Origin of the sequence: Coleofasciculus sp. G1-WW12-02 (genome assembly GCF_040219735.1) — a bacterium.
GTDB lineage: Bacteria > Cyanobacteriota > Cyanobacteriia > Cyanobacteriales > Coleofasciculaceae > Coleofasciculus.
In genome coordinates this window covers 115,344-199,667 of sequence record NZ_JAVJRX010000036.1, presented here as the reverse complement: position 1 = coordinate 199,667, position 84,324 = coordinate 115,344, and the positions used below count along the sequence as shown (strand labels likewise).

Here is an 84,324-nt window from a genome sequence, read left to right as displayed (position 1 = left end):
ATTTGGAGATAGCCGCCAGTTAGGTGGTGGTAGCCTGTGGACTGGTTAAGTGCCGTCACTGCCAGAGTGAAGCAGGAAGTAAGCATCAAAGTTAGGTCTGACTAAGGTTGACCAGCTTTGAGTAGGTCTTTCATAACGGCTGAAGACATCGCCTGTTAGAGGGCAACCAGAGGTTATTAGAGCCAAGAGAGGGTTAGGCTTTGGCTAACCCTATGTATGTGCTGTTAAAGGCTCAACCGATAAAGTCACGGAGATACTGCAATGAAAACTAATATCAAGAAACTGCTCGTCGGGGCATCAGTTGCCTCATGTGTCAGTGCGATCGCCACCAATCCAGCGTCGGCGGCATCTCTGACTAACCCTAAAGTGACTGGCGTGAAGGGAGTGGACTATTTGATCTACGAATACGTCCCTAATCCAGATATGACAGCGACCACGGATTTTACAAAACTCAACAACGATGCCGATTTGGAAACAGTCCTGCAAGGAAGTTGCTCGGTTGGAGGAGCGTTTATTCCCAGCAATAGTTGTAAAAAAGGTGAACCGGGGGGCAATGTTGAGCTATTTGCCAACAGTGAACAACTATCCCTTGATAAGTTCTTGAATTACACTACGGTTACTAGCTTAACGGGTGATATTGGGGACAAAAGTATTACCCTGAGCAGTTTGACAGCAACGGATTGGTTTGGGGAAGACCTAAATACTAGCTATACAGCCACAAATTTGGCGAATAAGTGGTTCGAGGCAGCTTTAACGTCCTATGGTATCAATAATAAACTGTTAGGGACAGCGAACCTGCTTATACCCAAAATTCCCAATAGTAAAGAGAATCTTTTCAACGCCTTCCGGGATAACGGCGGATTTCAACGATTCAGCGATCCGAATATTGCCTACATTGACATGAATGATACGACGGGATCTCTAGAAGTTGGGCTAGCGGGGCACTTTAATGCCGTTGACCTAATCTTTGATGATTTAACCGATCCGCAGAAAAATTTGTTGTCAACGTTCTTGCAAGGTAAACCTATACAGGCGGCTGAACTGGTCAAGATTGACTATGATGGAGAGACTTCGTATCATTATAGCTTCAGCGCTGCTAAATCCGGGTTGATTGAGCAAGGGGATATGATCTCTCATACAGGGCTCTATGATCCTGATCTACCGACTAATGTAGCAGTAAAAGAGGCACCTGAACCCTCCTTTGTCCTAGGAAGCTTATTGGCGGCTGGTGGAATGTTTGCCGCCAAGCGCAAGCAGAAAAAATAGTTAACCTCAAATTAGAAGATTTGTATCGTAATCTGGGGGGAGTTAAGTCCCTCCTTTTTTTGTGCGATCGCCTCCCCACGACGTAACGATCCAGAAACTTCATCAAAACTTCACGGTTCCTTTACCTGATCCGGTATAAACATCTCATAGATTAAGAGGGAGTTCGTAAATCTACAATAGAAAACAATCAATATGAAAAGCTTATCGGTGGCGATCATCGGAGCCGGATTTATGGCTCTCGGAGCAGTTAGTGCGGCTCCATCCGAGGCAGCTCAAGTGACACTTGATACCTGTAGACAACTTCAACTTAACTGTACACGGCTTGATTATAGTGGCACGGTCACTTTGGAATCAAATGTGATTTCACTGTTGAGCAGTGAACTACCCGCTCTTCCGGGTATTGTGTTTAATGGGAACAAAGCTATAGCAACTGTAGAACAGAGTATCATTTTTGATAATCTCAGTGGTCGATTACATGACTCAGGTGATACGGAATTAACCCTTCCCCTGAGCGACGCCCACAACTCTTTGCCTAACATTTTTTCCGGTTTATTTTCCGAATTTTCTCAAGCAATTTCTCTCGGTTCTATTAACCTGAACGGAGAAGTTTTAGATAGTCAGAACCAATCCCTTTCTAGTTTTGACTTCTCCTACAATAAGGTTACCGATGAAGTTATTATCGGTGGTTATGACTATAATCGTATTAAACCTTGTCTGAATGGTATATGTATGATCAATGGTACAGGTTCCATTACGACTAATGTTGCGCTAGCTTTTTTGTATCCTAGTTTACATTTACCAAGCTCAGTATTGGTTAGCACTGGTGTGAATTTTAATGTTACCCAAACAGCAACCCCTCTAGACCCTCCATCTGTACCCTCTGCTCCAGAACCCTCCTTTTTACTAGGAAGTTTATTAGCTGGGGGAGGTTTGTTGAATGCCAAACGTAAGCAGAAAAAATAGTAAATCTTTCATCAGAGAAATTATATTGCATTTAAGGGAGCTATCTAGCTCTTTTTTTCTCTTCACATTAACAGGAACTTGACTCGCCATAATATTTATCAAAACTTTACAGACAGTCACATTAACTTTACCTAAATAAGTTGTTACATCCCATAGATTAAGAAGGAACACGTACATCTAAGCAGGAGATTAAAAAATCGACATGAACAAGTTATCCATGGCAATTGCTGGAGCCGGATTTATAGCTCTTGGAGTGGTAGGAATGGCTCCCGCTGAGGCAGCTAGCTTGACACAAATAGACTCTTCTGGAGCTGTAGCTTTTCAGGTAAACGTTAATCCATTTGTATCACAATTCTTACCACCAGAGTTTCAAGAGCTAATTGCTCAGCCACAAAAGGTAAATTTCGAGAGTACAATCATTGTCGATAATGCCCGGGGGCGGTTATCTGATGCAGAAGATGAAGAATTAACTTTTGGTCTTACTCATGTTGAAGACTATTTGGAGGAACTCCTACCTAGCTCCCTTTTACCATTTATCAATCGTATTGATTTGCAGGGTTCTATTCTAGATTCTCAGAACAACGTACTATCTGAGTTTGATGTCTTTTTCCGGGATAATGAAATTGTTGCAGGTAACTATAATTATGGTGATATCCAAGGCTGTCTAGAGAGTACCTGTAGGGTTCTGTTTGGCGGGAATGCTACCGCCTCTGTACTTTTCCCTTCCAGTGTTAATCTGAGCGTAAGTGGCGGTTTTACCCAAACGGCGATGTCTCTTGCTAAGAATAACTCGATCAAGCCGGGTTTAGTATCTTTCAACACTTCAATCACTCCAGTAGACTTTTTACCCACACCTATCTCCTTATTACCTCTCGATTCTGAACCCGAACTACCTGTTGCAGAAGAACCCTCTGTAACTGAACCCGAAGCACCTGTTGCAGAAGAACCTTCTGTAACTGAACCCGAAGCACCTGTTGCAGAAGAACCGCCTACAGATCCATCGGGAGAATTTGGTGACGAATCTGATATCGCATCTGTACCAGAACCTACCACATTATTAGGGCTATTTGGCTTGGGTGGTTTCTTAGCGGCAAAACGTAAGCGAATGAAGGCAGATTAGGGCGGCTTACCACCACTAAAAACGACTGAAAATATTGAGAGGATACCCAAAACTTTACTGAGGAATAGTTTTGGGTATTAAAGCTAACAAATTAGTGACTGAGTACGTAACATCAAAAAAAAATTAACTGGATATTATTGCTGGCATCAAGATTGAATCAATCACATGAATGACACCGTTATCCGCCAGGATATCCGGTTTAACCACGATCGCCTGATTCACTTTATAACCACTGGATGTATCGATCACTAATATTGAACCTTCCAGAGTTGGCACTTCTTGTAACTCTAGCAGGTTATCGCTTCTGACATCTCCGGAGACAACATGATAGGTAAGAATTTTCTTAAGTTTGGGAATATCCTGCAATAGAGTGTCTAAGGTTCCCTCTGGCAGTTTAGCAAATGCCTCATCGACAGGTGCAAAAACGGTGTAGGGACCAGGACTCTTGAGGATATCGACTAAATTGGCAGCCTCAACCGCCTTGACTAGGGTGTTGAACGAACCAGCGTTGATGGCAGTCTCGACGAGATTGGGCATGAGTTTTATCGTGTTTTTAGTGCATCTCCTGTTCAGGGATACAATAGTTTCTCTGAAACTAACATCTTTCAAAGGTTAGAATTATCTCTCAAATCGTTCCATCAAACAATCGGCAATGCGCCGCGCTGCACCAGATTGACCCATACGACGGCGACCATTTTCGGCAATCAGTTGCAAGCGATCAGGATCTCGTAACAACTTCTGTAGGACTTGGACAACTCGCTCCGGTTGTTCGACTAAAATTAAGGATGGTCCTAATAGTCGCGTTTGCGCTTCGGCAAAAGCTGGGGTGTATTGAGGACCCGTTCCAGGAATCGCGATCGCAGGTTTTCCTAATCCGACAAATTGTTCGGTTGCGGTTCCTGCCATGGCAATACAGCAGTCTGCTTTGAGCAGGCAAAGGTTATAATCTTCTTGGGTTAGTACCAATGTGCCATTCTTTTGGGTAAACGCGATCGCGGTTGGGTCATTTAACTTCAGATTCACCTCAATGTCTTCTAGAGGCTGCTGACGCCATCCGTACCCGGTCAACGTTTCTTGTAGGGGTTCAAGACTCAAAGCAGGTGCGATCGCGCCGAGAAACACCACAGATCGTTGCTGGTAAGCATCTAATAACCCATTCGCAGCTAGGGCGATTTTCTGCCAATTCTGGTATGCCTCTGGTATTCTCGAACCGGGCAATAAGGTAACCACCAAAGGACGCTGCATCTCTTTTTGTTCAGCATCAAGTTCATAGAATATCGGTTCTGGCTGTTCGGGTTCAATCCCATCCATCATTGGGTTCCCTAAATCCAACGCCGGAATTGACCATTTTTGCAAAATTTCTGTCGTTAGTTTATCTCTAGGAAACACCGCCTTGCAGCGCTTGCGACTCATCAACCAACGTTCCCACGGCAAATACACAGAACCAGACCATCCTTCCCGGCGCTGACGATTCGGTAACCATCCCGCTTCATCCCGCAGATAATACTCCGATTTAGCCGTCCCGACAAAGGCGTAGGGGGCGTCACTCAACCAGGCAAACAAAAGTGGTACAATATCCCCCACCGCTAAAATAACCCCTCCCCGTTTAGCCCAACGGCGAACAGCTTTCAATTGCGCCCATGTCAATTTCAGCAAACCACTCTGCACATCCCGCAGCAGGTGACGCCCTTCCATATAGATAAAACCACCAGAGGGCATTGTTTGCACCGGTCCGACAATCGGAATATCCAATTGCCTATAGGCTGCACCTTCACCCACTAACGGCAATGCTGCTAATTCCGGCGCATCTGAGTTAGCGTTGAGTTCCTGTAAAATTCGGACAGCAATAACATCTTCTCCGTGACCGTTGCTGATGCACAGCAGTTGCATAGTTGATAATGGGTGCTAATGGGTGCTAAATGCCACTATAAATTTACCTTAAACAACAGGGAACAGTTTTTAAGAGGCAGCTATCACATTGATGTTGATACTTCGTTAATCAATACATGGCGATTACCGATGACCGAGCCACTGGTAAGGTTTACAATATAGCAGAGGCACAATTTCCAACGGAAGCACAACGGATTAGACGCATTGGGCAAGTGGCTGGATAGAACGGTGAAGTCGTGATTGCGTCGCCATCCCTAATGCCAGACAGTTGGAGTTTGCCCTACAATTTAGAACAGTATTGGGTGGTCGATTCTACCCGCATCCGCCAGGAATTGGATTATATAGAACCAGTCCTCTTAGCAAAAGCACTCTCAGCGTACCATTGAGTGGGAAAGAATTCAGCCGCCTGAAACCGTTTCCTCAGAAGCAGCACCAGAATTGCTGGACTATGACACTGAGGATGCAATCCTGGCTCAATTGGCAGCGATTAGGAGTTTGTAGATAAGCACAACGGCGATTGCGTTAAAACAGGAGTAAACCCCTGCCCTAGTGACAATGAACCAGCCTAAAAATCCAGGTCTGGAGAGTTCCAATCATTCTTTGATAGTGAATCATTCGCCTAAATTATCCCCGGAATCGGACAAACCAAGCACAGAGACATTAGATTCAGGTGTCTCGCCTGAACCATCCAAATCATCAATGACATCGGCTTTAGGTATCCCATCCGAAAAGCCAAAATTATCAATGACTGAAAAATTTGGGTTAAATAATCAGTTATCAATTGTTGATCCGTGTCGTCGGAATGGTTTAATTATCTATAAACGTTATCACGCCGAGTTTGCTGGACCTGGTGCCGCCGTCGGTGGAATATTTGATCATGATTGTCGGCAAGTGATACCTGTGGGGGATATGAGGTTGCTCACTCCAGAATCAGCCGATGAGCGAAAACGTGCTTGTTTAATTCGCCGCCAGTGGGCGCAACTAACGATACAAATAACCAATCATCCCACATCAGCCAAACGTGCCCAGAAGATTCTGAGTCAGTTTGAGGGCTTTTTTGATGCCGAAACAATTGCCAAAATACCTGACGAAGCCTTTGCCCTGTTGGTGGGTGTATTTCCTTATACAATTCAGATAATTCGAGATTCGCCAAGGAACTAAGTAGGGTCTGCTGAATAAGTGTTGTGGTGAGGGGGAGCGGGGGAAGCTGGGGAAGCAAGGGTAAATTTGTAAGGGTTTGAGGCTTGTTAACATAACTTCATAAGGTTGAGTTTATTTCCACCAACCTGCTTAATAATGCTCCAGATGAGGATATTACGTTTTGTGAATATTGGACTCATCCGAAGCAAACACCAATGATACAACTTACTGGCTGAGTTAAAACAATATTAAACTCATGATCAAGTAACCATGAATCATTCCTCCAATCCAGTTCTAGAGAGTTCCAATCCTTCCTGGATAGTAAATTCTTCACCTAAATTATCCTCGGAATCGGAAACTCTAAGTACAGAAACATCAGGTGCAGGTTATCCACCAAAACCCCCCAAATCATCAATGATTGAAGAGTTTGGCTTCAATAATCAGTTATTCATCGTTGATTCGCGTCGCCGGAAAGTCCAGCAAATGTTGAATCAGTTTTTGGGCTTCTTTGGCGCTGAAACAATTTCCCGAATGCTAGATTTTGCCCTGTTGGTAGAAGCTCTTGCCATGTTGGTTGGGGTATCTCCTCATACCGTTGAGATGGTAATCCGAGATTGGTTGGAAAAGCAATGAAGCAATCATGATTCAAGTTAAGTTATATAAATGTTCCTCAAACCCTGACAAATGACAAATGACCAATGACCAATGACCATGGAACGGATTGTCAAAAGTGGCTCAGGTTGGCGTCTAGGTTGGAATCCTCAGGCAACTCATTACCAGGGGTTAGTGGGTACTGATGAGTGGGCAATTGAGCTGACTCAGGCGGAGTTAGACGATTTTTGTCGATTGTTAGCACAGCTTGCTCAAGCTATTGAAGACATCGCTGATGAGTTAGTCGATGAGGAGAAAATCACCTGTGAAGCCGAAAGTGATTGGCTCTGGATGGAAGTGGAGGGTTATCCTTCTGCCTATACGCTACGCTTTATTTTGAACCAGGAACGTCGTTGTGAGGGAAGTTGGCAAGCCGCAGCTGTTCCGGGTTTACTGCAAGCGGCTCAGTCTCTAATAGTATTTTGAGAGGGTTCTAGACGTGGCTATAAATGGGAAAAATATCTAAAGTTGTTAAAATGATAGATCTTATGATAATCTAGGGAAGGTTTCGCGGGGCGTAGCGCAGCTTGGTAGCGCACCACTTTGGGGTAGTGGGGGTCGTGGGTTCAAATCCCGCCGCTCCGATCGCAAAAGTTGACCCTAGAGATGTTGTTTATTTCTCTAGGGTTAATTCTTGGGTTTGGGATTCATGATTCAATCCGAAAAACCTTACAAAGCCTTCACAAAAAAAATCCCCAGTTCTGTTGTGGAATGGCGATAATAGAAACGCGGCAGTAATAGTGCTCTCCGCAGTGTACATTAATCCGATTCAAGAGAGGCGTGAGCAATGGCAACGTTAACCATGTCCCAGCGTGATTTGTCGGCTTTCACGGAACAGGATGTTACTGAATTAGCTGGACGTTTAGAACGAGACGATTACGACAATGCGTTTGCGGGACTAGATGACTGGCATTTGCTGCGGGCGCTAGCCTTCCAACGTCCAGAGTTAGCAGAACCCTACCTCTACTTGCTAGACCTAGAAGCCTATGATGAAGCGTGAATGAGTCTAGGCGAGTATTGATAGGTATAGGCGGTGGTATCGCCGCCTATAAAGTTTGTCAGGTCATTTCTACTCTGTTTCAGGCTCAGGTGCAAGTTCGGGTTATTCTCACCCAAGCGGCTCAAGAGTTCATCACACCCCTGACAATCTCCACCCTATCGCGCCATCAGGCTTATACCGATCGCCTATTTTGGCAGCCAATTCACGATCGCCCAGTTCATATCGAGTTGGGCGAATGGGCTGATCTATTCGTGATCGCCCCGCTTACCGCTAACACCTTGGGCAAGTTAGCTCACGGTTTAGCCGATAATTTATTAACCAATACCGTTCTCGCCTCCCATTGTCCCATACTCCTTGCCCCAGCAATGAATACGGATATGTGGGAACAGCAGGCGGTACAGCGGAATTGGCAGCAAGTTTTGAGCGATTCCAGGTATCATACCGTAGGACCCGGTGCAGGACGATTGGCGTGCGATCGCGTCGGTGCAGGACGATTGGCAGAACCCAGAGAAATTCTTACTTCCATTCATTCGTTGTTATACACAGGCGGTAAGCGGGATTTAGTCGGGAAAAAGGTTTTAATTAGTACCGGTGGCACCAGAGAACATTTAGACCCCGTGCGCTTCATTGGTAACCCCTCTACGGGTAAAATGGGACTGGCATTGGCACAAGCCGCCAAGGATCGGGGAGCAATCGTAACATTAGTTCATGCGCCCCTAACTGAACCTATTCCCCCGGATATTCAGGCAGTTTCAGTCGTCAGTGCCGCAGAAATGGCTCAGGTAATGTTAGCGTATTTCCCAGAAGCAGATCTGGTAATCATGGCAGCCGCCGTAGCTGATGTCAAACCTGCCGATTATGCATCCGAGAAATTGCCAAAAGCCCAGCTTCCGACTGCCTTACCTTTAGAACCTGTACCCGATATTTTGGCAGAACTCGGACGGCGTAAACAAACCCATCAACAGTTAATTGGCTTCGCAGCACAAACAGGCGATATTGTCAAGCCTGCTTTAGAAAAATTAAACGCCAAGAATTTAGACGCGATCGCGGCTAATCCCATTGATCTGCCTAATGTAGGATTCGCCAGCGACACGAATCAAGCTATTTTCATTGATAAACAAGGACGTCTTGAGTCGGTTCAACCGTGCCACAAACTTGAGCTAGCCCACGCCTTATTTGATTTTATGGCTCATTGCTAATTGATCATTTGTCATTAATCCTGTCTGCCTTTGCCCGTTATAAACGCTAATTAAGTATGAACCCGGGAAACATCACGCAGGGAATCTTTGAAAACACCAACAAAGTAGAGACGTAGCATGCTACGTCTCTACAGATGTTAGGAAGACGAATGTCAATCATTAATGTCTCGCCCTTCGGCAATGATTAAAACAACCTTTCCTTCCTCATCTTTTAACGGTTTAAGGGAAACATCCATGCGAACCATCACGCTTTCCCGTTTCCGAAACTGGACGTCCTGACGAACCAAATCACCGTCAGCCGCCTTTTTTATCGCCGTTTTCAACCACTGTTGTAGAGATTGACAGTGATTCCAACAATCCAGTTGCCACAGGGGTAAACCTAGCAAATTATCTAATTTATAGCCACTCGAATTTAATGCCGTTTGATTGATATCCACGATCAATCCTTCTGGTGTCAGCAACATCATGGATTGAAAGGTTTGATTAAAAATTCCCCGGAAACGTCGTTCACTGTCCTGGAGTTTTTTGATAATTTGTCCCCGTTCAATCCCATAGCGAATTGTTTTCACTAATAGGGGAATTGTAATATCATCCTTGAGCAAATAATCTTGCGCCCCATAAGCCATTGCCCCCAGTGCCAATTCTTCGTCGTTATTTCCCGTTAACACGACAATGGGAAGATGGGGAATAGCCTCTCGGAATTCAGTAACGGTGTCTAAGCCATCAGCATCAGGAAGATTCAGGTCTAACAAAACCACATCAATGGGGAGATTAGCACAACTCTCAATCGCATCAGCGAGTCGTTCAACATGATACAGTTGCCATTCGTTCGGATCTAAGCGTGAAAATCGGTGACGCTGCAAGCGAGCATCACTGGGGCTATCCTCCACTAATAGGACATGAATTTGTTGTTTGTCCATAGGACTGGTATCACTCCGAGGGCAATTGAACCGCCGCTAACCAAAATTCTTCCAATAACTGAACCATTCGCATAAACTGTTGAATATCGATAGGTTTGGTAATATAGCAGTTGGCATTAAGCTCATAAGACTTGAGTATATCCTCTTCATCCTCTGAGGTGGTGAGAACAATCACTGGAATCCGTTTGAGCGTGGGATCTGATTTGACCGAGGTTAATACTTCTTGACCATCCATTCCTGGTAAATTGAGATCCAACACAATCAAATCGGGACGGGGAGTGTTCCCATAATCCCCTTGCTGAAGTAAGTATTCTAGGGCGGTTTCCCCATCTTCCACCCAATGCAGGGTGTTGGCAATTTTAGCTTGCTTAAAGCTAATCCGGATGAGATTGGCGTCACTGGGGGAATCTTCAACGAGTAGAATTTCAATGGGTCTGAATCTATAACGGCTGCTCATTAGAGGATATCAAACAGGGAAGAGTAAAGAAAAAGGTGCTACCAACTCCAGGCTGAGATTCCACCCAAATCCGTCCACCGTGGCGTTCGACAATTTTCTTACAAACGGCTAAACCAATACCCGTACCCGAAAACTCGCGGCGGGTATGGAGGCGTTTGAAGATGACAAAGATACGGTCGAGGTATTTGGGTTTAATCCCAATTCCATTATCCTTTACCTGAAACAGCCATGCATTCTCTATCAATTGTGCCTCAATGTGGACGTGGGGAGGGCGCTCGCGGCAGAATTTGATCGCATTTCCGATTAAATTTTGAAACAGTTGGATCAGTTGAGTCGGATCAGCCGGAACCGTGGGGAGAGAATTGTAGGTAATCGTCCCTTGACGTTCTGCGATCGCGACCTGTAAATTCTCAGTTACCTGACGTAGTATAGCATTACAGTCTGTGGGTTTCTCCTCTGGTGGACGAGTCCCTAGGCGAGAATACATCAGCAAGGCTTGAATCAACTGGCGCATTCGGGTGGCGCCATCAATAATAAACGCCATATAGTCTTGGGCGGATTCATCGAGTTGATCTAAGTAGTCTTGTTGTAATAGTTGTGTATAACTTGCCACAGCGCGTAACGGTTCTTGCAAATCGTGAGAAGCGATATAGGCAAATTGTTCCAATTCTTGATTAGAACGTTGCAATTCCTGAGTCAGTTCTTTGAGTTTTACTTCCGCATCGCGACGTTCAGCAATTTCCGCCTGTAAGACGGAATTCATGGCAATTAAGGCTTTGGTTCGTTCCTCAACTTGCCGTTCTAATTCTTCTCGCGCATTTTGTAAGACATGTTCCGCTTGTTTTTGTAGGGTGATATCTTGAGACATCACCATCCCAGCAAAAATTTCACCCCGCTCATTTTTAACCGGAAGAGTATACAATTGATGCGTGCGATCGGCAAACTTCATTTCAGATACCTTTGTTTCTCCGGCTAAGGCTGACTGATATAGAGGTTCGATTATTTTACAAACATCGGGTGATAAGACATCTGTAATAGTTTTTCCTTTTAACTGTTCAGGTTCAAAGCCGCCAGCCCTTACCCCCTCCCCTTCTGCTAACAAGAAGCGTAAATTTTGATCAAATAATAAAACACTGCCATTGGGAAAATTTTGCGTCAGGGTTCGATAAAGTCCCTCACTTTTACGTAAAGCTATTTCCGTGGATTTCCGTTCCGCAATTTCCGACTGTAACGAATGATTGAGTTCCGCTTGCTTTTGCCACAAACGAGCATTTTTAATCGAAATGGCAGCTTGTGCCGATATTAAATGTAAGAGTTCAACTCGTTCTGGCGTAAATGCACCAGTCGCTAAATTATTTTCCAGATAAAAGAGTCCGATCAATTGTCCTTGATTCAGCAGGGGCGCACAAACTATAGATTTCGGTTGATTGTGCTGAATGTAGGCATCGGTAATAAATTTATCCTCAGAGGTGGCATCATTTAACACTAACAGTTCTTGAGTCCGGTTGACATAATGAATAATCGCGGTGGGAATATCTTGGCTACTTTCCAGGGGAATCGATTGTAAGACAGCAATATTATCTAAATTCCCTCTATAGGTTGCTTCAATCAGTAACTGTCCCTCCCGATCCAATATTAAAACACCTTGGGTAGCGCCAGCATTTTCTATTAAAATTTTCATTAAGCTAGTGAGCAATTTATCCAGCGCCATTTCACTGGAAAGCGCTTGGAATGTTTTCACAATAGTGCTAAAATCTAGCACCGCTGCCAGATAATTCCCCGAAACTGAGTCCATAGGTGAATTAGTGAGCGTGTCTTTGATTTTAACCGAGGCTAATGCTTCAGTAAGCAAGTGAGGATAGGTTTTCTCCAACTCTTCAACCTTTCGCTGGGCACCCCAATGTTGATACCCATGGCGGGCTTTTTGCAAATAAAGTTTAGCGAAGTCTACTTTGCCTTTGCTCAACCAAAACTTAGCGGCTAGTTCATTTCCTAATGCTTCATGGTGAGTAAATTCATTGGTTTTAGCTAAAGCAATAGCCCGATCATAAAGATCCATCGCCTTGTCCGTTTGACCAGAAATCTGTGCCATTTCTGCATCAATCAATACATATTTATGCAAAAAATTTTCTGGGCAATTCTCTGCCCAGTTTTTCATCTGATTTTGATTAATAATCAATGTTTGCCAATAGTCAGTTTGCTGACTATCCGTAGCCTTGGTATAGAGTGCTGCTAGGATCAGTGATGTATAAAAATTATATTCAGCTTGAGTTAATAAGCCTAGAATAAAGGGCAGATACTTTTCTGCTTTTTTAATAGAAGTAAGCGCAGCTTCGGGTTTATTGTATAAATAAAGAACCCAAGCCTTAATACTGTAAAATGTACAAATACCACTAAAGGTATGATGGGTATGACAGGTGTCTAAATAATGTGCCTCACTAATCTCATCCGTATCAAATGCCCATTTATTTTCAGTTTTTCCAGATAAGTTAAATACAGGTAGTTGACAGGCTAAAATCATATCCGTTACCCATTTGTTTTGAGTTTTGCGGCTAAAGCGCAAAATTTTATGGGTTTGGATGAGTACATTTGTTAAGTTTGAGCCCTGATTGAATGCATTATACAACTGATTGTTTAAGGTATAGCCAACATATTGAAAATCCCCAGCTTCCATTCCCGCTTCATAAGCGTCACGATTAATGAATTCTGCACATTGAATCGGCTTGATCCAGGGGTTTAAAAATGTCGCAAAAAAATGATGGGTTCGACCTATATAAACGGGATTATTATAGGTTTTACTTAATTGGCAAGCCAGTAACCCAAAGGCATACCCCCCTTGATAATCTCCCCAAAGCGAACCTAGTAATAATCCATAATTAGAATAACCTTTAGAGGATTCTGGAGCATTGCCATATTGGAGGGATAAATTAACAAGTTTTACTGTAACCCAAGCATAAATATCTTGATCCAAGAAATAAGTGGGAGGATCTAGACTCAACAGTAGCTTTACCGCCGCTTTTTTTACGACGTCGGTCATATCGGGTAAATCAATTAAACTAGCAATTTCGCGATCGCCTAAATAGAATTTTAAGTCAGCGACTTCTCTATCTAAGGCTCTTTTCCAGTTGGCGCTTGGAAAATCAATTCCCAGTTGTTTTAGGGCTTGGCTTCCCACTCTAATCGCTTCCTCATAGTTAGCCAGCATGGTATACTGAACGATGAGTAGGTTATAAAGTTCAGCCTGTTCAACAGTTGAGGAAGCTTTAATTAAGGTTTGATTGATTAAATAATGTGACTGTTCAAAGTTGCCATTAAGATATTCAATTTCAGCCAACTCTTTGTGAATTTTAAATGTTAATATGTATTGGTCATTCCAGCTCGTTTTGCTTAAAGTCAGTAGACTTAAGTTGAGATAATCTCTAGCAGCTATATACGCTGTTGCTAATTTAGCTTTTTTGGCAGCCGCTAAATTCAACCGGGTTAATTCAAGTCGTTCTTGATTATCGGTGATAGCGTGACATTTCCAATTGAGATGATCGACAATATCAAAAATTCGCTCATACTTTTGAGACGGGGAAAGATTAGCAAGCAACAGCCGACCAATTTTCCAATGCACGGCTTCTTTCATCGCTTTATCCATTAAAGCATCGACCGCCTGTTGGACGCGATCGTGGGAAAATTTATAATACTGAATTAAATTAAAATTTGTTTCTGAATTCTTTGACTTGGGTTCAATTAATCCTAACTGAATTGCTGGGATTAAATCGCCAAAAGTTTCATCGGGTATTTTTTCATAAATTCTGGCAACTAAATCAAGTTGAAAATAATTTCCCATACAAGCGGCTAAACCCAAAACCTGCTGAGTAGTTTCAGGAAGTTTTTTTAACTTTTCAATCATCAATTTGACTACGTTATCTGTAATCGCTGTTTCTTCAATCTGGTTAATATCCCAAGTCCACTGACCGGATTTTCCGCAGGGAGAAGGACTAAAGAAAATTAGATTTTCCTGGGCAAGGGTTTTGATGAATTCTTTAATAAAAAAAGGATTTCCGGCTGTTTTCCGTAGTACCAATTCAGCTAAAGGGGTAACAGCTTGCTCATCCTGGTGTAATGTTTCCGAAATTAAACTGATAACTTGTTCTCGGTTAAGGGGGTTTAAGATAATCTGGTTAATACTAATGCCAACACTACAAATTGTATCCAAGCTGATCATTAAAGGATGACTTGGATCAACTTCATTGTCTCGATAAGCACCAATAAGTAATAGATGGTGGATTTGGTCATCGGTTAGAATGGATTCTAGCAACTTGAGGGTAGCCACGTCAGCCCATTGTAAATCATCTAAAAAAATGACTAGAGGATGTTCAGGTTGGCAGAAAACCCTCATAAAGGCTTGAAATACTAAATGAAACCGATTTTTTGATTCAGCCAATCCTAATTCAGACACTTCAGGCTGAGTCCCAATAATCAGTTCGACTTGCGGAATTACCTCGATAATAATTTGTCCATTGCGACCCAATGATTCCAATAGTTTCTCTCGCCATTGTCTGAGTTTTGCTTCACTTTCAGTTAAAATTTGTCGGATTAATTTGGAAAAAGCATTAACCAGGGCTGAGTAAGGAATATTACATTGAAATTGGTCAAATTTTCCGGAAATAAAATAGCTTCCCTGCTGGATAATAGCTGGACGTACTTGATGAACTAGGGATGATTTGCCAACGCCAGCATAGCCAGTGAGGAGTATTATTTCAAGTTGTCCATTTGGGTGATTCCTTACTACCTGATTCTTGGGGAAACAGGCTAGGCGAAAAAAAGCAGCGAGGAGTGTTTTAATCTCACGTTCTCGACCATAAAGTTTTTGGGGAATTGGCAACGATTTTCCCTGATCATGATATCCAAGGGGGAATTCTTGAATTATTCCAGTTGTTTTTAACTGTTCTCGACAATGCTCTAAATCAGCTTTGAGTCCTGTAGCACTCTGGTATCGCCTTTGCGGCATTTTTTCCAGAAGTTTCATGATAATATTGGAAATAGCTTTAGGACAAAGGGATTGGCGATTGAGAAAGTTTTGAGTTTTGAGTTTTAAATTAGTTTTTTCGGCTTCCCCGGCTCCCCAGATCGTCTGATCCTCTGCTCCCTTGTCCTCCCCATCTACTACCTTTGATTGCAACGTTACATGAGGAGGGAGGGGTTGTTGAGCTAGATGGCAATAAATCAACTCCATGGGTTCATCTTTATCGAAAGGGAGATGATGGGTTAATAGTTCATAAAGAGTGACACCTAATGAATAAAAATCCGTGCGGTAATCGAGAGGACAATCCATCCTTCCAGTTTGCTCTGGTGATAAATAGGCTAAAGTACCCTCTAAACTCGGCGATTGTTTTGGCGGATAATTTTCTCTGGATAAGCGAATAGCAATACCAAAATCAATAATTTTAATTTGTCCCGTCGCCGGATTGAAAATAATATTCGATGGATTAATATCTTTATGAATCGTATTAGCGGCGTGGATTGCACCTAAGCCCTCTGTAATCTTAATCGCGATGTCCAGAATATCGGACAGAGACAATTCTATTTTATTGACTAATAATTTTAAGGATTCTCCGCCAATATCTTCAAACACAATAACCCAGGTATTCTGATAAGCGAGTAAGTCGTATGAGTGAATAACGCCCTCTAATCGCCAGTGATGAGTAATTTCGTATTCACTTTTGTAGCGGTTCAGTTCTTCAGACGTGGGGTAGTCGGATTTGAGGACTTTCAGAATAACAGGTTGAGTATCGAGCTGTCGGATTCCCCGATAAACTAGAGAATTAGAGCTTTCATAGATTTTGGCGAGAATCTGGTAACCTGGAAGGACGATCACAGTGGGATTTGCCTAGTAGTAATGCGATGTTACAGACGTAGTCTGGTACGTCTATTTAAAAACGGTAACATCTTGAGGCGAAACTGTCTCTTTTTTGAGGGATTACCAGGAAAATTTAATTTAAACTTAAACCCGCTTAATCGGGTCAAGTTATAACTCTTGACACTTGGGCAGGTTTTGTGGGTAAGTTATCGGTGAGGAGTTGCCTGACTAAGCAGAACGTAAGGATTGGGTTTGCCAGTGACGCTGTTGAAGCTGGTGCATGTGGTTAAAGAGTTGCCAGCAATAAGCTTCGCTGAGTCCACAAGTAATAGCTCCGCGAAGCACAACATTAAAATACCAATCGTTCGGTGCTAATTCTTCCGCTAATTTTTCCACAACTACATAAGTCCGGACATCGGGATAGACTCGCCCTTGACAGGAAACTTCTACGGTTTCTCGCCGATAGCCACCATGGGGTACTTCTTCCCGGTGATCTAGAGGAGCACTAAATCGCTCAGGTAGGCGGTATAAGACTCCTTCAACCGTTGCGTTAACATCGGGTACGATATCCAGTACACCACAGTTACGCCGTACTGATTTGCGGTTAAATCCCAGTCGATATCCCTGGAGAACGGCTGAACCAAGGACGAAAGCATGAGTACTTTCACCTAGCGATCGCTTTAAATCAACAGGACACATACAGGAGCCATAGGCAAAGTAGTAAAAGGTTGGCTCTGGCTGAGGAAACTGCAGCACATTAGCTACGGGCAAAGACGGCTCAAGAGACTGTGACGGTGAATCTTGACGATCGCGAGGCTGAGTTGTCATCGCTAGCTAAAGACTAAGATAATAAACGGCAAAGGCTTAAGCTGTATATTATCAACTAAGTCAGGAGAACGAATTGTAGCCGATTTTTCATATTAGTGTAGCTCGATCCGGAATCAACCCAGTTGGTATAATCACAAAGGCGATCGCATGAACTGAGGCGATATGATGAACGTGGGTAGTACAAAACACTGGTAGCTGCATCAAGCTACAACGCTTTGAGCCAGAGAGTTGAAACTTTGGCGAGTGCTGACTCGTCATCAGAGTTGACCAATCCCCTCCGTAACCAGGATGGTGTCTTCGAGTCAGGAGAACCTCTAGGCTTTCCAGGAATATTTGGCGTAAACTATCCACAGCAAGATGGCGAACTTTGGTATTATTAACTCCTAAACCCATGAAGTCCTGCTTATTTAACATGGCTAACCTGAAGCGGCGTCTAGGCATAGCGCTGATACTGCCAATTAGCCTTATGGGAGCGATGGCGCTTCCTACTCCCCTCAAAGATGCCCAAGCCCAAACTGGCGATGGACGTGCTATCACGGTTCGGGCAGATGTTCAAGAAGCCAATTCTCAAACTGGTGTTGTCACCGCACGGGGTAATGTACAGATTGATTATCCCGCTCGCCAAATTCAGGCAACGGCGGCTCAAGCTCAATATTTTAGTCGAGAACGCCGCATTGTGCTCACGGGGAATGTTTATGTCTTGCAGCAAGGTAATAGTCTGCGCGGTGAAACCATTACCTATTTAATTGATGAAGGACGCTTTGTTGCCCTACCGAAAACCCAACAACAGGTTGAATCAATCTATCTTGTGTCTGATCCAGAAGCCCCAACCCAATCGGTTGCACCGCCTGTAACTCCTCCCTTTAATCCAAAACCTGTGTTCAAAACTCCAGTAAGTGAGCCATAATTGTTATTTGTCATTTGTTATTCGTTAGCGCCAAAACCCTTGAGATACCGTAGGGTGGGCATTGCCCACCAGCATACCAGTCAGTACCCTTCAACTGAACACTAATCGGGGCGGGTTTAGTTACATCTGGGTGACAGGCAATGATAGTAGTCAAACCCGCCCCTACAGAGGTACCATGCTACGTCTGTACATATCAAAACTCCCCAAATGAGGTGGCTATTCTTGAAAATTGTTTTAGAGAATATTCATAAATCCTATAACAAGAAGTCTATCGTTAACCGTGTCAATCTGTCTGTGGCACAAGGGGAAGTTGTGGGGCTGCTTGGACCCAATGGTGCAGGAAAAACGACCACATTTTACATTGCCATCGGTATAGAAAAACCGAATCAAGGGACAGTATGGTTAGATGATAATGACATCACCAAGCAGCCGATGCACCAGAGGGCGCGTTTTGGTATTGGCTATTTGGCACAAGAACCCAGTATCTTTCGTAATCTGACGGTTCGAGATAATATTCGACTGGTGCTAGAGCAAACGGGTGTACCGCGTCAAGAATGGCGCTGGCGGTTGCGAACGTTGATTGAAGAGTTTGGTCTGGAAAAAGCAGCGAATACGATTGGGAGGCGAGTTTCTGGGGGTGAACGCCGTCGCACAGAATTGGCAAGAGCGTTAGCTTCAGGCGTAGAAGGTCCCAAGTTTTTATTCTTAGATGAACCCTTTGCGGGGGTTGATCCGATTGCTGTGTCTGAGATTCAGAAAATTATTGCCCGATTGCGCGATCGCCAAATTGGAGTTTTAATTACAGATCATAATGTTCGCGAAACCCTAGCCATCACCGATCGCGCCTATATCATGCGAGATGGACAAATTCTGGCATCGGGTAGTGCTGAAGAACTTTACAACAATCCCTTAGTGCGGCAATATTACTTGGGCGATGAGTTTCAACAATAATCCTCAGACGCGCCATGGTGCGTCTGGCACACTTCTCCAGTCATGACTGTCCGTAAATCTCTCCCTTTTTTCTCATTCATTCCTGGCTTATCGGTGATGGATCGTTATATTATCGCCGAACTTATTCCCCCATTTTTATTTGGTATGGGAATGTTTTCATCGGTGGGGGTAACCATTGGTAGCTTATTTGACTTGATGCGGAAAGCGGTGGATGAAGGACTACCGGCTACGTTGGTGCTGAAAGTGCTGCTGTTGAGTTTACCTCAGTTCATGGCGTATGCTTTTCCCACATCTGTTCTTTTAGCCACTTTATTGACCTACAGCCGTCTCTCTAGCGACAGTGAACTGATTGCTTTGCGAAGCTGTGGGGTGAGTATTTATCGCCTAGTGCTACCCGCAATATTACTGAGTTTGATTGTTACTGGTGTTACCTTTGGATTTAATGAATACGTAGTCCCCGCGTCTAACTATCAAGCTACCCTCACCTTAGAACGGGCATTAGGGGAGGAAAAACCCGCCTTCAAGGAGCGCAACATCTTCTATCGAGAATATGGAGAGGTTGAACAGGCTGATGGTAGCAAGGACAATCTACTTAAGCGCTTATTCTACGCTCAAAAGTTTGATGGTGAGCGGATGAAGGGTTTAACGATTCTTGATTGGTCTCAGCAAGGTCTTAACCAAATTGTTACTGCTGATTCAGCTATTTGGAATATAGCTCAAAGTACTTGGGATTTCTATAACGGTACTATTTATTTAGTAGCACCGGATGCCTCTTACCGTAACATCGTGCGGTTTGAACACCAACAACTACAATTGCCTCGCATTCCCTTGGATTTGGCAAGAAAAGACCGCGATTACGATGAAATGAACATCACTCAAGCCAGAGAACGTCTAGAGTTAGAGCGCCAGAGTGGGGATGAGGATGACATTCGCAAGCTCAAAATCCGCATCAATCAAAAATTTGCCTTACCATTTGCTTGCGTTGTTTTTGGCTTAGTTGGAGGCTCATTAGGCAATCGACCTCAGCGTACCAGTAAAGCCACAGGCTTTGGTATCAGCGTGTTAGTTATTTTCGCCTATTATATGCTGATGGCGATCGGAGATGCTCTGGGATTGAGTAACTACCTCCCTCCTTTAATCTCTGCGTGGTTGCCTAATCTGATGGGGTTTGCTGTTGGGGGATTTTTGTTAATTCGATCCGCCCGATAGTAGGGGTTTGGTCACCAAACCCCTCAACCAAACAGCATTGTGGTATAACGTATCCTAACAGGTGAATTGAAAAGTCTATCACATTGGATATAATTAGTGGGTTGCACTACAGAGTCAACCGTTGACGCTCATAAAAAATCAATCCTTTAAATTATTTCTGTAACAAAAGTTACATTATCTCCTTTATTCTGACTCGGTTAGTTCAATTTTTGTCAAATCCTACTTCAGGCTTTCGCTATGTCATCTCCCAATCAAGTGCCTGCGTATCTGCGCTATTTAAAAGCCCGACTCCAACCCTTAAGGCAACCCACATTTTGGCTATCAGTCATGGGTTTTGGTTTAATCGTGCTGTTTGTCTGGGAATATTGGAAAAATCCCAATTGGTTGAGTTTCTTAGAAGAAGACCCAATCCGCGAGCAATTTGAGAATTCAACGGATGAGACCACGCTTTCGGCTGAAGAACTTGCCGCCAACATGGCAGATATCGACAGTTCGGCAGTCCTCATCGAGGAATTTGACCAACAGAACGCTCTGGCTGTGGCTAGTTTACCAGACCCGAAGTCGGGGGACAAAAAAAATTCTTTGATTGCATCGACACCAGAACAGCCATCAACCTCGGCTCCCTCACTCCTAAACAGCGTTGCTGAGCCAAAACCCAGCTCCAGCAATCCCTTTGCCAAAGCCTCACAAGAGTTCCTTATGGGGGATATTTTGTCGGGTAAGGGACTCTTTCCAAACCCGAATATGTTGAGTTCTGAGTCTTCCTCCTCAAACTCAGACACGACTTCTGCGAATGCTTTCCAAGAATTGACTGAGGTGTCAGGAACTGAGGCGTCTCAAACGAGCAATAAAAATTCTGATCAACTGACTCAACGTTCTGATACGAGTCCCAGTCAAACCGTGCCAACCTCTGGAACAAGTGGACAAAACAGGACTCCATTACCCACTGTGCCAAGGACGACAATCAACAGAGGGATAATACAGCCTAGCTATCCTCCTGCTTCTGTACCGACTGTCTCTAATTACAATGGTGCAGGACAGCCCACCTATCCCACAGGGATGACACCGAATGGAACAGTTTACAATGGTGCTGGACAGCCCATGTATCCCTCAGTTCCTGCCCCCCGAGTCCCAGCAACGGGTGTCACCAACTATCCTGTGATGCCAACAGCACCTGCCAACTCCGCTAATGTTGGACAATATCCGACTCAACCCAATACTGTTCCGAGTGTCGGAAATAATCCGACACCCATTACACCAGGGTTGCAGCCGAGTCAGCTCAACCGCTCACAATTAAATGCTCGTTAAACGACTTGACATTGTAGAGACGTTGCCGGCAACGTCTCTACAACCAGAAAAGAACAGGAATAGCGGATTTGCGCTCAGACAGCAGATTTTACTAGAAGTGTTTAATAATTGCGTCCGCAAATTCAGAACACTTCAACGGTGACTCAACCCGTGGCGTCATCATTCGGGCTAAGTCGTAGGTCACTTCCCGGTTAGAAATAGCACCGCCAATTCCCCGTGTAATTAAATCAGCCGCTTCTTGCCACCCCATATATTCCAACATCATCACAGCAGATAAAATGAGTGAACCGGGGTTAATTCGGTCTAAACCTGCATGCTTGGGTGCTGTGCCGTGGGTGGCTTCAAAAACTGCACAGGTGTCACCAATATTGGCACCGGGTCCCATGCCTAAACCCCCCACCAGGGCAGCCGCTGCGTCGGATAGATAATCCCCATTCAGGTTCATCGTCGCCAGAATCGAGTATTCATCTGGGCGAGTCTGGATTTGTTGGAAAATACTGTCCGCAATCCGGTCATTGACCATGACTTTTTCTTTCCACTGACCATTCCCGTGGGTGTCCCAGATGGCATTGAGAACACCTTCGACTTCTGCCATCGCTTCAGCTCGTTTTTCTGGTGTCAAGGCATCATAACCGGGTTCAATCTTACGGGCATTTTCTTCGAGGCTGATATCCGGCTTATGTTCTTTATTGCTCAGAATCCAAGATTCTCGTTCGGTAACGCATTGCGCCCGAAATTCTGTGGTAGCCAGTTCATACCCCCAGTCGCGAAACGCACCTTCGGTGTATTTCATAATATTACCCTTATGCACCAAGGTAACCATTTGCTTGGCTTTGGGTAAGGTTAAGGCGCGTTCAATGGCGCGACGAATCAGACGTTGAGAACCGGTTTTACTGATGGGTTTAATGCCAATGCCTGAGTCAAGGCGAATCTGCTTTGTACCATGTTCTGGCGTGGCTGGAATCAGATCATTATTGAGAATAGATATCAGTTTGTCGGCAATTTCGCTGCCCTGGCGCCACTCAATTCCCAGGTAGATATCTTCTGTGTTCTCCCGGTAGATAATCAAATCCAGTTTATCGGGTTGTTTGTGGGGCGATGGTGTCCCTGGGTAATATTTGCAGGGACGCACACAGGCATAGAGGTCGTTAATTTGGCGTAAGGCGACGTTGAGAGAACGAATACCCCCCCCAATTGGTGTGGTTAACGGTCCTTTGATGGCAACACCGTATTCTTTAATCGCGGTTAGGGTGTCTTCCGGTAAATATTGATACGTGCCGTACTTGTCGCAGGCTTCATCACCGGCATAAATTTTAAACCAGGTAATTTTCCGCTTTCCACCATAAGCCGTTTCTACGGCTGCGTCAATGACTTTTTGGGTAGCGGGCCAGATATCGACACCTGTGCCGTCTCCCCGAATGAAGGGAATAATCGGATCATCAGGAACGATGGGTTTGCCATTGTCGAAGGTAATGCGAGAACCCGTATCTGGAGGTGCGATTTTTTCGTACATAAAACTCCTTGGCTAAGGTTGAGATCAGCATCACGATTAATTGATGCTCCGAAAAAGTTACCAGATCTCCCTGCGGCTGGGAACTTTATTAAGTTTTTTTGCAGATCACTGCCAAATGAGGAATAAAAAGGCAACAAATTGGTAACAAATATAACGGACGTTTAGTGAGTTACCCATTACCTATAAACTCCAAGTGACCTTGAGGTGGGCAAGAGCAACGGACGATAATATAAGCATTTCCTTTGGTGATAACTCTTGCCCACCCTAGACAAAAGTGGCTAATTGAGATTGGTGCAAGATGTGAGATGCTACCTGTCCATGGCGTCGCTGCTGTTTATCGATACAAGTACAAGGTTGGACGCAATAGTCTAGGGTTTAGACACTCGCTGAACTCAACCATTATGCTGGAATAAAGCATCTGTGTTGGCTATTGTTGTGCACTCTGTTACTCGATAGAGCGTAGCTCGGCATCAACCCGACTGTGTGATGGAGTAGCCGATTACACAGAGTTGGCTAATCTGTCCTCCGGCTGGCTTCTCTACAGGGAAGGTTTGTGGCAATACGCTACTGAAGTCGCTAGGCTAATACCAACACAGAGTTTTTTGCTCCTGATTCCTGCTATTGCCCAGACGCTTCTTATCCAAGGAAGGATGTTCTGAGGGAAAGCGTCTCACCAACCTAACCTTCAACCTTTTGACCCATGACTGACGACCAACGATGAAAAAAATTTTAGTGGTTGATGATGATAGAACATTACGCATTACTTTGACACGCGCCCTGGAAAATATGGGATATCAGGTTGAACAGGTGAGTTCTGGGGCAGAAGCTTTGGAGGCTTGTGTCAAAAGTCCACCGGACTTGGTGGTTTCTGATGTGATGATGCCGGAGATGGATGGAATAGAATTTTGCCGCCGTCTGAGGGCGACTCCATCCGGTCAACTGATGCCTTTTATTTTTCTATCGGGCAAAGGAGAACTAGAAGACCGCATTCATGGTCACTCCATCGGAGCGGATGATTATCTGATTAAGCCTGTTAATCCCAGAGAATTAGCGGCTAAAATCGAGGCTCAGCTTGAGAGAACCCGTCGCATTCATGCTCTGATTGTTCAGTTAATGCAGCTGAATGCCAGTTCCGCCGTCACGGAGTTAGCCAACCAAGCCAAAACCGCTCAAGCGACCGAGGTTTCACCACCCCAGGAAGAAGAAACTGTCACTCCTACACCTTTACCGTTGACACCTGCAGAAGAACGAGTTTTTTGGGAAGTGATTCAAGGATTGACGAATAAACAAATCAGCAATCGCTTGTTTATTAGTCCGCGTACTGTTCAAACACACCTGAGTAGTATTCTCAATAAGTTAAAGCTGGGAAACCGCGCTCAGCTTATTCGTTTTGCCTATGAAAATGGTTATCAACCTCCGAGCAATGGTTAGGAAGGCGGGGAAGTAGGGGAAGTAGGGGGAGCAGGGGGAGCAGGGGGAGCAGGGGGAGTAGGGGGAGCAGGGGGAGTAGGGGGAGCAGGGGAAGTAGAGGCGCAATGTTCCAGACGTGCCATGGCACATCTGCAAGCGGGTGACTTCTTTTTACTGCTAACTGAGGTTATTAGACCGATGCTCTAAAGTAATCTTGTCAATTTTCGAGTCTAAGGCGTTCAAGGGAGCCACTTTGCCTCGACAATAGGATCAGTTGCCGCAACTTCAAACACGTCGCTTCATGATAGACCAAACGACTGCCTCTGTACCCGAAACCTCTAACCAGCTTGCCGAGTTGACTAGCCAACTCGAGTCGAGTTCTGAGAAAAAACAACTCCAGCTCATTCCAGAACTGGTGAATCAGGGGGATGCTGGTTTAGATGTTTTGATGGACTTTCTGCAAGCGCAATCCTCAACCCCTCCCAGTCTCAGTGTCGGTTTGGCATACCAAGCCCTTTATCAGGCAAAGACTGCCAAAACTGAGGAGTTCCTACAAAGCCATTTTCCGACAGGGATTGTTCCCCTGTTGTCTGAACGGGATATTGACTACGCTCCTCTACAACAGTTACTTGCCCAGCAAGAGTTTCAGGCAGCGGATAGGTTGACGTTAGAGAAACTTTGTGAATTGGCTGGCTCTACTGCCGTACAGCGAAAATGGTTGTACTTTTCTGAACTGGAGAAGTTCCCGATTCCCGATTTACAAACGATTAATACCCTGTGGGTGATTCACTCTCAAGGTAAATTTGGATTCTCTGTGCAGCGGGAACTTTGGCTTTCTGTGGGTAAAAACTGGGAAAAACTGTGGCCCAAAATTGGCTGGAAGACTGGAAATAGCTGGACTCGATACCCCAATGAATTTACTTGGGATCTCAGCGCCCCGAAAGGTCATCTCCCGCTTTCCAATCAGCTACGTGGTGTCCGGGTTATTGCGACTTTGCTTTCTCATCCGGCGTGGTTAGGTGATAGCTAAAGTTGGTCATTAGTCATTGGTCATTTGTCAGATAATTTTCGCAATTGGTCGGGGCGGGTTTAGTTACATTCGGGTGAAAACGAAACGTTAAGGGTAAAACCCGCCCCGACAACAGACTTTCTATCTCCCTCTGCTCCCAGACGCGCTTTTGAAGCGTCTCTACATGCTCCCCCTGCTCCTGCTACGGTAGCCAGTGAGGTTGGAATCCTGGTAATAATGGCTCAGGTTGTAGTTGCAGGGGTGTTTCTGAGGGTATAGACTCATCTAAGGGCAATAGCCAAAGACGTCCGGTTGCGATCGCCTGCCCTTCATCATTTCTTAAACTATCAATCGCTGAGGCGGGTCGGGTTGCTACCTGATCGAATAATAGGGCTAAACCATCTGGGGATAAACTCAGTTGAATATCACGCTGTTCCGGCAGAACCACCAAGGGTTTGACCGGACTCTGTTCACTCTCAGGTTCAGCGTTGAGATTAACGGCGGCGATAAACGGTTCCTCGCGATACTCTTCCCCTTGAATTAGTTGTGTCAGCAGGCAATAGAGGGTTTCTTCATTGGGGGCAAACTCGCAGTTGACAATCGAGCCGGTTGTACGTAATAATTCTTGCTCTGCTCCCTGATTATTCACTAAAAACAGCGATCGCGTATAGTCGGTATTAAATTTCACCATTGTCGCCGCTGAACCATCTCTGGCAAAGCTGAGGACTCGACCAAACTTGGGCAGAAAGTCTAGCGGTTCGGCATTGGAGTTTAACGGCAAAATCGCCACCCCTTGCCCTTGCGCCACGGCTAATGAGGCACTATCTGGGGCAATTAAAAATTCGCCACCGGGCTGATTTTCGAGGGGTTGGGGTTCGCCCTCCCCAGGGATAATCCATAATCCAAAGTCAGCGGGATCTTCTCGATTCACTCGCTGTACCACAATGATTTGTCCGTCTCCGGATAAGTCGAATTGCAGATTTTGATAGTCTTGACTATCTAACACTAAATCAAGCTTGCCAGCGGTTGACTGAGATGGGGAACGTTTATTTGGAGATGGAAACGATAGTCCTGTGGTTACGGTGTACAGTTGTGCCGTGAGTAAACCCCTTGCCTGATTTTGGCGGTCATTCGCCGAAAATAAAATGCGATCGCTCCCAGTATAGGGCTTAAAGTCCAGTACGACTAGATCAGCCGGCGTCAGCAGTGTTTTTTGTTGTCGTGTGAGATTATAGAGGATTAACCTCCCCTGCTCCTCTCCTTCGACGCCAATGTAAGCAAAGGCGCGATCGCGACTGTGAAATGTCGCCTGAAACGGTTCCATGACTGTACCTTCTTCTTCAACTCCCGGTATTTTCTCCTTTGCTCCCTGAAGCTGAACTTGATAGTCATTACCATAAGGAATCGGCGAGAGCAACGTATACGCCATTTTACGCCCCGCCCAGCTAATTTTTCCCTCGATTGGCGGCACCTCTGAGGGACTAACCTCCCCTGAAGGCAAAACGGGTGTGATTTTTAGATTCGCTTCTACGCTGGCGTGGTTCATCGGACGGCTAAAGGTTAGAATAAACGCTGCATCCTCAGCACTGACGTATTTGTCCTGCCAGCTAAAAGCTCTAACTCTAGGTCGAGTGGTATCGCCTGTCAATAGGACGATGCCAATTAGCAGACTTAGCACTACCATGATTACCAAAGCCAGACGGTCAATGGGTTGAAGAAATTTTTTAGAGGGTACGGTTGGAGCTGACATTTCAACAATCAAAGTTGGCATTTAGATTCTAGTCTAGATCCGCCTCCAGGCAGTAACTCTATAGGGTGCAGGCTTTCTCGACTGACTCTCGTCCCCAGAAAACAGGATGTTTTTTTGAATCTTTATTTTAGAAACATGTATATTGATTCTTCCATAAAGTTATATAAATTCATCCTTTGGGTGTATTTAAATCTCTTTTGAGGTGTTTTTAAATTGAAAAGAATACGCCTCGACCTCCCCAGGTATTACACATTGCTGACTTACTGCCATGATTTCTCACCTACATCAGTCCTCAACGGGTCGTCTTTTCGATGCCAATACCTCCGATAAAGTCGCTCTGGAGACACTTTATTTGGATGAGCGTATCCTCGGTGCGGCAAGCTGTGGCATTATCCTCAGCGATGCGAGCAAACCAGAGATGCCGATTGTCTATTGCAATCCCGCTTTCGAGACAATCACTGGCTATTCCCGTAAAGAGGTGATTGGACGCAATTGCCGCTTCCTACAAGGAGCCGATACTGATCCGAATGGGGTTGAGCAAATCCGTCAGGCTCTACGAACTCAGCAAGACGTGAAAGTAGTCCTTAAAAATTATCGCAAAGATGGAACACCCTTTTGGAATGAGCTAGCTATTTCACCGATTCGAGATGCCAAAGGACATGTGATCTATTTTATTGGAGTCCAGACTGATATTACATCCCGTAAGCAAGCCCAAGAGGAACTCCAAATCAGTCATGCTTTATTAAAGGCGCAACAAGAGGCTGATCCGGATGGCGTCATCGTCATTGCTCCAAATGGCAGAATTATTAGTCACAATTCTCGATTTTGCCAAATGTGGCAAATTCCTCATGAATCTGTGAAATCCTCAGATAAGGAGAAACTTTTAGAATGTATGTTGTCTTTAATTGCTGAACCGCTAAAGGTGTTCAGTAAAGTCGAATATCTTGAGCAGAATCCTAACCTGAGTTGCCAAGATGAAATTCAACTCACTGACGGACGAGTTTTTGATCGTTACGCCGCACCCGTATTATCTCCTACAGGTGAATACTACGGCAGAATTTGGTCGTTCCGTGACATTACCGAACGCAAACAAACTGAACAGCAATTAAAGCGACAAGCCAAGCAAGAACGGCTTTTGAGCTGTATGAATCAGCGAATTAACCAGTCCTTGAATCTGGATGAAGTTCTGAAGACAGCCGTCGAAGAAGTGCGAAAATTTCTGAGGTGCGATCGCACGCTCATTTACCGCTTTAACCCGGATTGGACGGGAACAGTTGATGTGGAGTCAGTTGGCGATGGGTGGATGAGGATTGTCAAAACCACCATTGAGGACGATTTTTTTAAGGAGGATGAAGTTGTATCGTCTCTCTACCAAGACGGTTATATTCGAGTAATTGACGATATCTACAACGCAAATTTAACCCCCTGCCACATTAAATTACTCGAAACGCTTCAGGTTCGGGCTAATGTGGTAGCGCCTATTTTACAAGGGAAAAAGCTCTGGGGATTGCTTGTGGTTCAGCAATGTTCGGGAGTACGGCAATGGCAGCAGCCGGAAATCGAATGTGTGAGAAAACTGAGTATCCAGTTAAGTGTAGCTATTCAGCAAGCGGCATTGTTTGAGCAAGTTGCAGACGAACTCAAGGAACGTAAAGCGGCTGAATCTGCCTTGCGAGAGTCGGAAACAAACTTAAAAGAGAAAGCCACTCAGCTTGAACAAACCCTACACGAACTCAAACAGACTCAACTCCAACTGGTTCAAAGTGAAAAAATGTCAAGTTTGGGACAGTTAGTGGCAGGGGTTGCTCATGAAATCAATAATCCAATCACGTTTATATCCGGAAATATTGCCTATGCCAATCAATATGCTCAGGATTTATTGAAATTAATCCAACTCTATGGTAAGCACTATCCTAAACCTGTATCGGAAATTGAAACCTTAATTGAAGAAATTGATATTAACTTTCTCCAAAAAGATTTTTCCAAACTTCTCAGTTCCATGAAAGTCGGTGTAACCCGCCTGCAAGCGTTAGTTGGTAGCTTAAAGAATTTTTCGCGCCTGGATGAAGCTGAACGCAAATGTATGGATATTGAACAAGGGATGGAGAATACACTGTTAATTTTGCAGCACCGCTTAAAGTCGGAAGCCTCTAACATCCAAGTTGTCAAAGAGTACGGCAAGCTTCCCCCAGTAGAATGTTATCCAGGACAACTGAATCAAGTCTTTATGAATCTTTTGAATAATGCCATTGATGCTCTCAATTCAGGGGATAAACAACCGGAGAATACAAAGGATTCGGCATCAGGGGAACTCTCTCTTCCTGATGATGTTTCCACGCCGACGATATGGATTTCGACTGAATTATCAGAGCGCAACTCTGTACTGATTCACATTGCCGACAATGGTTCTGGCATTCATGAAGAAGTCAAGGAACGAATTTTTGATCCATTTTTTACCACAAAACCTGTAGGAGAAGGGACAGGTTTAGGATTGTCGATTAGCTATCAAATTGTCGTAGAAAAACATGGGGGACAATTACATTGCTTCTCCGCACCCGGATGCGGTACGGAGTTTGTGGTGGAAATTCCCTTCAATGGTGAATGTTAGTCTGACTCCACCCTAACCCTCCCCTTATCAAGGGGAGGAAGGAGGAAGGAGGGAACTCCAATGGCAATGGTTAGGAGGTTAACGTTAACGATATTCCCAGCCAGTAGGATGGGTTAGGCGGAACTCAATGATAGACAATTACCTTTTAATTTTCCTATCCGCTTTCGTGCTGATGCCCAACTGATTTAAGTTCAATGGCACTGAAAAGCGTGCATTTTTGGATCGTCCAAACCCGTTATATTCTGTAGTACATCGGCAAGGTTAAAATTGTGGGTAAAATTTTTCTGGATAGCTACTCTCATAAGGGTTTGGCGAAAATAATTGACCAACGTTTTAAGCTTGCCAGTGTAGTAGGGTGGGCAATGCCCACCAGCCTCATCTGAGCGTGCCATTCGACCTCCATTTCATGTTCAATCAGATGCTACCCTGACTCGACATCAATCCCCTCAAATGCCTCAATCAGTTCATCGAGAGTGCATTGATAAGCCTGACACAAACGCTTGATTTCAGACGGTGTGCCTCGCGGTAGAGACGTTCGAGCTTCCCATTTGGCAATGGTTGAAGGACTTTTTCCAATCGATATCGCAAAATTCACCTGAGTCAAACCTGTACGCTGACGCAAATCCGCTGGTGTGAGACGCTTTCCACTTTCTTGGGGCATATTGTAAGTTATGACTAGTAATGCATGGCTAGTTATGCTTTACTGGTCATAATCCAAAAAACCATAGAGGGCAGAGAATATTCTAACTGCCCTTCCATCTGTTCGTTCTTTTCACCATAAAATTCCATGAAACATACTGACTGGCTACGCCTTCAAACCGAAGGTGAAAAACTGTGCGCCCTTCTCAGACAACACCACTATCAATGTTATTTTTGTTCATCGCCGCGACAAAGGTGGGCAATTTATCAGTTATCGAAAACTAAAACTCTGGATTGAGGCAATAATTGCCTTAATTCAAAAAACCACAACCTTGGACGAACTATGGCAGCTAGGATTGTGGATTCGACAAGAATGCCAAAAATTTAATTATACTCAAACCGTTGTCGAATACCTACGTTCTGTCTGGGCAAAACAGCGAGACGATTTGGGAAGCTTGGCACACGTCAGATAGCAGTTCGTTAGACATCAGGGGGAATTATCCTGATAGAAAAGTCTCTCAATTGTAAATGATTAACATCAAGAACCGCGATACGTTCAACTCCATCAGGTGCGAGACAATCCAATATCCCCCGTCTAAAATCGAGGAAGCTACGTTTACTCCCATGCAACAAAAGAATGCTAGATACTATATCTCAGATGAGCCATGGCGCGTCTGGAACATGATCCCCATCCCAATACTACTCGGATAAGCTCTAAATGTAATTTCTTCTTCCCCAGCTCCCCCAGCTCCCTCGGCTCCCTCTGCTCCCTCTGCTCCCCTATCCCTTGCAGTATTAATCCCCGTCCCCTGTCTTGAGGAACTTTAACAGTGAAACTGCACTGGCTACTTCCCAGTTTTCTCGGCTTTTTTTTGCTCTCCTTTCCAGCGCAAGCGGCGAGATTGCTTTCCTGGCGCTTTGATGTGAATCAAAATCAACTCGTCTTTACGACAGATGAAGGGGTGCAACCCACTGGACAATTTTTTGCTAATCCCAACCGCCTGGTGATTGATTTACCCGGTATCCTGCTGGAGAACTCCAAATTAGAACAGTTAGTCGGTGGCGCAGTTCGGGCGGTGCGTGTTGGTCAATTGAACTCCCAAACCACGCGCTTGGTGATTGAATTTAATCCGGGTTATACGATTAATCCCCAACAGGTTCTATTCAAAGGATTCTCCCCTCGGATGTGGACAGTGCAGTTACCGCCACCGCAACGAGTTATTGAGTTAACGACACAAACCCCTCTACCGCCGCAAAATCCTGTCATACCGCCTATAACTAGCAATCCTCCATTTAATAGTTCCCAAGTTCCTAACCGCCGCATTGTGGTTATGATTGATCCCGGACATGGGGGAAAAGATCCCGGTGCGATTGGGTTAAATGGGTTGCGGGAAAAGGATGTGATTTTGCCCATTTCTCAACAAGTTGCTGCTATTTTACAGCAACAAGGCATTCAAGTCATTCTCACCCGAACCAGCGATTATTTTGTAGACTTAGCACCGCGCGTCGAGATGGCAAAACAAGCCCAAGCGGACTTATTTGTAAGTATTCATGCTAATGCTATTGGTCGCCGTCCTGATGTGAATGGATTAGAAACCTATTATTACTCTAATGGTCAGCGTCTGGCTCAAACCATTCATAGTAGTATTTTACAGACAATTCCGATTCGCGATCGCGGCGTGAAACAAGCCCGATTTTACGTCTTGCGTAATAATCATATCCCTGCTGTCCTCGTGGAAGTCGGTTTCGTTACTGGACGAGAGGATAACCCACGACTAGCGACACCAGAATACCACAGCCAAATGGCAAGCGCGATCGCACAGGGTATTTTACAATATATTCGGCAGAATTCATTTATGTAAAGACTTGCCATGGCACGTCTGTCAATTGTCAGGGCTCCCTTTAGCCGCTTAACTTTGGTATTTACCGATAACCTTTCAACAAAACCCGCCCTTCGTCAATTGTAAAGGTGGGTTTAACCGTTTAATTTTGCTATCTACCGTCTCCAGCTCAAAAACTAAGGCAACCAAAAATCAGGTAATACTGTCTTCCCCCAATCCCGCACCATTTTATTAATCATCCGCCCTACTTGAATATGAGGTTCATCGGGTTCAACCGGAATAATCGTTGCCTTATTTCCATACCCAAAACAGTCAATTACTAAATTTGCCGCCTCTAAACCCGTCACATACGCCTTCTCTTGTGACCAAGAACCGTGCTTGGTCACAATCCAATCCCCACTCATAAAAACATTATCAATCGAACTTGTCGCTGGCAGCAAATACTGATAACTTCCCGGTGCAAAATGCGTTACCCCTTGCGGTACACGAATCACGCTGCTATCAATAACCTTGGCATCACGAAACTCTGGCACACAAGTGGCTAAATCTCGATGAACCTTTGCCACAATTTGCTCATCACTCATGGGTAATAATTGATTAGCATGATAAAAATCTGCTTCAATTACACTTCCCGATTGATATGCATATTCATCATGCAGCGCATTCAAATCGAAAAATGTCCACCCTGTCGTCGGATCAAAGCCAAAACAAGCATTAGAAGGATTCCGCAGAATAACTTTTCGGTCAAACCACAACCGGGTTGCCAAGACATCAATTGCCCCTAAGTTTCTCAAATTCCGGAATTCAGGATAAGGTTGTAAGTCCGTACTCGCACTAACAATTTTTTTCATGCCATTAACACTAACGGCAAAAATCACCGCATCGGCTTCAAAGACTTCCTCTCCACAGACAACCGCTTTCGCCTTACCCCTATCGTCCAAGAGAATATCATTCACCCGCTTATTCGTCAGCACTCGTCCCCCAGCTTTCTCAATCCGCTCCACCCAGGGGTTAAAAATCATTTCTGCTACCGTTCCTCGACACCAGACGACATCAAAATTGGGTTGGTGAGCCAAAATGAAGTAATAAAGCATTCCCAGGGCGGCGGCTGCTGAACATTGCTCGCCAGGGGCAAATAACCCCACCAATAGCATCGGTTCAAAGGAATCTTGATACAGTCGGGCAGAAACACCAAACTGTTTAAATAGTTCGCGGGCGGTTACCTTATCATAACGTCGCCACGCTTGATCAGAATTATCAAAATCAATCAGAGCATAGAGAAGAGGCAAAGCCGAAAGCCTGTCAATTAGAGGTAAGCGTCTAAACTTGGGATACACAAAAGTACCCAATGGGGTAGGAAGCGGGAATTCATTTTGAAACAGGGGCGATTCGACTTCTAATCCAGCCGGAGAATATTGGGAGGAATAGGTAAAGCGAGTGAATGGTTTAAGCCCTAATTCGTTAACCAGACGAAAGATATTGCGATAGGGATACCAGAACCCATGAATACCCCCTTCGACTGAACGTCCGCCAGAGGTTTTCCATCCAGCCACTAATCCACCGGCATAGGGTGCTGCTTCTAGAAGAGTAACATCGTAGCCTTGTTGGGCAAGATGATGAGTCGCACCTAAACCTGCCCATCCTGCACCAACGACGACTATCCGCTTTTGTGCTGACGCTTCTGACATCCTTGACCTCATAACTTAACTGTCTCTTTGTTTTAGGATGCCATGAGCACTCGAGCAAAGTCAGCCCCACTGTGCCCCAACAATGAAGCGAGCAAGATGCCCACTCTCTCTTCAGCTTGGAAAAAGCTTGTTGAAGCTTTCTTTCTTTCTAGTGACTAAACTCTCGAACAGTTTTCCAGATATGAAATTGGAAAGGTAAGGGGCCACAAAACAGTAGCAATGACAAAAACTATCCTACACCGGAATTTTTGCTCCGACGATAAGTCAGTCTCTTTCTGGAATGCATTTAACCAGTTTAGGCAAAATAATCCAGCGATTAACAAGTAAATAGCGAGAAGTCCTAGCATCATAATGATATTGAGTAGATAAATTTACTTACGATTCCAGGTGATGATGGAACAAATTAGCTTTTTGACTTCAGCAGTTTACCAAACGAGTCCTGATAATAGGCAAGTTAGTACTGAACCTGTATTAGGTTGCCCTATGGATTACAAAGCATACACACAAGTTCTTTTTCACAAAGAAGAGGGGAATGTGCATCTATCTAAAGGGAGAATATTTGGGAAAGTCAAAAGGGAAAGCGGCTTGAGGTAACATTCGCTACCTATATCTCCCTTTTATGACGAAAGGCGGGTATGAAGAGAGGTTATCGGTAGATACCAAAATTAAACGGCTAATGGTAGTCTGTATGTATACCGTCGGGCGGTCGGAAATTCACGCTTGAGGAGTACGGAGTATACCGTAGACATGAGTAAGACCAGTAGTAAGGGAGACCTGAACAGGCAATGCTCAGCCCAAGAATCCCTCACTTTTAGCCAGATTGCCGTTTTTCCCAAATCGAAGTTATAATCTGATTTGTGCCAGTGTGTTTCTTTCTGAACGCCGCTGCACAAAAGGGCGCGTAGCTCAGTGGATAGAGCACCAGATTCCGGTTCTGGGTGTCGGGGGTTCAAATCCCTCCGTGCTCGTTTATCAAAAAGTGGGGGCTTGGGGGAGCTATAAAACCCCCTGTGTAATCTTCGATTCACGGGGGGAGGATGTCACAGTGGGTACGTCAAGACTTATGCATTGACAGAAAGACAATCATGTGCAGTAGGGCAAGTGGTAGAAATATTCCGTTGGCAGAACGAGCTTTGATTACGAGAAACTCAAAGACTCAGCCAAAATTCTCCGAATTTGAGCATCCACAATATCAGGTTGTTCCACCATTGCCAGATGACCACAATTAGAAATTTCAATTACATTGGCACCCCCATTTTGAAAAAGCTTATGGAAGCTAGCCAGATGGCGCACATATTTTGGTGCCATTATCGTATCATTCGCACCCGCCAAAAAATAAACAGGCTGCTGAAGCTGTGATACCACCTGAGGCAAACGGTGAACCTCAGCCTCGGTTGTCGAATCCAACAGACTTCTCAGTGCCGCTTCTGGGTGAGCCACAACGAAATCAATGACCCGTTGCCGTCCCCAACGCCGTGCCAGAGGACGCGCCACTTGTACCCGTGTAAACAGTACATCAATCAAGGGCAGATAACACAACCACTGAGGGCGGCGTTTGACCAACTGCTTACCCACATTCCGAAATCGTTCAAACTCTTCTTTTAAATAAATGCCGCCCCCCGCATTCAGACAAATCACCCCTTTGACCCGTTCTGATGCCACTGAGGCTCCCCACAAGGCGATACTGCCACCCAGAGAGTGACCAATAAGCCAAGCGTTATCGATTGCCAGCTTTTCCAATAGAATACCCAAATCCCTGGCATAAGCAGCAAGGGTATAGTTACTGGTCGATAAACCAGTGGCGCTAACGTCTGCCGATGTTAATGTGGCATTATCGTTCTCACCCGCCCCGCCAGAAGTAGTAGCCCCAAAAGCCGATTCGGTTTGTGGTGTTTTATCAGTTGGGGATTGAGAATCACCAAATCCCCGCAAATCATAGACTAAACATTGATAATCAGCATCTAATCGGTCAATCAGTGGTTGCCAATAGTTACGACTTAACAGCCAGCCGTGGATAAAAACCAAAACTGGGGATGAGGATGCCTTGGGAGGCGTTAATTCGTAGGCGTGGGTAGCCCCAAGAATCTCAATCGTTGCCATACATCCATCCTATCCGAGAATTGGCACAGGTGTTCAAGGGTGTGGAGTGTAGGGGTGTAGGGGAAAGAGTTTATCCCACTCAAAACTCAAAACCGACGCCCTAATAATCGCTGTCGGACACTTTCGGCAATTTTTTGACCCAAATATTCGGGAATCAAGTTTTCATTGGGACCGAGCAAGTAGAGAATGAGGCGGGTACGTCCACGCCAGACAAGTAAGTTAGCGTTGACGACGAGTAAGTCTTCTTGCCAAACAGCATACATTACCTTATAAAACAATCCTGGCTGGTTATCGGCTTCAATTAACAGGGCGGGTAGATGAAATACTGGGTCTACATAGAACTCAGTTTCTACTTGTTCTAAGCCAGCATCCAGATTAAATTCCACTGCTAGCATTTCTTCAACTTCAAAACGTCCTGCCAGCGCCTCCCGAATGGCACGGCAGACGTTATCGGCGGTTTTGGGGGTCAAAGCTTTGCTACCACGGGATACCACTAGCTTGATGAACACCAGCATGGGGGGACTGATTTGACCATGAAGACTCAGGCTGTGAATTGTCAATCCATAGGCAGCTAAAACCCCAAAAATATCACTGAGGAGAAAAGACTGGTTGCGGTAGGCAAAATGTAGGGCGCTTTTCGAGCCTTCGGGTTTGATCTCAATGACGACGCGCCGAGTTTTGTAGAGTTTATAAGCTAGCCGAAGGTTTTGCAATTGGATCTCACTACTGACAAACTGCTCGTAAAATTCCGGAAACGCCCGGTTGAAGCGCTTTAGCAGTTCTAGTGTTGATGATTTCAGACCCGCAGCCATAAGTAGGGGGAAAAGGCGTTCGCTTTGGTAAAAAGCTTTTGGGATAGACCAGCAAGCTCAGCCTCAAGGCAAAAACCTGCCGTATCTGGTTAATCTCTCACAAATTCGGCACAATAGCCTCAGTCTAGCTAAAGAAGGTCTTGCCCTGAGTCACAATTTGCCACTGAGCCGTAGAAATAAAGTGGCATCGTTGAAGGACGGCACTAGCCAAACATGCTGGGAACTGGGGGTTAGGATAAGCTCTAGTTAGAAGCTTTGGGGTACTGTGACCCTAAGCGCCAGGGGTTATAAGGTCATAACGGTGATAGGAGCATCTCAATCCAATTGTGGTACGATAAGCATGTCAGTTGAAAGTTGTCCTACCAAAAGTCAAGAAAAAACTTATGCATGACAACTAACTTCTCCGACACTTTATGTGATAAAGTTGAACAAGTGGAACGTTTCCACTTGTTGTATGGCTTGGCTATTCCATTGGTCAAAACCTCTACAAGTTGTTGTTACGACTCAACCCATGTAGCTTCTTGTAGATGGAATAGACAAAACGACAAAGCATACTGGTTGAGCAGTTTTTGTCGTGTGGCGGGATTCTATGGTACCCGTAAGTCCTTAAAGTTCAAAACGTCAAACTTTTGAATAACCATCAAGTTACCCAGCAAGTTACCCAGCTAGATATGTCTAGTTGTAAGTAGCTGAGAATAAGTTTTATGTAACGAATACCAGTATAAAATGCTATAGCCACACCGGCATGGGTTTTTGGAAGAGCTTTTTTGGCAGTGCTGACACTGCTTCTACATCGACGAAATTGGAAGGGGATGCCGTTTCAAATCTAAGCGAGTCTCCAGGCTCTGGCGATCGCGCTGATAATGAGCGTATCCTTTTTAGTACGGAGCGAGAACTCGATCTGTATGAGTTAGAGGAGCTTTGCGACGCCGTGGGTTGGTCACGACGACCCATGCGGAAAGTTCGCAAAGCAATTCAACACAGTTTCCTGGTGGTGTCTATGTGGCAGCAGCGAGGGAACACTAGGCGTCTGATTGGCTTTGCCCGGGCTACGTCCGACCATGCCTTTAATGCCACAATTTGGGATGTGGTGGTTCACCCCGAATTCCAAGGCAAGGGACTGGGTAAGGCGTTAATGAAGTACACAATCAAGAAACTTCGCAGTGAAGATATCAGTAATATCACTCTCTTTGCTGATCCCCAGGTGGTCAATTTTTATCGGCAAATGGGATTTATGTCCGATCCCGAAGGGATCAAAGGGATGTTCTGGTATCCAGACTAATTTTTGTGCGGTGGAGACTAGGCAAATTGGACGCTAGGGTATACTATCAAGATAGGCATCGGGATGTAGCGCAGCTTGGTAGCGCGCCTGCTTTGGGAGCAGGATGTCGCAGGTTCAAATCCTGTCATCCCGATTTTTTAATAACAAAAGGGTGGCGTGGAAGTCTATGGACTTCAGTTAGGGTGGAAGGAAACGCCCCCTGTTCGCAGCTGATGGTTAATGGTTCATGGTGCATAAACCTCTCGCCGTGAGCGATTTAGCTGGTTTGGGGTTGAAGAAATAAGTTAAAGACCCCGTCTTTTAAGCAGGGGATGAGCTTACCTAAATTTTTTGACGAGTGCTGATTCTTTTATACTATAATCCTTTGGGGAAGAGGAGTTAAGACCCGCCATTTTTTGTTAATTTGAAATAATAACATTAACCCAAATCTTAAACAAGTGGAACTCTGTGGGATTGAACATAGTCAATTTTGTTAACTCAGATACGACTGGGAATGCTCAGGAATACATGACTCAACTCTCGTCACTCAACAACCGCACTTGACCACTAAGTAGTACAAGCGGTTCATGGAACCCTCGCCACTTTTGCGGGAGGTCAATCGTAACTATCGTAATTATCGATAGTGCTAGGAAAACAACCTAGCTCAGGATGGATAGACTCTACATGAAGGTTTCAACGGATTTATGAGAGAGATGTCATCATTAACTGAGAGCGGTATCCTAGTTTTGATGAGGTAGCTATACTGGAACTCAAGAGGCAATTGTTTTATGAAATCATTAGTTCGCTGGAGTGCAACATTAGGTTTAGTGGGGACGACCCTCCTAGGCTCCTTGTTTGGTGGAAATATGCGGGCGCTGGCTTTGACTGAACAGCAGGTGATTGAAAAGCTGAGAACTGTGCCAGTTTTTATGATTGCTCGCGCAGATGGTATACCTCTTCATCGGTGTGTTGCTCCAGATACAGGTCAGCCGATAGGTTGTGACGCTCAAAACAGCGTTGTAGTTACTCCTTTTTTTCTAAGTCCACAAGATGCTCAGGTTCTTCTAAATGAACTAAAAACTCAGCAACCAGAGGCGGGAAGCAATCTTCAGATTGTCCCGAGATCATTAGGATTTGTTTATCAAAGGTTAGAGGAAGCAAATCAAGACCAACAGCAACGCCTAGTCGTTGATTTAGAGCCAAGACAGCAACAAGTGAATTCAGCAATAAATTTGCTCCAACAGGAGGGTCAGCAAATCCAACAATTTAATGGTGTTCCTCTGTTTTTTGCGGTAGCTACAGTAGGTGAAGATCAAGTATATCTACCTGGTCAAAATGGAAATCAGGAAGTTATTCCTTTTTTCTTTGATAAAGATCAATTACAAAGAAATCTAGATCAGTTAATAGCCGAAAAACCTGAAGCAGCCTCTCAGATTGAGATTAAGGTGATTACTTTAGAGGGTCTAATTAGCGAACTAAAAAACAGCGATGATCCCGTGCTAGAAAAGTTTTTCTTGGAACCATCACCAGAAGCTATACAATTTTTACAATCGCGCCCATCGTCCCGCCCCTCTAACTAATTTAATTTGAGGTGACTTAAAGGAGGTCTGAATGTCCAGGATTAGAAAGGGTTCTGTATCCATGATTAAAAATGAATGAAAAAGTTGCTCCTCAAAAAACAGGAGTGTTCTCGGTGTGAAAATTAGGGTCAAAATTGAGGTAATTAAAATGAAATTATTGATGGGTTGGAGTAAAAAAATAGGCTTGGTTAGTACTGCTTTGCTGGGTTCCCTGTTTATAGGGAATCTGAGTGTAGAGGCTTTGACCGAACAGCAGATTCTTCAAAAATTAGGAACTGTGCCAGTGTTTACAATTACCAATGAACAAGGAGCATTAATAACTCTATCGATTGCCCAAGACGAAAATCAAAGAATACCAGTAGCCGGTGCATTTATTAGTGGGCAAGATGCTCAGGCTTTCATTGAGCAGCGGATCAAGAAGAATAACCCTGAATTAGGTAATACAGCTCAAGTAGCCGTAGTAACAATAGCAGATATTTACAAGCTGGAGCAGGGTCAAAATAATCCAGAAGGTGTAGATTTTGTCGTCGTACCGGTTCAGCAGCAGGTAGAATCAGCAATAAATCTGCTGCGTCAAAGAGGACAGCAAGTAGAGCAATTTCCTGACGTTCCCCTGTTTTATGCTACGGCTGGAGAAAATCCGGCATATCTAACCACTCAACAAAATGGTCAGCCGATAATTCCTCTCTTTTTTGATAAGGATCAATTACAGCAGCAAGTTGAGCGTTACAAACAAGGCAATCCTGAGATCGCATCTACAGTGAAGATTCAGGTTTTGAGTTTAGGACGCTTAATTGAAGCTTGGAAAACCCAAGACGCTCCAGAACTCAACCGATTTGAACTCTTACCATCTCCAGAAACGATAGAATTTTTACAACGTCGATAAGGTACGAACAACCCATAAGCATAAGGATTTGAAGTTTATCAATTCTGAGAAAGATAATTTACTGATTCAACAATTTTCAGTTCTTGTGGTATCGGGTCAAGATCTGTGGCTGTGGCGACAAGATGCCCGAATGTCTGCGGGAGAGGCGGGTATCCCTGTGGCTGAAGTAGATTGGTTACTTCAAGAGGTAGCAGGACTTGACCCCCTATCGCTTCGCCTGGAGTCTTTTAAGGCGCGATCGCACATCGAATTACGCTATCCGCTCTCAGTCCTGGCTCAACTCTGGCAGCGGCGTCTTGATGACCGCTTGCCTGTACAGTATTTAGTGGGGATCACTCCTTGGCGGCGTTTTTCGCTGAATGTGTCCCCTGCTGTTTTAATTCCTCGACCGGAAACGGAATATTTAATCGATTTGGCGGTAAGCGCGACGGGGAAGAGTCCCACACCCCAACTTGACTCGGGACAGTGGGCAGATTTAGGCACAGGCAGCGGCGCGATCGCGTTAGGATTAGCTGAGGCGTTTCGGAGTGCGACGATTCACGCCGTTGATTACAGTACCGATGCCCTCGCTATTGCCCAACTGAATGCTCAACAGTTAGGATTTGAGTCAAGAATTCAATTTTATCAAGGGTCGTGGTTTTCCCCCTTGGCAGCACTCAAAGGTCAATTGAGTGGTATAGTATCCAATCCTCCCTATATTCCCACAGATGAACTACAACAGTTACAGCCAGAAGTACGGGATCACGAACCCCTTATGGCACTTGACGGGGGAATTGATGGTCTAGACTGCATTCGACACCTGATTAATACTTCTCCCGATTACCTGCGTCCTGGGGGCGTTTGGATGATAGAAATGATGGCAGGACAAAGTAATACGGTTGCCCAGTTATTGCATCAACAGGGCAGTTATGGTCAGATTCAGATAATTCCAGATTTAGCTGGAATTGACCGTTTTGCTTTGGCGTATCGGCAATAATAAGTGATAAGTTATAAGTCAGACGAATGATATCATATTCTGTCAAACACCCTTAAGAAAGATAGCTTTGACAGGATCACAATTAGAGGCAATCGTTAAAACATAATATGACAAATGACGTAGCTTGCTTCTCGCTCCCTTGAGTATGACAAATGACAAATTTTGACTTTTGCCTTAATTTCTAGCAAAATATTAAATATTCCCCTGAAGCTATCAGAGTATTATCTAACCTCAACATGACTCATGTGTTCATGTCTGCCCTAGTGGCTGGCGCTAATTCTGGTCAGATCGTAAGCTTTCCCACCGACACGATACCCGCTCTGGCTGTACGACCGGATTATGCAGAATTGATATTTACGCTCAAGCAGCGAAGCAATAACAAGCCCTTAATTTTAATGGGAGCATTTCCTGCATCACTTTGGTCTTATGTCAAGGGGACAGACGCCGAATTAGAGATTTGGCAGCAAGTGGCGCAGAAATATTGGCCCGGAGCGCTAACATTAGTCCTGCCCGCTTCGGATAAAGTTACAGGGGCGATGAACCCCACAGCTCCGACTACGATTGGCTTGCGGGTTCCCAACTCTAGAGTGGCGATCGCGATTTTGTCGCAGACGGCTCCTTTAGCCACGACAAGCGCCAACATTTCCGGGAAACCTCCCTTACATACAATGTCAGAAATTGAGGCAGAGTTTCCGGAGGTGTTGACCCTTCATCCCACGGAATCCACAGAACTAGAAGAGCCTCACTCCAATACCCAAGGCGTACCTTCCACGGTGGTGAAATGGACAGGAGACAGTTGGCAAATTTTGCGCCAAGGTGCTGTCTCATTCAACTGTTCAGTGTCTAAGGGATGATGATTAGATCCTGATTCACAGGTAATTTCTAGATATTTTCGGAAAAATACCTCAGATTTATTTTTCCGAAAGACAAAAACTTATGGTTGTATGATAAAAGTGTCACATGAAATGGGTGTCAATGTTATTAGGATTCAAAACACAGCTAAGGCTGAATAACAAGCAGAGGACACTGTTAGCCAAACACGCGGGTACAGCCCGTCACGCCTGGAATTGGGGACTGGGATTAACTAAGCAGATATTAGACCATAACCGGGATAACCCAGAGGACAAGATTAAGTTTCCCACTGGTATTAACCTCCATAAATGGTTGGTAGCGCTGGTTAAACCCGTTTGCCCCTGGTACTATATCGAACAACTTCAAGAAAGCTCAAATCAAGATAGCCCGTTTGCACCGGAAAATAGCTAATATCCGCTCCTACACATTGCATAAACTCACCACCTATTTAGCCAAAAACCACAGCCGAATAGGGATAGAGAACCTAAATGTGTCTGGCATGATGGCTAATCACAAGCTGGCTAAAGCAATAGGCGACATGGGCTTTTTTGAGTTTAAACGCCAGCTAGAGTACAAGTGCCAATTGTACTGGTCAACCTTAATCGTGGTTGAGAGATGGTATCCCTCAACAAAAACCTGTTCGCAATGCCACACCGTCAAAGACTCAATGCCCCTATCTGAGCGAGTTTTCCGGTGTGACAATTGCGGGTTAGAAATTGCTCGCGATTTCAACGCCTCCATTAATTTGGAGATAGCCGCCAGTTAGGTGGGGGAGAGCCTGTGGACTGGCTGAGTGCCGACACCGCCAGGGTGAAACAGGAAGTAAACAGCAGATTTACCGGATATTGGTAGATTTGTGTAAGTTTTACGTAACGGATGATGACGATGAGGAAAACGGGCTATGCTTGAGCTGTAGGCGGGTATGGCAAGAATCAAAAGTAAAATTCGTTAGTCCACTACCCCACCCAAATTACAGATTGTGGATGGGGACTCCTGCCAAGATTACGTTGAAGAGTTGGAAAAAATATGGGCAACATGGAGCTGATCTATCTGGTAGTGGGTATTGTCATGGGACTCGTTGTCAGCCGCGCTACTCGTTCCAGCAAACAGCCAGACGGTTCAACGGTATCAGAATCGCCAATGTCAAAACCGGAGGAATCCCAGCCAGCCAAGGCGGAACCCGTGAAGGAGGATGAACTTGAACCCCTGAAGCAGGAACTCCAGCAAACCCAATTGGCTTACCAAATGGCGCATGAAATAAGCCAGTATAAAGCTGGGTTCTTAGCGCGGACATCCCACGAACTGCGATCTCCCCTGAGTAGTTTAATGGGGATGCATCAGCTCATTTTGTCCGATTTATGTGACTCACCGGAAGAAGTTAAGGAATTCGTGGCTCAAGCCCATATCTCGGCGCAGAAGATGGTAAAACTTTTAGATGAGGTGATTGCCGTGGCAAAAACGGAACACGGTACTAATCGTCCAGAGACTCGCCCCCTGCAATTGAGCCAATGCTTTGAAGAACTCGAAGTCCTCACCCACATGCAAGCGGGGAATCGGAATCTGCGGCTGAAAGTGATTTCCCCTGACCCAGAGATAGAAATATTAGCTGATCCCCGGCGTTTTCGTCAGGTATTAATGGGAATGGTGGACAGCATCATTGCCCAAATGGAAGAAGGGAGTATTCAGGTTTGTGTGGCAAATTCTGACCACTCCCAGATGGTTAATATCTGTGTTGATGTGGACTGTCCCCACGCGATTTTGAGTGAAGCCATTGATTTACTCTCTTGTGAATCTGAATCGGAGACTCAAACAAGTGAGAGTGACACAACCTCATCAACAACGTCACCTGGAATGACTTGGTTGATGGTGCAAACCTTGGTGAACGTGATGCAGGGACGCTTGGAACTGCTACCCATTCCTGGTAAGGAACCAACCGACGATTCAGCCACAGACACTTGTATCCGGTTACAATGTTCTATGCCTCTAGCAACTCCGGAGATGATCGAACGGGTGTTGGCAGAGCACTCATGAGCGGTTGATTGTATAGCAGCATTGTGGTTGTCGAGTTACATTCAAATCCAATGCGTTCGTAGAAGCGTTGTTGATGAGTGGTCATTAAATAAACTCGCTCAACCCGACACATTTTAGGGTGAGTGAGGACAGTTTCGACGAGCTTGCGTCCCAAACCAACGCCGCGATAGTCGGGGTGAATGACGACATCCCAAATCGTGGCGCGGTAAATCCCATCGGAGGTGGCGCGAGCAAATCCAATCAGGCGCATGTCATCCCATAAGGTAATTACAGGTTCACTATTCGCGATCGCGATTTTCCAGTCCTCAATGCTGCGATCCTTTGCCCAGAAAGCGCCGAGGCGAAACAGAGCCTGGAGTTGGACATAATCGATTTGAGCGGCGCGATCGCAAAATTGAATAGTACGGCAATCCATTTTTCCCTAAACTCCTTGGGTTTTGGTTGTCAAAGGTTATCTCACGCTTGTTGCAAATGTCTCGATGTTTTCAGTTGAAGATTTACCCCATCTAGCTTTGGTTAACTTGGGGGAAAATCTTCAGATTTTAGTTGGTTTGTAGACTACTCACCTGAGTATTGATCGGTTTCAGGATTAGGGTTAATTGCCTCTGAACTCAGGTGGGGTAATTGATTTTCAGTCGTATTGTGAGTTGACAATTTTATTTCTGTCACCAAAAATTGTAGCGTTTCTAACAATAAATGCAAGAGAGGAAAGGTTTTTTTTGTTAGGAAATTATAACATTTGGATCAAGAACATTTGGAGCAAGCTAGCATAGTTGTTGCCCGGTGTCAAATAGTTGTCAGCTTAACCCATTGTTCTGAGGTTCCTAAATCCTTCCCCCGCAGCAAAAAACTGGGATCACGCCCTTCCTTCCCTATCCCACTCCATCGCCCGCGCCAGTAAGCGTGTATGCACCGGCAAATGCTCCCGATCTGTATCTAGCGCCCTGACTAATTCACTGAAATTTGCATAAAAATCCCCGCCATTCTTTTTAAAATCAATCTACTGAACGCTTGCCAGAATTGGGTGGAGTTGATCCGTTGGCACGTCCCGATACAGCTGCATGTGTATTTTATATAAAGATTAAGATCACCTAGAATCTTTTGTCATACAAATGACGAGCCAAGTGCGTGATTAGTGTAATACACGTTGAGCTGTTTGGCGAGTATAATAGCGCTATATCAGCAATTAAACTAACTTAGCGGTCAATCCGGATCTGTATTACGATCTGCTGAATGATGGAATGATGCTGTCAAAGAACTAGATGCTACTCGCTTCTCTCCAAGCAAGCTACAGGGTTCTTTGCAATCAACAATTAACAAGGAACGGGCGGCGTTCGTTTTTTCTCTCATTCGGGGAAAAAGATAGCAGGAAACGCCGTCCAATCTTGTGAACTTAAACAACCCAAGGTTTGAGCTGAATGAAGAATTATTGGGGTGCAAGGTAAACAGTTGAATATAAGGTTTATCTATGCAACACTCTCAAGGTATTGCTGTTTACGAAACAGTAAATAATGGCTATCTCAGACGCCGACAATTGAAAGGAAATGCCGGGGGTTTACTCTTATGGGGTTTAGGGGTTGGCGCTGTTATCTCAGGTGATTTCTATGGTTGGAACTATGGTTTAGCCTCCGGAGGATTCTGGGGGTTTAGTATTGCCGCTTTCTTAATGGCAATCATGTATCTCTGTTTGGTCTATAGCAGCGCCGAACTCTCAGCCGCCCTCCCCTATGCTGGCGGATTCTACTCGTTCACACGCTATGCCCTCGGTCCTTTTTGGGGGTTTATTTGTGGGATTACCGTCACCATTGAATATGTCCTCGCCAATGCGGCGCTGGTTTTCAGTTTAAGCAACTACCTCAAGCCCTTATTACCCAATCTGCCCAGCTTTTTTATCTGGGTGTTTGCCTACGCTATTTTCTTGGCGATTAACATCCGAGGCTTTGAACTGAGTGTGACAGTCTGTCTTTGGCTAACTATCATCGCGATGACGGTATTAGCCATCTTCTATGTAAGTATGCTGGTATCGGGTGAATTTAGTTTTAGCCTACTGTTTAATATTCCGGCTGAACCGGAACAGTCACAAACCTGGTTACCGAAAGGCTGGTTTGGGGTGTTTGGCGCGATTCCCTTTGCGATATGGTTATATCTGGCGATTGAACAACTACCCATGACGGCTGAGGAAACTGATGATGTGCCTCGGGATATGCCAACGGGAATGATTTCTGGCATGTTTACTCTGATTATTCTGTCAATTTTCACCGTGGTGATTAACTCCGGTGTTGGCGGGGGCGCGGCGGCGATTGCTCAATCCGATGCTCCCCTACGAGATGGGTTAGAGGCTTATTTTGGCGCAGGCGCTACCAGTACCATTGTCACAGCACTCGCACTGATTTGTGGTTTAATTGCCAGTCTCCACGGTAATATGTTTGCCTACGGACGGATTATTTTCTCCCTATCCCGTGCTGGGTACTTACCCCGTTGGCTATCGGTTACGAGTAAAACGAATACCCCCCATCGGGCATTAATTGTGGGGGCGACGATTGGATTTCTCTGTGTGCTACTGGTGAATATCGGTATTGAAGCCGTAGATGCCGTGATTTTGAATATGGCTGTGTTTGGGGCATTAATTTCCTATATTTTGGTCATGGTTAGCTACATGAAGCTCAAAGGGAATCCTAATTTACCCAAACCCTACGAAAGTCCATTGGGAACGGCGGGAGCATTTGTGGGTTTGGCTTTAGCCACATTTGCCCTAGTTGCTTGTGTTTCCATACCTAATTACCGAGGCGGTGTTTGGGGGATTGGCGTAGCGCTGATTTTAGCAAGTGTCTACTTTTTAGTGTTCCGGAGTAATCGACTGGTGGCTCAAGCGCCAGAAGAAACGGCGGCGCTAGGGTTAACTTGGTATCAGGAGTAGGGGAGATAGGGGAGTCGGGGCGGGTTTACAGCAGATTTGGTGGTTGATGAGGTACACCCTCAAGCAAGATCCCCGACTTCGTAGGAGTTGTCGGGGATCTGTCTGTGTACCTCGCTATTTTAAAGACTCCGTAAAGTTCCCATCATCTTGTTGCTCAGATCGGGGAATTGGAATACTATACGAAAAGAGAAAATACAAGTCATACGCTTGTATTACAGGCGACAAAAGCCGACAAACTCAATCGTGACAGATACTTTACCCCTCTTGTATCGCTATGACCGAATAAATTGATGATTTTCTGAGACTGTAATCGAGGAACATTAAATCGTTTATGTCATGCCCTAGTGATGGATGAGTGTTATCCACCCCCTTGAGAAGCAAAGACCAGAAATTAAAATTCAGATAGCGGTTTAGCAATAATTAAAAAAATATTGCTCAAGCGAAATACTGAAGTTAAGTGAGACAATTGGAGTAAATAGGTGACAGTAAAAAAATGCTCTTTGTATCAGAGAAGAATAGCGAATGGCTAGCTTGCTTGTGAATTGAACATCACCGAATTCAACCAAAAACAACGACCACGCTAAACCTGTTCCAAGGGGAAATCATGATGAATCGTTTCTATAAATCATCATTAGAAGTTGCTCAACTTGACGGTATTCCGGATACAAACAGAAAACGTGAATTAAAGCAGCGACTTGAACAGTTAAATCAAACCCAAACCCACTATCCCGCCGCTCAATGTATTCATCAGCTCATTGAAAAAGGAGAGCGTCGCACGCCTGACAAAATCGCGATTCGGTTTGAGGGTCAAACCCTAACCTACCGGGAACTGAACCACCGCGCTAATCAGGTTGCTCACTACTTACAAACGCTACAGGTTAAACCAGAGGTACTGGTAGGGATATGTATGGAGCGATCGCTGGATATGGTGATTGGTCTATTGGGGATTCTCAAAGCTGGGGGCGCTTATGTCCCCCTTGATCCCGCCTATCCCCAAGAACGCTTAGCGTTGATGATTGAAGATTCCCAAGTCACCGTTCTCGTCACCGAACAAGAACAACTGACCCGGTTACCTAAAACCCAAGCAAGAATAGTGTGCCTGGATAGAGATCAACAGGCAATTACTAAACATAGTCAGGAGAACTTAGACAGTGGCGTCACACCTGACAATCTAGCCTACACAATCTACACCTCCGGCTCAACCGGTAAACCCAAAGGCGTACAAGTCCTGCATCGTGGGGTGGTAAATTTCCTCACCTCAATGAGTATCGCACCCGGACTCACCCCAGATGACACCCTGCTGGCTGTAACCACCATCTGCTTCGATATTGCTGCATTGGAACTGTATTTACCCTTAATCGTTGGCGCTGATATTGTGTTAGTGACGCCAGATGTAGCCGCAGATGCTGCTCAGTTAATCCCAGTTTTGCAAGAATCCGGTGCTACCGTCATGCAAGCCACCCCCGCCACTTGGCGGATGTTGTTAGCCGCAGGTTGGCAGGGAAATCCCCAGCTTAAAGTTCTCTGTGGTGGAGAACCCATGTCCCGCGAGTTGGCGCGTCAACTCCTAGAACGGAGTGGTTCCCTGTGGAATATGTACGGACCGACGGAAACCACAATCTGGTCAGCGGTGCATAAGGTGGAATCGGCGGAAAAATCAATACCCATTGGTCGCCCCATTGCCAATACCCAAATTTACCTGGCTCATCCTGAGCAAAACTCATCTGACCCGATTAAATTTGTACCTCTGGAAGAACCAGGAGAATTACTGATTGGTGGGGTGGGTTTAGCACGAGGGTATCTCAACCGACCTGACCTAACCGATGAACGATTTATTCCCGATCCCTTTAGTTTAGAACCGGATGCCCGTCTCTATCGCACGGGAGACTTAGCCCGGTACTTACCCGATGGGACTCTCGAATGTTTAGGTCGCCTGGATCATCAGGTAAAAATTCGTGGCTTCCGGATTGAACTCGGCGATATTGAATCTGCCCTCTATCAACATGCGGGTATCCGAGACGCGGTGGTTGTCGCCCGTGATGACAGTTCTGGCGAAAAACGGTTGGTTGCCTATCTCGTCAGTGACTTGAATGTCGAACATATCCCCCTGCAAACGACGTGCTGGGTAGCGTACCAAGGGAATCCAGAAATTGAATTAACCACCAGCGATTTCTCTTGCGATCGCATCACCTTAATCAATGGAACCACCCCTTGCCAAAACGGTCAATCCTTGACGCTGCGTTGTCAATTTCCCGGCGTCCCCGATGAACTTAAACTCACCGGAACCATCGCCACAAAATCCCAGGAACGGATAGAAGTAAGACTCGACACCACACCGACCCAACAGGCGCTTTTACGTCAGAGTATCAAACACATTGCCCAAACCCAGGGATTGGTGGTTCATGACTTACGCCGCCAAGAACCTCGAATACCCCTAAATATTAATTGTCTGGCGGAATTGGAGTCCGGGGAAAAAGTCCGGGTGATGACGCAAAATATCAGCCATGAGGGGATTTGCTTAAAGGTATCAACTTCTGAACTCTGGCAAACGGATCAACGCCTATTGCTACGATTACAATTGCCCGGAGTCGAAACCCCGCTATGGCTACAAGGAATCATTGTTTGGCATGTTGAAGACTATGTTGGCGTCAAGTTTGACACCACACCCAGCCAGAAGGCGAAACTCCATCGCAGTCTGGGAAATCTGCGGACAGAACCGCGCATTCCACTCCAGATTAATTGCCTTGCTGAATTTGAGTCGGGTCAACAAGTGGGAGTAACGACGCAAAACTTCAGCCGCAATGGGATTAGCTTAAAAGCACTGACCCCAACGTTTTGGCAAAACAACCAACCCATACTATTACGGGTGCAACTGCCAGGGGTGCAAAATCCCTTGTGGCTGCATGGCACTGTCGCTTGGCATGTTGAGGAAAACGCCGGGGTGATTTTTGAGACCACGCCCACCCAGCAGGAGCAAATCCATCAGAGCATTGAGCATATTATTAAAACTCAAGGATTATCTCTGGCGCAGTTGCGATCATTCTTGAGTGATAAGCTACCGGCTTATATGGTTCCCTCTACCTTTGTGCTACTGGATAGTCTGCCCCTAACACCCAACCGAAAAGTTGATCGCAAGGCGTTACCTGACCCTAACCAGGCGCAACAAGTTTCCCAGGATACCTTCGTCGCACCGCGCACACCCGTTGAACAGGAGTTAGCACAAATCTGGGCAAAAGTATTGGATGTTGAGCGTGTGGGTGTTTATGACAACTTCTTTGAACTGGGGGGACATTCGCTGCTGACGGCGCAACTGTTGTCTCAGGTGCGAGAACTGTTTCAGGTAGAGTTACCGTTGTTTGCTCTATTTGAAGCGCCTACAGTGGCGGAACTGGCTCAAACCATTACCGCAAAGACTCACGATGATCCGTCTCAACCTGACCAAGGGGATGGGACAACGGTTACAGGTAAAATTGCGGTCACGGATTTAGCCAACGACGCAGTTTTGGATGGGACGATTTATCCAGAAAAGCCTTATCGTCAGCCGGACACTGCACCGGAAAAGATTTTGATTACAGGTGCGTCAGGTTTTCTGGGCGCATTTTTATTGCAGGAATTACTCCAGCACACTAATGCTACAGTCTATTGCTTAGTGCGTGCCAAAACCTTAGAGGCTGCTCAGCAAAAGATTGCGGCGAACTTCAACCGCTATTTACTCTCATCCGATAAGCTGGAGTCGCGGGTTGTCCCTGTGTTGGGTGATTTAGCTCAACCTCGGTTGGGACTGTCGGAGTCGCAGTACGAAGCGTTAACCAGCGAGATTGACACCATCTATCACAATGGGGCGTTTGTCAATTTAATTTATCCTTACAGCGCCTTGCGAGCCGCCAATGTTCTGGGAACTCAAGAGATTCTCAAATTAGCCAGCAAAACCAAGGTTAAACCCGTTCACTTCGTCTCGACGCTGGATGTGTTTCAATCTCCGCGCTATGCTCAAATGTCGGTAATTTTAGAACAGGATAGCTTAGAGTCAGGGGAGGAATTATCTGACGGTTATGCCCAGAGTAAATGGGTGGGTGAGAAGTTGGTCAAACAAGCCCACGCACGGGGAATTCCGGCTTCGATTTACCGACCGGGTATGATTACGGGACATAGCCAAACTGGGGCGTCTCAACCGGGGGACCTGATTGACCGATTAATTAAAGGGTTGATTCAATTGGGGAGTGCGCCGGAGTTAGAGTTAAATCTCAGCTTGACTCCTGTAGACTATGTGTCCCAATCCATCGTCCATCTGTCCCAGCAGCCAGATTTATGGGGTCAAGCGTTTCACTTGGTCAGTCCGGAGATGGTGTCCTTAGAGCAACTGGTGGACGAAATCCGCGCGATCGGTCATCCTCTACAGTGGATGGACTATTCCACCTGGCAAGACAAGCTGATTCAGGTTGCCAGTTCCCAGCCTGACAATGTCTTGAGTCCGTTGGTGTTCCTGTTTACTCAATGGGTGGGTGAAAACCAGCGTCCCTATCTGGAAACAGCGGCTTTAGTCTCTCAGGCGTTTGACTCCCAGAATACTTTATCCGGCTTAGCCGGAACGAATATTGTCTGCCCGCCAGTCAATAGCCAGGTAATTCAAGCTTACCTTGCCTACAACCAGTTGGTCTGAAGTCCTGATTCCCTAAGGTTGTCTCCCCCCTAGAGTAGGGGCACGATATGTCGTGCCCCTACAGATGGTGGTTCAACGGTAAAGCAAGCGTATGATTAGCTTTGACAATAAAAACCATTGACCCACTTCAATTTGCAGAAAACCAACGACCCTTATAATGGATAAGAGAATGTAAAGAAGTAATAACGACAAGATTTAGGGACACTTACCCATTGTGTTTGTTCTTAGCGGCTACGAATATTTTTTAGGGTTCTTACTGGCAAGCAGTTTAGTCCCCGTCCTAGCGCTGGCAGCCTCTAAGCTGCTGCGACCCAACATCCGTGACCCCGAACGCCGGACGACCTACGAATCTGGCATGGAACCGATTGGGGGTGCTTGGATTCAGTTCAATATCCGGTACTACATGTTTGCCCTGGTCTTCGTGATTTTCGATGTAGAGACCGTATTTCTCTATCCCTGGGCAGTCGCCTTCAATCAGCTAGGACTACTGGCGTTTATCGAAGCACTCATCTTTATTGCAATTCTTGTCGTTGCTCTCGTTTACGCTTGGCGCAAAGGAGCTTTAGAATGGTCATGAATACAGATACAACAAACGCTGCTTCCCAACAGCAGCAACAAAAAGAGAAAATCCTCAATCCCATCAGTCGTCCTCAGGTCACGCAAGACCTCTCAGAAAACGTCATTTTGACGACAGTAGACGACCTGTACAACTGGGCTAGGCTTTCCAGCCTGTGGCCCATGATGTATGGCACAGCCTGCTGTTTTATTGAATTTGCCGCGATGATTGGCTCTCGGTTTGACTTTGACCGCTTTGGATTAGTGCCCCGTTCTAGTCCCCGACAATCGGATTTGATTATTACCGCTGGCACAATCACGATGAAAATGGCACCAGCGATGGTGCGTCTGTATGAGCAAATGCCAGAACCTAAATATGTGATTGCGATGGGGGCTTGTACGATTACCGGGGGGATGTTCAGCGTCGATTCGCCAACAACTGTGCGTGGTGTCGATAAGTTGATTCCCGTGGATGTTTATATTCCCGGCTGTCCACCCCGTCCAGAAGCAATCATGGATGCAATTATTAAACTTCGCAAAAAGGTGGCGAATGAGTCCATGCAGGAACGGGCAAGCCTGAGTCAAACCCACCGCTATTACAGCACCACTCATAGCATGAAAGTTGTACCAGAAGTGCTTACGGGTAAGTATTTGCTGTCTGAAACTCGTCAAACTCCGCCCCAGGAGTTAACCGAAGCGATGGGAATGCCTGTGCCACCTGCGCTGAAGTCTGCTCAACAGCAGGAGGTGAATCGTGGCTGAAGAATCAAAAGAACAGACACAAGAGAATACTGAAGAATCCCCACTGGTAGAGACGGGAAAAGTCCACGGCTGGCTCCAGGAAAACGGTTTTGAAACCGAGTTAATGGAACCAGACCACCTGGGAATTGAGGTGATTAAGGTACATCGGTCGGTATTGATTCCCGTTGCCACCGCTTTGTATGCTTATGGGTTTAACTACCTGCAATGTCAAGGTGGCTATGATGTCGGTCCTGGGGAAGAGTTGGTCAGTTTCTACCATTTGACTAAGGTTAGCGATAATGCTGAGCAACCTGAAGAAGTCAGGGTGAAGGTATTTCTACCGCGAGAAAATCCCACGGTGTCATCAGTCTATTGGATTTGGAAGAGTGCTGACTGGCAAGAGCGGGAAACCTACGATATGTTTGGCATTGTCTATGAAGGACACCCCAACCTGAAGCGGATTTTGATGCCGGAAGATTGGGTGGGTTGGCCCCTGCGGAAGGATTATATCTCGCCCGACTTCTATGAATTGCAGGATGCTTATTAACTTAGGTAAACTCTGGGATGCTCATCAAGAAAGTGGGGCTCTTGCGTTCGCCTCACTATAAACGCGAATCCCGTTCTGGGAGGAGAAGCCCGCGCCGTACCGCCTAAGCAGTCAGCGTCGGGAGTACGTCACTCAACTGCTCACATTAACTCTACGAGTATAGTGTGGGCTTGGGCAAAAGAAAGTAGTGCGAGCATCTTGCTCGCGTCTTTCTACTGGGACAAAAACCTTACCCTTTTACCCTTCTACCCCTTCCCCACTATACACAACCGATGCTACCGAACTTGATAGTATTGCTTAAGGATTACCGATAGATTCAGGAAATGTTCGCTTAAATTCATCAATCAGTTCGTCAAGTTCTTCTAGGGCTTGATTGACATCGATTCTGAGAATCCCTAAATTAGGTTGCTCCAAAAGTTGGACGAGAAACTGTCGCTTACTCTCAATTACGGTTATGCGTTCTCGCATAGCTTGTGAATCCATAATTAGTATCCTTTGTTTCCTTTGATGTCTACCTGAATGATATCGTAACAGACATTTTCTCGCCGTTCACTTGTTTTTTCCTCTTCGCTTCGCTAAAGGGCAAGCTTTTTAATTCCCAGGTAACGGTACTAGACTGGTGTGCTAGCTGAGGAAAGGGGGGCGCTTGGATTTAGGCGGTTTATTTTTTATCACTTCGGCAATAAATCGCTTTAATGCCTTTTCGCGATTTTTCATAAACGCTGACCAAAAGCCGGGATAAAATTCATCCATGGTTTTTGCTAACGCCCAAACATCAACAGCTAGAATGTTATTAAGGGTTTCATCCTCGCGTTTTAACGAATCAAGCTGATCGAGAAAACGGTGTTTTTTTGAGGATGCTTGTTGCTTTTTTTCTTGAATCATTTTAAAAAAAGATAACAACCGATTCAATCAAACTGGTCGTATAAAAACTGTTTACCTACTATGCTACAGAGAATACTAGACTATCCGCTGGTCTCCCCCATGGAACAAAAAGCGAAGCATCCTCTGGCTTCCCCCTTTTGAAGGGGGACGGGAGGGGGATCTCCCAAGGGGGACGGAAGGGAGATAGAGGGGGATCAAAAAGCGGAACTATGGGTGATCAGTCTATCCTTTGCAGTATTGAGAGCGAATTTGCCTAGTATAACGAAGACAAGACGATGTTGACTCTATGATTACAGCGCGGGACTTCCCACCGTTTAAGCTAAAGTGATTGTTGTGTAGATAGTTGAATTAAGATGTTACGCAAAATTTCCTTGGGAACGGTAGGACTGTGGGTTGGGGGAGTACTTACCATCATCGGCTTTGTGGCTTATGCCACCGAAAACGCCACTTTAAATTTAGTGGGATTTTTCTACGGCGTCCCCATCTTACTGGGTGGTTTTGCCCTGAAAGCTGCCGAACTCAAGCCTGTACCCTTAAGTCAACCCACACCACCGGACGTGTTACAACAGCGACAGCAGACGGCTACTCCCATTCAAAACCAAATTCGCCAAGATGTGATGCGTTATCGTTACGGTCAAGACGCTCACCTGGATAGCTCCCTGGAAAGTTTGGGTCTCTCTCCTAGCGATGAGGAACGCCCTGTCCTCAATAGTTTACGAGAAACTATAGTGGATGGCGCTTACACTTTAGTACTGGAATTTTACTCACCACTGATTCCTTTTGAAACATGGGAACAAAAGCGGGAAAAGATTGAGAAGTTTTTCGGTCCGAATATCCGAGTTGAATTGAGCCAATCTGAGGAAGACCAGGTTGATGTGGCGTTGATTGCGGCATCCCAAACCTGATTAAATTGAGACTATTAGGCAGGAAAGTGGGGAGATGATGTGCTGTGTAGTTTGTCGGTGGACTTTAGCGAAGACAGCGCAACTACGAACCAACCCAGCAACCTCCACTTTCTTGCAGATTCTTTCAATGAGTGAATCCATGATCTAGTGAGCTTCAGATGCTTGGCGATGCTGATTTTTAGAGCCATAGAGCTGACTCAAAGGTGTGGCACTAATACTATGGACGAGGATAGAGGCAAAAATCATCAAGCTGCTAACCACCCAAACCTGATGATTACCTGTGAGGCGCAGCGCTAGATGAGAGTAGTAAAGAGCCGCAACGCCAATGGGACCAAACCAACCCACGAACAGAGGATCTGAGACACCATGTAGGCGCTTAATCCAAGGACTGAGAGCCAAGATTGCGGGGAGGCGGCGCAAGAACAAGACAGCTACCACTAGCAGTAAGCCTTTCCAGCCCAGTTGCAGCCAGTCTTGCCAGGGCATTACCAAACCCAATAACACAAAAATGGGTAGAGTAAAGAAGCGATCCACAGCTTCTTGGATTCGCTCTTCCTGAGTTCTTTCCTGAGTATTCACCAATCCATCAAACACTAATCCTGTTATAAAAACAGCTAGAATACCATCGCTACCCAGTAACTTCGCTCCCCCCAATGCCAGAAGTGAAAGGGCAATTGTATAAGCCAGAATCGACTTTTTCTCAATTAAGTCCTTCTTTTCAGACCAGACTAATAATCGACCCGCCGTATAACCCAAAAATACAGCCACTAAAACAGCGACACCGATTTCCCAAAGTAAGGTGTGCAGCACCCAATGGGAAAGAGCTTCTCCTGGCGATCGCGTCAGGAATAGAATGGGTAGATAAACTATCGGATACGCTAGCCCATCATTCAACCCTGATTCACTGGAGATGAGGTGACGTAGGCGTCCGGGAATATTTTCCTCAGCAATGACACCCGTAACAATATCCGTCGAGACAACCGGATCAGTTGGTGTTATCACTGCCCCAATCAGCATGGCTACGCCAAAGGGAAGACCCAATAACCACCACACCAGTAAACCACTGCTTAACCACATCAGGGGCATGACTAGCCCCAGTATCACCACTAAAGACTTCCAATGTCGGGGAACATATCCTTTGGGTATGCGTAGGGCAACACCCATTAAACCAATGGCAAGGGTTAAACGGGCAACTTCCTCAATCAGAAGTTCTTTATTGCCCCACCAGCTACTTATATCAAGCCACCCCAGAACATCTGAACTCATCAGAACGCCCAACAGCAGCGCAATCGTCGAGTCGGAAAAATACATCCGCCGCAGTGGTTTAGAGAGTAGCCCCACAGCCACAACCAGTGCGGCGATGGCGGTTATAGCAATGTTTAGCTGATTCATTATGAGTAGGATAGGGCTGGTTGACAGGGATTTATTAACAATTTAGTTAATAATTTTTTTAACTAAATTATCGTTTTTACCAAAACTTGAATCATTCTCTCTAAGTTAAAACAAAACTGTAATGTTCTAAATATACCCCTAGGTAGATTATCGTGATAGTAAGGCAATTACATTGAGATACATAAACTACCTGAGAGGTTAATTTTAAAAAGTCCATTTTAAAAGAAATCCAAATCTTTGAGATCAGGAGTTCTTTTTTACTACGGCTTTTATAGCCGCACGACATACCATTGCAAATATTCTCCAGGTTCCATGTCTAAGTCACAAGAGGTTTCCATTAAATACTTGGCTTGCTCCTCTACAGAGGAAAACTGCTGTAAATCACGGGGTAAATTATCCTGCCGTGTTGCCAAAATGGATTTAAGTTTTTCCAGTAACTCCTCCGGTGTGAGAAATTGCTCAGGTTGATTCGTTTCCAGAACCACATAAGCATCTTCTTGATACATGATTGAATCTGGCATGGTTCATTCCAGGATTTAGTTCAACAGTTATTGAAAAATTAAAACTAAGCTAACGCTATAGTTTTAGATTCTGGAAGCAGGTTTCACCCTGTTTCCCATTCCGTTTTCAGATTAAACAAATCCAATTGAACATATTTAACCTTAGATGACGGATTCCTAAGACCCACGAGCAACCCCAATGACTCCCTCTTTTTTTGAGAACCTGTTATTTCAGGTTTAGGCGTGACTTTGCGATTGCTCAACGGTAGAGAAACTATTCCAAGCTTTCACGGTAACTAGAATACTGCCAATGGGCTAGATTATCCACATAGCCGAGCAGCAGGAGACTATTATAAATGTACTCTCCTACATTTAGCTTCAATTGACCAACATCAATATGTTTCTCTCCCTAGAATACGAAAGAGCCTTAGAATCCCTCGGCTATGACTATTTTGATGAAGTCGCCGCCGCCGAATTCCCCTGTCATCACCTGCGGTTCCGCAATGACCAACTGCTGCCAATTTTAGGGTTAGACCCGCAAAGGGTAGCAGATAGTGATTTTATCCAGGCTTTTGGTAAATTTGTGGGCATACGACCCTTTTTAGCCTTGCGCTATCACGGTTATCAGTTTGGCGAATATAATTCTAGATTGGGAGATGGTCGCGGGTTTCTCTATGGTCAAGTGCGGGGAACCGATGGTGAACTCTATGATTTTGGCACGAAAGGTTCAGGGACAACTCCCTATTCTAGGGGTGCGGATGGTCGATTGACTCTCAAAGGTGGAGTACGGGAAGTCCTCGCGGCGGAAGCGTTGCATAGTTTGGGTGTGCGTACTTGTCGCTGTTTAAGTCTGATTGAAACCGGGGAACAGTTGTGGCGAGGGGATGAACCATCTCCAACTCGTTCATCGGTGATGGTACGGATGAGTCGTTCTCATATCCGGTTTGGCACGTTTGAACGGTTGCGCTATTTTAAACGTGGGGATTTAATCAAAACGCTGCTTGATCATGCCATTGACTGTTACTACACCCATCTATTGCAACAGAAGGATAGAGTTGAGCAATATCGCCAATTTTATGCAGAGTTAGTGAAACGAGTGGCAGAGTTAGTTGCTCAATGGATGGCAGCTGGCTTTTGTCATGCTGTTTTAAATACGGATAATATGTCGATTACGGGGGAAAGTTTTGATTATGGTCCCTATGCTTTTATCCCCACCTATAATCCTGTGTTCACGGCGGCGTATTTCGACTATTATGGACGCTATTGTTATGGCAATCAACCGAGTATTTGTCGGTTGAATTTAGAAATGTTGCAGCAGCCGTTAGGCATGGTGATTCCGGTTGCTGATATGGAAGCTGGGTTAGCGGCTTATGACGAACACTATCATCAAGCTTATCGACAGTTGATGCTGAATAAGCTGGGATTTGAGCAAGTGAATGAACCACAAGGGAATGAGTTATTGAAGAGGACGATTGAGTTGTTAAAGGAAACTCAGGTAGGATATCATGCCTTCTTCACCGAATTGACCCAGCAGTTTCACCCCACTTGGCGCGATGATGTCTCACAAATTTCTGATCAGGTCTCGTTTTGCCAGTCGGCTGAACAGCAAGTGTTGTTAGCCAATTGGTGCGAATTATACCACCATATATTGCAGGATTTGTCAACAGATGAGTTGGAGAAAATGACTGAGCGGTTACAGGAGAAGAATCCGAAAACCGCATTACTACGACCTGTTATTGAAGAGGTTTGGGCAGCGATTGATCAGGACGATAATTGGCAACCGTTTGATGAGTTGGTGAGACGTTTACAAGTCAAGGAATAGACCCCTTGTTTATTTCTTCTGCTTTTTTGAATTTTTTCGATTAAATAAGACTCCAAAGCCGAGCGCTGTTGCTGAACCTAAAATGGTAAAGGGTTCAGGGACAGGAGTATTACTAGGAAAAACAACACTATCAGAACTACTACTGCCAATTACTATAAGATTTCCCGAGTTGATTGTGATACTACCACCAGGACTACTACCACTACCCGTTACTATTGGAGAGTTAAGACTAAGATTTCCCGAGTTGATTGTAATACTACCACCAGGACTACTACCACTACCCGTTACTATTGGAGAGTTAAGACTAAGATTTCCCGAGCTAATTGTGATACTACCACCAGGACTACTACCACTACCCGTTACTATTGGAGAGTTAAGACTAAGATTTCCCGAGCTAATTGTGATACTACCACCGGAACTGCTATCACTACCCGTTACTATTGGAGGGTTAACTATAATATCACTTGTCTGTGGATCTATACTTAGATTTTCCGTACTTACACTTATTATTGCAGCTTCAGAAGGACGTAAAAAAAATAAGCCGCACAAACTGGCAACTAAGGCAAAACACAATGAATTGTTCTTCGATTCCAAAATGCTACTCATTTTTGATTGGCTTTATTATAACTATCAAAACACATTTAAGTTATCGGACATAGAATAAGCATTACTAGGTCAAGATACAAAAATAAATAGCGTTGATTTTTGACACCAAAAACTTTTATCCGATGACTTACAGCTTCAATTATATACAAACATTGACTTACTCAACTGAAACCCCTTCTGCATGGGCTGATTATTATAGTGGGACGTAGACATTTTATACCCCATCTAGGGACTGAAAACCTTTCCCTGGTAAGGGAAAGAGTAAAAATGCCTGAAACCCTTGTCAGGGATTTTGCGGAGTAAGACTGGTGACGATGCCCCTCCTACGGTACATCAAGGGTTTTGGCAGTTTTTAATCACAGAGTAACTTATCGTCTTGAGGTAGACCTTAAGAGAAATTTAACATCTGAACGACTATTCAGGTGTTACGATAAAAAAAATATCTGAAGACCTGTTCAGATATTGAGTCAAACTCTATTCTGGAGAGAAGTAATGACAACTGCCACTCAAACCCAATGTGCCTGTGACTCCTGTGAGTGCATGGTAAGTCCCGATTCAGCCGTGCAAAAAGACGGCAAATACTACTGTAGCGATGCTTGCGCTAACGGTCATCCCAACGGAGCTGGCTGTGGGCATTCGGGTTGTGCATGTCACGCTTAGTCACGTCGCTGAAGGGGCGGGTAAGCTACTTGAATAGGAGGCAGGGTGTAGGGTGTAGTTCCCTGTTCCCTGTTCCCTCCTCTCACCACAATACTTATTCAGCAACCCCTAACTGTGATTGCCAATCTTGAGTCGTGTCTACTGTCGTGACTAGAGATTGTTCCGCCTCGGTGAAGGGTTCAGCCGTGGCTTGTTGGCGAGTGAGCAAATCAGCCGTTGCATCGGATACATCTTTTGTGCGGGATGAGAGGCGATCGCGTAGGACTTCAATGGGGGCAGTGCAGTGTAGAATCCGTAAGGGTAACTGATGTGACTGTGCTTTTGCGATCGCGTCCCCTCGAAATGCCTGTCGATCATACTTAGCATCGAGAATCACGGGGAAGCCTTGCTGTGCCAACATAATACCCAATTCTAACAGGCGATCGTAAGTTTTCTGGTTCATCTGTGGGGTATAAAGTTCATCGGGTCCTTTGTGATCCAACGGAATACCCGCTAAATGTTTACGTACCGCATCGGAGCGCAGGTGAATTGCCCCCAACTGCTGCGCCAATTGTCGCGCTACTGTGCTTTTCCCCGAACCCGATAACCCTGACATAATCACGACTTGTCCGGAATTCGTTTTCGTGTATTCCCAAGCCAGTCGATAATAGTCCGCTGCTGTTTTCGCGGCGTCTTGCTTCGTCTCCTCAGGAACAGCCGGATCATCGAGTAAGAACGACGTAACCTTCGCCCGCACATAAGCTTGGCGGCTTAAGTACAATGGCAATACCTGTAACCCTTCCCAATCTCCGGTTTGCTCCAAATAGGTATTGAGAAACGCATTCCCCAAATCTTTGGCATCCCGCGCATCCAAATCCATCACCGCGAAGGCAATATCATACATTACATCCACAAAGCGGAACGGTTCATTAAATTCAATCCGATCAAACAGTTGAATCTTATCTTGCCACAGGCAAATATTTCTCAGGTGCAAATCTCCGTGACATTCCCGAATCCGGTTATTTTCCCGGCGCTGCTCTAATAACGCCTGTCGTTGGGCAAAAAAGCGATCGCTAAATTGTTTAGTTTCTTTAAATTGCTCTTTGGTTTGCGGTCCACCGATATACTTTTCCGTTTGCTGATAATTTTCGTCATAGGCTTCACGAATCTTCGCAGGTTTACCAAAGCTGCGGATGTAGTCATTGGTTTGGCTTTGAGCATGGAATTGAGCCACGACTCGTCCCAGGTTCTCCATATCAGTTGCTGTCAATTTGCCTTGATCGAACCTGGTGCTAAATAGTGCCTCCTGGGGGAATTGGCGCATTTTCAGGGCATATTCTACAGGCTGAGTGTCATCTCCGAGAATAAAGCGATCGCCTTTTTGAGTAATCGGCAAAACGTCCAGATAAATCTCCGGTGCTTGGGGTTTATTCATCTGTAACTCTTGCCAACAGAAATGTTGTCGTTTCTCCAAGGTTGAAAAATCTAAGAAGCCAAAGTTAACGGCTTTTTTTACTTTATAGGCATAATCCCCTGTCAGAAACACGTAAGATACATGAGTCTGAATCAATTCAATGGGTGTTTTAACCGGATGAGGATAAAAATCCGGTTGCTTCATTTGGTTAATTAGATCTGAAATAGTGCTTTGTGACATATCGTTTAATTTAGTTAAAAATATCAAAGGACAAGTGATTAATGACAAAAAAGCCAGGGATAATCTTATGTTCCCTGGCTAGAAAAGCAATTGCCCTCAGGTTAAATTTATTCAGATAACAGGGATGTCGGTTGCTGTTCCTGTGAGGGTTCAGCCGCCATAGTGGGCGCACCGAGGACATTAACCACCGGTCGTTGTGGATCATCCATAGCAGTAGCGCCTGCAGGTAGGACAATTTCGTTAACATGCAAGCTGGCGCCTACATCCAAGTTCGAGATATCAACGTCAATGGTTTCTGGAATATTATTCGGAGCGCATTCGACTTGAAGTTCAGTCATGACATGTTCTACAATGCCACCTTGCTTCACTCCAACAGCAGTTCCGACCAAATTTACAGGTAAGGATATCTGGATGGTATCCTGAGTTGCCACAGAGAAAAAGCTGAGGTGATAAAGGATAGGTTTCCAGGGATGAGTTTGTACTTCTCGCAGCAGCACTTTTCCATTCCAAGGTAGGTCAGGAATGTTGACCTCAATTGGGGTATGGTTAATATCAGCCTGCTTGAGCAAGGTTTCTGCGGCTTTAGCTGGAACCGTGAGCGCGACTGATTCGGCTCCTTGGTGACCATAGAGTGTTGCTGGAATTAAACCCTCTCGACGTAAGGCTTTGGGTTTGCTTCCCTCGGCTCGCTTTTGACATTCAACTTTAACTTCCATAGTTAATCTTTTGGTTCAAGTGTTGGTGTTGTTGACATCCTCACCACGCCGTAGGGGTTTGGTAACCAAACCCTTACGGTCGCTTTTGGGGAGTTGACAGCTCTACGCACACCGCCTCATAAAAGGTCTTACACGCACTCCCTGTCCGTTTTAAGTCTCGGAATGTCCTCCCGCGACTACATGTATCGTTCAGTTCAAAAGTCAAATCCAATCTCACTATTGTTTTGACAAAGAACAAATGACAAAGGACAAATGACAAGTTATCCCGATGTTACTGGGATACCATTAGCATCTAGCAAGGCTCGTTTGGGTCCATGGATGGGATCTTCTACGATGATAGTCTGATCACGGCTAGCACCTAAAGACACGAGTGCAATGGGAACTTCCATCAGTTCTGCCAGGAATTTTAGATAAGCCAACGCCTGCTTGGGTAAATCTTCTAATGCGCGACAGTGAACGGTGGATTGTTGCCAACCGGGTAGAGTTTTATAGATGGGTTTACACTGAGCAAACCGACGCGCATTGCTGGGAAAGTCCTCACAGCGTTGACCGTTGATTTCGTAGGCGACACAAACCTTTAGTTCTTCTAGGGTATCGAGAATATCAAGCTTTGTGATCGCTAAACAATCCATCCCATTAATGCGAACCGCATAGCGACCAATGACCGCATCAAACCAACCGCAGCGACGGCGACGTCCGGTTGTTGTACCAAATTCTGCGCCGCGATCGCATAATAGTTGTCCAAGTTCGCCATGGAGTTCTGTGGGGAAAGGTCCCTCACCGACACGAGTTGTATAGGCTTTGGCTACACCGATGACCCGATCAATCATCGTTGGTCCTACCCCTGCACCCACACAAGCGCCACCGGCTACAGGGTTAGATGAGGTGACGTAGGGATAGGTTCCATGATCCAAGTCAAGTAACGTCCCTTGCGCCCCTTCAAATAAGATATTGCGCCGTTGTTGAATGGCATCATAGATTTTGAGGGAACAATCAACAACATGAGGGCGTAATCGTTCAGCATAAGCTAGATACTGCTCGATCACGGTCGCGGGATCTAGGGGAGGTATATTATAGAGTTTTTCTATAACAGCATTTTTATAATTAATTGTCCAATTAAGCTGTTTGCGGAGGATATCAGCGTCCATCAGATCAACGACTCTAATCCCGATGCGCTCCGATTTATCGGCGTAGGTTGGACCAATTCCCCGACCTGTGGTGCCGATTTTATGGTCTCCCCGTCGCTCTTCCGATGCTTGGTCAATTAACCTATGGTAAGGCATAGTGACGTGGGCAGTTTCGGAAATGAGCAGTTTTTGGGTAGAAATGCCTAATTGCTCTAGCTGATCGAGTTCACCAATCAGGACTTGGGGGTCAATCACTGTCCCCGAACCGATAATACATTCTGTTTCTGGATATAAAATCCCAGAGGGAATCAGGTGCAGCTTAAAGGTTTGACCCTGAACCACCACGGTATGTCCCGCATTGACCCCCCCCTGGTAACGGACGACGACATCTGCGGACTTGCTTAGTAAGTCGGTGACTTTACCTTTTCCTTCATCGCCCCATTGGGCACCGATTACAACAACGTTAGCCAAGGGTTTATTATACGCGCTAAAGTTTACACAAATCACCATTATGTGCAGCAGGTGCGATCGCTGTCAATGGATTTTGTCATTCGTCATTTGTCATTTGTCATTCATCATTCGTTATTCGTTGCTCCCTTCCCTCATCTCCCTCATCTCCCCAGCACCCTACACCGAAACCTTAGAAAAGCTCTGGGACAAAGGTTTGTGTAGACATAGGCGGACGAACATAATCCCATTCCTGCTGTCGGGGGGGTAATTCCATTGGGTCTGGTGTTAGATCTTTATAGGGGATCAGACTTAACAGGTGAGAAATACAATTGAGACGGGCGCGTTTTTTATCATCGGCTTCCACCACATACCAAGGCGATTGCTTAATATCCGTCGCGGCAAACATTTCATCCTTAGCTTTAGAATACTCCACCCAGCGAGCGCGAGACTCTAAATCCATCGGACTAAGTTTCCAGCGCTTGGTTGGATCTTCCATGCGTTGACGAAAACGACGTTCTTGCTCATCGTCACTTACGGAAAACCAATACTTGATCAGAATAATTCCTGCTCGCTGAATCATGCATTCAAATTCTGGACACGATCGCAAAAACTCCTGATACTCATCATCCGTGCAAAACCCCATCACTCGTTCCACACCGGCTCGATTGTACCAACTGCGGTCAAACAGGATCATCTCCCCGGCTGCTGGCAGATATGGCACATAACGTTGAAAATACCATTGGGTTTTCTCTCGCTCTGTGGGCGTACCCAGAGCCACAACTTTACACACACGGGGATTCAAGCATTCCGTAATCCGCTTGATCGCACCACCTTTCCCTGCTGCATCCCGCCCTTCAAAGATAACGACGACTTTTAATCCCTTTTGTTTAATCCATTCCTGCAATTTGACTAACTCAACCTGTAACCGACGCAATTCCTGTGTGTAAACTTTCTTCTTCAGTTTTTTGGGTTTGCCTTTGTCGAGTTTCATTTTTTCTTTTTCTTTGACCAGGAAATTTGGTTTATCTGTCACTTTTTCGTTGGTTGACTTGTTGTACATTACTTAAAGATAGATCTAGCTAAGGCAATTATAGAAAACCCCACTACACTATTTTTTTGTATCAAAAATCACTCCCCAGCCTGAAAGACCTGTTGAACCGTCAAATTTAGATCGGGGAAGGTGGGTGAAACAATGCGGTCATCTCCCCTAAACTGAGTTACCTGGTATTCACCGTCAATGAGTTAGTTGGTAAACACTAAATGTCGGTCGCCCCAAATGCACGCTTGTTGTCAGTGCCATTAATCTTAACTGGGCGTTGGCTAACATCCTGCTTAGCTAACACAGAAATCTAGTGACTATGGCGTGAGCCTCCGATAAGGTAACATTGTATCAACTCGTGTAAATGTATCGATTTGTTAACAAACCCCAGACGAACTACAATTGTCTATGCAAACCATCGTTTCTCCTAGCCTTCACCCTTCCCATGGAAATCCAGGACACCCCCTAAAACTAGTTGTCTTGGGAGATAGCCTGATCTATGGATTTGGTGATCCCGAAGGCGGTGGCTGGGTTGAACGGCTGCGACGCCAATGCATGTTACCAGAGAGTCCCGGTCATGTCCTCTACAATTTGGGCGTCCGAGGTGATGGTGTCAAGCAAGTCGAAGAACGTCTTGAACATGAGTTTCGCCGTCGGGGTGAACTGAGAAATCGCGTCCCTGATGCCATAATTTTGTCTGTAGGCGTGAATGATTCTGCCCGTGTCGGACGTTCCACGGGTCGGAATTATACAGACTTTGATAGCTTTGAGCAGGAACTGGCAAATCTACTCAACCAAGCCCAGCGCTTATGTCCCGTTCTATTTGTGGGGATGGTTCCTGTGGATGAAACGAAAATGCCCTTTCTGGATTGCTTCTACTATACTCATGCTGATCAGTATCGCTACAAAGAAGCAACCCGTCTGGCTTGTCTAAGACGCCAGATTCCTTATCTGGATATTTTTGATATGTGGATGAATCGGGGAACACAATGGTGGACAAAGCAACTGTCTACAGATGGACTTCATCCCAATGTGATGGGTTACCGGACATTGTTGGACGATGTTTTGCATTGGGAACCGTTCCGTAAACTTTGAAAAATTTTGTCATTCGTAATATGTCAGAGGAATTAATTATCACCCTGACTACTGAAGAGCCGGACTGAACTATAACAGGGGTGGAGAACCCAGATTTATGCAGCAAGCCCTACTTCACCGAATCCCTGCTCATATCAATCTCTGACCCCTTAGAATCTTGTGCAATGGCTTGCCCATTCTGAAGACTGTGTATTGACTCTAGAATTTGGTCTGCCAAAGCTTGATTTGAAACCTGAAAACGGTCGGCGATCTCTTCAACTTGTTCTTGCAGCAGTTCCTTGAAAAACGGCGCCAGGATATTCTTGATCGGTACGGAGAATTGATACCAGCGCTGCTTGTCTTCTTTTAGCAACTGAATATAGGCATCGAAGCTGTGGGGAAAAGGAATACCACCCAAAAATTCTATCGCACCGCCAAAATCCAGGGAGAAATTCTGAGATCCCAAGCCAATTAAAGTATGCACTTCCCCTACGGCTGCATAATTAGCCAGAGAAAAATTGCCAATTCGCAAACCGTTGGGAGCCAAAACATTTAAAGGGAAAGGCGGTGAAGGAGGGAGCACAGGTCCCATAACATCCAATAGGTTTTCCACGCGATAGCTCAACCCCTTACCAATTTGTTCATTGTAATAGTTGACAAAGTTCTGATTGCCTATCTTAGGCGCCCCAATCGTGTAGACTTTTATTGCCAGTCCTGAATCAACCATTGAACCAAAGTAACGCCGCAGCGCCAAGGCACCAAGGTTGGCTAAACACCCGCCCAAACTATGACCCGTCACGTAAACTTCTACTGGCTCACTCAAGGTTTCCAGGGCTAATAAATTCTGTTTCTTAAATTCTAAAACTTCTGTCAGTTCGTCATTATTGCCAATTTCCCCATCAGCAACAACGTTGAGCATTAACGTTCTGGCTTGCTGCTCAAACTCATTACTGAGTCGAATTGCCCCAGCATCAGCCATTGCCATCGCGCAGGCAAATTGTCTTTCGGGAGTTAACCCTTCAAGGCGAATAAAGTCTCTTTTGGTGAGCCGCCCCAGTAAAGTCTTAAAGAAAATTTCGACCTGATCTGAGACGGATTCAAAGGCTTCAAAAAATCCTTCCGATACTTTAATTTTCGGATCGGACATAGCACCGTAGCTGACTAATTCCCAGTTTGTGTCGCTAACTAAAAGATCCGTGAGTTCTAAACTACCTCTATCGGTGACGATGGAACTAAATCTTGCCAGCCCCAACCCTTATCTGGCGGACTGGCTACCCAGGGTTTGCTACTCTGAAATAGGGTAATTTTGCCCGGATAGACTTTTGGGACATAGTTGACTAATGCTTTGCTATTAGCCCAGAAGACGGGGAGTAGGTGGCGCAAAATTGGCTGTTGAAGCTGGATAAATTTCGACTCTTGAAGGACAACGTTCGCCACGGCGGGTGACTTCATAACCGCAGAAACTCTCTTCATAGCCCACCCCCCATTTTTTGAGGCTTTTTTAGACGAATTGGCAGCCTTTGCTAGATAAAAATAATCGTAAACATAGGGACCTATATATCGTAACGATACAGTAATAAATGTTTTGGACAACATCATAACATTCGCGGTTTTATTACCTGAGAGCCGAGGCGTATCTATCACCGCTAGTAGGGCAACAGTTTGACCATTCTGTTGTAATTGTTGAGCTATTTCAAACGCGACATAAGCGCCAAAAGACCAACCGCCTAAAATGTATGGTCTCTGGGGTTGAACGGTTCGTATCGCTTTAATGTAGTGTGCCGCCATATCCTCAATCCGGGTTAAGGGTTTCCCTTCCCCAGCCAGACTAAATGATTGCAGCCCGTAAACAGGTTGATCGTCGCCCAGAAGACTGGTTAACTCATAATAGGGGAAAACCACTCCGGCAATAGGATGGATGCAAAAGAACGGTGGTTGGCTGCCTTGAGGCTGAAGGGGAATTAAGCAAGGATAGGGCTGGCATTCAGGGAGTTTGCTTGTGGCGGTGTTAGCAAGCGTCTCTCTCACCTGATTAGTGAGTTGAGTAATGTTGGCACCAGCCGGGAAGCTAACTACAGGTATGTTTACCCCCAATTCTTTGGTCATCCAATTCGTTAGTTCAACTGCCATCAAGGAGTCAAATCCGAGATGGGTCAGTGAAGTATCAATATTTAGCTCAGATAGAGAAATTCCCAAAATACTGGCTACTTGATCATGAAGCCGATACTCCCAGCTCTGCTGTAAATTATCAGGCGTTGCCGCGACAAGGCGATCGCGCCTAGAACTCTCCTCAACTTCCCTGACAGCCGGCTCTGGCTGCGGCAGAGTCTCTGTTCGATCAGAGTCTGTTGCGTCTTGTGTCAATCGCTCAGACTGGGCAATCAAGACGTGTTGACCCAGAATTTCTGTCGGTGAGCCGGAACTCGGTAAGCTCAACACTCGCTCAAATCCACAATCACCCAGAACCGACTCCCACTGTGCCTGGGATAAAAGGGGATTGTTCCCTCGCCCGTCCTCAAACCCCTGCCAACCCTCGGTCAATCCAAAGGTAATGTCCAACCAAGATGGAGGATTCGTGACTTCTATAATCTGCAGTAAGCCATCCGGTACGAGTAGCGATCGCACATTTTCCAGGGTTTGTTCTATATTACGAGTCGCGTGCAACACGTTAACAGCCACAATCACATCGAAGCTGTGCAGGGGGTAGCCTTGAGTTTCAGGGTTCTGCTCGATATCCAGCAGACTATATCGGACAAAGGGATAACTCTTGAATTTCTGCTTGGCTCTCTCCAGGAAAAGGTTTGACACATCGGTGAACCAATAGCTGGTTCGCTCTTTGGGCAGAATTGGCAGCAAGGAGCTAGTGGTGCCCCCGGTTCCGGCTCCAACTTCCAGAATCCGCAGCGACTTGGCTTGAGGCTGGCTTTTGACGATAGCCTCGATAACGCTCCTGGCAATACTGTTGAAATAGCGAGCCTCAGGGGATTGCTGATAAAGATAGTTGGTGATTTCCGAGGAGCCACCGGGAAATATCAATTCTAAAGGCTTTACCTTCCCGATCAAAACGTCGGCAAGGTTTTCCCCACAGCGCTGGATCAAATTGATTAGCTGTGGAGCATTTGCTGATAACTCTCTTGCCTGACACAAACAAGAATCAACCCCTGCTTTGGGCAGCGACTTTTGATTGACAAAGACTTGCTCGTTTTGCTTCAATATGCCTTCTGTTACCAATCTCTCCAGCCATTTGGATAGCAGTTTTCGATAGGTTGGTAAGATATTGAATTGAGCCAATAACGTTTCTACAGAATGCCGTTCCCCAGCTTGGCGATAAATGCCCAAGTTTTGCAAGGCAGTGAGAACATAAGCCGTTGTCAATGAGTCGTATGACTCTAACTTGGCTTGATAGGTGTGCAGTTCCAAATCAAACGGTCCGGTTTGAGCTTGGTCGGTACTTGCAGCGACTACGGTTTGCCAACGCTGGCAGGCTTCTGGCTTCTCCTGGCTGGGTTGATCGGCTATCCTCTCAAACCAGAAGCGCGATCGCTGGAATGGATAGGTCGGTAGTTGGAGACGACAATGGGCATAATCCCGGTGAAAACCTGACCAGTCTATCGGTATCCCAGTGAGATACAACATGGCACAACTCTGGAGCATTTGCTGCCAATCTAAGTACCCTTGACGCAAACTGGGTAGCCAATGTCCTGCCGATTCGGGCAAGCAGCGGCGTCCCATTCCCAGTAAAGTTGGCTTGGGTCCACATTCGAGAAAAAGTTGATAACCGTCACGATTGATTGTTTCCATACCCGCCGCAAATCGGACAGGCTGCCGAATATGGCGACACCAATAGTCAGGAGTAGCGATTTCATCGGTGGCGACTTCCCCAGTCAGATTAGAAATTACCTTGATTTGGGGAGATGAATAGGTAATGTCTCTCGCCACCTGCTCAAACTCTGCCAGTATGGATTCCATTAACGGGGAATGAAAAGCACGGGAGACGTTCAACCGTTTCGTCTCCACCCCGGCTGCTGATAGAATTGCGATCGCGTCTCCCACTGCCTCATGCTCTCCAGAAATCACCATCGTGTCAGCCCCGTTAATCGCGGCAATTGCCACCTGCTGAGCATAGGGTTGAATGGCATCTTTAACTTGGGCATAATCAGCAAATACTGCCACCATTTCCCCATCGGGCGACAAGGATTGCATTAAACGCCCCCGCTCTTGCATTAACCTCAATCGGATCTCCCAAGGATGTGCCTGTACCGTGGGCTTCAATATAGCTAATCTGCGCGGGTTGCACCTGGGCATTTTTTAAGGCTTGGCGGATAACTGCCTGCTGAGAAAGACTATTGGGGGCGGTGATCCCATTGCTTTGTCCATCTTGGTTAACCGCCGAACCTCTAATAATTGCCAGTATCCTGTCTCCATCGTGAAGTGCATTACTCAGACGCTTGAGAACGACTACCGCACACCCCTCTCCCCGAACATATCCGTCAGCGCTAGCATCAAAGGTTTTGCAGCGCCCGTCGGCTGACATCATTCGGGCTTGAGAGAAGGCAATCGTTGGTTCTGGAGACAGAATCAGGTTCACGCCTCCGACTAAGCAGAGGTTAGACTCCTGGTTTTGTAAACTCTGGCAAGCTAGGTGAACAGCGACTAGAGATGAAGAGCAACCTGTATCGACTGCCATACTTGGACCTTGCAGATCCAACAGGTAAGATAGACGGTTGGCAGTAATGGAGGGACTGGTTCCCGTGCTACTGTAGGCGCTTCAGCTAAACCGTAACCGGGACAAAAGGTGGCTAGATCAAAACCGCACGGTTTAAACGCTTCGGTAAACCGTTTTAGAGTGTCTGCTCTGACTGGCTCAGCACCGTTTAACGTCATCCGCCAGCTACTCAAATCCAAGGTGGCGCGTTGTTCAGGAGTGATCTTGCGAACACAAAGCTCGTAGGCAAAATTAGGAGCAGCACTATGAGTGGCTTTGTAGTGAGAAATTGCCTCAAGCCAGCCAATCGGTTTTTGCATAAAGGAAGTCGGTGCCATCAAGTAACAGGGAAACCCATGATACAAGGGCTGGAGAATTCCATAAATCAATCCCATATCATGGAACGTCGGCAGCCAGGTTACCATGACGCTTTCTGAAGTGAACCCCCAAATCTGGTGCATATACTCGGAATTACGCATCAGATTGCCATGACTCACCATCACACCCTTGGGTGTTCCCGTCGAACCCGAAGTGTATTGAAGAAAAGCCAGAGTATCTGGTGTGGCTGGATCAGGAGTAAAATTTTCACGCTCCACCAAGGTGTCGGTAGCCAGACAGTTCAGCCTTGCCAATTCTGAATTTTGCTCAAACTGACGTTTGATCGTCCCCAATAAGGAAGCACTCGTCAGCGCGACTTGGGCTTGAGCATCTTTGGCGATCGCCTGCAACCGTAACAGATTCTGATTGCGCTTGGGTGGATAAGCAGGAACCGCGACAACTCCGGCATACAAACAGCCAAAGAAAGCCGCAATGAATTCCAACCCTGGTGGATACAGCAGCAACGCCCTCGCACCAGCAGAAAACTGACGGCTTAGTGCTTGCGCGATCTCACAACTGCACCGATCGAGTTCTTGATAGGTTAAACTCGCTAACTCGGTTTTCCCGTCTCCTAGGAACGTGAACGCTGTTCGCTCTGGCTGTGTAGCGCTTCTGTAGCGCAAAAGTTCCACTAATGTGGAAAAGTTAGTGTAATTTTCGGCACAATCTTTGGACGAGTCCGTTATTTGATTCTTAAGAGCAGAATTAATGTACTCACTTTTTGGCAATAGAATTATAACTCCAATAAGAGTTTAATCTTAAACTAAGGATACCGAATTGACAACCTATTACCGCCTTTGTTCCCCAGATCGATGCGCGTTCGCTTGTATAATTCTGATTAACGCTTGATCGTCGTGAACCGGAATGTCTCATCCCCAAACAAAATGGCAAGGCAGTTTAGAGTTAGTCTATGCCAATGATCAAGGTAAAACCAACTTAGTGCGCGATCGCGTGGGTTCCCCTCTGAAGGTGCAGCGCCCTTTTTACCCCGAAGGACAAAGGGTTTGTCATACAATAGTCTTACATACAGCCGGTGGTATTGTCGGTGGCGATCGCTTATCTCAAACCATCCACCTGCAAGCAGATGCCCAAGCCTTGATTACCACAGCGGCGGCGAGTAAAATCTATCGCAGCAATGGGCAAAGAGCCAGACAAAGGATTCATATCCACGTCGAAGCCGGGGCTTGTTTGGAATGGTTACCGCAGGAAACGATTGTATTTAATGGTGCCGTTTATCAGCAGCAGATGACGGTAGAATTAGCTCCGGGAGCCAGTTGGTTAGCCTGGGAAATTACCCGGTTTGGGCGTACTGCTAGGAAGGAGAGGTTCTTGCAAGGGGATTGGCGATCGCATAGCGAAATTTGGCAGCAAGGACGTCCGTTGTGGATTGATCGTCAGTGGTTACCGGGAGGGGAAGCAGTACTCGATAGTCCCCATGGATTAGCCGGACAGCCAATTGTCGGAACTCTGATCTGGATTGGGCAACCCGTATCATCGGAGATAGTAGACAATGCCAGAAACCTGTGGACAGCCAGCCAGCGCCAAGGAGAAGCGGGAGTTACCCAAACTCAGGCACAAGGATTATTATGCCGTTATCGCGGTTCATCAACCACAGAAGTGCGAAACTGGTTTACCCAGGTTTGGCAATGTCTGCGCCTTACTTATTTGGGACGCAATGTTTCCCAACCACGAGTTTGGCTAGTTTAGCCAAAATGCTGGAAGCTACACCCTGTCTCAAAGGACAGCACCCTCGTTGGATAGGTGGGATAATTTTGCCCTTAAATGAGAAAGACAACATTATCACCAATCACCCCACTGGGTCGTACAGAAAAATTTCTCGTCAATCCAAGGAAAACTAGACTCATCTTATAAAGATAAATGTGACAAAAAAGTGATCACATTTACTGTCATTTTAATTTTAGATTATTCGGTAAATGTAGCATGAGTTCAACACCACTGAATCGATTATATTTATGATTCATTTAACTAACCGTGAATTAATTCGATATTTACTTTTAATTGTTTTAGGAGTATTTTTTTTTAAGGTCATTGTTTATTTTGAAACCGTTATAGTTGTTTTTGCATTAGCCGCAGTATTAGCATTTTTGCTTACCTATCCAGTGAGATGGTTGCAGCATTTTATACCACATACTATTGCCGTTGTTGTAGTATTTTTAATTCTCATTATTATAGTTTTTATTTTTACGGTTACAATAGGGTTTGCACTCTTATCTCAAGGTCAACAATTAATTAATGAGTTACCGGGTATTATCGATCAAGTTATATTTATAGGAGGACAAATTGAGAGGTTTTTGGAGAGATGGAATCTACAAATTGACCTCGAAGCCATTGAAGGGTTTTTACGCAATCAAACCCTTGCAGGAATTGCCCTTATTTTAGCAATATTATCCGAGTTACTAACCCAGTTCGTCAATCTTATATTGATTGCTGTTGTCGCATTTTTTATGTTGCTAGATAGAGGAAGGCTTTGGTCTTTCATTCTTCAACGATTTCCCCCTCCCCTGCGAAATAAGCTAAGCCTTGCTATTCAACGCAACTTTTTAGGATTTTTTTGGGGACGACTTCTACTATCAGCTTTTTTTGGCATTTCTGCCTTTGTTATTTTTGTACTGTTTAGAATTCCCTATGCCTTAGTTTTAGCCGCGATCGCGGGAGTATTTGATCTGATTCCGGCAATTGGCGCAACCTTAGGGATTACCATTGTCGCATTAATTGTGTTACCTCAAGGAATTTTGCTAAGTATCACTGTTTTAGCAATTTGTGTAATTTTACAACAAGTCGAAGAAAATTTGCTGATGCCTCGAATTATGCAAGGCTCACTTGATATGAATCCAGTTGTCATGTTCTTTGCTTTATTAGTAGGTGCGAGAGTTGCCGGACTTTTGGGAGTTTTTCTGGCAATTCCTCTGGCTGGAGTTATGATCAGTTTGTTTGAAATCAATGAAATGAAGGGAACAGACTAAGTTATTATGCAACTCTCACCCCAGGAAAAAGATAAATTACTGGTTTTCACCGCCGCCCTATTAGCGGAACGACGCAAAGCACGCGGACTCAAGCTGAATTATCCAGAAGCCGTCGCGTATATTTCTGCGGCTATTTTAGAAGGGGCGAGAGAGGGGCGTACTGTGGCAGAGTTAATGAGTGATGGAACTACTCTCCTAACAAGGGATGAGGTCATGGAAGGGATACCAGAGATGGTGCAGGAAGTTCAGGTTGAAGCCACCTTTCCTGATGGGACTAAACTCGTCACGGTTCATAATCCCATCCGCTCGTAGGGGTTTGGTCACCAAACCCCTAGGTCACCAAACCCCTAAAAATCATCCAACATCCATTCCGACGCCCGCTCACCCATCTCAATGGGAATACTCACAGCTTTCCCCAGTCGGGGACGTTCACGAGTTTGCTCGATGTACTCTTGCACTTGGGGAACCGCACCCCAACCATGAAGATAATGGGCAATGGCGTCCAGATGCTCTAAATATTCAGCTTCGGAGAGGGGAAACGACTTCTGCTCTAGGTACTTCCACATCACCTGAACAAAGATTTTCCCTTGAGTCCGCCGAAGCTGGATATCATAAGAGCGTCCCCACTTGCTGAGCAGGATTTGGTGCAACTGTTGTCCTGTCATAGATCCCTTACCTAGCTGAGTGTTTACATTTTTTGACAAAGGCACGATGATAACAGCCTTCCTTTTTCAAAGGTAAGGGTCAGGAACCCCACTGCTATAGGTTCCGAGGGCTTGAAGGGAGCCCAAACCTGACCCGCCTAAGACCTACGAGGTCTACATGAAATCAAGCCAAGGCTTTCTATAGTCCTTGGAACTCTAAGCCAGATAAGACAGGCAGGGACGTGACTGTAGTCCGTCCATAACTATCTGCTGAGAATCCTTAGTTACACCAAGGAGAGGTCAATTTATGAGAAGGGTACAAAGAATGTAATAATACTCATAGCTTAAGCTGTAAATCCTTACTTACATAAGGATTGTGGCAACCCTGCTCGCGGTTGAATCCCTCTTCATAAAAGGAGCGGGGTAAAGAAAATGCTGGGAATCATCCCAGAGTTGTTAAAAAAAATATACCCTTAGGCATTCAGTTATGGCTCAAGTATCTGGCTCCCCAGATGTCCCCGATATGGGGCGTCGTCAATTCATGAACCTCTTGACGTTTGGTACGATTACGGGTACTCTCGTTGGTGCCCTCTATCCAGTCGTCAAGTACTTTATTCCCCCATCGAGTGGTGGTACTGGCGGTGGTGTCAGTGCCAAAGATGCTTTGGGCAATGATATCAAGGTGAGCGAGTTTTTAGGCAGCCATAACCCAGGCGAGCGCACCTTGGCTCAAGGTCTCAAAGGCGATCCCACCTATGTAGTGGTGACCGAAGACAAAGCGATTGCTGACTACGGGATCAACGCCGTCTGCACTCACCTCGGATGTGTTGTTCCCTGGAATGCCAGTGAGAACAAGTTCATCTGTCCTTGTCATGGTTCTCAGTACAACAGTCAGGGCAAAGTGGTACGCGGACCGGCACCGTTGTCTTTAGCGTTAGTTCACGCCAACGTCACCGAAGACGATACCCTCACCTTCTCCCAGTGGACTGAAACCGATTTCCGCACGGGCGACAATCCGTGGTGGACTTAATTATTTTCGTCATTTGTCCTTGGTGATTGGCAAATGACATAGCCCATTTTTGAATTGTGAATTTTTTCCTTAAGCGATGAGAACACCTTCTTTATCGGTGATGTACAAAAGCAGCAAGCGGATCATTACCCAAACCCTCTTGCTGACTTTGGCAACTGTGGCATTTTTCTTCATTAGTGATATTTCCCTTCCCCAATCTGCTGCGGCTTATCCGTTCTGGGCGCAGCAAACTGCCCCAGCAACCCCTCGCGAAGCAACAGGACGAATTGTTTGTGCTAACTGTCACTTAGCGGCGAAACCCACAGAAGTTGAACTTCCCCAATCCATTAAACCGGATACTGTCTTTGAAGCCGTAGTAAAAATTCCTTATGACCTTGACACACAACAGGTTTTAGGAGACGGTTCCAAGGGCGGTCTCAATGTGGGTGCCGTGGTTATGTTGCCCGATGGCTTTAAAATTGCTCCCGAAGACCGTATTCCTGAAGAATTAAAGGAAAAAGTTGGCGGACTTTACTTCCAACCCTATAGCGCCGATCAGGAAAATGTAGTCATTGTCGGTCCCCTACCGGGTGAACAGTATCAAGAAATTGTTTTCCCCGTTCTTTCTCCCAATCCCAAAACGGAAAAAGACGTCTATTTTGGCAAATACTCAGTTCACATTGGGGCAAACCGAGGTCGCGGTCAGGTTTATCCCGCAGGTAATAAGAGTAACAACACCGTCTACAATGCATCGAAAGCCGGTGTAATTTCTCAAATTACCAAATTGGAGGAAGGGGGCTACGAAGTAACTATTCAAACCCCTGAGGCGGGGACAGTTGTGGATACCATTCCCCCTGGACCGGAATTAGTGATTTCACAAGGGCAAGAAATCGCAGCCGGTGAGGCTTTAACCACCGATCCCAATGTAGGTGGATTTGGTCAGGTAGACAGTGAAATCGTCTTACAAGACCCGACTCGAATTAAGTGGCTGATGGTCTTCATTGGCGCAATTATGCTTTCTCAACTCTTTCTCGTCTTGAAGAAGAAGCAGATTGAGAAGGTACAAGCGGCTGAAATGAATTTCTAAGTTCAGCGATTGGCTATTTCCCAGCCAACTCATTAGTATTCCAATAAAAAAAGGGACAGGTTAGCTAGCCTGTCCCTTGTTTGATCGGTGTTTTATCGGGTTAACTTGACCCAAGACAAAACTTATGAGTGATTACTACTCAGTTTCTTGTTCTTCACCTTCATTTTCGCTTTTATTATCGCGATTCCCAAAATAACGCTTGTTTCTTGAGAAAGAAGAAGATGATGACTTCTTGCGAAACTGTCGAGCATAAGCTTGGTTGCGAGAAGCTTTCTCTTTTTTCAAATTGCGGCGTTTAGCCATTTCGGATGTCTCCATCAATACAACAAAACGCTTCTGTAGATTCACACATAAGCGCCAAAGTCAACTCAAAGTCTAGAAGCGGTTGTTTCTACGACCGCCACCACCACCAAAAGAGCCTCTTTTTTCACCATCTTCACGAGGTCGCGCTTGATTGACCTTGAGTTCACGACCCATCCATTCAGCGCCATTTAGCTCAGAAATTGCTGAGGCTTCTTCGTCTTCTGTCCCCATTTCCACAAAGCCAAACCCCCGCAGGCGGCCGGTTTCGCGGTCAGTCGGCAAATGAACCCGCTTGACGGTACCGTACTCGGCAAAGACTTCGGAAAGGTCTTCCGAGGTAACGGAGTAGTCGAGATTGCCTACATAAATTGACATCGATTGATGTTCTCCCCAATCAGAAAGTGTGTCGAGAGCCAAGATTTCGGAGAACAGCCTGTCAATACTTTAGGGGAAAAACCTATGAATACTGAAAACAAACGTAGTCACCGCTTTGAGTCTCAATATATATTGTAACGAATTCCTGCGCCGTTCGGGAGCTACCTGATACATTCGACTGAGATACTTACAGCATCAGCATTTTCAACTCAAGTCTTGAGGTAGATGACAGGGGAAGGCATCGTTGCCAACAATAGTGAGATCACTAAAGCAGTGCCTATGCGCGTATCGGGAAAAACGATTCAAATCCTACTGGCGATCATTGCCACTATCCTAGCGATCGCGGCTCTTAAGGCAACCAGTGCGATTACGATACCCTTGGCGTTTGCCTTTTTCATCGCGGTGTTAGTTCATCCCCTGCAACGTTGGCTTAACCGTCACTTACCCCATTGGCTTAGCTTGGTCATTGTCATGGTAGTCCTGGCTAGCGTTGTCGGGTTAGCCATCGGCGCACTGCTATTGAGTGCACAAATCGTGGGACCTAATGCACCCCAATACCTTGAGCGCTTGCAGCAGATGTTCGAGGGCGCCATGGCTTGGGCAAGACAACGGGGGCTTCCCGTTGAACAGTTATCTTCACAAAGTTCCCAGGGTCAATTGACCAATGAAGCGTTGGGCGGACTTAAGTTTCTCTGGGATGGGCTAAGCCTATTTATTCTAATGGTCTCGCTACTCGTATTACTTTTACTCGAAGTTGGGCAGTATCGAGAAAAAATTGAACGGAGTTTGGCGTCCAAAACCAGTGCGAAGGTGATCAATGCTGTCGCTAAAATGAGCGATAAGCTGCGAGGCTATATTCTAATTCAGTCCTTAACCTGTGTCCTGACGGGCGTGTTGACTGGCTTATGGTGTTGGATGCTAGGGGTAGACTTTGCCTTGGTTTGGGGATTGGTTGCGTTTGTTCTCAACTACATCCCCACTTTAGGTTCGATTGTCGCGGTGATCCCGCCAACTCTATTGGCGCTAATTTTTCTGGGAATTGGGCGGGGAGTAGCCACGTTGGTGGGTTTGGCTGTCATTCAAGTGTTTTTAGGCAACTTCGTTGATCCGCGCCTCCAGGGACGTACCCTCAAGCTTTCACCCTTTGTGGCGCTATTGTCGATTGTATTCTGGGGTTGGGTGTGGGGTATTCCTGGCGCACTACTCGGTATCCCCATGACCATGTCTGTGATTGTATTGAGCCAAGAGTTTGAATCAACACGCGCGATCGCACTCCTATTTGGTGATACTGATGACCCAGAGTTGAAAGAAAATTGAAGTAGCTATTTGTCATAATATGCAAAAGATATACAGCTACACACTCCATTTTTTATTTTAAATCTCTACCCACAGATAGGCTCAATGCCCAATCCAACTCGGTATTCTGAGTGAAGACAGCTATAGGAGACGATTTATGTCTGTTGCCAAAGTTATTGAAGTTGTTTCTTCCTCGTCAAAAAGTTTTGATGATGCCATACAACAAGGTTTAGCCGAAACAGCCACTTCTCTAAAGGGTATTAGCGGAATAGAAATTATTAATTGGACGGCTGATGTCGAAAACGATAAGATCGTCAGCTACAAGGTGACGATGCATATCGCTTTCAAAATCCAGCGTTAATCATCAATCCTCTGAACTATTAGGATATCTGAAAAGATACGTTCTCCAAGATGCTCAAGACTTTTTTTGATGATCGAATCTACACAAACACCCGTTCCACCAGCCAAACCCCCTGAACCCTCTAAACCTGATGCCATTCCGGTCGAACCGCCACCTCCTCCACCCCCGGTTCAACCACCACCCCAACCGACACCTATTGATCCCACAAAGAAAATCAGTTAATCAAGTAAACATCTGATGAATCCGATCGCGATAACGATCTGCCACAACATTACGACGAATTTTGAGCGTTTGGGTTAATAGACCATTTTCTATGGTAAATGGTTCTTCAATTAGCTCAAAGTGCGTAATCTGATCATCTGAACGATAACCTGGGCGATCGCGTACTTGTCGATTTAACTCTTGGCGAAATAAATTTCGCACGATTGGACTATTCAAATCAATTGTTCCCTCAACCGCTTGATTGGTTGGGGACTCATTTTTGGGAACCGTTGTCTGTGAGTCGCCTAAACCCGTATTGACTATCTCCTGTTCCAACGCCTCTAAGTTGGGGACAATCAAAGCACCCAGGGATTTGTGATCTTGACCCACTAGCATAATTTGGTCAATATAAGGACTCCGTAGACAAGCATCTTCGATGGGTTGAGGTTCTTTATTTTCCCCATTAGTCAAAACAATTGTATCTTTTGCTCGTCCAGTTAACACAAGCTGATTATCTGGCGTTAACCAACCAATGTCACCCGTATCAAACCACCCATCCTTATCGATCGCGTTTTTCGTGGCTTGGGGATTTAAGTAATATCCCTGCATGATTTGGGGTCCTTTCGCCATGACTAAACCGGGTTTTCCTGGGGGTAAAGTCTTTCGATTCTCCAATTCAACGATTTTGATTTCCGTGTTAGTTAAAGGTAATCCTGAAGTCCCCCGCAGATTTTTATGCTGACGCCGCGCCGTGAGTACAGGGGAGGTTTCGGTCAATCCGTAACCCACTAATATTTCAATTCCCACAATTTCAAAAAAGTCTTCTAAATGTTGCGCCAAAGAACCGCCACCGCAGATTAATTGTTTCACCTTCCCGCCCGTTGCTTGCTGGATTTTTTTGTAAACAATCATCTCGCCTAAAAAGTGGAGGGGGGATAGTAATATTGTTTTAACCCACGCCTTAAATAATTCGGAACGTGAAGGATTTAAATTTTGTAAATCCAATCCTTTACAGAGGCGAACTGCTTTAATATACTGTTGACTGATAGCCAAAAAATTAGTAATTAATTTTTGCATCCGGGGAGGTTTATCCCGGAAGGACTTTTGGATACCTTCATAAATAGATTCCCATAAACGAGGGACTCCGACCATATATTGGGGTGTAAAGGCTTGTAAATCTTGCTTAAGATAGCGGCGATTGGTATAAATTTGCGTGCAACCTTGGCTGAGGGTAAAGTATTCGCCAATACGTCCAAAACTGTGCCAGGTTGGCAGAATGCTCAACGTGCGATCACCGACTGAGGGCTGAATAATCGCTGATGCAGCAACCAGTTGATGAATTAAATTACCATGAGTCAGCATCACTCCTTTAGGTTGACCCGTTGTTCCTGATGTGTAAATTAAGGTGGCTAGGGTTTGGTGATTGGCGGGGATGGATTGTAACTGATGCTTTGAGGCGAGGGTCATGAGTTGACCGAAGTTCAGTTGTTTAAAAGGCAATGTGGTATCGACAGTTTCATCAGATAACAACACAACCCATTGCAGAGAAAATTGATATAATTCTGGGCAAAGCTGATGATAGGTTTTCAGATTTTCTACTACCAAGCCGATGCTACCACTGTGTTTGAGGATATATAACAACTCCTCGCGATCGGCGGTAGCTGATCGCACAGCATTTGCCGCACCAGCAAGCATAATTCCTTGATCGGCAATTAGCCAACGTGGACTATTATCGGCAAATAATGCGACACGACAAGGGATGTTTTCTGTCTCATCCTGGGGGATTTCTAACCGTTGAATTCCTATAGCAAATTGCTGAATTTCTTGATATAACTGCTGATAAGTTAAAGTGAAGCTGGGCTTGGCATGAGGATCGCTAAGTGCCACAATGTCTTTAAAAAGGATAGCGGTTTTCTGCCACAGTTCGGGAAGTGAATATAATTTGGCATAATCGACGAGTCCCGTCATCTGGTAACGTTCTGTATCAGTAAACGAGTAATTTCTCATGAGTCAAATCTCCTTTGCCAGTTATCAAAGGTAATCGCGGTTCTTCGCGGAACTTGAGGATGATTGAACTATGATGACAGAGATTGGGCTGAGAAGGTTTAACTGAAGGGGGCGATTTTGCCGTCTGCACAGAAGTTAGGGTCAAAATTTAAGTATAACCATGGATTTTCTTATCGTGATGATTGGATTTTTCAATTGTTCTATTTGTTTAAACATCATCTCCTGCGGCTAAACTTAATTTATTTATTGCCGGATAGCCTGATAAAAAACCACTAAATCATTCATTTGATGACAGACGTGCCGTTGAATTTTTATGATGGACAGAATTAATTTCTTTGAATTCCCGGACGAGGCTAAACCCTACGGACTGCAACCGAAATTAGGTAGGTGGCTGTTCATTCCTCTGGGGTTAATCGTATTACTTTGTTTGGGAACAGTCTATTCTTGGAGTATCTTCAGCGGTCCTTTTGAGGAGGAGTTGAACACCCAACCCGGAGCCATTCTGCTTCCTTTTCTAGTATTAGGGGTAACGTTTACAATCGTTATGCCAATCACTGGATTGTATATGAATCGCTGTAGTCCCCGCATTCTCACGGGTATCGGCGGAATTATTGTGGGAATTGGTTATCTTTTGTCCAGTCAAGTTACTAATTTACCCCTGTTGGTGATTAGCTATGGTTTAATTACCGGAATTGGCGTGGGGATGACGTATGGAGTCCCCCTTGTTGTCGCCGCCCGCTGGTTTCCCGATCGCAAAGGGTTTGCTGTGGGGATGACGGTGGTGGGTTTTGGTCTTTCGCCGTTGCTAACCGCCCCCTTAGCTTTTAATCTGATTCGGGGAAACCCCCAACTTGGGATTCCCTCCTTGGGGATTCGTACCACGTTTATTATCTTAGGGATTGCGTTTACGGCAATTATTTTGGCAATATCTACAACTCTGAAAATGCCACCACCGCGTTGGAAACCTGCGGGTTGGACGCCACCTGAAACCGGAACAGGGGGTGATGGTGAACGCGATCGCGTCCTCAATTTACCGATGGTGCAAACCCAGACGTTTTATGGGCTTTGGAGTTGCTATATTATCGGTACATTCGTTGGACTAACAGCCATTGCTACCACAGCTCAAATTGGGCTGGAAATCGCCGGACTCGAACCGGAAGCTCTCACCTTAGCCGTTCCCTTATTTGCCGTATTTAATGGTATTGGGCGTCCTTTATTTGGGTGGTTAAATGATCGGCTTAAGCCAAAGTTAACGATTATCTTAATTAATGTGCTGATTCTGATTGCCTCCATTATTATGCTGAATACCAGTCAGGGTGAGCAAGTCAATTTTTTAGTCGCATTTTCTCTATTTTGGTTTTGTTTAGGGGCTTGGCTAGCCGTCGCCCCAGCCGCAACTTTAAGTTTTTTCAATCTGGATAATTACCCCAGTAACTATGGACTAATGTTTACGGCGTTTGGTATTGGAGGATTGGCAGGTATTTTTACCGCCGGGGGATTAAGAGCCATTTTTGGCAGTTTTGCCCCCTTCTTCTGGGTGACTAGCCTCGCTGCGATCGCGGCAATTATTGTGGCGACATTCTTACTCGATCGTCCTCGGAAAACTGCGATCGCGGATATCTTGTTTCAATGGGTAATTAGTCCCATTAGTCCTGTACTACTGTCGTTGGTGGAATTTCTGTTGGTTTTGTCCACTCCCAAACCGCGATCATCTTAATTAGAACTAAAAGAACCCCATGACAGCCATGGCGATTGAAATCGCTGCTACACAAACTTTCGTCCGCCTGCGCGGACTGAATTAGGGTCTGCTGAATAAGTCTTGTGGTGGGAGCTGGGGGAGCTGGGGGAGCAGCCTGAAACAACGGCTGTTACAGTATTGCTATTAGGGGCAATTAACAGGACATGATATGAACCCGTTTTAACGGGTTTAAGGTTTTAGCCAAAACTTGAGTTCTCGGCTGAGTTTGGGATAACTTTGGGATAACGATTAAAACTGATAGCCTACACTAAAATGAAATCCCTCATCTTGAGCATTTTCTCTTTGATCATCCAAATCCACAAAAGGAATCCCATAGTCAAGGCGGAGATTTAAGTTAGGGATGGGTTCCCAAAGCGCGATCGCATCCGTGGCA

General features: G+C 45.4%; 74 protein-coding genes, 3 tRNA genes and 2 pseudogenes (1 of these 79 cut by a window edge). 46 read left to right on the top strand and 33 right to left on the bottom strand.

Annotated elements, in window-relative coordinates:
- Positions 1-261: 261 nt before the first annotated feature.
- From RID09_RS06565 to RID09_RS06555, 3 genes are all read left to right on the top strand, one after another.
- Positions 262-1,266, top strand: coding sequence for an NF038130 family PEP-CTERM protein (locus RID09_RS06565; RefSeq protein ID WP_446335137.1), 1,005 nt, complete (start codon positions 262-264; stop codon positions 1,264-1,266).
- A 192-nt stretch (positions 1,267-1,458) separates the two neighbouring features.
- Positions 1,459-2,229: a PEP-CTERM sorting domain-containing protein gene (locus RID09_RS06560; RefSeq protein ID WP_446335136.1), complete on the top strand. Its 771-nt coding sequence runs from the start codon at positions 1,459-1,461 to the stop codon at positions 2,227-2,229.
- A gap of 202 nt (positions 2,230-2,431) precedes the next feature.
- Entirely contained in the window at positions 2,432-3,349 is a 918-nt protein-coding gene (locus RID09_RS06555; RefSeq protein ID WP_446335135.1) for a PEP-CTERM sorting domain-containing protein, read from the top strand.
- Between the two features lie 123 nt (positions 3,350-3,472).
- Here RID09_RS06555 and RID09_RS06550 read toward each other — a convergent pair whose 3' ends face one another.
- Positions 3,473-3,886 carry a fasciclin domain-containing protein gene (locus RID09_RS06550; RefSeq protein ID WP_446335134.1) on the bottom strand — a complete coding sequence of 138 codons (414 nt, stop codon included), beginning with the start codon at positions 3,884-3,886 and terminating at the stop codon, positions 3,473-3,475.
- Positions 3,887-3,967: 81 nt separating this feature from the next.
- Entirely contained in the window at positions 3,968-5,239 is a 1,272-nt protein-coding gene (locus RID09_RS06545) for a lipid-A-disaccharide synthase-related protein (protein ID WP_446335133.1), read from the bottom strand.
- Between the two features lie 555 nt (positions 5,240-5,794).
- Here RID09_RS06545 and RID09_RS06540 point away from each other — a divergent pair.
- The 6 genes from RID09_RS06540 (at position 5,795) to coaBC (ending at position 9,229) form a co-directional block, all read left to right on the top strand.
- Complete coding sequence (locus tag RID09_RS06540; RefSeq protein ID WP_446335132.1) at positions 5,795-6,400, top strand: hypothetical protein; 606 nt, start codon at positions 5,795-5,797, stop codon at positions 6,398-6,400.
- Positions 6,401-6,649: 249 nt separating this feature from the next.
- Positions 6,650-7,012, top strand: coding sequence for a hypothetical protein (locus RID09_RS06535; RefSeq protein ID WP_446335131.1), 363 nt, complete (start codon positions 6,650-6,652; stop codon positions 7,010-7,012).
- Positions 7,013-7,090: 78 nt separating this feature from the next.
- Entirely contained in the window at positions 7,091-7,456 is a 366-nt protein-coding gene (locus RID09_RS06530; RefSeq protein ID WP_446335144.1) for a DUF1818 family protein, read from the top strand.
- Positions 7,457-7,541: 85 nt separating this feature from the next.
- Positions 7,542-7,615: transfer RNA gene (locus RID09_RS06525), tRNA-Pro, on the top strand.
- Positions 7,616-7,817: 202 nt separating this feature from the next.
- The gene (gene isiD / locus RID09_RS06520; RefSeq protein WP_446335130.1) at positions 7,818-8,030 is read left to right on the top strand and encodes a protein IsiD; all 213 of its coding nucleotides are present in this window, start codon (positions 7,818-7,820) and stop codon (positions 8,028-8,030) included.
- Positions 8,027-9,229, top strand: coding sequence for a bifunctional phosphopantothenoylcysteine decarboxylase/phosphopantothenate--cysteine ligase CoaBC (gene coaBC, locus RID09_RS06515; RefSeq protein ID WP_446335129.1), 1,203 nt, complete (start codon positions 8,027-8,029; stop codon positions 9,227-9,229). The genes isiD and coaBC overlap by 4 nt, the downstream gene beginning before the upstream one ends.
- A gap of 152 nt (positions 9,230-9,381) precedes the next feature.
- Here the strand turns inward: coaBC and RID09_RS06510 are convergent, their stop codons facing one another.
- From RID09_RS06510 to RID09_RS06490, 5 genes are all read right to left on the bottom strand, one after another.
- Positions 9,382-10,149 (bottom strand): response regulator, encoded by a 768-nt coding sequence (locus RID09_RS06510; protein WP_446335128.1) that lies wholly within the window; start codon positions 10,147-10,149, stop codon positions 9,382-9,384.
- A 10-nt stretch (positions 10,150-10,159) separates the two neighbouring features.
- A complete protein-coding gene (locus RID09_RS06505) occupies positions 10,160-10,606 on the bottom strand; it encodes a response regulator (protein WP_446335127.1) in 447 nt (148 codons plus the stop codon).
- On the bottom strand, positions 10,590-16,472 hold the full coding sequence (locus RID09_RS06500) for an AAA family ATPase (protein ID WP_446335126.1): 5,883 nt from the start codon (positions 16,470-16,472) through the stop codon (positions 10,590-10,592). Before RID09_RS06500 ends, RID09_RS06505 begins: the two co-directional genes overlap by 17 nt.
- A gap of 210 nt (positions 16,473-16,682) precedes the next feature.
- Positions 16,683-17,282: a gamma-glutamylcyclotransferase gene (locus RID09_RS06495; protein WP_446335125.1), complete on the bottom strand. Its 600-nt coding sequence runs from the start codon at positions 17,280-17,282 to the stop codon at positions 16,683-16,685.
- Between the two features lie 87 nt (positions 17,283-17,369).
- Positions 17,370-17,696: a hypothetical protein gene (locus tag RID09_RS06490; RefSeq protein WP_446335124.1), complete on the bottom strand. Its 327-nt coding sequence runs from the start codon at positions 17,694-17,696 to the stop codon at positions 17,370-17,372.
- On the opposite strand from RID09_RS06490, the gene RID09_RS06485 reads away from it, so the two are divergent.
- The 4 genes from RID09_RS06485 (at position 17,695) to RID09_RS06470 (ending at position 21,657) form a co-directional block, all read left to right on the top strand.
- Entirely contained in the window at positions 17,695-18,189 is a 495-nt protein-coding gene (locus RID09_RS06485) for an LptA/OstA family protein (protein WP_446335123.1), read from the top strand. The two genes, RID09_RS06490 and RID09_RS06485, sit on opposite strands and share 2 nt — an antisense overlap.
- Positions 18,190-18,411: 222 nt before the next feature.
- Positions 18,412-19,140 carry an LPS export ABC transporter ATP-binding protein gene (lptB, locus tag RID09_RS06480; protein WP_446335122.1) on the top strand — a complete coding sequence of 243 codons (729 nt, stop codon included), beginning with the start codon at positions 18,412-18,414 and terminating at the stop codon, positions 19,138-19,140.
- A 42-nt stretch (positions 19,141-19,182) separates the two neighbouring features.
- Positions 19,183-20,349, top strand: a complete 1,167-nt coding sequence (locus RID09_RS06475; RefSeq protein ID WP_446335121.1) for an LptF/LptG family permease — start codon at positions 19,183-19,185, stop codon at positions 20,347-20,349.
- Between the two features lie 237 nt (positions 20,350-20,586).
- Positions 20,587-21,657, top strand: coding sequence for a hypothetical protein (locus RID09_RS06470; protein ID WP_446335120.1), 1,071 nt, complete (start codon positions 20,587-20,589; stop codon positions 21,655-21,657).
- 91 nt (positions 21,658-21,748) lie between these two features.
- Here RID09_RS06470 and RID09_RS06465 read toward each other — a convergent pair whose 3' ends face one another.
- Entirely contained in the window at positions 21,749-23,170 is a 1,422-nt protein-coding gene (locus RID09_RS06465; protein ID WP_446335119.1) for an NADP-dependent isocitrate dehydrogenase, read from the bottom strand.
- A gap of 717 nt (positions 23,171-23,887) precedes the next feature.
- Between RID09_RS06465 and RID09_RS06460 the strand changes: the two genes are divergently transcribed.
- Positions 23,888-24,601 (top strand): response regulator transcription factor, encoded by a 714-nt coding sequence (locus tag RID09_RS06460; protein ID WP_446335118.1) that lies wholly within the window; start codon positions 23,888-23,890, stop codon positions 24,599-24,601.
- Between the two features lie 280 nt (positions 24,602-24,881).
- Positions 24,882-25,610 carry a GUN4 N-terminal ARM-like repeat domain-containing protein gene (locus RID09_RS06455; RefSeq protein ID WP_446335117.1) on the top strand — a complete coding sequence of 243 codons (729 nt, stop codon included), beginning with the start codon at positions 24,882-24,884 and terminating at the stop codon, positions 25,608-25,610.
- A 181-nt stretch (positions 25,611-25,791) separates the two neighbouring features.
- On the opposite strand, the gene RID09_RS06450 is transcribed toward RID09_RS06455, so the two are convergent.
- Positions 25,792-27,360, bottom strand: coding sequence for an Ig-like domain-containing protein (locus RID09_RS06450; protein ID WP_446335116.1), 1,569 nt, complete (start codon positions 27,358-27,360; stop codon positions 25,792-25,794).
- A gap of 247 nt (positions 27,361-27,607) precedes the next feature.
- Here RID09_RS06450 and RID09_RS06445 point away from each other — a divergent pair, with 247 nt between their 5' ends.
- Positions 27,608-29,947 carry a PAS domain-containing protein gene (locus RID09_RS06445; protein ID WP_446335115.1) on the top strand — a complete coding sequence of 780 codons (2,340 nt, stop codon included), beginning with the start codon at positions 27,608-27,610 and terminating at the stop codon, positions 29,945-29,947.
- A 421-nt stretch (positions 29,948-30,368) separates the two neighbouring features.
- On the opposite strand, the gene RID09_RS06440 is transcribed toward RID09_RS06445, so the two are convergent.
- Positions 30,369-30,608, bottom strand: coding sequence for a helix-turn-helix transcriptional regulator (locus RID09_RS06440; RefSeq protein WP_446335114.1), 240 nt, complete (start codon positions 30,606-30,608; stop codon positions 30,369-30,371).
- Positions 30,609-30,771: 163 nt separating this feature from the next.
- Between RID09_RS06440 and RID09_RS06435 the strand changes: the two genes are divergently transcribed.
- Together RID09_RS06435 and RID09_RS06430 are read left to right on the top strand one after the other, a co-directional pair.
- The gene (locus RID09_RS06435) at positions 30,772-31,059 is read left to right on the top strand and encodes a hypothetical protein (protein ID WP_446335113.1); all 288 of its coding nucleotides are present in this window, start codon (positions 30,772-30,774) and stop codon (positions 31,057-31,059) included.
- Positions 31,060-31,416: 357 nt separating this feature from the next.
- On the top strand, positions 31,417-32,448 hold the full coding sequence (locus tag RID09_RS06430; RefSeq protein ID WP_446335112.1) for an N-acetylmuramoyl-L-alanine amidase: 1,032 nt from the start codon (positions 31,417-31,419) through the stop codon (positions 32,446-32,448).
- A 155-nt stretch (positions 32,449-32,603) separates the two neighbouring features.
- On the opposite strand, the gene RID09_RS06425 is transcribed toward RID09_RS06430, so the two are convergent.
- Entirely contained in the window at positions 32,604-34,115 is a 1,512-nt protein-coding gene (locus tag RID09_RS06425; protein ID WP_446335111.1) for a hydroxysqualene dehydroxylase, read from the bottom strand.
- A gap of 895 nt (positions 34,116-35,010) precedes the next feature.
- On the opposite strand from RID09_RS06425, the gene RID09_RS06420 reads away from it, so the two are divergent.
- A tRNA-Arg gene (locus tag RID09_RS06420) sits at positions 35,011-35,083 on the top strand.
- A gap of 169 nt (positions 35,084-35,252) precedes the next feature.
- On the opposite strand, the gene RID09_RS06415 is transcribed toward RID09_RS06420, so the two are convergent.
- A complete protein-coding gene (locus RID09_RS06415) occupies positions 35,253-36,215 on the bottom strand; it encodes an alpha/beta fold hydrolase (RefSeq protein WP_446335110.1) in 963 nt (320 codons plus the stop codon).
- 86 nt (positions 36,216-36,301) lie between these two features.
- Complete coding sequence (locus RID09_RS06410; RefSeq protein WP_446335109.1) at positions 36,302-37,027, bottom strand: hypothetical protein; 726 nt, start codon at positions 37,025-37,027, stop codon at positions 36,302-36,304.
- A gap of 745 nt (positions 37,028-37,772) precedes the next feature.
- Here RID09_RS06410 and RID09_RS06405 point away from each other — a divergent pair.
- The 8 genes and pseudogenes from RID09_RS06405 to RID09_RS06370 all read left to right on the top strand — a co-directional run bounded on the left by RID09_RS06405 (position 37,773) and on the right by RID09_RS06370 (position 44,613).
- The gene (locus tag RID09_RS06405; RefSeq protein ID WP_446335108.1) at positions 37,773-38,309 is read left to right on the top strand and encodes a GNAT family N-acetyltransferase; all 537 of its coding nucleotides are present in this window, start codon (positions 37,773-37,775) and stop codon (positions 38,307-38,309) included.
- Between the two features lie 59 nt (positions 38,310-38,368).
- Positions 38,369-38,442: transfer RNA gene (locus RID09_RS06400), tRNA-Pro, on the top strand.
- Positions 38,443-39,076: 634 nt separating this feature from the next.
- Positions 39,077-39,868, top strand: a complete 792-nt coding sequence (locus RID09_RS06395) for a Tic22 family protein (RefSeq protein ID WP_446335107.1) — start codon at positions 39,077-39,079, stop codon at positions 39,866-39,868.
- Between the two features lie 148 nt (positions 39,869-40,016).
- Positions 40,017-40,754, top strand: a complete 738-nt coding sequence (locus tag RID09_RS06390) for a Tic22 family protein (RefSeq protein ID WP_446335106.1) — start codon at positions 40,017-40,019, stop codon at positions 40,752-40,754.
- 130 nt (positions 40,755-40,884) lie between these two features.
- Positions 40,885-41,730, top strand: coding sequence for a peptide chain release factor N(5)-glutamine methyltransferase (prmC, locus tag RID09_RS06385; protein WP_446335143.1), 846 nt, complete (start codon positions 40,885-40,887; stop codon positions 41,728-41,730).
- A 236-nt stretch (positions 41,731-41,966) separates the two neighbouring features.
- The gene (locus RID09_RS06380) at positions 41,967-42,584 is read left to right on the top strand and encodes an L-threonylcarbamoyladenylate synthase (RefSeq protein ID WP_446335105.1); all 618 of its coding nucleotides are present in this window, start codon (positions 41,967-41,969) and stop codon (positions 42,582-42,584) included.
- Between the two features lie 121 nt (positions 42,585-42,705).
- Positions 42,706-43,348 (top strand): annotated as a pseudogene (locus RID09_RS06375) (transposase).
- Between the two features lie 260 nt (positions 43,349-43,608).
- Positions 43,609-44,613: a sensor histidine kinase gene (locus RID09_RS06370; RefSeq protein ID WP_446335104.1), complete on the top strand. Its 1,005-nt coding sequence runs from the start codon at positions 43,609-43,611 to the stop codon at positions 44,611-44,613.
- Here RID09_RS06370 and RID09_RS06365 read toward each other — a convergent pair.
- Entirely contained in the window at positions 44,558-45,028 is a 471-nt protein-coding gene (locus RID09_RS06365) for a GNAT family N-acetyltransferase (RefSeq protein ID WP_446335103.1), read from the bottom strand. The genes RID09_RS06370 and RID09_RS06365 overlap by 56 nt on opposite strands.
- A 1,053-nt stretch (positions 45,029-46,081) precedes the next feature.
- On the opposite strand from RID09_RS06365, the gene RID09_RS06360 reads away from it, so the two are divergent.
- From RID09_RS06360 to RID09_RS06340, 5 genes are all read left to right on the top strand, one after another.
- Positions 46,082-47,530 (top strand): amino acid permease, encoded by a 1,449-nt coding sequence (locus RID09_RS06360; RefSeq protein WP_446335102.1) that lies wholly within the window; start codon positions 46,082-46,084, stop codon positions 47,528-47,530.
- Between the two features lie 604 nt (positions 47,531-48,134).
- On the top strand, positions 48,135-52,190 hold the full coding sequence (locus RID09_RS06355; RefSeq protein ID WP_446335101.1) for an amino acid adenylation domain-containing protein: 4,056 nt from the start codon (positions 48,135-48,137) through the stop codon (positions 52,188-52,190).
- 214 nt (positions 52,191-52,404) lie between these two features.
- Positions 52,405-52,767, top strand: a complete 363-nt coding sequence (ndhC, locus tag RID09_RS06350) for a photosynthetic/respiratory NAD(P)H-quinone oxidoreductase subunit C (RefSeq protein WP_446335100.1) — start codon at positions 52,405-52,407, stop codon at positions 52,765-52,767.
- A complete protein-coding gene (locus RID09_RS06345) occupies positions 52,758-53,507 on the top strand; it encodes an NADH dehydrogenase subunit K (RefSeq protein WP_446335099.1) in 750 nt (249 codons plus the stop codon). The genes ndhC and RID09_RS06345 overlap by 10 nt, the downstream gene beginning before the upstream one ends.
- On the top strand, positions 53,500-54,033 hold the full coding sequence (locus RID09_RS06340; protein ID WP_446335098.1) for an NAD(P)H-quinone oxidoreductase subunit J: 534 nt from the start codon (positions 53,500-53,502) through the stop codon (positions 54,031-54,033). The genes RID09_RS06345 and RID09_RS06340 overlap by 8 nt, the downstream gene beginning before the upstream one ends.
- A gap of 297 nt (positions 54,034-54,330) precedes the next feature.
- On the opposite strand, the gene RID09_RS06335 is transcribed toward RID09_RS06340, so the two are convergent.
- Entirely contained in the window at positions 54,331-54,516 is a 186-nt protein-coding gene (locus RID09_RS06335) for a hypothetical protein (RefSeq protein WP_446335097.1), read from the bottom strand.
- Between the two features lie 141 nt (positions 54,517-54,657).
- Positions 54,658-54,918, bottom strand: a complete 261-nt coding sequence (locus RID09_RS06330) for a hypothetical protein (protein WP_446335096.1) — start codon at positions 54,916-54,918, stop codon at positions 54,658-54,660.
- Between the two features lie 353 nt (positions 54,919-55,271).
- Between RID09_RS06330 and RID09_RS06325 the strand changes: the two genes are divergently transcribed.
- Positions 55,272-55,823, top strand: coding sequence for a DUF2854 domain-containing protein (locus tag RID09_RS06325; protein ID WP_446335095.1), 552 nt, complete (start codon positions 55,272-55,274; stop codon positions 55,821-55,823).
- Positions 55,824-55,967: 144 nt separating this feature from the next.
- Here the strand turns inward: RID09_RS06325 and RID09_RS06320 are convergent, their stop codons facing one another.
- Complete coding sequence (locus tag RID09_RS06320; RefSeq protein ID WP_446335094.1) at positions 55,968-57,215, bottom strand: cation:proton antiporter domain-containing protein; 1,248 nt, start codon at positions 57,213-57,215, stop codon at positions 55,968-55,970.
- Positions 57,216-57,484: 269 nt separating this feature from the next.
- Positions 57,485-57,736, bottom strand: coding sequence for a chlororespiratory reduction protein 7 (locus RID09_RS06315; RefSeq protein ID WP_446335093.1), 252 nt, complete (start codon positions 57,734-57,736; stop codon positions 57,485-57,487).
- 376 nt (positions 57,737-58,112) lie between these two features.
- Between RID09_RS06315 and RID09_RS06310 the strand changes: the two genes are divergently transcribed.
- The gene (locus RID09_RS06310) at positions 58,113-59,537 is read left to right on the top strand and encodes a protein adenylyltransferase SelO (RefSeq protein ID WP_446335092.1); all 1,425 of its coding nucleotides are present in this window, start codon (positions 58,113-58,115) and stop codon (positions 59,535-59,537) included.
- Between the two features lie 9 nt (positions 59,538-59,546).
- Here the strand turns inward: RID09_RS06310 and RID09_RS06305 are convergent, their stop codons facing one another.
- Positions 59,547-59,621: a PEP-CTERM sorting domain-containing protein gene (locus RID09_RS06305; RefSeq protein WP_446335142.1), complete on the bottom strand. Its 75-nt coding sequence runs from the start codon at positions 59,619-59,621 to the stop codon at positions 59,547-59,549.
- Between RID09_RS06305 and RID09_RS06300 the strand changes: the two genes are divergently transcribed.
- Both RID09_RS06300 and RID09_RS06295 read left to right on the top strand, forming a co-directional pair.
- Positions 59,620-60,201, top strand: coding sequence for a hypothetical protein (locus RID09_RS06300; protein WP_446335145.1), 582 nt, complete (start codon positions 59,620-59,622; stop codon positions 60,199-60,201). The genes RID09_RS06305 and RID09_RS06300 overlap by 2 nt on opposite strands.
- A 434-nt stretch (positions 60,202-60,635) precedes the next feature.
- A complete protein-coding gene (locus RID09_RS06295) occupies positions 60,636-60,803 on the top strand; it encodes a metallothionein (protein ID WP_446335091.1) in 168 nt (55 codons plus the stop codon).
- A gap of 94 nt (positions 60,804-60,897) precedes the next feature.
- Here RID09_RS06295 and RID09_RS06290 read toward each other — a convergent pair whose 3' ends face one another.
- From RID09_RS06290 to RID09_RS06270, 5 genes and pseudogenes are all read right to left on the bottom strand, one after another.
- On the bottom strand, positions 60,898-62,436 hold the full coding sequence (locus RID09_RS06290) for a bifunctional aminoglycoside phosphotransferase/ATP-binding protein (protein ID WP_446335090.1): 1,539 nt from the start codon (positions 62,434-62,436) through the stop codon (positions 60,898-60,900).
- Positions 62,437-62,543: 107 nt separating this feature from the next.
- Positions 62,544-63,152, bottom strand: a complete 609-nt coding sequence (locus tag RID09_RS06285) for a 50S ribosomal protein L25/general stress protein Ctc (RefSeq protein WP_446335089.1) — start codon at positions 63,150-63,152, stop codon at positions 62,544-62,546.
- Between the two features lie 260 nt (positions 63,153-63,412).
- Complete coding sequence (locus tag RID09_RS06280; protein ID WP_446335088.1) at positions 63,413-64,750, bottom strand: adenylosuccinate synthase; 1,338 nt, start codon at positions 64,748-64,750, stop codon at positions 63,413-63,415.
- Between the two features lie 169 nt (positions 64,751-64,919).
- Positions 64,920-65,720 (bottom strand): polyphosphate kinase 2, encoded by an 801-nt coding sequence (ppk2, locus tag RID09_RS06275; protein WP_446335141.1) that lies wholly within the window; start codon positions 65,718-65,720, stop codon positions 64,920-64,922.
- A 137-nt stretch (positions 65,721-65,857) separates the two neighbouring features.
- Positions 65,858-65,971: pseudogene (locus tag RID09_RS06270) on the bottom strand (Uma2 family endonuclease); the annotation flags it as partial.
- 205 nt (positions 65,972-66,176) lie between these two features.
- Here RID09_RS06270 and RID09_RS06265 point away from each other — a divergent pair.
- The gene (locus RID09_RS06265) at positions 66,177-66,863 is read left to right on the top strand and encodes a GDSL-type esterase/lipase family protein (protein ID WP_446335087.1); all 687 of its coding nucleotides are present in this window, start codon (positions 66,177-66,179) and stop codon (positions 66,861-66,863) included.
- Positions 66,864-66,972: 109 nt separating this feature from the next.
- On the opposite strand, the gene RID09_RS06260 is transcribed toward RID09_RS06265, so the two are convergent.
- From RID09_RS06260 to RID09_RS06245, 4 genes are read right to left on the bottom strand one after another with little or no spacing between them, the layout of a single operon-like run.
- Positions 66,973-67,989: a lipase family protein gene (locus RID09_RS06260; RefSeq protein WP_446335086.1), complete on the bottom strand. Its 1,017-nt coding sequence runs from the start codon at positions 67,987-67,989 to the stop codon at positions 66,973-66,975.
- A gap of 56 nt (positions 67,990-68,045) precedes the next feature.
- Positions 68,046-71,045, bottom strand: a complete 3,000-nt coding sequence (locus tag RID09_RS06255) for a thioesterase domain-containing protein (protein ID WP_446335085.1) — start codon at positions 71,043-71,045, stop codon at positions 68,046-68,048.
- Entirely contained in the window at positions 70,999-71,550 is a 552-nt protein-coding gene (locus RID09_RS06250) for a beta-ketoacyl synthase N-terminal-like domain-containing protein (RefSeq protein WP_446335084.1), read from the bottom strand. The genes RID09_RS06255 and RID09_RS06250 overlap by 47 nt, the downstream gene beginning before the upstream one ends.
- A complete protein-coding gene (locus tag RID09_RS06245; protein WP_446335083.1) occupies positions 71,496-72,653 on the bottom strand; it encodes an AMP-binding protein in 1,158 nt (385 codons plus the stop codon). Before RID09_RS06245 ends, RID09_RS06250 begins: the two co-directional genes overlap by 55 nt.
- A 136-nt stretch (positions 72,654-72,789) precedes the next feature.
- On the opposite strand from RID09_RS06245, the gene RID09_RS06240 reads away from it, so the two are divergent.
- The 3 genes from RID09_RS06240 (at position 72,790) to ureA (ending at position 75,221) form a co-directional block, all read left to right on the top strand.
- On the top strand, positions 72,790-73,632 hold the full coding sequence (locus RID09_RS06240; RefSeq protein ID WP_446335082.1) for an urease accessory protein UreD: 843 nt from the start codon (positions 72,790-72,792) through the stop codon (positions 73,630-73,632).
- A 266-nt stretch (positions 73,633-73,898) separates the two neighbouring features.
- Positions 73,899-74,909 (top strand): AI-2E family transporter, encoded by a 1,011-nt coding sequence (locus RID09_RS06235; protein WP_446335081.1) that lies wholly within the window; start codon positions 73,899-73,901, stop codon positions 74,907-74,909.
- A gap of 6 nt (positions 74,910-74,915) precedes the next feature.
- Positions 74,916-75,221, top strand: a complete 306-nt coding sequence (ureA, locus tag RID09_RS06230) for an urease subunit gamma (RefSeq protein ID WP_446335080.1) — start codon at positions 74,916-74,918, stop codon at positions 75,219-75,221.
- Positions 75,222-75,256: 35 nt separating this feature from the next.
- Here ureA and RID09_RS06225 read toward each other — a convergent pair whose 3' ends face one another.
- On the bottom strand, positions 75,257-75,574 hold the full coding sequence (locus RID09_RS06225; RefSeq protein ID WP_446335079.1) for a DUF3067 family protein: 318 nt from the start codon (positions 75,572-75,574) through the stop codon (positions 75,257-75,259).
- A 466-nt stretch (positions 75,575-76,040) separates the two neighbouring features.
- Between RID09_RS06225 and petC the strand changes: the two genes are divergently transcribed.
- Both petC and petA read left to right on the top strand, forming a co-directional pair.
- Positions 76,041-76,583 carry a cytochrome b6-f complex iron-sulfur subunit gene (gene petC, locus RID09_RS06220; protein WP_446335078.1) on the top strand — a complete coding sequence of 181 codons (543 nt, stop codon included), beginning with the start codon at positions 76,041-76,043 and terminating at the stop codon, positions 76,581-76,583.
- A 76-nt stretch (positions 76,584-76,659) separates the two neighbouring features.
- On the top strand, positions 76,660-77,649 hold the full coding sequence (gene petA, locus RID09_RS06215) for a cytochrome f (RefSeq protein WP_446335077.1): 990 nt from the start codon (positions 76,660-76,662) through the stop codon (positions 77,647-77,649).
- 135 nt (positions 77,650-77,784) lie between these two features.
- On the opposite strand, the gene RID09_RS06210 is transcribed toward petA, so the two are convergent.
- Positions 77,785-77,952 (bottom strand): hypothetical protein, encoded by a 168-nt coding sequence (locus RID09_RS06210; protein WP_446335076.1) that lies wholly within the window; start codon positions 77,950-77,952, stop codon positions 77,785-77,787.
- A 72-nt stretch (positions 77,953-78,024) separates the two neighbouring features.
- Positions 78,025-78,327 (bottom strand): RNA recognition motif domain-containing protein, encoded by a 303-nt coding sequence (locus tag RID09_RS06205; protein WP_446335075.1) that lies wholly within the window; start codon positions 78,325-78,327, stop codon positions 78,025-78,027.
- Positions 78,328-78,606: 279 nt separating this feature from the next.
- Between RID09_RS06205 and RID09_RS06200 the strand changes: the two genes are divergently transcribed.
- The 3 genes from RID09_RS06200 to RID09_RS06190 all read left to right on the top strand — a co-directional run bounded on the left by RID09_RS06200 (position 78,607) and on the right by RID09_RS06190 (position 80,206).
- Positions 78,607-79,644, top strand: coding sequence for an AI-2E family transporter (locus RID09_RS06200; RefSeq protein WP_446335140.1), 1,038 nt, complete (start codon positions 78,607-78,609; stop codon positions 79,642-79,644).
- Between the two features lie 136 nt (positions 79,645-79,780).
- Positions 79,781-79,984 (top strand): dodecin family protein, encoded by a 204-nt coding sequence (locus tag RID09_RS06195; RefSeq protein WP_446335074.1) that lies wholly within the window; start codon positions 79,781-79,783, stop codon positions 79,982-79,984.
- Between the two features lie 69 nt (positions 79,985-80,053).
- Entirely contained in the window at positions 80,054-80,206 is a 153-nt protein-coding gene (locus RID09_RS06190) for a hypothetical protein (RefSeq protein ID WP_446335073.1), read from the top strand.
- Here the strand turns inward: RID09_RS06190 and RID09_RS06185 are convergent, their stop codons facing one another.
- The gene (locus RID09_RS06185) at positions 80,207-82,192 is read right to left on the bottom strand and encodes an AMP-binding protein (protein ID WP_446335072.1); all 1,986 of its coding nucleotides are present in this window, start codon (positions 82,190-82,192) and stop codon (positions 80,207-80,209) included.
- Between the two features lie 313 nt (positions 82,193-82,505).
- Here RID09_RS06185 and RID09_RS06180 point away from each other — a divergent pair, with 313 nt between their 5' ends.
- Positions 82,506-83,909 (top strand): L-lactate MFS transporter, encoded by a 1,404-nt coding sequence (locus RID09_RS06180; RefSeq protein ID WP_446335071.1) that lies wholly within the window; start codon positions 82,506-82,508, stop codon positions 83,907-83,909.
- Positions 83,910-84,179: 270 nt separating this feature from the next.
- On the opposite strand, the gene RID09_RS06175 is transcribed toward RID09_RS06180, so the two are convergent.
- On the bottom strand, positions 84,180-84,324 hold the final stretch of the coding sequence (locus RID09_RS06175) for a POTRA domain-containing protein (RefSeq protein WP_446335070.1). Its footprint extends 386 nt past the window's final position; only the last 145 of its 531 coding nucleotides appear in the window; the start codon falls outside the window, past its right edge; the stop codon is at positions 84,180-84,182.

Coding starts and splice junctions, on each gene's coding strand:
- RID09_RS06565 (WP_446335137.1), top strand. CDS start 262: ATGAAAACTAATATCAAGAAACTGCTCGTCGGGGCATCAGTTGCCTCA.
- RID09_RS06560 (WP_446335136.1), top strand. CDS start 1,459: ATGAAAAGCTTATCGGTGGCGATCATCGGAGCCGGATTTATGGCTCTC.
- RID09_RS06555 (WP_446335135.1), top strand. CDS start 2,432: ATGAACAAGTTATCCATGGCAATTGCTGGAGCCGGATTTATAGCTCTT.
- RID09_RS06550 (WP_446335134.1), bottom strand. CDS start 3,886: ATGCCCAATCTCGTCGAGACTGCCATCAACGCTGGTTCGTTCAACACC.
- RID09_RS06545 (WP_446335133.1), bottom strand. CDS start 5,239: ATGCAACTGCTGTGCATCAGCAACGGTCACGGAGAAGATGTTATTGCT.
- RID09_RS06540 (WP_446335132.1), top strand. CDS start 5,795: ATGAACCAGCCTAAAAATCCAGGTCTGGAGAGTTCCAATCATTCTTTG.
- RID09_RS06535 (WP_446335131.1), top strand. CDS start 6,650: ATGAATCATTCCTCCAATCCAGTTCTAGAGAGTTCCAATCCTTCCTGG.
- RID09_RS06530 (WP_446335144.1), top strand. CDS start 7,091: ATGGAACGGATTGTCAAAAGTGGCTCAGGTTGGCGTCTAGGTTGGAAT.
- isiD (WP_446335130.1), top strand. CDS start 7,818: ATGGCAACGTTAACCATGTCCCAGCGTGATTTGTCGGCTTTCACGGAA.
- RID09_RS06510 (WP_446335128.1), bottom strand. CDS start 10,149: ATGGACAAACAACAAATTCATGTCCTATTAGTGGAGGATAGCCCCAGT.
- RID09_RS06505 (WP_446335127.1), bottom strand. CDS start 10,606: ATGAGCAGCCGTTATAGATTCAGACCCATTGAAATTCTACTCGTTGAA.
- RID09_RS06495 (WP_446335125.1), bottom strand. CDS start 17,282: ATGACAACTCAGCCTCGCGATCGTCAAGATTCACCGTCACAGTCTCTT.
- RID09_RS06485 (WP_446335123.1), top strand. CDS start 17,695: ATGGCTAACCTGAAGCGGCGTCTAGGCATAGCGCTGATACTGCCAATT.
- RID09_RS06490 (WP_446335124.1), bottom strand. CDS start 17,696: ATGTTAAATAAGCAGGACTTCATGGGTTTAGGAGTTAATAATACCAAA.
- RID09_RS06475 (WP_446335121.1), top strand. CDS start 19,183: ATGACTGTCCGTAAATCTCTCCCTTTTTTCTCATTCATTCCTGGCTTA.
- RID09_RS06470 (WP_446335120.1), top strand. CDS start 20,587: ATGTCATCTCCCAATCAAGTGCCTGCGTATCTGCGCTATTTAAAAGCC.
- RID09_RS06465 (WP_446335119.1), bottom strand. CDS start 23,170: ATGTACGAAAAAATCGCACCTCCAGATACGGGTTCTCGCATTACCTTC.
- RID09_RS06460 (WP_446335118.1), top strand. CDS start 23,888: ATGAAAAAAATTTTAGTGGTTGATGATGATAGAACATTACGCATTACT.
- RID09_RS06455 (WP_446335117.1), top strand. CDS start 24,882: ATGATAGACCAAACGACTGCCTCTGTACCCGAAACCTCTAACCAGCTT.
- RID09_RS06450 (WP_446335116.1), bottom strand. CDS start 27,360: ATGCCAACTTTGATTGTTGAAATGTCAGCTCCAACCGTACCCTCTAAA.
- RID09_RS06445 (WP_446335115.1), top strand. CDS start 27,608: ATGATTTCTCACCTACATCAGTCCTCAACGGGTCGTCTTTTCGATGCC.
- RID09_RS06440 (WP_446335114.1), bottom strand. CDS start 30,608: ATGCCCCAAGAAAGTGGAAAGCGTCTCACACCAGCGGATTTGCGTCAG.
- RID09_RS06425 (WP_446335111.1), bottom strand. CDS start 34,115: ATGTCAGAAGCGTCAGCACAAAAGCGGATAGTCGTCGTTGGTGCAGGA.
- RID09_RS06415 (WP_446335110.1), bottom strand. CDS start 36,215: ATGGCAACGATTGAGATTCTTGGGGCTACCCACGCCTACGAATTAACG.
- RID09_RS06410 (WP_446335109.1), bottom strand. CDS start 37,027: ATGGCTGCGGGTCTGAAATCATCAACACTAGAACTGCTAAAGCGCTTC.
- RID09_RS06405 (WP_446335108.1), top strand. CDS start 37,773: ATGGGTTTTTGGAAGAGCTTTTTTGGCAGTGCTGACACTGCTTCTACA.
- RID09_RS06395 (WP_446335107.1), top strand. CDS start 39,077: ATGAAATCATTAGTTCGCTGGAGTGCAACATTAGGTTTAGTGGGGACG.
- RID09_RS06390 (WP_446335106.1), top strand. CDS start 40,017: ATGAAATTATTGATGGGTTGGAGTAAAAAAATAGGCTTGGTTAGTACT.
- prmC (WP_446335143.1), top strand. CDS start 40,885: ATGTCTGCGGGAGAGGCGGGTATCCCTGTGGCTGAAGTAGATTGGTTA.
- RID09_RS06380 (WP_446335105.1), top strand. CDS start 41,967: ATGACTCATGTGTTCATGTCTGCCCTAGTGGCTGGCGCTAATTCTGGT.
- RID09_RS06370 (WP_446335104.1), top strand. CDS start 43,609: ATGGGCAACATGGAGCTGATCTATCTGGTAGTGGGTATTGTCATGGGA.
- RID09_RS06365 (WP_446335103.1), bottom strand. CDS start 45,028: ATGGATTGCCGTACTATTCAATTTTGCGATCGCGCCGCTCAAATCGAT.
- RID09_RS06360 (WP_446335102.1), top strand. CDS start 46,082: ATGCAACACTCTCAAGGTATTGCTGTTTACGAAACAGTAAATAATGGC.
- RID09_RS06355 (WP_446335101.1), top strand. CDS start 48,135: ATGATGAATCGTTTCTATAAATCATCATTAGAAGTTGCTCAACTTGAC.
- RID09_RS06345 (WP_446335099.1), top strand. CDS start 52,758: ATGGTCATGAATACAGATACAACAAACGCTGCTTCCCAACAGCAGCAA.
- RID09_RS06335 (WP_446335097.1), bottom strand. CDS start 54,516: ATGGATTCACAAGCTATGCGAGAACGCATAACCGTAATTGAGAGTAAG.
- RID09_RS06330 (WP_446335096.1), bottom strand. CDS start 54,918: ATGATTCAAGAAAAAAAGCAACAAGCATCCTCAAAAAAACACCGTTTT.
- RID09_RS06325 (WP_446335095.1), top strand. CDS start 55,272: ATGTTACGCAAAATTTCCTTGGGAACGGTAGGACTGTGGGTTGGGGGA.
- RID09_RS06320 (WP_446335094.1), bottom strand. CDS start 57,215: ATGAATCAGCTAAACATTGCTATAACCGCCATCGCCGCACTGGTTGTG.
- RID09_RS06315 (WP_446335093.1), bottom strand. CDS start 57,736: ATGCCAGATTCAATCATGTATCAAGAAGATGCTTATGTGGTTCTGGAA.
- RID09_RS06310 (WP_446335092.1), top strand. CDS start 58,113: ATGTTTCTCTCCCTAGAATACGAAAGAGCCTTAGAATCCCTCGGCTAT.
- RID09_RS06300 (WP_446335145.1), top strand. CDS start 59,620: ATGGTAAAGGGTTCAGGGACAGGAGTATTACTAGGAAAAACAACACTA.
- RID09_RS06295 (WP_446335091.1), top strand. CDS start 60,636: ATGACAACTGCCACTCAAACCCAATGTGCCTGTGACTCCTGTGAGTGC.
- RID09_RS06290 (WP_446335090.1), bottom strand. CDS start 62,436: ATGTCACAAAGCACTATTTCAGATCTAATTAACCAAATGAAGCAACCG.
- RID09_RS06285 (WP_446335089.1), bottom strand. CDS start 63,152: ATGGAAGTTAAAGTTGAATGTCAAAAGCGAGCCGAGGGAAGCAAACCC.
- ppk2 (WP_446335141.1), bottom strand. CDS start 65,720: ATGAAACTCGACAAAGGCAAACCCAAAAAACTGAAGAAGAAAGTTTAC.
- RID09_RS06265 (WP_446335087.1), top strand. CDS start 66,177: ATGCAAACCATCGTTTCTCCTAGCCTTCACCCTTCCCATGGAAATCCA.
- RID09_RS06260 (WP_446335086.1), bottom strand. CDS start 67,989: ATGTCCGATCCGAAAATTAAAGTATCGGAAGGATTTTTTGAAGCCTTT.
- RID09_RS06255 (WP_446335085.1), bottom strand. CDS start 71,045: ATGCAATCCTTGTCGCCCGATGGGGAAATGGTGGCAGTATTTGCTGAT.
- RID09_RS06240 (WP_446335082.1), top strand. CDS start 72,790: ATGTCTCATCCCCAAACAAAATGGCAAGGCAGTTTAGAGTTAGTCTAT.
- RID09_RS06235 (WP_446335081.1), top strand. CDS start 73,899: ATGATTCATTTAACTAACCGTGAATTAATTCGATATTTACTTTTAATT.
- ureA (WP_446335080.1), top strand. CDS start 74,916: ATGCAACTCTCACCCCAGGAAAAAGATAAATTACTGGTTTTCACCGCC.
- RID09_RS06225 (WP_446335079.1), bottom strand. CDS start 75,574: ATGACAGGACAACAGTTGCACCAAATCCTGCTCAGCAAGTGGGGACGC.
- petC (WP_446335078.1), top strand. CDS start 76,041: ATGGCTCAAGTATCTGGCTCCCCAGATGTCCCCGATATGGGGCGTCGT.
- petA (WP_446335077.1), top strand. CDS start 76,660: ATGAGAACACCTTCTTTATCGGTGATGTACAAAAGCAGCAAGCGGATC.
- RID09_RS06210 (WP_446335076.1), bottom strand. CDS start 77,952: ATGGCTAAACGCCGCAATTTGAAAAAAGAGAAAGCTTCTCGCAACCAA.
- RID09_RS06205 (WP_446335075.1), bottom strand. CDS start 78,327: ATGTCAATTTATGTAGGCAATCTCGACTACTCCGTTACCTCGGAAGAC.
- RID09_RS06200 (WP_446335140.1), top strand. CDS start 78,607: ATGCGCGTATCGGGAAAAACGATTCAAATCCTACTGGCGATCATTGCC.
- RID09_RS06195 (WP_446335074.1), top strand. CDS start 79,781: ATGTCTGTTGCCAAAGTTATTGAAGTTGTTTCTTCCTCGTCAAAAAGT.
- RID09_RS06190 (WP_446335073.1), top strand. CDS start 80,054: ATGATCGAATCTACACAAACACCCGTTCCACCAGCCAAACCCCCTGAA.
- RID09_RS06185 (WP_446335072.1), bottom strand. CDS start 82,192: ATGAGAAATTACTCGTTTACTGATACAGAACGTTACCAGATGACGGGA.
- RID09_RS06180 (WP_446335071.1), top strand. CDS start 82,506: ATGATGGACAGAATTAATTTCTTTGAATTCCCGGACGAGGCTAAACCC.